This window comes from Epilithonimonas caeni DSM 17710 (genome assembly GCF_000426465.1).
In the GTDB taxonomy this organism is placed as follows: Bacteria; Bacteroidota; Bacteroidia; order Flavobacteriales; family Weeksellaceae; genus Epilithonimonas; species Epilithonimonas caeni.
The window spans coordinates 1-115,343 of record NZ_AUFK01000014.1 but is presented as its reverse complement, the minus strand read 5'-3'; the positions used below and the strand labels follow the sequence as shown (position 1 = coordinate 115,343).

Here is a 115,343-nt window from a genome sequence, read left to right as displayed (position 1 = left end):
CTTTGATCGATACTAAAAACATTACTGGTGATATCACTAGAGATGTCTTAGTAGAAAATGGTCTGGCTTCTAAAAACGAATTGGTAAAAATCCTTGGTAGAGGTGATTTGAAATCTGGTGTTTCTATCTCTGCTGATAAATTTACTAAATCCGCTGAAGAAGCGATCAACAAAGCAGGAGGTAAAGCAATTACTCTTTAATTAATAACTAATGAAAGAATTTATACAAACACTTAAAAACATTTGGAGTTTAAAAGAGCTTAGAGATAAAATTATCTTGACGCTTTCTTTGGTCCTTGTGTATAGATTCGCATCTTATGTTTCTCTTCCGGCTATTAATACAGCTGAAGTAGGAAACTTATTACAACATTACCAAAATCAAGGCGGGAACCAACAAGGGGCCGGCCTTTTGGGTTTATTGTCATCTTTTACAGGTGGGGCTTTTAGCCGTGCTTCTATTATGGCATTGGGAATCATGCCTTATATTTCGGCATCTATCATTGTACAGTTGATGGGAATGGCTATTCCTTATCTTCAAAAGTTACAGAAAGATGGTGAAAGTGGAAGAAATACATTGAACCAAATTACCAGATGGTTGACTATCGGAGTTTGTCTTGTACAGGCACCTTCTTATTTGACATCTGTGACGCAATATTTCTTACCTTATTCACAGTTTGCATCAGCATATTATATCGATCCGGCATCTCTTATGTTCTGGTTGCCAAGTATCATTATTTTGGTAGCAGGGTCTGTATTTGCAATGTGGCTGGGAGAGAAGATTACGGACAAAGGTATTGGTAATGGTATTTCTATTTTGATCATGGTAGGTATCCTTGCGGATCTTCCGACTGCTTTTTATCAAGAAGTTCTTACACAGAACGGTAAAGGTGGATTAGGAAGCATCATGATATTAGTAGAAGTTGTATTCTGGCTGTTGGTAATTCTTTTGGCTATTATCTTATCGGTAGCAGTTAGAAAGATACCAATTCAGTATGTAAGTAGAGCCCAGGCTAGAGGAGGTGTAAGCAGAAACCTGATGGAAGGTGCTAGACAGTGGATTCCTTTGAAAGTGAATGCCGCAGGTGTAATGCCGATCATCTTTGCACAGGCATTGATGTTTGTTCCGGGATTACTTACAAAAGTTGACGAATCAAATACGTTTTTGGCAGGTTTCAAGAATGTTTTTAGCTGGCAATACAACGTATTGTTCGCATTATTGATTATAATTTTCTCATTTTTCTATACAGCAATTACCATTCCTGTAAATCAGATGGCTGATGATCTAAAGCGTAATGGTGGGTTGATTCCGAAGGTAAGACCTGGAAAAGAAACGGCTGATTATCTGGATGATATTTTATCAAAAATAACCTTGCCAGGTGCAATATTTTTGTCTATCTTTGCAGTCCTTCCGGCAATAGTGCACGGAGCGTTTGTTCAGACAGATAGATTTGCTCTCTTTTTTGGGGGAACATCGTTGTTAATCATGGTTGGGGTTATCCTGGATACCGTCCAACAGATTAATACATATCTGCTGAACCATCATTATGACGGGTTGATGCAATCTAAATTATCAAGATCATCAAACTATTAATAGGATAAATGGCTAAACAGAAACATATAGAACAAGACGGCGTGATCACGGAAGCACTTTCCAACGCGCAGTTCCGTGTAGAGCTAGAGAATGGGCATGTTTTGATTGCCCATATTTCTGGTAAAATGAGAATGCATTATATAAAACTCTTACCTGGAGACAAGGTAAGACTCGAACTCTCTCCTTATGACTTGACTAAAGGGAGAATAACTTTTAGATATTAAAATTAACAAAATGAAGGTTAGAGCATCTATCAAAAAAAGAAGTGCTGATTGCAAGATTGTACGCAGAAAAGGTGTGCTTTTCGTGATCAACAAGAAGAACCCTAAATTTAAACAAAGACAAGGTTAAGAACCAATTAAATTATGGCGAGAATTTCAGGTATTGATTTACCAAAGAACAAAAGAGGCGTTATCGGTCTTACTTACATCTACGGTGTTGGAAGAAGTACTGCTTCAGAAATTTTGAAAAACGCTGGAATCAGCGAAGACAAGAAAGTCAACGAATGGAATGACGATGAATTGGCTGCAATCAGAGGTTATATCTCAGAAAACGTAAAAGTTGAAGGAGAATTGCGTTCTGAAGTGCAATTGAACATCAAGCGATTGATGGACATAGGATGCCAACGAGGAATACGTCACAGACTAGGACTACCTTTAAGAGGCCAGAGAACGAAAAACAACTCTAGAACCCGTAAAGGAAAGAGAAAAACAGTTGCTAACAAGAAAAAAGCAAGTAAATAATCGTTAGGAATTATGGCAAAACAAACTAAAGTAGTTAAAAAAAGAAAAGTAAAAGTTGAGGCTATTGGTGAGGCGCATATTCAAGCTTCTTTCAATAACATCATCATTTCTTTAACAAATAAAGCAGGAGAGGTTATCTCTTGGGCTTCTGCCGGTAAAATGGGTTTCAGAGGTTCTAAAAAGAATACTCCATTCGCAGCTCAAATGGCTGCAGAAAACTGTTCTCAGGTAGCTTTCGAAGCTGGTCTTAGAAGAGTTAAGGTGTTTGTAAAAGGTCCAGGTGCCGGTAGAGAGTCTGCAATCAGAACTCTGCACAATTCTGGTATCGAAGTAAGCGAGATCGTTGATGTGACGCCTATGCCTCACAACGGATGTAGACCACCTAAAAGAAGAAGAGTTTAATTTTTTAGAATTTACACATTATGGCAAGATATATTGGACCTAAAACAAAAATTGCTAGAAAATTTGGTCAGGCAATTTACGGAGACGATAAAAGCTTCGAGAAAAGAAAAAATCAACCACCAGGACAACACGGTCCTAACAAAAGAAGAGGTGCGAAGAAATCAGAATACGCTACTCAGCTGGCTGAAAAGCAAAAAGCTAAGTACACTTATGGTATCCTGGAAAGACAATTCGCTAACCTTTTTGATAAAGCTCATAGAAGCAAAGGTGTAACAGGTGAAGTCCTATTGCAACTTTGTGAATCAAGATTGGATAACGTTGTTTACAGATTAGGTTTTGCTAAAACAAGAGCTGCTGCCAGACAATTGGTTTCTCACAGACACATCACTGTGAACGGGGAGCTGGTTAATATCCCTTCTTATTTGTTAAAAGCTGGTGACGAGATCGCAGTAAGAGAGAAGTCAAAATCTCTTGAAGTGATTTCTGATGCATTGGCTTACAAAGCAAATTATGAGTGGTTACAATTCAATGACGAGAAAAAAACTGGTACTTTCACAAGTGCGCCTGAGAGAATTCAGATTCCTGAAGATATCAAAGAACAGTTGATCGTCGAATTATACTCTAAATAATAATTTTTTCAAATTTTTGCTCAACCAGACTATGGCAATTTTAACATTTATAAAACCCGATAAAGTAATCCTATTAAACTCAACTGATTTTAAAGGACAATTCGAATTCAGACCTTTGGAACCAGGTTTCGGGCTTACTATCGGTAATGCATTGAGAAGAGTTTTATTATCTTCTCTGGAAGGATATGCTATTTCATCTATCAAAATAGAAGGCGTAGAGCACGAATTTTCAACTATACCAGGTGTTATCGAAGATGTTACGGAGATCATTCTTAATCTTAAACAACTTCGTCTGAAAGCTAAAACCGAAAATCCGGGTAACGAGCAGGTGACTGCAAAGATCTCCGGAAAGGAGGTTGTTACTGCTGGTGATCTAGGAGATTCAATCGTTAATTTTGAAGTTCTTAATCCGGAATTGGCGATTGCTACTTTGGCAAACGATGTCACTTTTGAGATCACTTTCAATATTGAAAAAGGAAGGGGATATGTTCCGTCTGATCAGAACAAATCAAACAATGCTCCTGTGGGAACTATTGCTATCGATTCTATCTTCACGCCGATCAAGAAAGTACAGTATAGTATAGAGAATTATCGTGTAGAGCAAAAAACAGACTACGAAAAATTGGTATTGGATATCGAAACTGATGGGTCTATCACACCTCAGAATGCTTTAACAGAAGCTTCCAAGATCTTGATATATCACTTCATGTTGTTCTCTGATGAGAGAATCACACTAGAAACAGAAGCTGTAAAAGCTTCTATCCAATATGATGAGGAAACACTTCACACAAGACAACTTCTTAAGTCAAAATTAGCAGATATGGATCTTTCTGTAAGAGCCCTTAACTGTCTGAAAGCGGCTGAAGTGGAAACTCTTGGAGAGCTTGTTTCTTTCAGTAAGTCTGATTTGATGAAATTCAGAAATTTTGGTAAAAAATCTTTAACAGAACTTGAAGAATTGGTTCACTCAAAAGGACTAAATTTCGGGTTTGATGTTGCAAAATATAAGTTAGACGCTGATAAATAATCCTTAAAATGAGACACGGTAAAAAAATAAATCACTTAGGTAGAACGGCGCCGCATAGAAAGGCAATGCTTTCTAACATGGCTTGTTCACTAATTGAACATAAAAGAATCAACACTACTGTTGCTAAAGCGAAAGCTTTAAGAGTTTACGTGGAACCAATCCTTACTAAAGCTAAAGAAGATACAACGCACAATAGAAGAACAGTTTTTTCTTACCTACAAAGTAAAGAAGCTGTTACTGAATTGTTCAGAACTGTAGCTCCTAAAATTGCTGAAAGAAACGGTGGTTACACAAGAATCATCAAAACTGGCTTCAGAGCTGGTGATGCTGCTGATATGGCGATGATAGAGTTGGTAGATTTCAATGATATCTACACTCCAAACGCTGAAGAGAAGAAAACAACCAGAAGAAGTAGAAGGTCTACGACTGCTAAAAAGGAAACTGCTCCTGTTGTTGAAGCTACTGAAGCTAAAGTGGAAGAAACTCCTGCTGCTGAAACTGCGACAGAAGAAAAGACTGAGGAATAAGAATCTTAAGTTTTTGAAATATAAAAAACCATCTCGATCGAGATGGTTTTTTTGTTGTGTAGTATATTAAGATCTTGCAGTTGCCTGTTCCGATTTGAAGTGGTTCAATCGACTCGATATTAAACCTTGCCAGAAATTACCGCCTGCTATAGTTTTGCACTAATTTTTGCTAATACTTGTCAAAATCAGTTTCCTATCTTGCTTTCTATAAAAAGTTTTAAACATCAAAATTGTTTTCATTTATCAACACATTTCGAACGTTACCGATTATTTCTTAATCCACTTATTAGTTATATTTTCTTTCCATTTAAGTACTTTTCCAATTTTAGCCGAATCTTCCTTTGAAAATATATAACAATTAAAGTACATTATACTGTCGCCTTTTATTATATAACATTTGTTGCTTCCGGCAATCTTTTTAAAAAAATATCCTTTACGTATATTATTGAAAACATATTCAGAATTTCTTAAAGTAATTCCATCATCTTTTTCTTGAGTATGAATATTTATTGATAATGAACCTCCCTTTACTAAGTTAAGGTTATATATTTTTCCACTAATTTCCTTAGGTAGATAATTAGCCTTAATATCATCAGTGAAAGTGCTAGAATTAAAATAATTATATAGAAGAACAATCACTAAAAACAACCAAAGAAATGCATATTTTTTCCACATATTTAAAAAGTTGTATTTATACGACTCCATTGAGCACCTCCTCCGAAGCCGAACGAAACATTCAGACCAGACTATGCTCTTTGTGAAAGATTAAACAATGATTTTAATCCAAATTTATCTGAGTTGTAATTTTTTGGCGCCCAAAAAGTACTTGCCCCAGCTCTGTCAATACCTTTTATGTCAGCACCAATTGAAAAACCATAGCCCGTGTAATCGCTACTTTTTAATTTTACATCATCAAAATAATCTCCTGCAATGCCATAAACACTATAAGATCCTGCTATACCTAAATTACATCTTTGAGAAACATAAGTGCTCCAAGTACCAGCATTTACACCATCAATAAAAAATACAAACTAATGTATTAATATAATTTTTGCAACCATATTGTATAACTGTATATCTATTTTCGAAAGATTGTAATTTAAGATAATATTGATCTCCACAATTAATATCATAATTTCCCTTAATAGTAAAAATACTTAATTTGCTTAATTTTCTTCTTTTGGTTTCAAAATTATTAAATCCTCTTCACATTGTTAATTATAAAATCTTTGAAATTTCAAGATTTTATATTTAAATGAATACGTTTATTTAAATATTATAGATACTATATTACCTTATAAAATATCCATTTTTTTTTCTAAAAAATTTTTTAATATCTATTGTTATTTTTTCAGTTTTTATATTAGGTTTTATTATCTCTATGTTGTTATTTTCCAAAGAATCTTTTACATATTCTGGAATATATACATCAGAAAATTTTATCTCTGCTGAAAGGTAATATGTTTTTGTTGAATCTAATTTATATTGAGTAGTATAATTTCTTTTTAAAACTTTTAAATTTAATGTTTTACATTGCTTAGCAGGAACGATAACATAATCGTGTCTGTAATGTAAATAAATTAAAGCTTCTTGAAAAGAAATTTTATATCTACTCATAGTATTTTTAATAAAATTTTCACTATAATCATATTGAAAATCTAAATAGTCCTCTTCTGATGAAATAGAAGTTACTTTTCCTGTAGGTTCATTATTATTATCATCTTCAATCTTGAAAACATTTATAGGATGTCCATAAAAAAAATATATTGACTTATTACTAGTATTTTTTAAATTAATTTTTAAATAGTGATCATTAACTAAATTTGTTAAAACTTCAATCTTATAATTTTCAGGACAAATTATAGAAAACAGCGATGTCAGAATAAAATTTTTCATAATTATTTCATAAATAGGATTGAATTAGTAAATGCATTTGGGTAATAAGTTGTGAAAGCATCTGAAAGTTTCATATTAGCCCCTGATAAAGAATCAGTAATTCCATGAGCAAAAAATTCACTTATTCTTAATGCTTCTGTGCGACCATACATGTTATCCCAAACATTAAAAATACCTGAAACAAAATGTGAAGAATGTATTGCCTCATGATACCAAGTTTTAGCAAAACCTAAAGCTGTTCTCATTCTTGATGGGGCGATTAAAACTCTACCATCACTCATTGACGTTATTCCACCAACTTTACCATCTTCATTAGCAAGACTTTTACCGTCCAATCTATAATTGTCACCTGTTTGTTCATTAAATGATTTCAAATTATCTTCATTAGCTATGGCAAAATTTTGCGCTGTAGTTGCATATATATCTGGAAATAACTCTTCCAATACTGTTAAAAAATCCTCCGTTACAGGTTTATCTGCAACAGTTTTATCATTATAATGTTCATTTAACCTTTTTCTGAAAAAATTATTTTCTTCAATAGCTTCTACTGCCATATGCGCCACGTGATTCAGCCCACTTGTAATTAAACCTTGCTTAAAACCCTGCCAGAAATTACCACCAGCAATGGTTACACTTATTCCGCCGGATAAACCTCCCGCTACGACCATTGTAGCTTTCAGTAAGCTTTGATTGGTATCAGCCATTGAACAATTATAAGTACCTTTTATTGTTGTTCCCAAGCTCTGCAAACCGCTTGCAACCAATGATGATATTGCTCCGGATAGAAACCCCCGAGTTAATGCTACCATTCTCCAGCACAGACATCATACCACCGGTTATACCATGCCTCCCTGCCTGGAACGTCCCGAAATTGCGGATTTATAAGCTTTTTTCTAATTTCTTCTATTCTGGATACCTGCAATACCATTTCAAAATCTATTTCTATATCTTATTTTCTAAAAAATAGTATTGAAATTCAATACTATTTTTATTTACCAACTTGTTTGAAGCATTACCCAATCTGATCGTAAAAATACATCTCAAATATAAAAGCGTCTATAGAATTTCAAAATAAATCCAATCGGTTTTAATTCTTCCACAATTAAAATAATCTTCCATATAAAGCTTAATTCTGTATTTGGTATTTTTAGATACAATATTTGTATTGAAAATTGTAAAATTATATATTTTAGCTTCTCCCTTTTTTAAAGTATAATTCAAAGGAAAACATGGAGTGATACAGTCAAAATGTATTATTGACCTTTCAATATCTTCATACTCTCCATCTTCAACTAATTTTTGAAATTCTGTAATTATTAATGCATTGTTATTAATTTCTTTTGGAATTTTTAAGTGTTTATTTTTATGATTAATAACTTCAATTGATAATTTTCCATCCTTTATTTGGGAAGTATCAATTTTAGCTTCGCATAAAGATTTTTGACTTTGGCAATTTGCAAATAGAAATGTCAAAAGGAAAAGCATTGTTGTTCTCATTGCATTATCTTAATTGAAAAAATGTTAACATTTGTGCAATATACGTAGTTTTAATATGCATTGGAATATCTTTCCAATATTGAGCTTGTTTAGTTTTCCAATATTGCGTTTGCGTTGGCTCTGCAGCTGGAAGGGAATCATTATTTAATTCATGAGTATAGGCATCCCATTCTCTAAATTCATGATTTTTAAATATCCAATTGGTCGTCACAAAAACATAATTTTGTCTAACATGGTGCCATTCATGAGATAACATTCTCATTGCAGTACCGAAATGAGACAGTGGTCCTGTATTGATTTCAATCCAAGCACCGTCACTTGCATCTGAATGTGTTACAAAATAATTAAAGTCATTCTCGCGGATATCATATCCACAAAAATATTTTTCTAATCCCTGTGAGAACTTGAACGTGTCGCCAGCAAGCTTTAATGCACTTGCAAATTTTCCATCATTTATAAATTTGTAATAAGCCTTTCTGACATCTTTAAACTTGTCACGATCTTCCTTAGTAGCTCTATCAGCCTCTTCTGATCCATATATGAAAGCATGGAACGCATGATTTAAGCCAGCTGTAATTATCCCTTGTCTAAATCCTTCCATAAACTTCCCGCCAACTATTGTTGCGGATATACCACCACTTAAACCACCTGCTGTAATCATTAATGCTTTTATTAGCGTAGGGTTTCTACTTGCTAAATCCGTATATTTTCCCGCCTTATTTATCGCACCTGCTGTACTTCCCAAGGCTTCTACACCGCTGGCAACCAAAGATGATATTGCTCCGGATAAAAATCCTGAGTTAATGCTACCATTCTCCAGCACAGACATCATACCACCGGTTATACCATGCATCCCCGCCTGGAACGTCCCGAAATTGCGGATTTATAATCTGTTACCAATTATAAATCCACCAACAAATCTGGGACATCTGTTATCGTTCTCAGTATTATAAATAGCCCACTTTATATTTCCTTTTGCTCTGGCTATTCGCAATACTATTTCAAAATCAATTTCTATATCTTGTTTTCTAAAAAATAGTATTGAAATTCAATATTGTTTATATTTACCAACTTGTTTGGAACACATATCTAATGTTTTGTCCAATTGTGTGTGATACATTGAAAAAATAGTATTGATTTTCAATACTATTGTTATTTATCAACTCGTTTGGAACGTTACCCATTACCAACCTACAATTTATTTATTAATAGTTTATTTTCTGAAATAATAGTATTTTTCTCATAATCACTGTTCTTTATTTGAAATCTTTTTATTAACTCATTACCATTATATATTATTTCTATCATATTTCCTTCCTTTTTTAAAACGGGAGCATATTTGAGATACGCACCAGTCGTGTCTAAGTACAAATAACTTTCAAATGTTTTATTTGGAAATAAATTTTCTATTCTTAAAGGATATTGATTGAATTGATTAGAATATTTTTCATTAGAAAAAACATTAACAGACACCCTCATACTGTCTTCTAAAAAATTTATAGTAAAGGGATTGATAATAGAATCTTGCCTCTCGTTTTGAAACAGTATTTTATTATTAATAAAAATATTTGGTGATTCACTCACAAATATCTTTATATTTTTATTTGTTTCATTTTTCATTTTATAATATAAGCGATTATTTTCAAACTTTATTATTTTTATTGAAACAGTGCTTTCTTGTTTACAAGAGAGTAAAAAAAGAAGTAAAAAGAAATAACAAGAAATTTTTAGTTTGGCCATCTATATAATTTTATTTTTTCTATCGACGAAGTATCTCCTACAGATATACTCCAAGAATGTGCCCCAATTTCAGACATATTTGTCGCTGCATCTATTGATTTATAATGCCTTACCCAATATTGAAAGTTTCCGCTAATTATATGTTGAGCATGGGTAAATTCATGTCCTAAAACTGCAGACAACTTGAAAATAGATTTAAAAGCAGATCTCGCAATTACAATATCTTCAATTTTATTACTTTCAAATGAGCTAAAATCTCCTGGCTTCATAGTAGCTATTGGATTTGTTCTACCATTAACACCTGCATATTCTCCAGTATTTTCTGTTAATTCAATTGTAGGTCTCTTTACAGAATTATACATTTCTCTTAACATTTTAACACTAGTCAATAACTCTCCTATGGTTCGTTCATCAAATTTTGCTTCAGTACTCTCAGGATTAACATATCCTGCATCTTCTAAAGCTTCCTTAAGTTTACTTTTATATTTCAAATATTCTATACCAGCAGCACCCATATGCGCCACGTGGTTTAACCCGGCTGTAATTAATCCTTGTCTAAAACCTTGCCAGAAATTACCACCCGCAATTGAAGAAGAAATACCGCCAGATAATCCACCTGCCACAATCATAGATGCCTTTAGCAAACCTCGATTTGTATCAGCCATGGAACAATTATAAGTTCCTTTTATACTTCCCAGACCTTGTACGCCACTTGCTACAAGAGATGATATTGCTCCGGATAGAAACCCCGAGTTAATGCTACCATTCTCCAGCACAGACATCATACCACCGGTTATACCATGCATCCCTGCCTGGAACGCTGCACTTCCCCAGCTAAAACCAACACCAAACGCAGTAGAGGCAGCAGATCCAATTCCAAAACTAATGATGCCCATCACAGTACCCATCAGGTTTGCTTTGCCCAGTCCATACCAAATGGGGACACCTTGTATCGCGTTCATTACAATCTTAACTGCTACACTTACAGCCGCGGCTATGGCAGCTGCAATAGCTACAGCTGCAACCGTAATACCTTCATTACCATCCAGATCCACGTACAACAAAGGATTGTTAAACACATAAGAATACCGGTCATAAGACTGGGTATTATAGGGATCCTGAACCAGGTTATCCGCGCTCAGGAACTTCCTCAGGATCGGGTCATAGAGGCGGGCATTCATATTGATCAGCCCGGCCTTCCAAAGATGCTCATGCCCTGTGTAGCCTCTATCAATTAAAAAGTTGTAATTGATCAGTTGCTGGGCGTCTGTAATCGTCTGCCCGGCTTCGTTTACAAGCGCTTTCAGATTGCCCCATGCGTCAAAGAACCGTTTCTCTGCAACTGAGCCATCTGTTTTGGTAATGGCAACAATGCTTCCTATATTGTCCCTATGAAGGTAATAATTATTTTTTGAAAGCAGGCTTCCATTGTTAAGAATCTCCTTTTGGATATAATTGGCAGAGTACGGATCACCGGTAATATAGGTTACGATCTCTGTGGTGCTGCCTTTTTTCTTCATCTCTACAGCAAAATCCGAAGAATAAAATTTGGTTTCACCCGATACCGTAGAAACCATAGAATATCTGCTCTTCAGGATATTGTATTCAAAATTCAGATTTTCTTTTCCAGCCAGCGTAACGCTCAACGGACTTTTGAAAGCATTGTAAGTTGCAGATGCAAATCCTCTTTGTGCATTGACATTTTGCCCGTTGGTATTGAAATTAATGCTTTGCAACCTGTAGTCGGATCCGCTGTAGTTGTATTTTCCCAGTTCTGTATTTGAAGTAATCCTGCCTCTCTGGTCATAGGTGTACTCATTCACCAGAACATTATTGACAGTCTCGGTAAGCAACCTGTTCAAAGTATCATAGGTGAACTTCTCTTCCTTGGCAAAGGTAAAATTATGTCTTTTGTCCAGAACGCCTTTGTTGACATCATAAGTATATCCAATATCAAGAATATTGATGCCATTCCTGTTGTGGCTTATTTTTTCCAAGGCGTAATTGGATGTATTGTAAGTGTTGCTCAGTTGGTAACCATTGCCATACTCCATAGTGGTTGTACGTCCCTTTGCATCCACGTCCGTAACATGCCAGATCATATGGTTATTATTGACATCATTCTGCTGGATCAATATGCCATTACTATCATATATATTCTTTATTTTGGATGAGCTGGTATATGAGTTAGGTAAAACAGTGGAAATACTAACCTCATCTGCTCTACCATAACTATCAAATGTCGTGGAAGATGTATAGGTGAAATCAGGCGTTTGCTCTGTTTTCCCTGTGATCCTGAAATACTGATCATACTGTGTGGTGTAGATATAGTTTTTGCCGTTGCTTGTACCTGTGATCTTTTCAGGGAGTTTGGTATTAGTATTATAGGTGAACGTTTTCTCTATACTGGTATTCTCAGCAGACGTTTTTCCATAAGTTTTTTCCGTCACGGGTCGTCCTATACTGTCATAAGTGTAAAGAGTGTAACCCTTAGGGTTATCTTCCCGTGTAACTCTGCCAAGATTGTCATATTGATATGTGAAGGTTCCTGCCGAAGGATCAATTATCTTGGTTTTCCTTCCCCAGCCATCTATCTCGAAAGTTGTTTTGATGCCCTCGTAGTCTGTTTCTTTTAGTTCACCGTTAGGAAAGTAAGTATAACCAATAACTCCGCCATGATCCTGATGTCTTATGGTGTGCCCCATGGCATCAAGAGTTTTAGAAGTCTTTTTATAACCATCATCTACTGTTACTTTCATTCCTTCGTAACAGGTTTTAATAATAATGCCTGTGTAGAGCTTATTTTCGGTTGGACGGTTTAGTTCATCGTATTTTATTTCGTTCCATTTGGGTGCTTCTCCGTCAAAGAAGGGCTCCGAGTATTTAATTTTTTTGCCGAAGGCATCGTACTCTGTTTTTACAACGAGCCATTTTCCGTTAATCGACTGGGTTTTTGATTGTATTTCCCTGTCAAATTGATCGAAGGTTACAATACTTTCTGTACCACCTTCTCTTTTTTTATGAAGGTCATAAACACCAGTTGGCACTCCTGATGATACAGATTTTGAAATGGTCGTCTTCTTTCCCAGATAATCGGTGATCTCAGTAATGTTACCCCAGGAATCGTAAGTGTAATAGGTTTTGAGACCAAGAGAAGATTTTTCTTCGGAGACTAATCCTATCGGGCTGACTTCTACAGAGGAAGACAAGCCATCCGGAGTGGTTGTTTTTTTGACATACCGTTTAGTCGCATCATATTCATAGCTTGTACTTTGCGGAGATACGCCATTCATGTAAATCGTTTGATTATATATGTTACCGGCATTGTCATAAGCACTATTGGTTATAAGTGGTGGTGCAGTAGCATCGTTGCCATATTTATAATTATAGTTAACTGTACCTTTGGTTGTGTACGTATTGATTTCTTTACTCGTAAAAGACAACCCATCTTTTGAGGTGGTTGTTTCTACACTTTCAATTTTACCATAATAGTAATGATCGCCATCCGTAAATTCCGGTTTATAAGTATAGTTAATCAATGTCGAGCCTACTCCTGCATAATCTGTGTAGGACGTTTTCAACTTCAGGTCATCATTTTCATCATAATCATATTTTTTCGGAATGGTGATCTTCCTTAGATAGTCTTCAGTAACTTCATCTGTGGACAATATGAGATATTGGTGATTTCCCCTGTCAAATTTTTTATTGGTACTCGTTGTTTGTGTAATAAATTTTTTGAGACCTCCGTAAGTAGAACTTACAACAGCATTATCCATCAAAGGGTCTTTGGTCTGTATGTTCCAAAAAACAGCTTTAAATGGATCTTTTATCCTGTATTTATTATTTTCAAAAACAGACTCATAAGCATCACTGGTAAAAGTTTTTTGGAATCCTAAAAATCCTTTTCCTTCCAGATGTTGTATGGCATTCTCATATCTGTATTCTTTTGTAAGGATCTTACTATCGAATAAGGTATGTATTTTATTGACCAGATAGGTTGTACCATTATTCTTGTGAACATAAATAGGATATGCAAAGGAGGCCGTGCTCTGATTTTTGGTATAACATATTTCACTGTTGCTGTTAATGTCTTCCATCATGGGTTTATATTCAACCTGTTGGAATACATTAGAACCATTATCAATTTTTTTGATCAAGGTCTCCGTAAACTGATCGTTATTTATGGTATATGAAATATCTTTCTTCGTTAATGGATCAGAAATGATCAAGCCCGATTTATAGGTATTAAGCTGGTTAAAATCTGATGTTTGTAACGGAATCGCCAGAGGAGAAATTAAATCGACATTCAGTGGCAAATATTCCGGAATAGGATTCAAAGTGGTATTTCCCTGACTGTCGCTTTTATTTTCATGGAAGGTGATTCTGTTAGTATATAAACTTGAAATAAGGCTAATCGGCCATGTAAAATTCCAATATGCAACATTCATGTTTTCATATTGTGCCTGATTTAGCTTCTGGGATTCACTATATCTTACTTTCCCAAACTTACTAAACGATATAATATCGGTCTTGCCATCATTGTTAAAATCGGTAGGAATGACTGTAGTAGCACCATACTCTGTATAGTCATATTCATAATTTGGGCCTGACCACAGCTTTTGCCAGAAAGAACCGGAAGCCTTGGCATATACCCTTTGTGAAGGCATCAGATAAGCTAATTTTTGTGTAGTATAATCTTTTGCTGTTATATTAAATCCCTTACCATTATTAAGGTACTCCCACCATATCAGAGTTTCCGTCTCCATTCTTTTAACCACATCAGAAGCTTGATTATCCGCATCAAAATAGTAAACAGTCTTTGGAGTCATAAAATCTGTTAGTCCGTCACCATTAAAATCTCCGAAAATCAGAGGGGTACTTCTTTTAGGGAGTGCTAATTCATTATAAAAATCATTTAATGGTATATCCTTTAAATTGTTAAAAACATCAATAGAATTGTTTTGATGGTTTATTTTATAAATCGTGTAGGTAGTACCGTAATTACTAATCGTTAAAATCTCCGGGATACCATCGCCGTCCATTTCAATAGGGTACATCTGGTTATATGGACTAATAAAATTACCCGCAATAGTAAAAGGAATACTTTGGGTTCCTTGATTTTTACCTATTTCGAACAACGTAGCACTACTACTGACAGCGAAATCACCTGAATTCAACGTAAACACATCGGTCAAGCCGTCGTTATTAAAGTCAGCAGTGATATAGTTGCTAGTTGAATGGTTTAGTACAAATTGGCCAGTCAGAAAATCAAAGATCCAAGATACTGATCCTCCAAATTGTGAATAGACTGTTTTCTTGTTAAATGTCACTAAATCATATACCGACATTTCTCGAAAAAAACCACCTGTCATAACTATTAGCTGATCACGTTCAGTAATTTGATTGTTATTATTTAATGTTTTTGACACCATCAGAGAAGAAAATTCATCTACAGCAATTGGTAACTTTCCATAAGTTGAACTGACTAAGGAAAATTTTCCTTCTGTATCCTTCGAAATATAACAAGTAGATAATTCTCCTTTTCCATAGAAATCTCCTGCGACTATATCCCCAAGACCCTGAGTATTAGGAACCAAGCCTGCGTTATTTTTAATCTTTTTTTGTACTGTTGCGCTTGTTACACTGAGATTATAATTAAACTTTAGGGGTTTGAGTTGGTCACCGACTTTATTTTCTACATTAACCTCAATTAACCTTTCTACTGTATTCCCACGTATAAAATCATGTTTTAAAGAGTACTTTCTGAAAATACCGTCATATGTTGAACTGCTATATACGGATGAGAGTATAATGCTGTTAATGAACTTGACCCCGTTCCTAAAACCAATTGAAGATGTCTGCCTTGATTTATATTCAAAATTGATACTGAGAGGAGAATTCGTTCCCCCATATGATATTTTGGTTATCCTTGGTACATAATTATCTGTCTGATAGCTATATTTGATCTCATTATCAAACGGGTCCAGCATACTTGCAATATAATATTGCCCGGTAACCAGTTCCTTATATTTGGCTATTCTTCCATCTGTATATCTGATGATGAACTGATATTCTCCGGAAGTCTGTTTTGTTATTTTTACTTTAGAAAATTTCTCCGCTACGAACTCCGTATCGCTCAACTTTATTAATCTTTGCCCGTCAAGGTAAAATGGGTCGTTATCATTGAACTGCGGACCTTGAGTAACGCCATCAATTTCTTTGCTTTTTCCACCTCTGCTGATCATAGAAAGCCCCATAATATTCCAGCCCCATCCTGCCTGCCCATTTCCACTTTGACTATTGTAAGCCAATGCTATATTTGGCTGAAAATTATTAATTCCTTTCAATGTTTCAATTGGCAGCATATACGTTAGAGCGCCGGTTTCACTGACGTTCATCTCTGCATTCACTGTGGGAGCAAGCGGATCCACCACGGTAATTGCAGAATTACCCAGTCCTTCCGTCTGATTGTTTTCAGCGTAACCGGAAGTATCGTATGATAATGGAATTTCGGTAACTGTCTGGGAAAATAGAATTACATTGATTAAAAGCAGAACTGAAGTAATCTTGAATTTCATAAACCTTACCATTTTAAGATGTTTTTAGATATAACCTGACCAGTGTTAAGTATAAAATTAACAACGAAAATACCTGGAAGCTGGTTTTGTAAAGAGAAACTAGTGTAGTTGATGCCATTTGTTGGCGTATATCCAAATACATATCCTCCACCGGCATTATAAACCTGCAGATTATAAATCTTGTTAAACGCAGGTCCATCCCAGGTGATGGTAACAGTGTATTGATTTGCTGCATTTACCGGATTAGGATAAACTTTAATACCGTTTTTAATAGTTTGCAGTTCATCATAAGTATAGTCAGTGGACGGAGTTGTTGTTCCATTTGATGGCGTACAATCAAAAGAATCTGTATTGCTGCCAGCCGAGTCGTAATTAAAGCACTTACTTCCACTGTTATAAGTTCCGTTAGGAATTTGTTGTATTTTTTGAATTGAAATAGGACACGTGTTATTAATCAAATTTAAAACATTGTCGCTCCAGTCCAAATAAGCATAATTTGCCAAATAATCATTAAGCATAATATCTTCGAAATGTACTGTAGGCGGTTTATAAACTGCGTCTAATGGATTGGGAGAAGCCAAAGAATAAGAGCCATTACTTACCAACTGGAATGAGTTTACAGTATAACATACTCCCGGTTGACTGTAGGCAGCTTTGACCCTATTCGATGCTTTTGGTAAGTTCCAGCTATACCCTCCCTTGTCTGTTGGAACCTGCCGCCCGAAAGAATATCCTAATGAAACAGACTCCTTATAGCTATTAAGTATAATATTATTCTGCTTTATGATTTTATCGTCTTTGCCCTGGGTGGTTGAAAATAATTCAGTGAATGGCGTAGTGTTTACAGCTGGTGCACTATAGACTATTACCATAAAGTCTCCTTTCTTTATGGTCTTATCGCTAGGTAGCCAAAAAACACCCCAACGATCTTTTATATACCAATTTTCAAGACTTATGTCCCTATCACTATAGTTGTAAATTTCTATAAACTCCCCCCAATGATGCCTTCTCGCATTTTCTTCCTGCTGTGTAGAGCCATTAAAGAGGGTCATTCTCTCGTTGTAGGGTGTATCATGATAGATTTCTGTTATTTTGATCTGTGATGAAAGGGAGATAGAAAATAATAGAAACAAATTCAAGAAATAATTTTTTACCATAATGTAGGTTTATAAATTATTAATATTCTGTTGGAGTTGCTGTAGATGGATGGGTTTGTTATTGGACCTGTTCAGGTTTAATAATGCTGTATGCCTAGTGAGTTCATCCTCATTCTCTATGAACCTTGTCGGGTTATTCACAATTTCAAGGATGCGGCTTTTATCATTCGAAGAACCTTGTCTTGAATAGAATTTAGCAATGATAAGGTTGACCCTGTCAATGGAGTGGGCATCGGAAGTGCCGGCTTTTTGCCTGCAGAGTGCGAAGAGTTTTGTTCTGGCAGCTGTAAAGTCACCCTTTAAAATAAGATATTTCACTTGTCTTGTAATAGTCTCAAAATTCTGTTGCGGATTTTCAGATCTTGCACTTATCTCTTGGATAAGAGAGTCCATGACTGATGATCCGGGAGAATTCAGTACTTCAGATTGTTTAAAATATACATCAAATAGGGCGAGCGCCGACCAGAATGTCTTTTTTTGTGTATGATTGTAGTTCTCAAAACGAACCAGGTCATCAATGTTATTAAGTTGCTTTGATAATTCCCTAAACTGCTTTATGAAATATGGGTCACTTTTATCAATAGTTTCTAAATAGATACTAGCCGCATCAAGTGCTCCGCTATAATCTTTCTCTGCACGAAGGGCAGATATGTTGACCTTGCTCATCTCTCGGATCTGAGGTAACCTGTCATTTGAAGGTTCCTTTGCTTTAAGTGCAGCTAATTCCTGAACTGTTTCTTGCGCCGTTAGATGATTGAAACGCTGCTTATGGGCATTGCGGTTTTCTCTTCTATATTTTTTTAATTCCTTATTTTTTCTTGTATCTACAGTATCTACATTTAATGCAATATACTTATCGATCTTGGCCAGTTCCTTTTCAAGATTTTTCTTATTAGGGTAATTTTGCAGCAGTAATTCTTCATAACGTTCTTTTACATATGTAAGAATTCTACCGCCCGGAATGTTTAATTGCCCTGTTATCTTTTTATTGCCTAAAGCGGCTTTTGTATATTGACTATACAGCCGTCTTTTAATTCGTAAGTTCGTTGGAATATTAGCCGAGGCTTGTTGATACAGTTGGATGACCTCCAATTCTTTATGCTTTTTTGACAAAAGTATCTTTCTGATACCATTGTAAGCACGAATTTCAGAAGCATCTAATGCTAATACCTGCTCATACTTATTTTTTGCGGCATTGAGCCTTCCTTGTTTACGAAGTCTTCTCGCAGTCTTAAGCAATGTGGGAATATCATTATCTGCCGAAGACGACTCAACAAATCTTGCCAAAAGAAAATTGGGAACTAAGCTGGAAACAATCCCCAACCCAGCTAAATGGAGGAATTTTTTTCGAGAGATCATCAATTGTAGTTTTTTTAAAAAAAGGGGAAGAAAGGATTCTGGCCTGTATTTCTCTACTGTAAACGTTATAAATTCAGTTATTCAACTTCCCCTTGCAATACAAATATAAAAAAATTATTAATTTGTCACTAAATAGTGAAACATTTTTAAAAAAAATAATGTTAGCAGTTAAAAGAGACATGTGTAATAGATTTTTAACAGGATTTATGAGGTCATTTTCCAAACTTAATGATGGATATGATTTATATATTAATCTATTGAAAATCAGAAAAAATAGAAATTAGAAAATTTAAAAACGAGAGCAGGAATTACCTGCTCTCGTTTATTTTTACAGAAAAAATATATCCTAAATGATTGGGAATCATAATAGGTGTATCAGAGTTAGTGACAGTGTATCAATAAAACCATTAATTTTGCTTTCAGATTTTATTAAAATACCTATGATTTCATTTAGAAAGATTAACTCGATATATTTTTTACTGGTCAGCTTCATTGTTTTTTCCCAGGCAGAAAGTCCTGTTTATACTTTACCAAAGATCAAATCCAGTATCACACTTCCTGTTTCGCTGCCGATCTCGGAGATCAATAGTTTGATTAACCAATCTGTGAAAGGTGTTTTGTATGAAGATCAGTCTTATACCGATAATAATAACGACCAGTTCAAGGTGAAAGTAGAGAAGCAGGGAAATATTGCGATAAAAGCACTGACAGGAAATAGATTGATGATATCTGTGCCTCTGAAGATCTGGGCAGAAAAAGGCTATGGAACTTTGGGATATTATCTTTACAAGGATACCAACTTTAATCTGATCATGAATTTCATCACAAGTATAACTGCTACATCAGATTGGAAGTTGGACACAAAAACGACGACGGCAGGATTTGTCTGGACACAAAAACCTGTTTTGGATTATGGCAAAGTAAAGATCCCGATCGCCTCTTTTATAGAATCTACTTTGAAAGAACAGCAGTCCAAGTTCACAACGATTATTGATGATCAGATCAAATCTAAATTCAATTTGCAGCCTTACCTGGTGATGGCCTGGAATCAGTTCTCAAAACCTATCAATGTTTCGGAAGAATATAACACCTGGCTCAAGATCTCTCCTCAAAGCACTTTTATGTCACCGCTTCAGGTTTTTCAGGATAAGATCAAAACAACAATTGGAATTGATATGTATTCTGAGACTTACGTAGGACAGATTCCTTTAGCTACCAAAGATGTGAGTTCGATTCCGAATTTTCTCTTAAAACCTGACCTTCCTAACATCTTCAACCTGCAAACAACAGCGAATATCAGTTTCTATGAAGCGACAAAGATTGCAAAGCAACAATTCCAGGATAAAGAATTTGCGATGAGTGGTGAAAATAAAAAGGTAAAGGTCACGGATATTTCTGTCTATCAGGAAAAGGAAAATATCGTGATAGAAGCACATACAACAGGTGAAGTGAACGGAACGGCTTTCATCAAAGGCAAACCTTTCTACAGCGCGGAAGAACATAAGATAAAGCTGAATGTTACAGATTTCAATCTTAAGACCAAAAATTTCTTTCAAAAAGCATTGACTGTTTTGTTCGAGGGCAAGATCAGAAGGATGATAGAGAAAGATTATGGGATCCCGCTTTTGGACATCGAGAATTCTTCCAGGAAAAGTATGATGGAAAATTTCAATAAAGAATACGTGAAAGGGATCAGATTGCAAGGCAATGTCATTGATCTGAAACCGGCACAATTCCTATTATCGGAAAAATATATCACTGTAGTTATCGATACCAAGGCACAATTACAAATGAACGTTTTAGGACTGAGTTTTTAGATATTTCTTATTTTTCTTTAAGTTTTATTGAGCAGAATGCATAGAATAATAGCTATATTTGTTTTCAATTAAATTTAAAAATGAAGAAAACTCTATTCCTAGCCGTAGCGTTAGCTTCTACTTTTGGTTTTGCCCAAGAATCAAAAGAGCTGACTAACCTTAAAAAACGAACCAATGCCAATGTTACAATAAGTAACAGCACTTCCAATCCTAATTTCATCCTTTTTGGAAATTCTAATGCACTTCAATTAAAATCTACCGGAGCAAAAGCAAAAGTTGCCGAATTTTTGGCAGAAAACTTCAAAGCCTTTAATCTGAAATCTGTAAACGACCTGGTATTTGTAGAGGAAACCACAGATAATTACGGACTGAAGAATGTGGTTTATATGCAACAACATCAAGGTGTTCCTGTTTATGATGGGGTTTTGAAGTTCCATTTCAATGGAAAGGAAGAATTGACATCCATCAACGGAAATGCGATCTCTAATATAAAAGTCAGTGCTACGCCTGATATTTCTTCTACAGAAGCGGCAGCTATTGCGAAAGGTCTTGTTGCGAAACAGAATCTTACGAGCAGTAATGTTCCCTTGGAGATTGGAAAAAATAATCTTCTGATCTTCCCCAAGAATTTGGTTCAAGGAGGATCTGTTGTGCCGTATTTGGCCTATGAGGTAGAAGTTACCAATAAAAATGATGTCAGGGAATTTCTTTTTATCAATGCCCATACGGGAGAGCTGGTGGAGCAGTTCACGGGGATACATCCTATCGACAGAAGAGTGTATGAAACCAATACCAATGCTTCCAACCTGAAATGGAAAGAAGGTGATGCTTTTCCCGGAACACTTACAGTCTGGCAACAACATGAAGCCGTAACGTCCGAGCATGTTTATAATTTCTTTAAAAATGCATTCGGATACGTTTCCTATGATGCAGCTGATCATACAATGATCACTGTGAACAATGACCCGACCATCTCTTGCCCAAATGCGAGATGGAATGGAACATATGCAGGATATTGTGACGGGACGGCAACAGACGATGTCATTGCGCACGAGTGGGGACACGCCTATACCGAATATACAAGTGGGCTGATTTACCAATACCAATCAGGAGCGCTTAACGAATCTTATTCCGATGTTTGGGGAGAAACGATCGACCTGATCAATAATTATATGGATGAAGGCGAGAATCTTAGTGTAAGGACCACCGCTTCCTGCTCTGGTTCGCTCCGCTGGAAAATGGGTGAGGATGCTACTGCTTTTGGAGGGGCTATCCGGGATATGTGGAATCCGAATTGCAATGGTGATCCTGCAAGGGTTTTGGACCCTAACTATTATTATTGCGGAACTGCCGATAGCGGCGGGGTGCATACTAACTCCGGACCTACCAACCATTTATACGCACTGCTTGTAGATGGCGGAACTTACAATGGTTATACAATAACAGGAATAGGCTTTGTGAAAGCTGCCCATCTTTGGTGGAGAGCACAGAAGAACTATTTGACGGCGACCAGTGATTTTGCCAATTTTGCTGATGCCTTGGAAGCAGCAGCCAATGATCTTGTAGGGATCAACCTTCAAGGGTTGTCTACAAGCACAACCCCGGCAGGTTTAACGGGACAAGCCTTTACAGCTGCTGATGTACAAAATGTTAAGAACGGGATTCTATCAGTGCAGTTAAGATCATCTCCGGCGACACAATGTAATTATACACCTTTGCTAGCACAAAATGCACCAACGCTTTGCTCAAGTGCAACTTCCAATCCATTATTCAAAGAAGATTGGGAAAATGGTCTAGGAAATTGGACGGTGTCTAATGTTCCTACAAAACCATCAACCTGGGAGGCCAGAGATTGGACGATAAAAGATGGCTTGCCAAAATCAAGAGCCGGAAAGGCGATTTTCGCGGTAGATCCTATCAATGGAGATTGTGCAAGCAACCTTCAAAACGGAATCCTGCGTTTGGAAAGCCCGACCATTACAATTCCAACTTTCTCAGAAGGAAAATATGAAATGGCTTTCAATCATTATGTCGCTACAGAATCAACTTGGGATGGAGGTAACATCAAGTATAGCTTAAATGGCGGCTCATGGACACTATTACCTGTAACAGCATTTACTTATAATGGTTATAACAGCACTCTGGATGGAACCAGTCAGAATGATAACCCACTAAAAGGTCAAAGGGCATTCACAGGAACAGATGGCGGCTCCCTTGGCGGAAGCTGGGGACAAAGCGTGATCGATCTTTCCAAGATCGGGGTCACATCAGGTTCTAATATCAAATTCAGGTTTGAATTGGGAACGGATGGATGTAATGGCATCGAAGGCTGGTATCTGGATGAGATCTATGTTTACAACTGCAGCACGTTGGCAGTTGAGGATGTTCAGAAACAAAACGGAATTACCGTATTCCCAAATCCAACCTCAGGATTCGTATCGATTCAGAATAAGAATAACTCCATCCTGAAAAATGTGGAAGTTTATAATGTTGCAGGACAATTGATCCAAAGATTCAATGTAGGTAATACCAAAAATGCTTCACTGGATATGAGTCAATTGGTCAATGGAACTTATATCTTGAAAGTTAATTCTGATACAGAAAGCAACTCTGTGAAAGTGATCAAGAAATAATTAACCAAATAATTATAACAATAAAAATGCTTCTGAATTCAGAAGCATTTTTTTTATTTTAGTTAAAAGATTTTAAAACTTCAAAGCTGTTTCCAATGATAGTTCCATCATGGTTCTAAGTGCTTGTTCTCTTTGGCCGGCAGATATAAACTCGTGGGTTGGGATGATATCCGAAACTGTCAGAATGGTGGCCGCATTTTTACCAAGATGTTGTGCATTGGCAAATAAGGCAAAGGCTTCCATCTCTACCGCCGGACAATTGTATCTTACGGCAATTTCCGGGACTGCAGGGTCCTTTCTGTAAAAGATATCGCTGGAATGGATGTTGGTTGCTTTTGCATCAAGACCTAATTCTTTTGCAGTTTCATTGATTTTATCAAAAGCAGTTCCTTGGTTAGAAATAATGTCTTCTTCAATTCCCCAGGCAAATTTTGCGTAAGTACTTTCACTCGCTGCTTTTTCTACATTCAGAATATCGAATAATTTCAGATCTGTGGAATAAGCACCACAAGTCCCGATTCTGATAATGGTATCAACTTCATACTCTGTAAATAATTCGTAAGAATAGATCCCGATGCTTGGGAATCCCATTCCGCTGGCACCAACTGTGATCTCTTTTCCTTTATACTTTCCTGTATAATAGAAAATGTTTCTGGTTTGGCTGACCAATGTAACATCGGTTAAAAAATTATCGGCAATATATTTGGCTCTCAATGGGTCGCCCGGCATCAAAACCGTTTTTGCAATTTCTCCTTTTTTTGCGCTTATGTGAACACTCATGTGGATTAAAAATTTTAGAGCGTGAAGATAAAATTTATATTTTGATTACAGAATTCTTTTTAAAACAAAAAACCAACTGATTACCAGTTGGTGATTCAATATAGAAGATAGAAACTTCATCATCCGGTTCTACTTAATCAAGAGGTTTTCTTCCGGATATAATGTTGAATAATACTACGATCACAGCAATTACCAATAATACGTGAACCAAGTAACCCGTGCTCATTCCCGGAACAATTCCTAACATTCCTAAAAGCCAAACGACAATACAAATGACGGCTACTAACCATAATAGATTTCTCATAACTAATAAATTTTGTGGTTTAATGATTATGACATTGCATATTTTGTGCCTTTATTAATTTAATAATAAAAATCGATATTATTAAATTAAATTTTATTTGTATCTATCAACAATTCCAGAGAGATAAGTTTTATATTTTTCACTGACGGGGATTCTTTCATCGCCGATCATCAGGCTGTTTTTTCCGACACTTTGAAGATGCTGAAGAGAGATAATATGCGAATTGTGAACTCTAATGAAATTTTCAAAATTGATTTTCTCCATAATAGATTTCATGGTTTGATGCACGATCAGTTTTCTCGTGTTGGTGTAGATCACGATATAATCTTTCAAAGCATTGATCCTAATGATCTCATTAAGATTCAATTTGACATCCTCATTGTTTGAACGGACAAAGATGAAAGCATTTTTCATCACGTTATCATTTTCCTGAAGGATCTTGATATTATTATAAAGGTCAAAACTTTTGTAAGCAGCTTTCAGGAAACGTTCAAAGGAAAAAGGTTTTAACAGATAGTCGATAACATCCATTTCAAATCCTTGGATGGCACAGTTATCATAAGCCGTTGTAATAATGACATTCGGGAGTTTGTTGTAGCTTTTCAGGAACTCGATTCCGGAGATATTCGGAAGATTGATGTCCAGAAAGATCAGATCGACCGTATTGTTTTTCAAAACCTGAATCGTTTCCTGGATGTCATAACAATTCGCTACAAGATTAATAAAAGGGATTCTTGAGATATATTCTTCAATCACGTGATGTGCTAGTTCCTCATCATCTACAATTATGCAATTCATTGGTCAGAGTCTAATGTGAGTTTTAAATTAATTTCATATTCGGAGCCATTATCATTAATGTCGAGTTGGTATTTCTCGGGATAGAGCAGGTCCAGTTTCATCTTTGTGTTTTTGATCCCAAGCTTGTTGTTATCAGTTTTTTCACTTGGTTTTCTCTCGTAAAAATTCTTGATGTTAAAATCCAGGATGTCATCTTTTAACAAAACTTTGATTTCTAATGGACCCTTACTAAAATCAGCATATTTGAAAGCATTCTCAACAAAGGTCAAAAGAAGCAAAGGTTCGATCTTATAATTTCCGAAGTTCCCCAAAAACTGATAATTGATATTATTGAACTTGTTGAACCTGATAGACTGTATCTCGATGTACTTTTTAATATTGATGATCTCATCATTCAGATTATTTTTCTGCCCGTTTTTATCATTGAGAACATACCGCATGATGTCGGACAAAATCAAAATAACTCTGGGTGTATCATTGGATTGGGTGATCGATAAAGAATAGATACTGTTAAGTGCATTGAAAAAGAAATGCGGGTTGATCTGTTCGCGCAGGATCTTCAGTTCGCTAGATTGTCTTTCAAATTCCAAAGCTTTTATCTTTTTTTGATTTTCCATCCACTTGTCAACAAAGAAGATCAACGTGCTGAAGACCATCGAGAATAATCCGATCTTAAAGAAAATATCATGAAAATCCGGTCTATTGCGGAACCTCACCATTCGGTCCGGTCTTGGAAAATCTTTTGGAGAAAACGGAGGTTGTCCTTGCGGATGTTTTGGAAAATGAGGCATAAAGAATATCATCGATCCGATATAAACCACAACAAAAGAAATCACAACAATAGATATTTTTCTTGGATTTTGCTTGATGAGATGAGGTAAAAATACTTTGTAATTGAGATAGAAAAACAGGATGGAGAACAAAAATATTTTCATGTTCATCAGCAACGCCAATTGTCCAAAAACGGAATAGTCCATTATCAATTTAAAAGCAATGAGAACCAGCCAGATGATGCAATGATAGAGGTAGATGGTTTTGATGCTTTTCAGAAATGTGTTCATAACAGATGAATGTTTTTAACGTGCAAAATTCCCCCGATAAATTATCGAAGGAATCTATGCTTATTGAAATTTTGGAATCTCGTATTCTATCTTCATGGAGTCCAGTTCATGTACCGAGATTCGGGGAAAGGATGTTTTTCCTATTTTTTCTATTACAAGATCGGCGGTTCTCCGGGCTTGCAAACTATCCTGGAAAGATTGTTCACCTTGCACCGCCGGAATAAATGGCTGATCGATAAAAACCTTTTTGTTTTTTATGATCTGATAACCAAAACCATTTTCTTGTTGAGTTATCTTAACGTCTAATTCATTATTCTTTTTTTCACAGGAGATCAGAAGAATGCCTACTGATAAGAATGATCTCCAGAATGTTTTAATCATCTTCATTCTCGGTTTCTGTCGGATGGAATACCCAGATGTCATCAAAGTAGGAAGATCCGCTGTTCCCCGTCAAAACATAACCATAAGTTCCGAATGAGAATGCACAGGCACTTTCTCTGGAAGAACCTTCGAAAGCAGTTCTTTCTGTCCAATCGTCTGTGGAAGGATTGTATTCCCAAGTTGAGTTGGTAACACCGCTTACATTCCCTGTAGAAACATAACCAAGTCCGCCTGCAGCAAAAGCTGCTGTAGAAGCACGATTTTGCGTGTCATCATCATCACTTGTGTTCGCTTTTCGTGTCCAAGTTTCTGAAGACGGGTCGAATGCCCAGAAATCTGAAACCAAACTTCCATTATTGGTTCCAAAGCCTACATAAGCTGTTCCATTGATAACGAAAACGGCTCCGTCTCTTCTTTTAGAACCTCCTAAACTTGTAATTGTTGTCCAGCTGGATGTTGCTTCATCATATTTGTAAAAATCCTTAAGCTCACTTCCGTCATATCCAGTTCCGACATAACCTTTGCTTCCAATTCCAAAAGCTAAAGCTGCGTATCTTCCTGTTCCGGGGAGGTCATCTATCTTGGTCCAGGAATTGGCAGATGCATCATATTTATAGAAGTCATTGAGCTTGTTTGTGCCATCATATCCAGTTCCGACATAACCATAAGAATCTGTTGCGAAACCTACGGCAGAACTTCTTTTTACACCTGGGAAATCTGCTTTTTGTGTCCAGGAGTTAGCATTCGGGTCATAGCTCCAAAGGTCGTTGTAATAATCTTCTCCATCATAACCTCCAGTTAGATATCCTATTCCATTCACTACAAAGGCAGAAGCATTGGAGCGTGGTTTACCGTCTAGATCCGAAACTCTTACCCAATTTCCTACCAACTCGTCATCGTCATCATCATTTCGACAGCTTGATACTAAAAAAATCCCCGCCATAGCAAGAACTAAAACCGAAAGTTTATTGCTCATTCTTATTTTTTGATGCAAATCAACTTCATTCCCCGCTCTTTTGAAAATTTTTTAGACAAACAAGCTTTTTTTGTCGTTAAACCATGTTGTTTTTTCGATAGATTTTATATAGGTCGTGAAATATATAATTGTCTAAGGATAGGATTGATCTGTCGAAAACTAAAGCCGAAAGGGAGAAATTATTTTAGCTCTATATTATAGTCAGTGTATGTTTACAAAAAAAATAATGTACAAATATCTTTTGTTGTGTGTTTCTGTTCTCCTCTTATGTTCCTGCGAGAGAGAAAGCAACACGTATGAAGTAGGGAATTCTTGGATGTCTGCACAGTCCAAAGTTGTAATGGTCGACACGCTTACGCTGAAAATGTCAACCATCATGGTGGACTCTGTGGTAACGTCCGGAAAAAGTGAAATGCTGGTGGGAAATATAAAAGATAATACATTTGGTAGGGTAACGTCGTCTTCTCTCTTTGAGTTGACACCAGAGAGTTATAATCTTGCAACGACAAGCAATGTGGTTTTTGACTCCATTGTAATGTACCTTACCAATATAGATTCTTATTATGGCGATACGCTCAAAACGTTCAAAATGGATGTCCATCCGATGGAAAGCAGAATAAAACTGGATAATGGCTATCTCTATAATAAGAGTAAATTTAATTATTCGGCCAGTTCGATAGGAACCACCGAGTTTCTTCCGAGGCCAAATACGGATAGTAGTTTTGTAAGAATCCGTCTTGACCAGAGTTATGGTCAGGGTCTTTTCAATCTTTTGAAAAGTAAGGATGCTAATAACCAAGAATATTTTCTTAATTTCTATAAAGGTTTAGCATTAGTTCCCTCTTCTGATAACAATGCCATGCTGCGTTTTGGGATCAGTTCGTCTTATGAAGTTCAAATCAGCAATACGACCAAAGAAAAAGTCTCCAATGTTGTTAGGATGTATTATCACACAACTTCTCAAAACGGGACCGAAGATGTGAAATATACACTCGACCTCAATCCGAGTACAACGTATCAATATAACAAAATAGATAGTGATTTTACGGGCTCGGAACTGGCTAATCTCACACCATCAACACCAATTGAATCTAAAAATCTGGGTAATAAAACTTATCTGATGTCAGGTATTGGTGTTTATACGAGAGTGGAGATTCCTTATCTGAAAACGCTGAAGAATCTTTATGATAATTATAAAATCATCAGTGCAAATCTAACCCTGAGTCCGGTAGCGGGATATTATTCCAAAAATTTTTATAATCCGACACCTCTTTATTATTATTTGGGAGACAAAAAAAATACAGTCGTTTCGCCTTTTTATAATTCAGACGGTACAACTGAGGTCACCATCGCTTTTTCGGATGAAAGTGAGTTCCAGAGTGATCATGCTTATACCGTTGATATGTTGAGTTATGTCAATAATATTCTTTCGGAAACCTCGGATTCCCATTATAATATTTTGATCTATCCATCTTCTTATATGGATGTTCTGGCGGGGAAGGCAATAGTAGGCGATTCTAAAAATAGTACCAATCCGGCCAAGCTTAAACTTTACATTCTAGGTTATTAATTTTAGAAATTTATGTGTCAAAAAATTAAAATAATGATATTTTTTGCTGGAATATTTATGCAGAAAGTATATGCTCAGGATTCCTCGCCTTATTCTTATTTCGGGATTGGAACATTCAATAATGTTGATAACGCAAGGAATATTTCTTTGGGAAATACCGGTATAGCTCTGGAATCTCCAGATTACATCAATTCTAAAAATCCGGCATCTATTACCTCGATCGGGATACAGAATGTCATCTTCGATGTCGGAGGGTTTCTAAAGAGCAACAGTATTTCCAGTAATCAGGGGACAGACAAAAGGATCAACGGTAATTTCACCAACCTGGGATTGGCTATGAGAATTTCAAATAAATTCTTCTTAAGTGCTAATGTGCAACCTACAACTTCCACGGATTATCAATTTGACTCCGAAATACCCATAGAAGGGACATCCAGCAATTATCCCATTACTTATGAGGGAAGTGGCGGGATCTCCAATCTGGGTGTCGGTATAGGTTATAGGATCAATAATAATTGGAGCGTTGGTGGAAAGGCGAAGAATAATTTTGGAACCATCATTCGTAAAGAGATCATTACCACAACAACTGAGCTTGAGATAAGCCGAAATATAAGATATACCGGATTTAGTTATGGATTAGGAACCCAGTATAACAAGTATTTTCAAAAAGAAAGACTGCAATTGACTTTGGGAGCAATTGTTAATTTCAAGAGTAATCTGAATGCCAAAGGAGAAACGATCTATACAGAAAACAGAGATTATAATAATAGTGTTACGACCAAACTTTCCTCAAAAGACTCTACGCTTCCGCTGGAAGTTGGGTTAGGGGTAAGTGTCTTGAAAAATGACAGATATCGTTTCAGCTTTGATTATACACAAAGTAACTGGAACGATGTGAAAAATACTGTTACCAAAGAAAAATATTACAAGCAACATGTTTATGGATTGGGCTTTGAACTTCTTCCAGAAAGAAAAAATAGCCCGATTTTTTCGGAAAATCTGATCTACCGCTTCGGACTCAACTATGATACAGGTTATTACAAGGTTAATAACAGAGAGATCAATAAAATGGAAGCTACAGTAGGAATTGGAATACCCATGAACAAGATCAATCTGAATGTTGGCTACGGCTATGGTAAAAGAGGTCTTTTAAATAATTCGGCTATAAAGGAAAATTATCATATGCTGAATATCAGTGTGGATTTCCTGGATAAATGGTTCGCAAAACGATATCTGAATTAAAAATAAAAAAAGGAACTTTTAAGTTCCTTTTTTTAGTGGAGTTGGAGGATATAGAATAATATAATGATAATGGTGTTTTTAGAAAGTATATTTCTATTTTGCTACCTATGTTGCTACCAAAATATTCCTATAAATAAAAATAGAAAAACAATATAATCTCTCTCCTTTTCAAGCCATCTGAACGACCAATTAGATGCCCTATTTCATCATAAAGATAACTCCCATTAACCTTACCAATTAATCGTCCAGAACCATTATAAAAATATTTTCCATCTGTTCTTTCGATCTGTTTTCCAGAACCATTATAAAGGTAATTGTTATCCGTTCTTCCTATTTGATGCCCAGAACTATCATATAAATAATTCTTGTCTGTTCTACCAATCAAATGACCTGAACCATCATAAAAATAATTTCCGTCAATTCTTCCAATCTGTTTACCCGACGCATTATACATTCTTTGTGATTTGACCAATGTTATTGTTAAAAGGAGACTTAATATTGTTAATAATGTTTTCATTTGGATGTTAAAATGTTGAAATTAATAAGTGAGTGATCTGTTTAGAAATTATTACTGTCAAAGACATAGTTCCAATACCAGATATAAAACCCGTCATGAGTCTTCTCATATTAGTACTTTCGAGATTGAAGACTGCCTGAATAAAACCGTCAATATAAGTGGGAATGATCATCAATATAGAAATGAGTATATTCAAGTTAATGAAGTTACAGAGAAACAGAGGTAGTGAAAGATATCCCAAATAAATTCCGGTACATCTTGCACATAAAGGAAATTTCTTTCCTTTCCAAAAGAATGATCTTTCAGGTTTTTTATGACAAAAAGAGAACTGTATTTTCAAATTACCCATTTATTGTTCAATGTATTGTTTATAATCTTCAGGGAAGGTCCAGGTACTAAGATTTTTTCTTGTACATCTTTCTGAACAGAATATTCCTCTCGATATTAAACCTGCATCAGTATACATTGGCGTATCAATCCTTTCATCCCCTGCATATTCAAGATTTTCCAATTTAGTTATATCATTCTTTATAGACCCATTATCATCTAAGTAACTTGTCCAGTAATAACTGCCTATCCAAGAAATACTCCTTCCACACTGTCGGCAATGGTAGGATTTGCTCCGTGAATCCATTATTTCTAATTGATAATCCGAATCTTCGTCAGATATTTTTGCAGTAGCAGAATCAATAAGAGCAGCTGATGAATCAGTTTTCTTAAATGTGGAATCAACACTATTGATTGATTCAATATCTTCTTGCGATAAGGTATCACCCACTATTTCCTTATAGAAAATTGAAAAAATTGTAAGAATTATAACTAAAACAATAGAAAATGCCCATCCCCATAAAGAAGAGTGACACGCAGACTCGGCTTTTTTTGGTTTCAAATTTTTATTTGAAAAATATAAAACAATTCCGACTATGGGTAGGCAAAAGGACAGAACTTTTAATCCACCATCTAATCTGTCATCTAAATCAATGTTTACTTGCTCAACATTTATGCTTTCGTTCGTCTCTAATTTTTCATTTAATGTTTCTTCTTGTTGAAGTTCCTTTGATTCTTTATTAATCTCGACTTTTTGTCCGCAAGATGTACAGAATTTATCGGTTTCACTAAGTGCGTTACCGCAGGAGTTACAGAATTTTTTCATGATTTATTTTTTATTATACAATTGACTTGGCTATCACTAAAAATGTAATAAGTAAGATGATCAGGATTAATGCGATTTTACGATTCATCCTTGCGAACAAATTTGCAATCCAATCAAAAAGATAATTATATGCAAAATACATCCACGGTATTAGCCACATTATGAAAATTTTATCCTTCGAATTTGTAACGGCAATAAATATTTCAAAGGCAACCCAGAACCAAAACCAAAATCTTTTATATATTGGTTTACTTGTCTTTTTTAGATTTTCAAATTCGTTTTTAATAACATCTGAGTCTTCAGTTGGAGTCGTGCATATTGTAGTTCCACAATTCGAACAAAATTTTGAAGTTTGGGAGGTTTTGTTCCCACAATTATGACAATAGGACATTAGTTTAATTTTAATTTATTGGGTTATCAACTTTATTTATAGATATTCTTGTTAGATCAGTTTTATAATTTAGAAACCACTTGGAATCTTTTAGAACAATTAGACATTCATTGTCCCTCAGTTCCAACGTACCACTAACCTTTTTAGATTTACTGTAAACCAAAAAAGATTGATTGTTTTTTGGTTTAGATCTGGACAATTTATTTGAGGTAGATTTAATAAGAAGTGTGTCAATTAAATCACTGTTGGATTTAATGACAACTGTTTTTAATCTCATATCTATCTTGACTTTTGTTGGTGTTTCAACAATTAGATTATTTTTAGAGCCTTGTTTACCACTAGGAAGATATTTGTAATAATCATAGGTTCTTACCACTGTTGAAGAACAGGATAAAAGGATTATTGGAACCATTGAAAACCGTAAAATAGATTTCATTGTTCTCACGATGCAGGTGTCAGTTTATAATACTCACCCCAGTTCCAAAAGTGACGGTTAAAAATGAGAAAGCGTGGAACTGAAGACTATCCGTACAAGAGGTACCGCTAAGAACCCGATAACCAGATAGAACTTACAGCCCACGCCGATATATGGCATGGGCGCAAGCCTATCGAATTTGGTTATCTAAGAAGATTAGCGGTTTTCTTGTACCAATACGATAGCTTACGCTTTACGTTATTTTATATTTTTCTATGGCAAATATATTATTTTCCTTAGAATCAGATTAAAACAAAATTCCAAATTTTCTAAAAATTTTGGAAAAATTCTGCAGAGATAATTTCTCGGGAACCATTGAGTTAACTTTTTTAAGGTCAAAGACCCACGGGGCAAGGGGGGATTTATATGGGAGGGGATATAGTCCGGAGGTGTAATTCTATAATTAATATGAAAAAATTGTTTTCGTATGATTAATCTTTAAAAACTATAGAAGAGTTCTATTTAACATAATAAAAAACATATAAAATTATTTTAAAAACTGTTAAAATATTGCTATTTTCGCACCGAAAAATTAACCAATAAAAAAACTCTGCATACGCTTGGGAATTCTATTTCTGCATTCTTTGGTTATAAAAACCATTTTAACTATCAACCCTAATAAACATAAAAATTAAAAACTATGAGAAAGATACTAATAATCACAGGAATTCTGGGGCTATCTACAGTAAATGCACAACTCTATGCCCCTAGTGGCACTATAAGTGGTTCAACAGCAGATTCTTCTACAGGAAATGTAGGAATAGGGACATCAAATCCCACTAGAAAACTTACGGTAGTTGGAGATATTTATGCAGGAGGTCCTGCGTCATTAAGTTTTCAAGACGATGCAAGATATACTATAACACAGGCAAATGTCCCAACATTGTCTCCATCATCAATCTCTGTTCCCCGTTATGGTTTAATAGCCCCTAATGCAAGCGGTGCCGCCGAATTATGGGTAACAGGTTCTTCTGGAATAAGAATGTTTACAGGTGATCAGAATCCTAAATTCAACATACTTACGAATGGAAATGTAGGAATAGGAATATCTAATCCTGAATCCAAATTGGACATAGGTACAAACACGGGTCAGAAGACTTTTATCAATTATCAAAATAGATCTGCCGTGACTTTTATTCCAAATTTAGGAAGTTGGTTTCATATTAGTACAAGTGACGGAGCTTTTAATGATCTGACAATATCTCAGGGAGCCAGCGTGAATGAAAACAGATTGCTTACTATCAAACCAAATGGCGATGTAAAAATTGGTGGCACGGGTGATCCTGTAGCAAAGTTAGATGTTGGTGGTAATGCAAGATTCAATAGTTCTGGAGAATATACTTTCTTAACGCTTGGTCAGCAGGCCAATGATCAGCTTATTGTAGATAATACATCTGCAAAATCTTACGGAGGAGGTTATTTTTTCAGAGTACACAATCAAACAGCCACAAATCAATATGTGGATGCATTAATGATTGGTGAAAACGGGAATGTTGGTATCGGTGTAAATCCTTCGCAAAACAGATTAGATGTTGCTGGAAAATCCTCATTTAGTGACAACATGAAGGTTAACGCAAAGATAGAGGCTAAAGAAATAAAAGTAACTCAAACACCTACTGCCGATTTTGTTTTTGAAGAAGATTATGCTCTTCCAACATTAGAATCTGTGGAACAACATATTAAGGATAAAAAGCACCTTCCTGAGATTGCTTCTGCGAAAGAAATGGAAAAGGAAGGTGTGAATGTTGGAGAATTCCAGATTAAGCTGCTTCAAAAGATCGAAGAATTGACGTTATATACTATTGAACAAAATAAAGAACTTCAAAAACTTAAAGCAGAAATCTCAGAATTAAAATCTAAATAAAATTTAAATATGTTTTTAAAAAAGACAATAATCACTCTTATTTTTATTTTTTTTATACAAATTGTCTTTTGTCAAAAAATTGTTTGGCAAAAAACATTTGGAGGTGAACAGAGTGAATATCTTGAAAAGATAATACCTACGCCAGATTATGGGTTTTTAGTAGCAGGCAGTACTCTTTCCAACTCAAAGGGCGGACTTGATTATATTTTAATGAAAATAAATGAGCAGGGTGATTTTGAATGGGAAAAAACATATGGGGGGGCAGGAAATGATATGTTAAATAATGCGTGTCTAACCCAAGATGGAGGAATAATACTGTCCGGTAGTTCTTCATCGGACATTGGTGGAGATAAGACAGGTGAAAATATAGGGTTTTCAGATTTTTGGATAATAAAATTGAATGCTAAAGGAGATGTGGAATGGGATAAAACTATTGGTGGAAATAATACAGATAAATTGATTAGTGTATATCAGACAAAAGATAAAGGTTATTTAATTGGAGGAATATCAGATTCCGACCCTATCGAAATAGAAGGTAAACTAATTGGCAATAAATCTGAAAAAAGCTTCGGTAGTTTTGATTTTTGGATAATAAAATTAAATACAAAAGGAGATATTGAATGGGAAAAGACCATTGGTGGGAATGGGTATGACTATTTAGTTAATTGTTACGAAAAGGAAGACGGTAATTTTTTAATTGGAGGGTATTCCAACTCGTCAATATCAGGCAATAAAACTGTTAAGCTAAAAGGAGAAGGAGAGTATTGGATTATAGAGTTAAATAAGAATGGAGATATAATCTCTGAAAATAACTATGGGGGAGATGGTAATAATGAATTGAAGGCATTTACTAGGACACAAGATAATGGGCTTTTATTAGGAGGACGATCTAATTCAATAAAATCAAAAGACAAAAAAGATGATAGTCACGATTATGATTACTGGCTTCTGAAAACCAATTCCAAAAATAGCATAGAATGGCAAAAAACCATAAATATTGGAAAGGTTGATATTTTACTGGATGCTGTTGAAGACAAACAAGGGAATATTTTACTTTCTGGCTATGCGCAGACTGAAAATGCAGATGATGATAAAAACAAAAATGGAATAAATAATTATGTGGTTATCTATTTAGACAATAAAGGAGAAGAACTATGGCGAAAAAATATTGGAGGCAATCATACCGATATATTAAATAATTCGGCATTAACGAGAGATGGTGGGATTATTTTAGCTGGCACATCAGATTCTGATAAAGGTAAAGATAAGTCTGTTGCAACCAATGGACGAAATGATTTTTGGATTTTAAAAATTAATAATGAAGAATTAAAAAATCAAGATAATAGAGAGGAAATCGAAATTTATCCAAATCCAACTGACCAATTTGTTAATATATTGACGAATATCGAATATAAGGGATCAGAACTACAAATTTATGATATGAGTGGGCTTCTTCTGCAAAAATTGAATATTGTTAACACAACAACTCCTATTGATTTGAAAGGATATCCACAAGGTGTATATATAATTAAGGTTGTAAATAATAAAGGTATTTATAGCAAAAAAATAATTAAGAACAGCGCAAAATAAGATTTATGAAAATAAAATTTACCGTTTTATTATTTTTGATATACACGATTAATTTTTCCCAATTTCGATCAGGAGCCGATCCTACATTAGGAAACTCAAAAATGGAAAATGGCTCTATAGGGATATCATATGAATTATATGGAATAAGCAATAATGCAATAAAAGTTCCGGTTACGTTATATTATTCGGGCTCAAAAGGTATTAAAGTCAATGAAATGTATTCTTCTGTTGGGCTTGGATGGAACTTGGGAGCAGGAGGCAATATATCTAGGTTCATACAAGGTTATCCTGATGATGAAAACAAGGGACAAGAAAAGAAAGAGGGAATTCTTTTTAACAATAATATGAGTAGTGCAGAGTCTCTTAATTTAACCTCTGTAAACAATACTCAGATCAATGATCTGGTTAAAAAAGATTACGAACCGGATTTATTCTTTATAAATTTACCAAATGTAGGTGGGACATTTTTCTTTGACAAATCTAAGACTATCAAATGTTTAAATAAGAATATAAAAATATCTTATACTCAGGATAATAGTTCTGGAAATATAAACTCATTTACCATTGTAGACGAAGTAGGTATTAGATATGTATTTGATAAAAAATCCAGAATCACCGAAACCACGAAATTTGAGAATGCAAAAATAGAACTTGAGAATCCTGAAGATGCCGTTCGTTCATATACTACCTCCTGGAGTTTAAGCAGTATTACAGATCTAAATGGAAATAGTGTCTTGTTCAGTTATAGATCTGAAACAAAAAGATACAGAGTTTCTAAAATAGAAAAGAAAAGTATAAAAAAACTTTCTTCTAATGCTGTTACAGTTAATGATTATGATTATAATGGGTGGACGGATATTGAAGAGAATAATAATCTTGTAGAAACCATCACTTCTTCAAAAGGCGATAATTTGAAGTTTAATTATCAACTCACCAGTGATAATAGTGGGGCTTTGAGGATTTATAATCTGACCATAAACAACAAGACAAGATATGATTTTGTTCAGGATTATTTCAAATCAGGCAGTGATCAGGATCTTTCTGAGGGTAATATAAGGTTAAGGCTAGATAAGGTTACCTTAAACGACAAGCTTTTTCTTTCTTTTACATACGATAGCAAAATTTTACCAAGACGAGGTTCTAGCGAACAAGATTATTGGGGCTATTATAATAAAAATGGAGCTCAATCTCTGATTCCTAAAATCTATATTGACCAAAATGCTGCTAAGAGTAAATCATTTGTGAATTATGGTTTTGATAATTTTAATGAAAATCAATATATTATATTAGATGGAGCAGACAGAAGATCCAATATAAATACAGAAGCCTGTATACTCAGGTCTATTACTAATAAATGGGGAGGAACAGAAACTTTTGAATATGAGTTAAATACATTTTTTTCTGATAACAAAAGAATAACAGGAAATGGGCTTCGCATAAAATGGATAGAATATAAAGATGCAAATAGTACTTACAGGACGAATTATGATTATAATGAAAACTCGGGACTGTCATCTGGAAAGGTGATTTCTCTTCCTAAGTTTTCTTATGTACTTCCTGGTTCATCAATAAGATATGTGATAAATAATGATGGATACTATTATGAAACTGAAAATGGCAAATATAGACTTTATGGTAATTTATCTTTGCTTAGAGATGGTGATTCAAACTGGTCAACACAGGATAAATACTATTATACAACACAGGTTTTTTCCACTCAACAGAATAATATACTGGGTGATTTTGAAGTTAATTATTCCCAGATTAATGAAACAAGCAGTTTTTTTGAAGGTATCAGAAAAAGGTATTATGATGTCCCATATTTTGTAGATAATCTATCCTCACAGATAATGAAATATTTTACATGGGATGGATCCACAACTTATACCGACTTTACAAATAATACAGATACAGGGGGATTACCTTTCAAACCGACAACTATTCTAAATAAAAACCGAAAAACCTTAAGGAAAGAAGAAACGTATAGTAAACAAAATAATATTGTTAGCATTACTGAAAGCAGCTTTTCTGATATTAATAAAAATGATAAGACTATTTTATTAAAATATTCTTCTGCAATGATTAAGAACCCATATTTTCTTCTTCTCCCAGTTACGCCTTATATGGAAAATGGAGGCTTTCTCACCAAATATAATTTGTATGAGGATATTGATAAAACTCTTTCAAGTACGACCAATACGGATTACCTTAATGGGCAGACATATAATACATTCAAATCTTTTGAATACAATTCACGAAATTATGTAAGCAAAGAAACTTGGACAGATAGTGAGGGTTACAGCAATGAAAAAAGAATAAAATACGCTTGTGATTTTAGTATTACCGGGACACCACCTGGAGGAAGTCAAATGGAGGCTGTCAAATTTATGAATGACAATAATATTTTGAATTTCCCTATAGAAACTGTTTTCTTGAGAAATGGAAAAGTAATTTCGGGAGAAATCAATATCTATAAAAAGTTTGGTAATTCTGTACAGCCTGTTGAGAAGAAGTCCTTGGAAGTTGATAATATAAATACGGATTATTTATATGCATCAATTTCTTCTTCAAATTTCAGTATTGATTCAAGATATGATACCAAGGAATATTACGATCTATATGATTCTTACGGAAACTTGGTTCAAAAACATATTCCTAATGGTATTTATACTTCTTATTTATATGGATATACTGCTAAATACAATCTGGCAACCTTAGACAATGTTCAGTATGCTTCCATACCGTCGAACATTATTAGTACAGTTTCCACATCTACTGATGAAACGATATTGAGAAATCAATTCAGCCAATTGCGTTTACAGTTTCCCGACGCAAAAATTATATCAAAAACATATTTAGAGTTTGTTGGAAAAAATTCTGAAACCGATGAAAAAGGAACTACAACTTTTTATGAATATGATGATAGGTTAAGGCTGATTAGAACAAGAAATGATGATAATAATATTACAAAAGAAACCGAATATATATCCAAGGGGGATTATTTTTATAATATTGAGATGAACTCAACATTTTATAAAAACTGTGGGGACTACGGAATTGGAAGTGCGTATACGTATACAGTTCCAGCAAGAAAGTATACATCTACGATAAGCCAATCCGATGCTAATCAAAAGGCAATGAATGAAATTAGTGCAAATGGACAAAATACAGCAAATAGTCTAGGTACATGCACACAAATAAATTGCTCTCTTACCGTTTCTCCTTTTAACGGAGGAGGCAGCATCACAGTTGCTAATAATTCATATAAAGTTTTTATTTCATTTGGGACAGGACCCAATTCAACAAGTTTGCCTTGGACAACGACACCGGGTGTTAAAGTTGCAACTATACAGGGCAGTTGCAGACCTTCAAAAAAAGTTGACGGCTATAATGGTCAAGTGTATTATACAATTGAAACCAATGGAGATATATATTTAAGATCCCAAAATGGAGCTTTCCCCAACAATACAACTAAACAATATGAACTATATTATCAGATAAATTAAGCAGGTCAAAGTTTTATTTGATCGTCTTGAAAAGTTGGAAAACAAAAAAACTAGTTTACCGAAAGTCATTAAACTCTAAATATTCTTTTTAAAAATATAGTATGAATAAAAAATTACTATTAATAATAGGACTTGGGATTTGTTTTTTGGGATTTTCTCAAAAGACCTTGGATTATTATCAGCCACCACAAATCATCCAGGATAATGTTAGTATCAGAATGCTTCCCGGCTTTCATGCAAATTCTAATGATGGAAATTATAATAATGATTCTTTTATTGCACGAATAGGTGATCCTAATGGAAGCACACAGCCTCAAGCTACCTATACCCCGAGTTTGAGTGAGAATTACATCTATGAAAGAGTATATCTTTATCCTGCTGTTACAAGTAATAATTATGTTCCTCAAACTCAAAGCATTCAATATCTTGACGGTTTTGAAAGAGAAATACAGAAAATACAAATTAAAGCTAGTAGTGAAGGAAAAGATATTGTTCAACATATTGACTATGATAATTATGGCAGGAAATCCAAAGAATATTTGCCTTATCCTAGTAACAGCAATGGTGGGAAATTAATAAGTCCTTCAACAGCAAAACAAGAAACTCTAAATTACTATAAAAGTGCATATCCCAACGATTTTCCTAGTATAACAAACCCATATAAAGAGATGGTGTATGAGGAAAATCCAAATCCTCTTCTCGTAGAAACATCATCGCCAGGAGAAGAATGGAGCTACAATACAAGTAATGTTACTGTGAGTTCCGGTATTAGAATATCGTCTAACCATACAAATAGAGTAAATTACTTTACCAATAAATCTACTGACAATGTTAAAAAATTTGAAGTTGTTTTTACTAATGGTGACAGATTAGTACCTTCACTTGTCAATTCGGGTACTTATAATGATAATGCTTTATCTAAAACTGTAACATATAGTGAGAATTGGAATCCAGGGCAATCTAATCCAAAGGATAACACTCTTGAAGAATATAAAAATAAGACTGGAAAAATTGTATTAACAAGGTCATATATTAATAATTTATCTCAAGATACATACAACATCTATGATGCCTTTGGAAATTTAACCTATATAATCCCTCCAATGGCAAGCCAAAATACTACAATAAGTACAGATATTCTTAATGGACTTTGTTTTCAATATAAATATGATAAAAGGAATAGACAGGTAGAAAAGAGATTGCCGGATCAGGACAATTGGTCTTCAATGGTATATGATAAACAAAACCGTTTGGTGGGAAGTCAGGATCCTAATCTGAAGAATCAAAACAAATGGCAATTTAGTAAGTTTGATGTTTTTGGAAGGATTGTTTATTCGGGAGTTACCTCTAATAGCACTGCAAGACCCGCATTACAAAGTACTATAGATCTTCTGAATTCAAATAATGAATCTTTAACAAATGGAGGTTCCATTTTTGGATATTCAAACAATGCGTTTCCTTCCGGGGTTACTGTCAATGAGGTCTATAAAGTTGAGTATTATGATATCTATCCATCAGGCACTCCATTCCCTTCAGGAAATAATGTTGAAAGCCAAACCGTATTTACAAACCCTAAAGGATTAGCAACATTAACAAAAAAAAGAACAATAGCGGAAACGGCAGAAAATTCTTGGACGGATAATTATGTATTTTACGATAAATATGGAAGACCAATCAGAAATCATAATATTAATCATCTTGGAGGATATAATATTGTTGATACCAAATTGAATTTTACAGGAAAAGCTATTTATACATTGACATCCAACAAAAGAGATGCTAATGGAGTATTAATCTCTGTCAAAGATATTTTCGCTTATGATCCCCAAGAAAGAATTATCTCTCACAGACAATCAGTAAATAATCAGGCTGAAATACGAATAAAGGATAACATACTAGGGAAAGTAGGAAATGTTGTTGGCAAAAAGGTAGGAGGACTATCGATGAATACAGAATTGCAAAAAGTTGATTTTACCTACAATGTAAGAGGTTGGCTTACTGCTATTAATGATGTGAATAATCTGGGTTCTGATTTGTTTGCCCATCAGGTAAATTACAACAAACCAAATAATTCTTATATCGGAAATGCACAGTATAACGGTAATATCTCTCAAACTTGGTCAAAAACTTTTGGAGACAATAATTTAAGAGGCTATTCTTATATATATGATCCATTAAATAGATTAAAAGACGCATTTTCCTATAAAAATGGTCTAATAAATACTGCTAGTGAACGTGATATTTCTTATGATGCAGCAGGGAATATACGTTCTCTATATCGTTCGGGAGGGGATGATTTTACAGCTGTGGATATGGATTTGTTAAGCTATACATATTATGATAACTCTAACCGATTGAAATCAGTAACCGATAATATTAATAACCAGGCAGGATTTAAAGATGTAGCAGGAACCATTGATTATGAATATGATTATAATGGCAATGTTACAAAAGATAATAATAAAGGGATACTTTCAATACAGTATAATTTTATGAATTTACCCACTGTTATTTCATATATGACTAATAAGTGGATAAAGTACAAATATAGTTCGGATGGTGTCAAACTTACCAAAACCGTATATGATGGTAAGCGTACCTTTGTCACAGATTATTTAAATGGCTTTCAATACAAAGGAGATGAACTACAGTTTTTCTCTACTGAAGAAGGTTATGTATTTAATGATGGAAGTTCTTATAAACATGTATTTAATTACACAGATCATATAGGAAACATAAGAGTTTCTTACCAAGACGTAAACGGAGATGGGGTTGTAAATTCTACTGAAATTCTGGAGCAGAGTTCCTATTATCCGTTTGGTTTAAAACAATTAGGTTTTGGTACACAGATTTATTATCCAGCAGATCAATATAAGTTTAAATTTTCTGGTAAAGAATTGCAGAGTGAATTAGGACTGAATGTTTATGATTTCGGAGCTAGAAATTATTTTCCTGATGTTTCCCGGTGGTTTGGTGTGGATGAAAAAACAGAAAAGTATGCTAATATTTCTCCTTATATATATTCCGCAAACAATCCTGTTCTCTTAAGGGATGTAGATGGAAAAGATTGGGTACAGACCAATGATGGTTCATGGCATTGGAATGGAAATATCACGTCTAGAAATCAAGCTTATGCAAGGGGATTTACTGATTATGCACAACCAGGTTACACATACCAAGCTTTTCAATCTGTAGGTGTAATTAATGATGTGAAGTTAGGTAAAAATGGAGAATGGCATTGGATGGATGGAGTGGAAAAATCCGTTGATATTTTATTGGGACGACGCTATGTAGAAGATCCGTATTTACATAATCCTTGGGCTAGACCAACAATTTCCCAATCCCAATCTCTTGATACCAACTCTGCTGCTTGGGCAATGACTACAGCTTCAGGACGATTAGCTCTTGCTGGGGTAGATGGTATTAAAGGAGCGGCTTATGGGATAGGACAAGAATTTGTATTGGGGAAATTAGGATTAAATGCTTTAACTCTTGGTAGAGCTGGAGGAGGATTTAATTGGTCATCTTCTGGTTCCACAGCAGGAAATACTTTGGAAGGATTAGGAGTGCAAACAACTATAAGAACAACTGAAGTTCAATATGCTTTTTTTTCTGGGAAAGGGATGGAACAAGCCGCAAAACAAGCAGGATACTTTACGATTGGTGATACCCGTGCCGGGATTAATTTGGCTGAGATGACTAAAGGTATGGATTGGGGACCAAACAGCAAAGCATATGAATATTGGTCTAGAATGAGTGCTGCATACGCAAAAGAAGCAATTAATCATGGACAACCTATTCATATTTTTTTAAACAATCCTAACCCATGGGGAGTATATAATGTAACTGAGTATCCAATTTTAAAAAATAGCAGTATCCCATTAATTTTTCATTAGTATCGTATTATGAATGAATCATTTTTAGAATTTGTTGACAGACAATTTGGAGAAGTAGTAACTTTATTTATCAAGAATAACATGGATAAATCTAATGCTGAATTATTAGATTTATTACATATAATTGATACTCCTCATAATCCACAATGGATTGCATTATTGTATTTAATATCTTACAGAGACGAATATTTTTTAAAAAAAAATATTTTTGATTATTTGAAAGAAAGTACTGGAAATAATAATTTTTTAAAAAGAGTTCATCTAACAAGGTGTTTATTGAATAGTAGTCTACAATATAAAGATTTAGAAGCGGATATAATTGGGTCAAGTCTTTTTTTTGAACAAAAAAGATTCTATAGTGCTTTATCAAAATTGGAAAAATTGATTTTTAAATAAATAACCAGATTATAGTAGAATAATGTGTAAAAAAATAGTCAAGGATTATCAAAAGATTAAACTTATCTAATTTTAAAGATTTAGCTTAATGAGGAATAAGGTATTTTAATAAATAATGAAAATGCGACATAAGTTGGCGTAGATGAAACAACTATTCATACCAAATTACCAGACAAATTTAAACTTATTATATACAATACCTCTAAAATGATAAATTTAGAAACAAGTAATGGACATTTGACAGTAGGAGGACTTTGTGTCTATCCAAAAATGTGCATAGATGATTTATTAAGACAAACAAATATTAATATAGAATCTAATGTTAGAAATCAATTAAATGAATCATATATAATCCCAAGTTTAGAAAATGGGAAATTTGCTGCTGGTATACATTTTTACAATAATTCAATTGATTTTATAAGTATTAGTATGGGTAATAAATATAATTTCCCCGCATTTGTTATAACTTCCATAGAAAAAGAAATGTTAAATGATGTTCTAAGAAATTTAAACGGGGCTAGTGAGTATAAGTGGGGTTCCGTTTCAATGGCAGAGGATTTGAGAGGAGGAATGATATCCATTATTATAAAATATATATAACAAAAAAATAATTAGAACAGAACAAAATAATATTTATTAAGATAAAATTTACCGTTTTATTATTTTTGATATACACAAGCTTCATTTTACGAACTTAAATATTCTGATTACATTAAATCACTGCAAACTCTAAAAATGGGAAAAATATAAATATTATATATTTACTTTTTATAATTATTTTTGAATGTATTGCACAAGATTTTGAAATCAAATAGGGAAATATTCTACTTTATATCGAGTTAAAAATGTTTTATTAATTATAGTATATCGAAGATAATAATATTTTGATATTTGTTTTCCTATAAATCAAAATAAAAAGGAATGCAACCAACCAGTGCTAAAGTATGCTAAATACTTAGGCAAATCGGTTATTCCGCTGTATTTTTAATCTAAGATTTAAAAGAATACAATGCGAATAAAATATAACAGGGTTTCCACACTTTTACAAACAGGAAAAAGGTTTGAAGCCGATACAGATATTTATGATTTGGTTTTGTTGGATAAAATTTCAGGTTCGGTCAGTTTTGCAGACAGACCTAAATCTAAAGAGTTAATTAAACTGATTGAGCAGGGAAAAGTTTCCGAGATTGTAGTCGAGGAATTTTCAAGACTAGGGAGAAACACAGGTGATGTTATTAAAACTTTAGAATGGTTTGATGCAAAGGAAATTAATGTGTTGGTAAAAAATATTGGTCTTCAATCTAGAACTAATGGGAAAAGAAATCCTATTTGGAAGATGATATCAGCCACATTATCATCGCTATATGAGATGGAGGCACTGAATATTAGGGAACGCACGCTTGCCGGAAAATTGATTTTTCTACAACAAGGAGGGCGGTTAGGACGTCCTAAAGGAACTGGAGAAACAGAATTGTCATTTATAAGTAAACCAAAAAACAAAAAGATATTGGAATATCTGAAAAAAGAGAGAACATTAAGGGAAATATCAATTCTTCTTAATGTTTCAACCAAAACAGTTCAAAAAGTCAAAAAGGTTGGTCAGAAGTTTGAACTGATTTAAAAATAAACCACATTAAAAAATGTAATACAAAAGACGGCATAATTTTGTGTCATCTTTTTCTATCGATATTATCTTCTCCAAAAATTCAAAAACATACATCAATTTCATTTAAACCTCAATATTTTTTGCAGATTAATTTTTACATGCACTTCCAACTTGAACTCATGTAAACACTACTAGTAAAGGAATTGTCTAAAATAAATTTCAAAATCTAATCTGAAAATTTAAAATCAACTCTACGGCAAAAAGTAACAAAAAAATAGGTTGATTAACCTGTTTTTCTTTTCAATTCTGTACTAATTAACAGTGGAAAGTTGGAGTATAATTCCACGGTATTATCATTTCTCAAGGTTCTACCTCTTCCAACTGCCTGAATTAAATCTGATTCTATCAGGATAGTTGAATCATTCTGAATTCAGGATTATCGAAATAATTGAACATAAACTCAAAACCATTCTACTGTTTTGACCATTCAAAGTATCATACCCTGAACAATTACCAAAATTTATCTCTTCAGGTGAATTCTGAAAAAATTTTTTTAAAAGACTTAAAAGTTATTACAGGTTTATCTCCTATATACTGAATTATTTGAGTACCATATCGAAAAGTTCATCCCTCGAAAATAAACGATTGGTGTAATTAATATTCAAAAACAGAAAATTGTTCAACATTCATATCTAATCGATGAGAGTTGGTTGATATGGATATTGACTTGACCGAGATTTATCAATGACATCTTTATCTAGTTCAATTACTTTGTCCAAAATTTTTTGGTTCTCCAGATTTGCTTTCATAATAAGTAATTACTATTGATTTATGAAAACTTTGTACATTTGATTTATTCATTATAAAAACTAATAGAAATGAAAAAAATTATTAAATATGGCAAAAACTAAAAAACTAAAAAACTAAAATTAAGTGATCTTCTTGTAAATACTGACAATTACAGATTTGATCCTGTAGGAAGCCAAAAAGAAGCGATAGATCTAATGTTAAAAGATCAGGATGAAAAATTGCTTAAAATGGCTGAACACATTATCCAATATGGACTAAATCCAAATGATAAAGTTCAAGTTATAAAATCTGAACATGATAAATTAAAGTATAATGTTTTAGAGGGAAATCGAAGAACAGTAACTTTAAAATTACTTAATAATCCTGATTTAATAGATAATCCCCAATTAAGTAAGCTAAAGTCTAAGTTCAAAAAAATACATGATGAAAATGCAACAAAAATTCCAACAGAAATTGAGTGTACTATTTATGATAATCCAGAAGAAGCAGATATCTGGATTAAATTGAAACATGCTGGGCAACAAGATGGTATAGGTACAGTTACTTGGAATGCTCAACAAATAGATCGTTTTCAAGAAAAGGTTGAAGGCGTAGCATCGACATCTTTGCAAATTATAAGACTACTAGAAAATTCAAAAGATGTTGAAGATGATTTAAAAAGAAATTTAAATAAATTACCTGTATCAAACTTAGAAAGATTAATTTCTGATCCGTCTGCACGTGAGGTTTTAGGTATAAAGGTTAATAACGGAATCATTCAATCAAACATAGAAGAAAAGGAAGTTATCAAAGGTTTTGAGTACATTGTAAAAGATATGTTGAAACCTGACTTCAGTGTAAAAAAAATATATACAAAAGAAGATCGGTCAGACTATTTATCAAAAATTCCTCAGAATTGCAAACCAGATTTAAACAAGAGTTCTGAGAAACCTTGGCAATTTAATACTTCAAAAGACGACAACAAACCTGTTGCGACGGGCAAAACTGGAACCTCGATACCCAAAAATAGAACTAGTCTTATTCCTAAATCATTTAAGATTCAGATTAATAATTCTAAGGTTAACCAACTTTATCATGATTTACAGAAATTGGACGTAAGTAAGTATACTAACACAATTGCGATTGCATTTCGGGCATTTGTAGAATTTAGTGTTGATTCTTACATCGAAGAAAACAAACTGACTGCAAGTAAGGATGGGCGTACCAAAATTGATAAGAACACAAATTTAAGAACAAAGATTATTGAAGTTTCTAATGATTTGGAATCGAAAAATTTGGCTGACAAGCATATTTGCAAAGGTATTCGTAGTGCTGTTAATAATTCTAATGATCTTCTAGGAATAGAGACATTACATGCTTATGTTCACAATAATAAATTTCAAGCAATCCCTAACTATTTAATAACTACGTGGGATAATATTCAAGAGTTTATCGAAAAAATTTGGATAAATATCAAATAAGATGAGTTTTTATTCACCATTAAGATACCCAGGTGGTAAAGGAAGAGTTGCAAACTACTTCAAAGAAATATTTAGAGAAAATCTGCTATATGATGGAACATACATTGAACCCTATGCGGGAGGCGCTTCAGTGGCACTTTCACTTTTGTTTAATGAATATGCATCAAAGATAATTATTAATGATAAAGATGTTGCATTATATGGTTTTTGGTATTCGATCTTACATGATACAGAACAATTTATAAAAAAAATTTATGATACAAAAATCAATTTGGAAAGTTGGGAGTGTCAGAAACTAATTCATAAACATAAAAGTGATAATGATCTTTTTAGTGTTGGGTTCTCAACATTTTTTTTGAACAGAACCAACCGGTCTGGAATTTTGAAAGCAGGCGTAATTGGAGGAAAGCAACAAGCCGGTGATTGGAAAATGGATGCTAGATTTAATAAGATAGACTTAATCCATAGAATTGAAAAGATTGCAATGTATAAAAATAGAATTCAGATATATAATTTAGATGCAATCGAATTAATAGAGAATGTGAAAAATGAAATTGATGAAAATGCATTGTTTTATTTCGATCCACCTTATTATGTTAAAGGTAAAGATTTATATATGAATTATTATAATCATGATGATCATATACAAGTTGCTAATGCTATTGAAAAAATTAATAAACAGAAATGGATAGTTTCTTATGATGATGAAGAACCTATTAGAAATAACTATAGTAGGTTTCGACAAAAAAAATTCCAATTGGATTACAGTGCAGGGAATACAAATAAAAAGGGTAACGAAATAATGATTTTTTCAGATAATTTATATATTTCTGATTATGATAAATTTCTGTAAATTATTATGGCAATTTGATTTGTAACACGGTGTTTTTATAGAAAATCAAAGATTCTCGACTTTCTTATGCTAATCGTGCAGGTGCGCCTGCAGGTTAAAAACAATAAACAAATATTAAAATTTAGTCAAAAAAGAGTTTTTCAACTCTACGGCAAATATTAAAAGAAAAACAGGTTAATTAACCTGTTTTTCTTTTAAATTCGGTACTAATATACAGTGGAAAATTGGAATATAATTCCACGGTATTATCATTTCTCAAGGTTCTTCCTCTTCCCACTGCCTGTATAAGATTTGACTCAATAATGTAGAACTGAACCATCCTCAATTCAGGATTATGAAAACAATAAAAAGTGAATTCAAATCCATTATATTCAACAATTTGATTGTTCATCATTGAATCAGTGATTGCAAAATCAATATTCATTAATTTTGCAATCAGATAATATTGAACTAAATTACCATGAGGAGTTCCTGCGACCACTAAATCTTGACCATTGAGTGTGTCGTATCCTGAACAGTTCCCAAAGTGAATATCATTGACTGGATTTTCGAAGTTATCTTTGAATTTCATAAACGTGATAACCTTCTTATCTTTCAATTCTTCACTCAATTTTTGTCCTCTTCCTTTCATAGAAGATCTTGAATAGGAGTGGTCGGTGTATTGAATAATATTTCCCTGTTGTTTAACGCTGGATATATCCATGACATCAAACTTAATATCAGGATACAAATTTTGATAAATTTTGGGTGAAATTGTTGCCGACATTATGATGATTTTCTTATTCCTGGGAAAACATTTTTTCTCAACGTAATATATGGTTGCACCACTTTTATTTTCCGGATCATAATAGAAATAATCACTGGTGAAAAATTCAAAAATGTTTGAATCAATTCCTGAAAAGGAACTACATTTTTCACTTATTGTTTCCTTATCTAATTTTAGTTCATTAGGTGTTTGGTATAACCCTTTCCCAATATTTCTAAAGTAATTTATCACAGCACCTAGTTCTTCACATTGGAAACGTAGTGCAGACAAATCCTGAATCTTCAATTCTTTAATTTCAATCAAGGAATTCAAAGGATCTTCATCAAAAATGATGGTGTTGTGAAGAGTATCATCAGCGTGAATTATTCTCTTATGGGTTGTCAGAACAGTCTTTTCGACATCATTTGACATCATGAGTTGATGAATATAATTTCCTGCCGTTTGAACATCATTAATGTCAACCCCATATCCACCTTCACTAACAGAACGAATAATACCCATTGCCTTACTTGGAAGTCCCACTGTATAAAATCTCTTTACCATTTTGTCAATTGGTGGATCAAGAAATTCAATTGAATCCGGTGTAATAACACTTTCAACTTTCATCTTTGATTTTACCTCATTTTTCAGATCATTGGTTGGTAATGCAATAATTGATTTCTCAACATTGGTGAGTAATGTTGTTTTGCCGATTGCGGTTGGAAGTTTGAATATGTATACGTTGTTAGTGTCATCAATTTCTAAAACTTCCTCGAACCTCTTCTTAAATTTATTTTCGGCATCTTTCAAATCTATCTTTTCGGTTGCAGTGATTATTTTGATTCTATTTTTACTACGCAAAACCGCTACTAGGTTTTCTAGTTCTGAATCTTCCTGATAAGGAGAAAACTTTTTAATTGACATTGGGAAATAATTCATTTTTCTAATAAACTTGATGATCTTGAAATTATTCTCCGTGTATTTGGTGTCTCCTCTTTCATTGTAAATCTTCATTGTTTCCTCCATTTTTTTTAGACCACCACTGATATACTTAAGATTAGTCGCCAGTCCAAAAAGTTGATCATGATGCATCCAAGTTCCTGATAGGAATTCTTCAAATATTCTTATATTCTTTAAATCCTTCTCCCATCTAATTCTAGTTTCCCCTTCAATAATATTAGAATTATATTCAAAAAAATCGTTGGAACTATAATAACTAGATAGTTCTTCCGAAAATTCTGGAGAAAATCCACTAGAATTATCTTTAGTATCATTACTAGAATTCTCTTCTACATTATTTTTTAATTGGATTTTATTACAAAAATTTATCCCTATTTCTAATGGAAGGGGAGTTTCATTAGTAATGACTGCCTGTTTTCCTCCAAGAAATCTTCTAGAAAAATCTTTACATTGTTTGTCGATCTTTAATATTAGATCAAAAGAATCCATCAACAATTGAAAAGTTTTCTTATTTGTAATTGGTCGATCTAAGAATATAACCAGTCTAAATCTCGGATGTTCTATGGTATTTGAAAAAGTATTATAATAAAGATTGGGGACAATATTGTATTTCTCTAATATTGAATATACCGCTTCAACTGTGTGTTCTCCAGAATCGAAATCTAATCCGATTATTGATTGTTTAACCCAATTTTTATTAGAGACATTACCATCAAATACTCCGCCTGACCAACATCGTGAATAGGGGGGGTGAGACATTGTTTGCAAATTCTTGAATAGTTGATTGTGTCGTTGTTATTGAATTGGTAATTCTACCGAATTCTCTTTTTGGTGGTTTTTTAGTCCACACCAACGGACTTAGTGAATAATTGTATTCTTGAACCTCCATATTTTATATTTTTATTTCGAAGGTTTATTCGGGAGATAATTCCCTATAAAATAAATTATACTTGTAAAAAATTACAAAACCAAAAATTCGGAGAAACTTTAGCTAATTTTAGCATTAGTCCAGATATGGACTTATTTAAAAACTATCAAGTGTTGCAATACTCATACTTTCTAGCTATTTTCGACGAAAAACAATATTATGAAAGTATATCTTACTACATTGGATTCTGCAACTAGAGATGATCTTGGAATCATTGAGGAAATGTTAAACAAGGATAATGGACCTATAAAATTCAAAGTAATTCCTTCCAATCTTAAAACTGAATATGGAGAAAGGTACCGTGAATCAAAAAAATTAAGTCTAGAAGATATTTCTAAAATTAACTTAGAAGTAAAACAAGAAAATAATATTTACGGTGATTATCTTGTGTTAGTTACAAATAAGAATATCGAAAAACCAAAACCGATAACCATCCATGGTAAAGAATCATGGTATAGTGTATTTGCGTTCAAGGATATTGCTGTAAATAGTACAGGTTGGAATGAAATTACCGAACAGAGATCTTACTTAGCGGTTGCACATCAGATAGTCGAAAACATTTTTCAATCTCTGTGTCATATGAATTTAAATTCCAATGAACTTCTTGCGGATGTGCATCTACAATCCAAAGGATGTATAAATGATTATTGTAAAAATAAGAATGAAATACACGCAAAATACTATCCGGATTTATTTGTAAAACCTGCCAGAACACGGTAACAGCACAAATTGAAAAACACAAAAATCAGTATCCTAAAGGTGAATTATACTTAGTGCAAATAAAAAACTTACTAACGAGAATCAGAAATCGCCTAACAGATAATTTTGAATTCAAATCGTTCACTAATGTGAAAATAAAGATTGATAGATATGGGAACATTAAATTAGGAGACCAATCACTGAATTTTGGTGCAACCAGAATAATTAAGCACGCATATCTATTTTACTTAATCAATCATAATATTCCGATGGGAGCGAATGATTTCAGGACAAAGCATATCATCAGGGAAAAATTTAAACAACTTTCAAATGTAACAGGTATGTGTAAAACTATGGCGGAATACGATGGTTATACCAATAGTATGTCATCATACAACTCTAAAGCAAAGAAATATATTTTAAATGCCTTACCCGATGAAGGACTAATTGAACACTTCTACTATAAGAGTAAAAAAGATAAAGAAGAAGGACATCATTATGTTATTGATATAAGTCCGGATAACATCGAATTAGACTCATCCTTACTAAAGTACCGACTGGCTTAAGCTAATGTAGCGCTACACTTTCTAAAGAAAAAAAACACCTTTTCAGACCTTTGCGTTGTTAAACAAGATGGTTTAATTTTCATAAGGTTCTGATATTAGTAATACGTGTAGCGCTACACTTTTTTAAGAAAAAAAACACCTTTTCAGACCTTTGAGTTATTAAACAAGACAGTTTAAATATCACAAAGAGTCTGAGACTGGTAACAGGTGTAGCGCTACACTTTTTAAAGAAAAAAATCATTGTTTCAGACCTTTGTGACAACAAAAAGAGAAAATTAAAATAATATTAAATACTCGAAACAATGAAAAATCTAAAAACAACAGCGAAAGTAGCATTAGCGCCATCAACAAGAAAGGTAGATGTAATTCCAACAAACCTAATCGAGATTCCTGAAGAATGGAATCAGTTATTCACGGAAGAAAGAGAAGAATTTATTGGGGAACTGAGGAAAAAGATTGAAAAATCTAAGTTTTATACACCAATTATTGTATTCTTTTGTGACGGTAAGTATATTATAATTGATGGAGTATTAAGATTTAAGGCTATTCAACGTCTAGGTCTGGACCAGATCGATTGTTTTGTTTTGGATATAGAACCGCAATCAGCGGATGAAGTGAAAGACTTGATTATAGAATATAAATTAAGATCCGAAATAGACTCGAAGGAGATACAGAAAATGATCTACCATTATTTAAGAATTGGTCATGAAAAAACTATTAATGACGAAACTCTTAATAAACGTATACTTTACCTAGCGGAAATCCTTGGTAAAGGATGGAGTAGAAGTAACTTATTCTTTTTTTTAGCACTCTTGAAATGGGAAAAAAAGTATCCTGAAAATCATTTGCAAATGTCATCCAAAGTTTTATCAGGTGATCTGACTATCAATAAGACAAATGAAATAAGAAAAATTTTAGATGATGAATTCCGCCCATATACTTTGGATAACGATTTAGAGAGTGGGATCCTTGAAAAATACATTAATGGAGAAATCAGATTCTTGAAAGATGTAATAAAATTAATCGATTCCTATCTAAACAAAACCGAGGAAAGATTTACGCCTTTAAATATTCCTGACGTTATTTCAGCAGACCGATACCAAGTGTTCCATAATGATGCAAGAAAAATGATTTTTCCTGAGGAAACGAAAATCCACGGAATTTTCACATCACCGCCATATTATAAGCAGATCCGATATTCCAAACCAGAAGATCCTGAATATGACAACGAACTTGGTTGGGAAGAAACACCGGAAAAGTATGTTGATAATGTAGTATCAATTATTAAGAAAGGTGCGGAGGTAATGGATGACAAGGGAGTTATTATGATTAATATCAATGAGACTTTTTTAAATGGACATTGTGTAGGTATTATACCGATGTATATCAACGAAATGAAAAAGGATTTTCATTATATCCAAACCTGTATCTGGGTAAAACAGGATGCAAAGCCTCAACCGGATAAAGTCAAAAGGTTTATGAATACCATGGAATATGTATTAATATTTAGTAAATCGAAAACTTATAATTTCAATAAGTTCAAACTTAATAATCCTAATAAAACAGCGAGTGCGAGTAAGGGATGTTCTGAGCAGTCAAAAAATGGAAAAAAGACATCAGGACTTCATATTACCAATCCAAATGACCAATGTCGAGATTTTATGTTTGAAAATGATTTTGCAGATTATATCTTACTTAATCAAAGTTCAGGCAGATCACAGGATCACAATCTTGCGACGGATTTCTTTGGGTCATTTCCAACAACACTTCCAATACCCTTTATCATGTCTTTTATTCCTGAAAACACTACCGTTTGGGATCCGTTTGGTGGAACAGGGACAACAGGCAGAACTGTATTGTCACTCAATCGTAAGGTGATTATAACTGAACTATTGGGTAAAAATATTCCTAATGTGGTTAGCATGTTGGAGAAAGGTTCTTTAGAATACAATGAAGAGACCTATAATCAATTTAAAGATGATGCTGATTATCAAGAAGGTATTGTCGGAGAAGCGGCGTAACGCAGATAAATATTTCCAGTCACCATTCCGGTGGGATAATTTCAAACGATTTTTACGACATAATTTACTGTTGCAATATATGCGACCAGCATATCTTATGTCAAAAAAATGAGGAATGGTGACTTAAATATTTTAAAATTTAGCACTTTTTAGCTATCCGATGGTTTGGTAATCCCATCTGATTTCTGTACTATTTAAAATATAAACGAAAAAATAATCTCATATGGACGAAATATTATTGTCAAAAGTCACAAAAGATGACTTAATCAAAGAAATAAGAGAAGCGGTAATCCAGGAATTGAAACCTTTTCTAAAAGAGGAAAACTTAATCGAGGCAAATGCGGATGATCTGATGTGCAGGAAAGATGTCTGCCGTATGTTTAACATTCATGAATCCACTCTGAACCGATGGAAGAATCTTGGTAAATTAATTTCTTACAATATGGGTGGTAAGGTATTCTACAAAAGATCTGAGATTCTAAGGAAACTAAATCAAAAAACAACTACTTGTTAGGTAGTTGTTTTTTTAATTCAGTTCAAATACTTGTGATCTTAAAACTTGATCCATTTTTTGTTTTATTTTCATTGCCCTTTCGAGAGGATTGTTTTGATCATACAAATCTAACATTGAAACGGTTTTGTGTCCGGTGTTAATTATTACACCCTCATCTCCAAGAATGTGACGAAATTGTGTCACAAAAGTCCTTCTACAACTATGTGAAGTTATGAGTTCCCATTTCGGGTAGATACCATCAACCTTTCTCTTATTTATCATTTTCCCACCTCTTATATTTTGATCAATACCTGATTTTTCACAGACGGTTTTTATATATTCATTAAATCTTTGGTCACAAATTTTTCGTGGGAATTCTCCATTTCTCTTTTTAAGAATTTCCTTCACTGGTGGTAAAAGATAAATAGTAACATCTTCATCAGTTTTTTTCTGTTTAAAGGATATGAATTCGTCCAATACAATCATCGATTTATTCAGACGCAAGAGATCGGAAACTCTAAGTCCAGTATAGCAACCAATCAGCAACCAATCTCTTGCGTTGTCAAGGTAATCCTGTTCAAAGAACTTCTCCGAAATCCTTTTAAGTTCAACTAAGTCAAATGTTGGATATTTGTATTCCTTCTTAGGGATGTGAAATGTCCAACTGTCAACCTCTTTGTTGATTTTAATTTTTTTTGTCTCGGCAAACTTTACAAATCCCTTGATTAACTTCAGTTCCTTGACAATTGTTGTAACGGAATATTTATTTTTTACATTCCATTGGGTGAAGATATCACGAAACTTATCATCGATTTCTGATACTTTTAACTGTTGGTTAATCTTTTTTACCTTATTCCTTATCACATTATATTTTTTGATTGTGCCATCCGTAATCGGTTTCTGTTTACCTACAGAATGTTTACTTTTTTGTTCGATATAATTACCAACAAAATCATAAAAGAGGATAGGGATGGTGTTTTCTTTTACTGATTTCTTTTTGATTGTATATTTTGAGTCCATGAATTTCTGGAGACTTTCAGAAGTAACAAGATAATTTTGGGATATTATAAATTGATCAAGAACTACTTTAAATTCGGATAGTTTATTGTTGAATGTATCAATAGTTATGTTTGTATTCTTATCAATTTCATTTCTTGGAGATTTCTTTTTTAGAGATTGTTTATAACATTCATTTACCGAATCCCAATTTTCTACATCAATAGTAAAAGGTGTTGAAAGAACAATATCCTGAACACCATTTCTATATCTGAAATTCACTTTTACGTTTCCTGATTTCTTTCTTAGGTAAAATTTTAAACTCATATTTCTTTCTGTTTTTTGGCTAATTTCGAGCAAAAACATGAATTGGCAATTGAATTTCTATTAGATGAAAGGAGATAGTAATAAATGAAAAGTATTAACAATTCATTGATTGAAAGAGAGATTTGAGAAAAAATTAAACGCTCAATTTTTTATGGGACAAATTTTCAGTTTGCTACCGGATTTGTTACCAGAAAAATGACATCCAACGACAATTAATGGATATTGATGAGAAATAAAAAACACTCTAAATCATTGATAAAGAGTGTTTTTCTTGTCAAAAGGATTCAAGTCCTTTCATTTAAAGTGGAGTTGGAGGCTCTACTTTTTAATATTGATTATCAGTGTTATATGTTGTTTTATTTGTGTTTGTACCAACGGTTGTGCCAACATAATACGTGTTTAAGTAATTTTATTAAAATTTTAGTTGCCTTAATTCATCATCAATTTGGAAATCAAATTTTTTATGTACATCCATAAAATTTACATTTCCATAGAAAAGAGCCTTCTCCAGTGCAAACTCACGATATTTATTTACAAGCCCTCCATTTAGCGATACAACAACTTGAGCTTCATTTTCTTCAATATAATGAGTAATCTCTTTGACCCAAAAATAATTTGTTCCCAAAGCAGCCTTAATAAAATAAAATTCTAACCGTTCATAAACACGTGGAATAATTGGAATACTTAGATTAATTATACAATAATCATCATAGTGCTTAAAATGCAATTCAATATTAAAGCCTTTTTCTTGGTAAAATAAACCAGGACTTTTCTGATTAAGTTCTAAAATATCCTCATAGATTTCCCGAAGCCACCTGCTAATTTTAGCACTGTTATAGCCACTTAATTCTGCGATTTTCTTGATGCTAATCTCGTTATTATCCTTGAAGTATTGCTTTGTAATAATCCAATTTAAAAAGTCATTATAGGCTTTTTCATTCTTTTGATTAAGCAATATTTCTGACCATTTAAGCATACTTCCTAAGCAGTGTAAATACTCATTGGTATTTGCTTGATGATTGAATTTTGGGCGTTTTTTAGGTCTGGGCATTTTTTTAAATTAGAATTTTGACCTTGTGTTTTCCTTATGCAAATTTCAGTTATCTAATATTTATTGCCAATTATTTTGTTTTCTTGCTTCATAAAATATTTTATAATATTTTCGTCAATAGCGTGTTTAATTAAATCACTATTTCCGTGAATATGTATGTCGAAAACTCGATAATTATTTATTTTAGACGCTGAATTATATTTACAAAGTTTGAATAAATTATTTTTTTCACTTCATCATCACTTACCGTCCATTCTTTAGCAAGAAATGCAATTACAGTTTGTGTTTGTCCTGGTTGTATAGGTACATCGTTTGTATAAATGAATGGACCGTCAGTTTCAGTCAAAATAAATTCTTTAGGTATTTTAGAAATAATTTTTCTCCCAGATGCCGATTTTATCATTGCTGGGTTAATAGAGAAAAAATATCCTGCTTTACTAATATCATCAATCAAATTTAAACCTCCAGAATACCAATGAAATATTGCAGATTGTATATTGTTTTCTATTAAGAGATGTAAGACTTCTTTTTCAGCTTTTCTGGAATGAATGCTTAATATTTTTTTATGACCTGATACCTTTTTTAGTATTTTAGAAAAAGTATGTATCTGAATATCTTTTGTAGCAATACCCTCTTTAGAAAAATCCAAACCAACCTCTCCAATATATGATGTTTTATCAATGTTTTTTAGAAATATATCAAATTCCCTCTTATGCGAATCTGCCATCAAGGGATGCATTCCTAAAGCCAACCTTATGTTTTTTAATGATTGGAAATGAGAATGTCCCATTTCAAAATGGCTTGGCAGATTGGTCATTGCTAATATAGTGATATTAGCTTTTACACAATCTTGCAAAACTTTTCTTGGATTTGGATATAAATCTATATGGCAATGTGTATCAATAATCATCTTATCCCTAACTCAGATTTTAAAAATCTGTTTCCTTTATCGTTAAACAATTTTAAAACTTCTGCTTTGCTTCTTAACACCATTTCTGCATAATCTGTAAGACTATCAATATTAATATTACCATTCACTAATAAGTCTCTTTTCATTTTTTCCAATGGAATATTTCTTTTCAAGTAACTAAATAGTGCAGGTAAGTCATTGTTACCTAAAGATGGTGCTTTTGTAATGAAGTTCCCATAGTGATTTTCGTTATCCAAGCCTGCTTTATTCAATGCGGCACGTCTATATATACAAGGCATACATCTCCCACAATTATGCTTCTCATCAGGATTGTCAAAATGATATTGCTTAAACCCTCTTTTACCACAAGAAACTGAATCTTGGTAAATGCTTTGTAAAAATGCTTGGTTTGCACATTCAACAAACATTTCTCCTTTAGTTTTAAATGTATAAGGATTATGAATTCTTGTAGGTAACCCTAAATCTGTAAGTAATTCTTGAGTGTTTTTTAATACATAGGGATGAGTTGTTCTTGTGCTTAAAGAACTTACTCTTGATGGTGTAAGCGGATAATTGATTGAAATTGTGCCATTCTCAGGAATTATTAATTCATCAATAGGTGACAGATAAGTGCCTAAACCAATAAAAAAAAGTGAACGACTTCGATAATTTTTCTCAATACTTACCCTATTGCCATCAATGTCTTTTCTTGATAATGCCAATTTCGATTGTACCCAATCTATTTTATTTGGGTATTGAGTCATTAAATGCCTCAATAACTTTCTCTGGTCTCCATTTGGTCCCGGGGATTTTGAATCAAAATGAGATACCAAAAGTATTCTTTCATTATTTCTTAGCTTCTCTAATTCATCAATAACACCGATTAAAGAATCTAATCCACCTGAAAATAGACTTGCAGATTTGATGGAATCTTTGTTGTAACTTGGAATTTTCCTTCTATTCGTACGTGGTTGAAACAAATCAACATCTTCTATTCCTCGGAAAGAAATTTGCCAATTATCTCCTGTTAAGAAATCTAAAATTTGTTTTAATTTCTCTTCTTTTCCACTCCAAATAGCTAAGTTATTCACGGGGAACTCGACCTCTATATCTCTTGTCCAACCATCATTTGAATAAATAGCCCGACTGAGTAGGTTATCTACACCATAAACTATTGCAGATACAAGAAAGAAATCAAATTTTGCAGAGGTGAAATCAGTCGTGAAATCAAAAACTCTTTCATAACCTAAGAAAGATAATGGAACTTTTCTATTTACTCCGTTATCTGTATAACTAAGTTGCAAGTCTGAAAATTTGCCATAATCTGCGTTATCAATAACTATATTCACTCTCATAACTATTCAAATACGGTTAATATATCTTGTTGAATATTTTTTACAAGCCTGTCTGCTTCATCAGAACTCCAATCAATATTCTGTAATGGATTTCTTTTATGCATATCGCCAACTCTTTCAACAATGAAATTTTTTATCTGACTGAAAAGATTATTACAATCATTTTCACTCTTGTTTTTTATTAAATTTTCATAGAACCACTTTGATAAAAGCTCATTGATGTAATATCCGAAATACTTTATTATTACATCTTCCAATGTATTAGCTGTAAAGGTTTCTTCCAACATAGTCTGTACCTCATCAATGGATTCAGCTTGCCCCATTAGTTCTTCTAATAATAATCTTGTAGCTTCTTTTGCCGCATTATCATCAATAGAAGTTGCGTTACCGGAACAATACTCAATCAAATGATTAATTACATCACCAACCGTTTTATTGTCAATATCTGTTAAACCAGTAGATTCAAGCGTTTCTCTAATATTATTACCCGAACTAATAAATTTTGAAAAAACTCCTCCGATTTTCTTTGCAGTTCTAATACTGCTTCTTCCTCCTGCTTTTGAACCGCCACGTCCTCCTGTTGATGCTCCGCCCAATGCTGAAACAAAATGTCCCATAATGTTCTGTAGCTTCTGAGCTGGAAGAACAGAAGAGTTACAATTTGAGGTAAGCGAAGAACTAAGCGTACCCCAGTTCGGAACCATTGAGTGTTTTACATCAGAAAATGATTTAGATGTCCCCATTTCTATTTTTTTAAATTAAATGCCTTACTTGCTCTTGATTTTCCATCTTTGAAATAATCATTCAAAAAAGTTCCAATTTCAGGTTCTGATTTAAAGTCTGCTAATCTCGTAGCAACCGCAGGTTCAATATCTGATACGCTGATTATTTTAAGAGTTTCAATATAGTGATAAACTGTATTTTCAATTTTATCTTCTGTCATTGCATTGAAAATGTCATACAACCGCTTTTGTTGAGGATTCCTTTTTAAATTTGAAGATAGAAGGTTGAAAAACGCATCTTTTTCAATATCACTGAAAGGTTCAAATTTTTCAGTTAATAGAGATTTTGTAACTGTTGTCGTCATATTATCGGGTAATAGCTCATTAAACAATGCTCTTACTACTGGTGGAATCATACTAGTTGCAGTGATAGAATTTTCTAATTTATCACGGGCAATCCAATAATAATCTCGTAAATCAACTCCCGATAATAGAGGCTCAATTTGAAACCATTTTATTATTTTAGGTTTACTCCATTCTTTGAAATCTGAATCTTTTATTTCTGAAATAACGTCTTCAATTCCTTTTTCTTTGCATAGAGCTTCTATATCAGTTATTTCTTTTGGTACTCCATCTTGAATTATTTGCCATTCAAATAACTTCTTGAATAACTTCGGTTCTGAATATTCAAGTATCATCATTTTTGCAAGAACGGCATCATTAAAGCTTTGTAATGATGCAACTTCTGCAAGCCTTTTTCTGATAGTATATGTATTTAGAAACCGTTTAATCTGTCGGGGATTTCCATACAAACTATTTGTAATTAATGGTACTAAGGCAGGAATCGTAATTACACTATCTTTAACTTTTCCAAATTCCTCTGCTTCTAAAATCTTTTCAAAATTTGACAATCCAAACGCAGAATATTTATTCGTTAATCTATACTTCTTAAATTCAGTAAGCACATTTTCAAATTTGGTATCGCCAATCTCTTTTTTACAGATAAGCATTGATATATAAGTTTCAACTTCTGATTCCGAAAGTCTTGGCAAAGAATAAGGAAGCTGAATTAATTTTTCTAAGTAATCAATAACAATCCGGTTGTTATCTTCTTCAATTTCTTTATTGTTTTTGTACTTATGCTCAATAGCGTATTTCACAATTCGAGGGTCTGCTCCAATGATAAATGCTGTTTTGGGTACATTTAGAAAAAGTTTAATTGCTTCAAGGTTTTCAATAATTCTTTCAGGACTACACCTATCTAAATCATCAATAATTACAACTAATCTTTTGAAATTTGTAGCTTCTAAAAGTTCCGAAAAATCTTTTCTGAATTCTGCAACTGCATTTATAGTGTTTTTATCTTCTTCTTTTCCTTCTTTTACGAAGGCTTTATATATTTCCTTCCCTTCTTCCGATTGAAGTTTTTCAATTATTTTTTCTGGATTATCTCCCCATTCGGTTAGCTTTTGAATAGCAAAAGGAACTAAACTAAGCCCTCCTGTAAAATATGCAGAAACAGCGGGCAAGGCAACATTTTTCATAACCATACCTGCTCCACGCATCCAATCAATAGACTTCCAAAGCTTCTTTGCTTTTTCTTTTATTGTATCCTTAATTTCTTCGGAAATCTTTTTGTTATCCTCTAATTCTTTAAGAATTGAATTTAGTAAGGCAGCTTTAGCATCGTCATACCCTTCAAAAGTCCATCCATTAAAGTATATGCAGAGAGAATCCTTATCATCTTCATTATCAAATTCTTCTTTTACTATTTGCAAGATGCTGGATTTTCCACTTCCCCAATCACCAAAAACTCCTATTGTAATTGGTAAGACAGACTTATCATTGATTATATTGATTAACAAATCTGCGTGTACTTTAAATCCTAATAAGTCTTCCGATGTTTCATTATCTGCCCACATACTTTTATAAATTTTTAATTTACATTTTATTTTCCTCTATTTAACCTACGTTTTGACAACTTTCTCCAAATACTATGAGCCAAATCAATTTCTTTTTGTGTCAACCTATAATGCTGTTTTAAAATTACCTCATTTGTGATTTGTAATACCTCTTCAATATTTGTTTTGTTTCGTATCAATTCATCAATTTTTGACAATAGTTCTACATTGTTTTTGTGATATGGAAGTAATATGTTTTCGGCTTCATTGGGCATCAATTCTAATACGCCACCTCCGTGGCTTCGCCCTGAAACTTCCGCAAATGCTAATGAAAGCGAATTGTAATAACTTGCTGTTAATGCCTTAATGTCTGTTTCAGGCTTTACAAAGACACGGTGCATTGTGTCAGTAGTGTATGCTTCTGCTTCGTTTATGATTAACCTTGGATAAAGGTTATTTCTTCTTATAAATAAAGCATCCGAAACTTTTAAAGATGGCACTACAAACCAATCATTTCTTATCCTTGTTTTGTAACCTTTATGGATATTCAAACTTTCTCCGTGAGCAATGTAGTTTACTACTCCGTTTGCTTCATTTAGATTTTTTTTCTCAGGAAATGCCAATAAATGTGCTTTAGCTTTTGAGTATTTGTTTTTCTCCCAATCGTCTTTTGTAAAAATGACGCTATTTACTTGCACACTTCTTCCAACCATTGGTTTTGCATAATCTTGAAGTTTGTATTCTTCAACGGTTGTAAGCGGAACAGTAAAAAAATCGTTTGCTCCTGTTGTGATTCCCACCTCAACTTTTGCGTATTTTCCAAGTGTTGGAATATTCCTTTTTTTCGCAATGTTTTCTAAAAAATCGATTTCTTCTTGTTCCAAAAAATAGAAAGTCCATTTGTTAGACTTGAAGTCAATTTTCTTTTGAGGAGTTTTTAATCTTGTAGTGTCGAGGGTTTTCAGCTCGCTTGCATCTTTTAATTCGATGTGTTCTATATTGTGTTCGTTTGTCTCATTCTTTTCGCAGAGCAATAAAACAACTTCTTGCTGAATATCAGGAAATACTAATTTTTCAAACGAAATAATATTGATTTTGTTATAAAACTGTGCAATGAATTTTCGCAATTGCAAAGCAAAAGAAACCTGCAAAATTTCTGCTGGTAAAACAAATCCGATTTTCCCGCCTTTATCTTTTAACAATAGGGAAGAACCAACTACAAAGGACACCCAAGCATTAGTTAATTTGGAATATTTTAAACCTGCTCTAATAAAAATATCTCCAGCTTCCGCTTGCTGATTTCTGTCAAAAAATTGAAATCGGATGTAAGGCGGATTACCAACAATTAAATCAAATTGTTTTTCAGTGTTATTACAATAGTTATGAAAATCGTCGTTGATTACTTGCTTGTTTTTGAGTTTGATTTTATCGGCTTTTTTTGCTTCCGTTTCGTCAAACTCAATGGCTGTAATAGAATTGTATTCTGAGTTTAAATTGTTTAATTGTTCTAAAAAAACACCATCACCACAACTTGGTTCAAGTATATCAAAGTCAGTACTGCCATTAATTCCCCAACGCAGAATAAATTCGGCAATAGGTTCAGGTGTATAAAATCCACCCCTTAATTTTTCAGCTGTTGCGTTCTCAATTAGTTTCATACAAATCTTTGATTAAAGGGATTAATAAATCATCATCGCCTAAATCGTATAATTTGGCTAATAGCTTTTCTAAATTGGCTTTTTCCCTTGCAAATTGTCCTTGCAGTGGAACTAAATTCCTTTTGTTTCCTGAATTTGCATCTATTTGGTCATAAATTCCAATTAATTCTTTTTGAATTTCTACAATTTTATCGTGAAGTATTTTTTGTTTTGCGTCTGAAAAATCAATCTTTCTGATTGGCAGATTTTTCAGAACTTTTGTACCTCTTGCTATGTAACCACCTCTGAAAACTTCGCCATACAACGCACTGAACCACTCCAAATATTTAGAGTTGAGAATGGCTTGAATGTAGTAAATGGAATAATCGCAAGTTTTGGGTATAGCTATTATACAATATCCTGCTGTTCCTCCTGATGATACTATTGTTTTGCTCTTGTCTATAGGGTACTTTTCTCCTGTTGATAATACACCAACAACTATTTTTTCTTCGGCTTCCCAACTATCTAAATGTTGACTTCTTCCAAACTTAAACCAATCATCTTTATTGATTGGAGGACTTACATCTCTACTTTTTATTTCTTTTTCATAGTATTTGAAATAGTTGTGTGCTAATGGAAATTTATTACTAAGTTCTGTTTCAAGAATTACATCAACCTTTCCATTTTGCTTTTGATAAGGGAAAACGACAAAGGAATTTGGATTTAAAAAATTATAAGTATTGAATTTTTCTTTAAGTTTTTTACTGGAAGGCGTTTTGTAATATGGGCGAACAATGTCCTTTTCGATTTTCCATTTTTTACCCTTAATTTCAAAATAAACAAACGAATTATCTATTTTATCTGGCGATATTATGTAAAGTGGATTTTTACTGGTTTGGATTCCATTGGTAATATTTTTTTCTCCAAGTAAATTTTCAAGTGTGGAAGATTGTGAAATGATTTTCTTAAATATAGGCTTCAGTTCGCTTGGAATTAACACCCAAACTTCACTATCCAAGGTTTCTGTTTTTTGAATTTCGTATTTCACTGCATTTGGTTCACGAACCTTCCAACTCTTCAGACTTTTTACTTCTGTGTATTGGAAATTATTTTGCGGTGTTTTGCTTAAAATCAACAAACAAGTATATGTTGTTTTATCTGCAAAAATCTGATTTGCACCAAACGAAACAATAGAATGTAAATATCCTTTTGTTGAAAGTTCTTCTCTTAATTTTTTACCTGCGCCAACTTTTGTAAACTTACTTGGGACAATGTAACCCAAAATACCATCACTATTTAAAAGGTTTATTCCTTGTTCAAGGAATAAGAAGTATTTATCAAACTGCTTGTATGCTGAATTATAATTTGCTTTGTAAAGTGGAAATTCAAGGGGTGTAATGTTTTTCATATCCTCCGACTTCATATAAGGCGGATTGCCAACAATTACATCAAAACGAAGTTCTGAAAAATCAAACGGATTGATTTCGGATTGATTTTTCTTTTCAACTTGTGCTGGATTTAACAAGCTATTGCCAAAGAAAATATTGTTAGACAAATCAGGCAAAACGGGTTTGCTTGCATTTGTAGAAGACGTGTTTTCATCTTCTAATAATTTGAGCAATAAGCCAAATTTTGCAGCTTCTACTGCATTGAAATCCTTATCAACTCCATAAATACAATTCAATAACAGTTCTTTCTTTACTTTGAAAGGGAGTTTGTAAGTGTTAATATTTGTTTGAATAAGTTTTGTTTTGTCTGCTTTTAAATAGTAGTCAATTAAAATATCATTCAACAACTGAAAAAGTTCCAGTAAAAATGCTCCAGAACCGCAAGCGATATCTGCAAATTTGAGTTTCAGAATTTCTTTGTCGTTCTTATCATTACATTTTGGTAAAACCGTATTCCGCAAAATATCGTTGATGATAAATGTAGGCGTGGTTACAATATCTCTATCAATATTTTCAGGTTTCTTTATCAATTCAACTTTTCCGTCTTGAACAGTCAATTTTTCGGATAAGAAAATTTCATAAATGCTACCTAAGATGTCGGATGAAAATACACTAAATGAGTATGGGCTTTCTGGATAATACAATTGCTTAATAATTATCCAAAATGCAGAGCTAATATTTTCTACAATTTTATCTTTAAGTAACTGGTCAAACAAACCTGAATTATATCTTTTGTCAGCTTGTTCAAATTTTTTGATGAGTGCGTTGAAATCACTTGCATTAGCAAACTTTAGAAGCGTTTGGTAGTCTTCTAAATTTCGGTCTTCACAAACCCGCAAAAACAAAATTCTGTTCAAATAACTTTGTACAATATCGTTTAAATTATGTTCATTTATTTTTGGGTCGTGCTTGTAAATTTCACTACCTAATAATTTCCTCCACTCGTTGAATTGTTGCAGGAAAAGTGTATCAATTGAATGCTGATTTAGTTTGGTTTCAATGGTTTGCCATTCAGTATCAAACGTACCTGTGTAAACCGCATCTTTACCTAATAACTTTATGATTTCCTCAAACTTACTTTCGTATTCGGTGTAATGATACTTTTTTATTAATGCCTTAGTGTAATTGTCAGTTTCATCAACTTTTACAGAAGTGTCATAAATGATGAGGTGTTCAAAATTTGATAAAACTGAAATTTTAAGTTTGGCTGTAAAGCCATAACGTCTTACTTGTTTTGCTGTGTCATTATTCGTTTCTATTGCTACACAAGGTTTTTTAGCCTCTAAAAAGAACTTTCTTTCTGAGAATAACCTAAATGAGTAATCAGGTTTTTTTGAATGTTCGGAAGCATTTTCTTTTAATGCTTCTTCTAAAATTACCTCTCTTTCGTTGGTTGATTTTCCTGCATTGTTTTTTATGTCCCAGCCAAGCAGTTCAAAAAATGGGTCTAAGAAATCACTACGTAGAAGCGTTTCATTATATTTAGGAGTAAGATAATATTCCCTTTGTAACTCGTACTTTTGAATAAGTTCTTTTATGTTCATTTGGTTTTATTAGCTTTTAAATATTTAACTCTTTTTTCAGCCACTTTTAAAGCTTTTTCTCCCATATCTTCATCCTGAATCTCATAAAGAATTTTATCGCTCAGAAATAAAATCATCAAGGTGTCTGGATTTTCATTATAAATATTAGCGAACTTATTTACAAGTTCTTTATTCAATTTACGTTCTCCTCTTTCTAATTTACTTAGTATAGCAACATCAATATCTAACTCTTCTGCTACTACACGCAAGGGGAGTTTATTTTGCTCCCTTAACTCTCTTAATCTTTCTGCTACCATCTTATTGTTTTGACAATATTTGTCAAATGTAATCATTTAAACGAAATTCGACCAACAATTAATTTAGGAAATAAAAAAGGTCGGTTTTAAAACCGACCCTACGCTTTTACAACGAACTGTATTTTACCAGTCATTCTGCTTTGCAGCGGCATTTTTGTTGTAGATGTAATCGTACAAGTCTTTGCTGAGGTCATTGAAATAGCCTGCAATTTGAGTAATATTATTGGCATACATCTTTCGTACTTCGCCGTCCTTTTTGAAATGTGTCCAGCTGTCTTTATAATCTACTTTGTCCCAACGTCTGATGCCACTTGCTCCAGTAACGTGATAATTTTCTAATCCAAGAACGGCAAACTTATATTTCCCGTCCTTAAATGAAACCTCAACTTCGTAGCGTATATCATCACAGAAGCTCATAAGGTTAGTCCAGCAGTATTTATCCTTGCTCACGCCCTGAAAACGGATGTAATCGTTTTCTACCTGTGCCTTGATAACCTCGCTTGGCTTGTTATAGGTCTTGTTAATCCATTCCATAGCTTTATTGTAAAGCTCCTCTTTGGTCTTGCCCTCGCAGCCCACTACAATAAAGTCAGTTAAACCTTTGTCTTTTGTGATTGAAAATTGAGTAGCAGGTTGTCCGCTTTGGTTTGGTGGAGGGCTTTGCGTTGAGGTTGCATCCTGTGCAGAGACATTTGTAAAAATAGTTGTGGCGAACATTGCGCTGAGCAAATAAATTTTAGCGTTCATAAATATTGATTTTAAGCGTTATTATTTCAGATTTAGTTGTGATGTTTGATTTTTGATTTAAAATGGAATTTCGAGCCGTTTACTGGCTTATATGCAAATGAAAGCATACTGCAAGAAAGTTCCTTACGGAAATCCGCATATAGAAATAAGAAAATCGAGTAAAATACTTTTCTTCATTTCAAAAAGATATTCTACCAGTCCCAAATAGAAAAGCTAAAGTTTAGATGTAAAAAAGCGGGGACTACTACTTAATTTACTGAAAGAGGCTCTGGTAAGCCGTACAACATAAACAAGAATAGCCCCGCCATAGGAGGGGCATCAAACTGTTTATCCTGTGTTGTTTAAAATTTACCAGATTTCTTTCAACAGAATAAAAGCAGACGCTTTTTTTTCGTAAAAATTTATGTTCCAAATTTAGCGTTTTTTAAAATGCTGCAAAGAATCCCCACAATATTTTGCAAAAACAGGCTTTTCGTGATGCGAAAACATAGGTTAAAATTTGCAGTTCTTGTTAAGGTGATTGACTATAGTAAAATTTTTTAACCGATTAATCGCAGATGATTGCGCTTAAAACCTTTATTTATAATCCTTTCAGAGCTTTTTTATCGCCTAAAATAAGTTTAACTAAAATTCGCTTGTTTTTACCCCTTTTCACTCTGCAAAAGGCTGCTTGTCGCTATTTTCAATATTTACCTGTGATAAGTAAGCAAACACCGATAAACAGGTTGTTTAACATTTTGCTAATTTATAGGATTTGAACAGTGCCTATTAGTGAACAGCACGGTTTAGGCTATTTTGTAAATATTTTACGTGTGGAAAAACTATATTTTATTTAATGGCAAGCACAAAAAAAACGTTTAAAAATTGCCGCTTTTTAACAGCTCCTTTGTAAAGCATCTATTGATGTAAAGCATAAAACTTTATGTAATAGAAGCTCAAAGCACTATGGGTAATGGCTTTTATCTATTTCAAAGGATGCTTTACCCTTTACATTTTTTAGCTCCTTTTGCGCCGCCTAAAAGAGTATTTTCTCTACGTGTAAATATCACTGTTTTATTTAACCACAGCACCTAAAAAACATTATTTTTTCATAGTAATATTGTTTAGTACCTATTGTTGTATGGCAGGGGGCTTGGCAAATAAGGAGCTAAAAGGACGATGGGTGCAGGTTTTTTCGTTTTTTAAAGGGCGCTAAACACTCCGCCCGTTTTCCGTTCGCTTTTCGCTCTAAAAAGTTGCTATACGGAAAGCTCTGTTTTATTCGACAGCAACCCTTAAAAATGGCTAAAATTTGTACGCTTTTATAGGGCTTTTTGTATCGAACTTATTACTTGTACTGATGTCTTTTCATCTCGTTAGCAGCTTAAAGAACGATAAATAAAAGCTTTTTGGCTTTTAGAGCGTGCGCTATACTTTTGCTGCTTTTTTAAGAGTTTATTACCTCAACTGGTTATAGCTTGTTAGTATAGAGTAGTAAGCAGCCGAAGAGGCTATGCAAACTCACTAAGAGGCAGCGAGCTGCACCGTCTATCCCGTTGCCCTGTCTGTATTTTTTACACTTGCTACTTGCTGGCTTAATAGTCTTTTGAGCTTTACAGTCTCTGTTTATGGGCTATTGCGGTCTGTGGAGCGCAGGGCGGCTGCTTTGTTAAAAGCCCTTTTTATTTTCACGTGCAATATTCTTGTGAATTTGACCCCATAACCGCTATTGTTATGCCAATAACAGAGCTTATGTAGGAGGTACGGAAGTAGGTAAGTGACCTGGGTTCTTATAGCCTAAATATTGTTGAGGTGGTGCATATTCCAAGTTTATCATTGAAGCGGCTGCGCTGCTGACTTGTCTTTTTTTCGTATTTATGAAGGTTGGCTGTGTGGAATTTGCACCACTTTGTAACTGCACAAGTTTATCAATAATTTGTAACTTAATTTGATGGTGCAGATTATTTTTTCCAATAAGTATTTTGTAATATTTTTCTTTATAACGATTAAACTTATTCCTGCTGCTATTATTTTCCAAATCGTTCCAGTATTCAATATTATTTGCGTCTTTGACGAATTGCAATTCATTAGGCGTTAAACCTGCTAAATCAGGGTTTAAATTTAAAATTAAAACACTTTCCCATTGCTTAATTAGTTCTTGCATTAAGCGGGAGTAATTTTCGATTGTCAGTAAATCATTAATATACTTAATTCCAAGTTTATTAATATAGCTGGATTGCTTGCTTTTTACTTCAAAGCGGAAAGTATTAATATCAATTTCAAACGCTTTTAATTTCTCGTGGCAATGAATGCCTTTTGCATAGCATTTTATTTTTTTGTAATTAGAATTTGTCGCTTTAGAGTATTTATGTTTTGAGTCGGGAATAATAAATTTAGTCTTACTGGAGTATAGCAGACCATTAATAAAATTTTTTACACACATATTTAAAATTAGGTTTAACCCAAACTCAATATTAATAACGCTTAACTCTTCATATTCGGTTTCTTTTATTCCGATTAAATTAAGTATTTGTTTTAGTGTCTTAATGCACTCTATGGGTCTAAAATCTTTACCATTGTGCTTGTAACGGTTGTAATGATAATGAGGAAATAGATTAATTTCTACGTGATGGTAGCCTATAACTTTTCCATTTTCCACTGACTTGCGAAAATCAAAGCGCAATTTTGTACCAATTTTTTTATGACAAACGCTATAATAGTAATTGCTTAGAGGTTTGCACACTACAAAATCAGGATGATTTAGCAAGCGGTTTATTATGTGCTGGCAAAGTGTAATTTGTTTAATGTGGTCTAACATTATTGCGTAAAATTTGCCAAGTGTGATAGTTGCCTCTATTACATATTTGAACATTAAGGGACTGCATTTGCAATCCCTTTTTATTTTCACAACTTGACGATTAGATTAGACTATTGTTTTGTAGAGCTGATAAATTGACGAGCTTAAAGAAGCTTGTTTTTGTTAATGTACTCGTCAATTTCGGAACGTTTGAAATAAATGCGGTTACCCATTTGGTACGCAGTGAGCGTACCCTCTTTGCGCCAGCGGTGTAGGGTGCTTAAATCAATCTGCAACAGTTCGCAGACTTCGGAACGGGTGAGGTATTGAGTAGGTTCTTTGGGTTGGAAATCCTTTGCGAGCTGCTCTCTTAATTCGGGGATTAGAGCATTTTTAATTTCGCTTACTAAATCTGTGGGCGAAGTGCCAATAAATTGAATCTGCGTGTCCATAATTGTATTGTTTAATTATGGGACAAAAATATTTGGATACGTAAATGAGGGAGTGCAAAAGTACTCCCATTTCGCTCCCGTCAATAATTCATAGGGTCTTATTTAGTGTTATTGATGAGGTCTTTCATTTCGTCTAAATACTGGTAAGCAGTATATTTTTCGATTTGATATTTAGGGCTTTTTGAGATTAAATTTAGTCGGTTTTTATAAACAAATTCTTTGGGGTCTGCATCCAATAGCAAGCCTATTATTTCATTTTGTTTTGTTGGAGTAAGTGATTTCATTATTGGAGTTTCAAATATTCCTAACTCAAATAATAGAGCAATTTTTTTTGAATTTGAGAGTGTTATTTTAATTTTTTTCTTAGGTGCATCTTGTTCGGGTAATTTTAAAATCTCCTCATCCAAGAATGTGAAAATATGAAATATTTCATCCATCATTTTGTCTGTTATCTCATAGGCATTTTCATAAGTGATAGCAAATTCTTTTATGATTAATTGCAGAAAAAAGTTTTCCAACCTTTCTTTATTAAATGTTGATTCGATGAAACTTTTTTTCTCCTGCTGATTATCTTTACCCAAAGGAAAGGAATTGAAAATGAAACGATATTTTTCTGAAAGAATTGAATAGTAATCTCGGATTGATATAGCTTGATTTTCTTTTAATACTCTAAAATCATTTAGATAGTAAGTTTTGAAATCTTTATATGTACAGTAAATGGTAATTTCCATATTTGAGGATATTATTTTAGATGAAAATTAATTATACAATATTTAAAAAACTCTCCATTCTTTCTGCTACTCGTCTTGCCTTATCTATTTTTTCGGTTTTATTGTAGAGATTTACCATATCATCTGTTTTATGACCTGTTTGCGTTTTGATATTCTCTTTTCCAAGCACTTCAATAAAATTAGTAACAAATGAACGTCTGAAAATATGAGTTGTAACAAGTTCCCATTTTTCGTATTCTTTAGTTATTTTTTTACCTCGTTCGCCTTGCTCTTTATCTTTCCTTCCTCCTGTCATCTTTTGTGTTAAGCCTGCAATTTTGCATACCTCTTTAATATATAGGTTTAATTTTACGTCAGAAATTTTACGGGGAAATTGCCCGTCTCTTTTTTCTAAAACCTTTAATACTTCTGAATGCAGGTAAATATATTCCTCCGAATCGTGTGTTTGGTTTTGAATTTTCTTTTGACGGAATTTTAAAATATTTTCATCAATAATATTTTTTGCATCAAAATTTAATAAGTCCGATACCCTTGCTCCCGTGTAAAATCCGATAATTAACCAATCTTTTGCATTCTCTAAGTAGTCGTGAGGATATATAGTGGATTGTATTTGTTTTAATTCTGCAAAGGATAAAATTGGCGGGGCATAGCTTTGTCGGACTTTCATAAACTCCCAATGTAAGACCTCGCTATTAACATCAACTTTCTTTTTGGAGGCGAAGCTACAAATGGTTTTAATGTACTTTAAGTCTTTTATAATTGTACTTGCGCTAAATTTTTCCTTTTGCATCCATTCCGTTAAATCGTCTCGGAAATCATCGCCAATATCTTTTACAGAAAGTTTCTTGTCAAATGATACAATGCGGTTTTTAATGGTTATTAATTTTTTACGTGTAGCTTCGGTAATAGGATCTTGTTTGCCCTCTATTCGTTTGCTTTTTTCTTTGATATAATAATCTATAAAATCTGCAAGGTTAATAGGTATTGATGATTTTGCTGCTTTGGGCTGCTCCTCCTTTTCGGGCAGAAACTTTGTGTTATAAAAATCCTTAATCTCGTCTTTTGTTGCATTGGGATTATTTGTTAGAAATATAGAAACTTCGGATTTTAATAATGCAAGATTGCTGTTCAGTAATGCAATTTCAGTATTGAAATTTCTCTCCAAAGCTGTTTTTGGGGTTTTCTTAGCTCTGCTTATACAATATTCGTTTTTCTCATCCCAGTTCTCAGGATTAATCGAATACGGTGTTTTGAGTGTGACTTCAAATTCTCTTCCTTTGTTGTAGCGAAAGTAAATTGTTGAATTTGTCCCTGTTTTTATACGGATAAAAAACTTCTTTGCCATTGTATTGATATTTGAACAATCCAAAGGTAAATAAAATGTTGGTACAATTTGTGTCTGTACCAACACTTGTACCAACAATTTTGCAATTATTTACAATTTGATACAATGAAAAACCATTGCTTTGTTTGTGGTTAATTGCTTTTAATAAAGGTTTTTGAATGTATTTTCCAATAAAAAAGGCACTTCGTTAAAAGTGCCTAATTGTGTATAAAGTGGAGTTGGAGGGATTCGAACCCTCGTCCAAACAAGCAATACGCAAGCTTTCTACATGCTTATTTTGCTGTTGATTTTCGAGCTCAGGCAGAGAGCAAACACCCAACCTAAACCTTAACTTCTGAAATTTTCGAGTTTTGGTCAAAGCACCCAAAACCTTATTCCTGCATTCCTATATCCCAGGATCAAACGCCGCAGAACAGAGCATTTGTGGGACATCTTGCTTCCTTACTATCTTCGGGAAACGCTTGAATCTACTAAACTTCGATTATTAAGCTGCAAGAGCGAACTCTTCGTTGCCAGTTAAAATGTTGTAGCAAGGGATTTAAGAGATCGCGCTACGGTTCTCTGCATGCTTACTTACCCATTGGCCTTGCTGTCGAAACCAGTCAACCCCGTTTTTTAAATAAGACTACAAATTTACAAATAAAACAGCCAACTAACAACTATTTACCAAAAAACCAAATTTGGGCGTGCCCCTCGCAGCCGCTTGCCATCCTGAGCCTGTCGAAGGGCTACAGCTCGGGTCGGGCTGTCCGCTCCAATCTTTTTGTTTTGTCATGCTGAGGTTCTCGAAGCACGTTTCAACAAAGACAAAAAGGATTTCCACTACCATCCCTCACGCGCTTCGCAAAAAACAAACTTTGTTAACAATTAGAAATTTTCCCCTTCAAAACAAATTAGCTCAAAAATAAAATCAGCATAATCCGCCAAATCAGCGAGTAATAAAAAGATCGATGAACAAAACGCCCTTGCAAAGCTTAAATAATCTCGATAATGATAAAAAACCTTGCGCCCTTTTTGTTTAAAACTGCAACAAGCAAAATCATTCTCAAAATAATTTTAACAAAACCAAAACTTCCAAATTCTAAAAAAGTCACAAAACTGGTTAAAGTCGGTTAAACTATCTCTCCCAAAATCCTTTCGGTACAATATCAGAGCTGATTAAAGCTAATTTTGTACAAACTTAATTGCGTGAAAATTAAATTATTATTTCTCCTTATCACATTTATTTCCATAAAGACTTTCTCACAGTCAGATTATGTCCTGGGGAACATTGCCAACGAAAGTGGGGATAAACTACCAGGTGCGAGCATTTACAATCTGCGAACCGACCAGGTTGTAGTGTCTGATAAGATGGGAAACTTTGCCATCCCGGCAAAACCTTTCGATGAGCTGAGAATCGTAAGGCAAGGCTATGAAAGGAAACTGATTTCGTTAACGCCGGATAATTTTTCAAAAAATCTGGAAGTCAAACTAACGACCATTCCACAAGAGATCGAAGAAGTCAAGCTCAGTTTCAAACCAACCGGAATCCTGAAGAAGGATGTCACAAGACTTAATCCGCCTCCGAAAATTGTGGCACTCAACAGTGCCATGAGTCTTTATATGAAGACGCCGCTTACTGAAGTGGAAGCAAGAGCCACAACGCCTTCCGCTTTCAAACAGCCCGATTTTGCAGCAGGACAACTGAATCTGATGAAATTGGCAGGAGCGATCAGCGGTTTGGTCGGAAAAGCAACATCATCTCCGAAAACCACAGCGGACTATACAGAAACCCAGGAATTCTACAAACGTGTAAAATCAGTTATCGATTTAGATTATTACACCAAATATGGTTTGGACGAGTACGACTTCGATATTTTTCTGGCTTACGCAGATCAAGCCCACGACCTCGCAAAGAACTACCGAAAGAATTTTAACAGGGCGGCTATAGAATTCAAGCTCAAAGAAGCCTTCGCCGAATATATCAAGACCCACAATTTCTCCAAGAAACAAGCAGAAGGTTAAAAATTTCAATCATTTTGCGCCCGTTGTAGATAAAACTAATATTGAGGTTTTACGTTGTTTAGTTGATTTTGGTTTTTATTAAAGGTTTTTATGGTAGGTGTTTAAATTGAATAGTGCCAATTAATAGCTTTGCATAAAGGTAAATTCTCCTAAAATCCCTATTCATAGAGCTTTTAACATAATGTGGAAAACTTTTACAGATGATTGTCAGTTTTTTGCCTTTTTTCCACCTTTTGCCCTTTCATTTTTAGACATCAATCTCTACTTTTGTGTTACCGCTTTGGAGAAAAAATGTAATTCCGTTACACACTAAAAAATAGCAGATTACACCTTTTTCCTCTTTACAAAATAAATTTAATAATTGATTAAAACTGCTGATAATGGGAATTTTTGATAAGAGAGTTAGCTATAAACCTTTTGAGTATCCGGAAGTTCTACAATTCGTAGAAGCCATCAACAAATCCTTTTGGGTGCATTCTGAAGTGGATTTCACTGCAGATGTTCAGGATTTTCATTCGCAGTTGGAGCCTCATGAGAAAAATGCAGTGAAGAATGCTTTGTTGGCCATTGCACAGATCGAAGTGAATGTAAAAACATTCTGGGGAAACCTTTATCAGCACCTTCCAAAACCAGAATTGAACGGTTTGGGCGCCACTTTCGCAGAATGCGAATTCCGTCATTCCGAAGCTTATTCCAGATTGTTGGAAGTTTTAGGATATAATGATGAGTTCTTGGAAGTTGTTAAAATACCGGCGGTAAAAAACAGGATAGAATATCTTGGAAAAGCGCTTCAACACGCTAATTCCAACGATCCAAAGGCTTATATGTCAGCTTTGTTGTTGTTCAGCATTTTGGTGGAGAACGTTTCACTTTTCAGTCAGTTTGCGATCATCTTATCATTCACGCGATTCAAAGGCTATATGAAAAACGTTTCCAATATCATTGCCTGGACTTCTGTTGATGAGCAGATCCATGCCAACGGAGGGATTTATCTGATCAATAAGATTCGTGAAGAACAACCGGATTTATTGAATGATGCTGATATCGAAGCGATTTATGATTTGGTAGATGAGTCGATTGAAATGGAAGGCCATATCTTGGATTGGATTTTCGAGCAAGGTGAATTGGAGAAATTCTCAAAAAAGAACCTTCTTGATTTTATGAAATACAGAGTAGATGACTCTTTGAAGAAAATCGGGATGAAGACCAGATACAACGTAACGCCGGAAGATTACAAACCGATGGTTTGGTTCGAGGAGGAAGTTTTTGCCAACTCTATGGATGATTTCTTTGCGAAACGTCCGGTAGATTATACAAAACACGACAAGTCTATCACAGCGAACGATTTGTTTTAAAAAAGTAATCAAATTACCCTTCCCTGAAGGAGGTGGTTTACAAGAAGATATATTGTTATTCCAAGCAATGACAAATGAAATTATAAAGTGAATATCACTTTAAGAAAAAAGAAAATTTTAAGAAATAGTTTACAGATTCTTGGAGTTTTCTTTTTTATGTGATAAAGCCAAATATTAGTCTGAGTCGCTTTGGTTTTATTTAAATGTTAGTCATCAGCTAAATTTAAATCAATATGAACTCAGAGATTATTTCAGAAATTGAACACAACCAGTCAGACAATTTCCATCCCGGAGAATACATTTATATGGGAATGGGTTTGACGAAAGGACATAGGGTGTGTATGTCCGTAGCCTACAAAATTGACTATTGCATCAAAAAAGCAAAGCAGTTTGAAGAGATTAATAATGATGTGACCTTTACACACATCAACAAAGTAAAAGTAGGAGAATTGGAAAGGAGTAAGAAGATACTCTTGAACTAATTCCGTAAATTTAAAAGGAAAATTAGCAAGCAAAATATTAAAGTTATGATGGACGAAAACATAGATATCTGGTGGCTCAATGAAGAGTCTGAGCAAATGCTTAACAGAGGTTACCTTCTGAAAGGGGAAACTGTAGAAGGCGCAATCGACAGGATTACAACTGCAGCAGCAAAACGTCTTTACAAACCGGAACTGCAACCGGCTTTCAAAGAGATGATTGTAAAAGGCTGGATCAGTTTTTCTTCTCCGGTGTGGGCTAATATGGGAACACAGCGCGGTTTGCCGATATCTTGTTTCAACGTTCATATTCCGGATAATATCGAAGGCATTACCCACAAATTGGGTGAAGTGATTATGCAGACGAAAATCGGTGGAGGAACTTCCGGATATTTCGGGGAATTGAGAAATAGAGGAACAGCGGTTACAGATAACGGAAAGTCTTCCGGAGCAGTTTCTTTTATGAAATTGTACGATACAGCGATGGATGTTGTTTCCCAGGGTGGTGTGAGACGAGGTGCTTTTGCGGCTTATCTTGACATCGACCACGGAGATATTGAAGAGTTCTTGAGCATCAAAGATATCGGAAGTCCCATTCAAAACTTGTTCACAGGTGTTTGCGTTCCGGATTACTGGATGCAGGATATGATCGATGGCGATGTTGAGAAGAGAAAAATCTGGGCAAGAGTCTTGGAAAGCCGTCAACAAAAAGGTTTGCCATATATTTTCTTCACAGATAACGTGAACAGAAACAAACCTCAGGTTTATAAAGATGCCGGATTGATGGTGAACGCAAGTAATCTTTGTTCAGAGATCATGTTGCCTTCAACGGCTAACGAATCTTTCATCTGCTGTCTATCTTCTATGAACCTTGAATTGTATGATGAGTGGAAAGATACAAACGCTGTGAAATTGGCAATCTATTTCCTAGACGCAGTTTTATCAGAATTCATTGAAAAAACTGAAGGGAACTATTACCTGACTTCAGCAAGAAACTTTGCAATGCGCCACAGAGCTTTAGGTTTAGGCGTTTTAGGATACCACTCTTATCTTCAGAAAAATATGATTCCGTTTGAGAGTTTTGAAGCAACCCAGTTCAATGCAAGAGCTTTCCGTCACATCAAAGAACAGTCTGAGATTGCTTCCAAAGAGTTGGCAAACATCTATGGTGAACCAGATATGCTGAAAGGTTATGGGCTAAGAAATACAACAACGATGGCAATCGCACCAACCACTTCAAGTTCTGCGATTTTAGGACAAACTTCTCCTGGAATCGAGCCCTTCGCTTCCAACTATTACAAAGCGGGTCTGGCAAAAGGAAACTTTATGCGTAAGAACAAATATCTTGCTAAATTGTTAGACGAAAAAGGTCTTGACAACGAAGAAACATGGAGAACGATTATGTTGAACCATGGTTCTGTTCAGCATCTTGAAGGGTTGTCAGCCGAAGAAAAAGCGGTATTTAAAACGTTCAGAGAGATCTCCCCGATGGAGATTGTTTCTCAGGCTGCTCAGAGACAGCAATATATTGACCAGGCACAATCGCTTAACTTGCAAATTCCTTCCACAATGCCAGTAAAAGACGTAAATTACGTAATGATAGAGGCTTGGAAAAAAGGCGTGAAAACATTGTATTACCAAAGAAGTTCTTCGGTTTCCAAAGAATTGATGGTCAACTTTGTGACTTGTTCGGCTTGTGAAGCGTAGACAATAATTAAAAATTAACAATTGATAATTAAAAACCATCTTGTTGTAAAAACGAGGTGGTTTTTTGTTTGAGTTTCTTTGCTAAGTTTACGGCTTTGCGAACTTAAAAGCATTCTGTTAATCAAAAAAATCTTTGCGGACTTTGCGTTTAAAATCATCAAACTTTACTTAACTTTAAGCCTCGAACTTTAAATTTTAATTCTAATGAAATTCGGACAAGTTGCTGACCCGTCGAAAATCGATTTTACTTTGCCAAAAGACCATCCTCAAACCAAATTCATTCTCGAGAAGAATAAAAAAGGTTTGAATAATATCTCCATCGGTTGCGCAAAGTGGAACAAGACCGATCTCAAAGGTTTTTATCCGAAAGGAACAAAAGACGAGTTAACATACTATGCTACTCAACTTAATTCGATTGAGTTGAACGCGACTTTCTACGGTATGCCGACAGCAGAACAAGTTCAGACGTGGAAAGAAAAGACACCAAAGGATTTCAAATTCTTTCCGAAGATTACTAACACCGTTTCACACTTCCGCAGATTGTTGAATGTTACCGATGTCGTTACACAATTTGCTTCGGCCGTTCTTAATTTTGACGAGAAATTGGGAATGGTTTTTCTTCAGCTTCACGATAATTTCAAACCGAAAGATTATGAACGATTGGAAAAATTTGTACAGGATTGGCCAAAAGAAGTTCCGTTAGCAATTGAATTGAGAAATACGGAATGGTTCACCGACGAAGAAGTATTCAATACCGTTTGTGAATTATTTGAAATGAATCAAATCACCAACATCATTGTAGATACAGCCGGGCGACGTGACATGCTTCACATGCGGCTTACAACGCCTCATGCTTTTATACGTTATGTTGGAGCCAATGCAGAAAGCGATTATGCAAGACTGGACGACTGGCTGGAAAGAATCAAGATCTGGAAAAAAGAAGGGCTGCAGAATCTTTATTTTTTCGTTCATCAGAATGTTGAAAAAGCATCGCCGTTATTATCAGCTTATTTTATTGAGAATGTGAATAAAGAATTCGGGACAGATATCCATATTCCCACAATGGCTTCTGAGCAACCGACTTTGTTTTGAAAATTAAATTCCCTTTCTGAAAAGGGAATTTTTATTTAAGTCAATATAATATATTTAAGCCAGAAACTTAAGTTCCTTATCTTTGAACTTATTGTTTTCAACTAGCTTATTCATTGCTTTCATCATTTTTTTTCGGAGTTTGGCCAAAATACGGACGTTCTTATCATCACTATAGTCGAAGATATCATCCTCGAAAGAAAATACATCACCTTTTTTGAACTTGATATTATTCTCTTTCATTTCCTTAAGAAGCATCAGGTTGGTCATTACTCTCAGGGAGGCACTTTCTGCGGCTTCCATATATTTCAGAGATTTTAGAAGTTCTTTTTTATACTTTTTCTTTGATTTCATTTTGAATAAGGTTAATCAATGAAAGGTATGAAAATTTCTTTAGAATTTCTTACTTTTGGGAAAAATAAATCTAAGAAATGCAAGACCCGATTTTCGAACTAATTGAAAAAGAAAGACAAAGACAAACACATGGCATTGAACTGATCGCTTCGGAAAATTTTGTTTCCGAAAACGTGATGAAAGCAATGGGAAGTGTGCTGACCAATAAATATGCGGAAGGTTATCCCGGACGTAGATATTACGGCGGATGTGAAGTTGTAGATGAAGTAGAGCAACTGGCGATCGACAGAGCAAAAGAATTGTTTGGTGTAGATTATGTGAATGTTCAGCCACATTCTGGTTCTCAGGCGAATGCTGCAATCTATCTTTCTGTTCTTAAACCTGGCGATAAAGTGATGGGGATGGATTTATCTATGGGGGGGCATCTCACACACGGTTCGGCGGTTAATTTCTCAGGCATTCAATATCAGGTTTGTTCTTATGGTGTTCAAAAAGAAACAGGTCTTATAGATTATGACCAAATGAGAGAAGTGGCACTCAGAGAAAAACCAAAGATGCTGATCGCGGGATTTTCTGCTTATTCCAGGGATTTGGACTATGCTAAATTCAGAGAAGTTGCGGATGAGATTGGAGCAACGCTCTGGGCGGATATTGCACATCCAGCTGGTTTGGTTGCAAAAAGCCTTTTAAATAATCCATTCGAACATTGCCACGTTGTGACGACGACGACTCACAAAACGTTGAGAGGCCCAAGAGGTGGAATGATTATGATGGGCAAGGATTTCGAAAATACTTACGGACATAAAACGCCGAAAGGCGAAACTAAATTAATGAGTGCTGTATTGGATGGTGCTGTTTTTCCAGGAATCCAGGGAGGCCCATTGGAACACGTGATTGGTGCGAAAGCAGTTGCATTTGCAGAGGCCATTGACCCTAAATTCGAAGTTTATGCAAAACAAGTAAAGGCGAATGCTCAGGCTTTAGCAAAATCGATGGTAGACTTAGGCTTCGAAATCGTGAGCGGAGGAACGGATAATCACTTAATGCTGATCGACCTTAGAAATAAGAATGTAAACGGAAAAGAAACCGAGAAAGCTTTGGTAAAAGCAGATATTACCTGTAACAAAAACATGGTTCCTTTTGATGACAAATCGCCATTTACAACTTCTGGGATTCGTCTTGGAACTGCAGCAATCACGACAAGGGGTCTTAAAGAAAACGATATGGCAACAATTGCTGGTTTGATTTCTGAAGTGGTTGATAATATCAAGAACGAAGAGGTTTTATCTTCTGTTAGAACGAAAGTAAATGAATTGATGGAAGGTCATGAGCTTTTCAATTATTAAAAAAACAATTCTGAATTTTAAAAAAGAATGAGCATCTTTGCTCATTCTTTTTTTATGGAAAAAAAATCATTGACTTTCGATGAAATTAAACTGAAGCTAGTAAACTATTGTGTTTATCAGGACAGATGTCATTCTGAAGTGGAACAGAAAATGAGAGAGTTTCTTTTGATACCGGAAGCTAAGGATGAGATTTTTCTTTATTTAATGAAGGAAAATTATCTTAATGAAGAGCGTTTTACCAGAAGTTATATCCGGGGAAAGTTCTATATCAAACACTGGGGAAGGAATAAGATCAGACTCAATCTTAAGCAAAAAGGAATTGCGGATAAATTGATTTCCAAATGTATGGACGAAATCGATGATAATGATTATGAAAAAGCTTTAAATAAGATCTATCAAGATTATTTTTCCAAACAAAAAGAGGCGAAAGAATATCAGAGAAAGAACAAAACGATAAAGTACTTATTGTCCAAAGGCTTTGAGTATGACTTGATTTGCGAGATTTTACAGAATGAGTGAAAATCAACGTTAAATTAAATTAATATTGAAATATTAACAACAATTAAAAATATTTCATAAAAATAAATAAAAAATTCTTAATTTCGTCCCAAATTCGAACAAATAAAATTCATGAGAAAGCTAATTGTTATATATTCCTTATTGGTGTTTGGCTCTATTAACGCTCAATTTATAAAGTATGGTGTAACAGGAAGTTTGCATAGAGGTTCTATTGCAGGTATTCATAATGCATCAAAAGCTAATTTTGGTGGCAGTGTTGGTGTTTTTGCAGATTTTTCTATAGTTCCTAATGATATCTATGACTCTGCTTGGTTGTATCTGACACCTCAATTGGAAGTTTATACTATTGGAGAACGCGCTTCATGGAACGAAGATGATAATAATCGTCAAAAATATAATAATACTTATATTGCTGTACCTATCTACCTAAAGTATTTCATGAAGAATCATGGTTATAAAGGAGATATATATTTTATGGTTGGACCAAAATTCGAATTTCTTGTGTCAGAAAAGATTGAAGAAGGAGATGCTGTAAACAGGGCGATGGCTGCGGGATATGATCCTGCAAAATTTGGCCTAGGGCAAAAGGCAGATAGTTTTGGTTATGGGGTTTCTGCAAAAGTTGGTGTAAAAGTGGATAATAAATGGGATGTATTTATAAGATTCGACAGAGGACTTTCAAAAGTATATCCAGAATATAAGGAATATTCCTCATATAATAGATTTTTAGCAATAGGTCTTAGCTACTATATTGGAGAGACTAACTAGAAATTATAAGCTAAATTAATATATGATAATCCTGCAACTCATTAGTTGCAGCCTTATAAAATGAAAAGACCAATCCTTATAATACTCATATTCATTTTTACTTTTTCTTGCAAGCCGAAAGAAAATATGGTTTATATGAGTAATCATAATTTCGAGCAAGAAACTAACCAAGCTAGATATACGGGACTAAAAATCAAAGAAGGAGATGTTTTGGAGATTGTTGTCTCTGCTTTTGATGAAATTGCTGTAAAACCTTTTAATCTTAACACTATATCTTCTACAAATAATACGGCCGAAAGTAGTTCTGCTGTTATAAATAATAGTGGAAGCAGATATATGGTTTCTACTGAAGGCTTCATTACATTTCCTGTTTTAGGAAAGGTCTATTGTCAAGGAATGACAAAACAACAATTAAAGGAAGATTTAGAACAACGATTGAAAGTTTACTTAACCGACCCAATAGTGGATATCCGTCTAGTGAATCTCAATATCAGTGTTTTGGGAGAGGTTAAAATGCCGGGAACAAAGACGTCAAATACAGAAAGAATTAATCTATTTCAGGCGCTGGCTCTTGCAGGAGATATGACAGATGCAGCAGACCGAACAAAAGTGAAGCTGCTTCGCTATTCAGAAGAATCGAAAAAAGATTCTGTTGTCACTTTAGACTTTTCAGATGCAAGCATTGTTAATTCTCCATATTATTATCTTCAGCAGAATGATATTGTCTATGTAGAGCCTGATAGAAACAAGCAGATTGCTGCCAACAATACTAACCCTAACAGAACTTTATTTTGGCAGCTGATAACAGTGGCTGTCAGTATTGCGGCTTTATTAGTCAGATTTACAAGATAACATTTTTAATGGAATTATTAGACCCCAACATTGGCCACCAGAAAAAAATCAATTTTAAGAAGGAGATTTTTAAATTTCTTAAATATTGGCCTTGGATATTATTAAGTATGGTATTGTTTTATACTGCAGCGTTTCTTTATTTAAAATATACACAACCACAATATCTTTCTAAAACAACATTACTTTTTCAAGAATCCGATGCTGATAAAGGAGCACTATCAGACCTTAAAAACCTAGGGATGGGTATCAGCGGAGATGAGGAATTACAAGGAGAGGCGGCGGTGATTATATCCAAGCCAATCATTCAAAAAGTGGTCAAAAATCTTGACCTTAGTGTTAGTTTCTATGCAAAAGGAAAGATAAGAGAGATAGAACTTTACAAAATGTCACCTTATTTTGGTAAAATTATATTTGCAGATAAGGATTTTCAAGAAGCGACTTATTTTATTGAGCCAGTAAATAACAACTCGTTCAAATTTTCGGAAGGGCCTTTGCTTAATAGTAAAGACACCTTTAAATATGGCGAGATAGTAAAGTTGCCTTGGGGAAGCGTTGTTATCAAGAGAAATTTTAAAGGATATTTGCCTTATAGGAACTTAGTTGTTTTTAGAAGTGATAAAATAGCTGAAATGCAATTGGAAAAAAGCATTACAGTACAACTTCCAAAAGGTTTGTTGATGGATATTTCGCTTATAGGAGAGGCGCCGAGCAAATCTGAAGATATTTTGAATGAGCTCACCAACCAGTACAATCTAGATGGTGTAAATGATAAAAATGCAGAAGCTCAAAATACAGCTGAGTTCATTGATGCCAGATTGGACCTTATTTCTGGTGATCTTGGAAAAATAGAGTTGGATAAAGAAAACTTCAAAAAAGCCAACAAACTAACAGATCTTGATGTTCAGGCAGGAATAGCAGTTAATAGATTAACTGGAAACGTTGAGAATATATACAACGAGTCATCTAAATTACAGATTCTTAATTCTATTTATGATATGGCTTCCTCTGGAAAAGATCAACTCTTCCCGACTGGGTTAGGAATGCCGGAAACTACAGAAGCATTGCTCCACCAGTATAATGAAAAGCTTTTACTGAAAAAAAGAACTCTTAATCAAGCTACAAATGATAATCCGTCGATTAAGGCTTTCGATAAAGATCTCGCAGAACTGAGTTATCTTATTAGAAATAGCATACAAGAAGCAAGAGGACAGGCTCAGAAAAACATTGGGAAAACTAATATGGAGATTGGCGAAGACAAAGGCTCTATTTTAAAATTCCCCACACAAGAACGTGTATTTAGAAATATAGAAAGACAACGTAATCTTAAAGAATCTCTTTATCTTTATCTTCTTCAAAAAAGAGAGGAGAATGCAATTACACTTGCAGTTACCACTCCTAAAACAAAATTGGTAAACCCGGCTTATACAGTAGGTATTGTAACACCTAATTATACACAGGTGAAAATCGGTGCTGTATCTTTAGGGTTGATTTTGCCATTGTTAATTATTTTCATCGTCAATGTTTTGGACAACAAGGTTCGTTCAAAAGATGATATAGAAACATTAGTGGCTAATATACCTTTGATTTCTGAAGTACCTCATAGTGAGATTGCAAAACCCTTGATTGAGAAAAATGATTTTACAATTTTTGCAGAATCTTTTCGAATACTTACTTCCAATCTTAAATTCATTTTAAGGACAAAATCTATCCAGAAAGGTGGGGTTGTATTGGTCACATCTTCTGTAAAAGGAGAAGGCAAAACCACAATATCTACTAATGCAGCACTTAGTCTGGCGGGAAGTGGGAAGGTCATATTGATAGGCGCAGATATCAGAAATCCTCAGCTACATCGCTATATGACAGAGGCTCGAGAAGGCTTAACGAATTATTTGGTATCAGACAATATCCCTATTCAAAAATATATCGTAGAATCAGGCTTGTCGGAGAGTTTGGATGTTATTTTTAGTGGCTCGAAGGCACCTAATCCTAATGATTTGCTGGATATGAAAAAATTTGATGATATGATAGATGAACTTAAAAAAATCTATGATTACATCGTTTTGGACTCAGCGCCTGTTATGTTGGTAAGTGATTCTTTACATTTGGTTGATGTTGCAGACGTCGTGGTATATACTGTAAAATCAGAATTTACTGAGAAAGAAATGTTAACGTTTGCTTCTAATTTGAAAAAAGACAGCTCAATTAAAAATATGGTATTTGTACTTAATAATGTTAAGCCAGAATATTCTAGATATGGATATAAATATGGCTATGGATATTATAATGATTCCAATAGGAAAAGTTTCTATCAACGTTTGTTCAGATTATAATTTTTCTGAAAAATACTATGAGTCAATTAAAAAAAGGTGCGATTCTTTCTTATGTCAATATTGGATTAACTAATCTTATAGGATTAGTATTAACTCCATTTATTATTCGTTCTCTTGGAGACTCAGAATATGGATTATATGTTCTAATAGGATCGTTAATAGCTTATTTATCTTTAATGGATTTGGGGCTAAATAATACAATTATTAGATTCATTTCAAAATATAGAGCAGAGGGTGATCGAGCTGGAGAGCAGAATTTTTTAGGGACAATCTTTTTAGTTTATATTGCTATTAGCTTATTAATAGTATTTATCGGTGTTTTATTTTATCTTAATCTAGACAGTTTTTTTTCGAAATCGCTATCTGTTGAGGAGACAGATAAAGCTAAGGTAATGTTCCAGATTCTTATTTTTAATATGGCTATAACTTTACCTGGGGGTGCGTTTACTGCTATTTGTAATGCATATGAAAATTTTGTCTGGCCTAGAATGGTTTCGATTATTAAATATATTTCTAGAGCAATTATAATTGTAGTTATACTATCTCTTGGCGGGAAAGCCATTTCTATTGTAATTACTGATACAATTCTAAATATTATTTTTATTACTATTACAATATTATTCGTAATAAAAAAATTACGTATAAAATTTGCGTTTGAAGAGATCAATAAAAAAAGTATTAAAATTATCTTTAATTATTCTATTTGGATATTTTTATTGGCAATAACAAGCCAATTTATATGGAATGCGGGACAGGTCATTTTAGGAACAGTAACCGATACAAAAACGGTGGCATATTATGCAGTTGGTGTTATGCTTGGTAGCTATTATGGTGCTTTTTCGGGTGCAATATCTAGCGTGTTTTTACCTCGTGCTACTCAAATGAGTATAAATAACACTAAAAGTGAGATTCTAAATACTATGATACGTTTAGGACGAATATCCTTACTTATCTTGCTTTTTATCCTTACAGGTTTTATATTATTTGGAAGAGAGTTTATAATGTTATGGGTTGGTAAAAATTATAAATCTTCTTATACTATTGCTGTTATATTTATGTTATCTTATACCATACCTTTAATTTTAAGCTTTGTAAATTCATTGGTAGAAGCCTATAATAAAGTTCGTTTCAAAGTAACGGTTTATTTTATTTTTTTTCCTTTAGGATTAATTTTAGGTTATTACTTATCTAAAGAGTATAAAGAAATTGGGATGATGATGGGAGTAAGTTTAGGATGGATTTTGGCTCAAATAGTAATGCTTATTTTTTATCATAAAGGACTAGGATTAAATATGTTTGTTTTTTTTAAACAAGTATCTCATAAAATTATAATTTTAGTAGTTTCAATCTTCATAGTAAGTTGGATTTTAAATTCATATTCATCTTCTAATATAAGTCTTCTGATTTTAAAAATATGTGCTTATGCCTTTTTATATTGGGTTGTAATGTATTTGTGGGGAATGAATGAGTCAGAAAAAAAGATGTTAAAAATAATTAAGAAATAGACTTTTGTCAAAAAACACACAAACAGATTTAGGCTAAGTTGATAAAGTATTCAATAAAGAATATAAGACCATAAAAAATGAATAATACCGAGATTAAAAATGTGTTAAGAGTAATCTTTTACCCTTTAGTTCTCATAAAAAGAGAAATATACAAGCAGTGGTTACGATATCTAGGTCTTCATAATCCGAAAAAATTAGCATCAATTCTCCACTATGATTACTGTAAGAGAGATATAAACTGGGATAACCCAAAAGATTTGAATGAGAAGATCAACTGGTTAAAGTTTAATTCAGATACAACAAAATGGAGCTTGCTTTCAGATAAATATGCAGTGAGGCAATATATCGAAAAAGCAGGTTTTGGTGATTTGTTGGTAAAGTTGTATGGCGTATGGTCCTCAGCGGATGATATCGATTTTTCTAAACTTCCAAAGTCCTTTGTTTTTAAAACTAATAATGGGTCGGGAACTGTCCTTATAGTAAAAGATAAAAGTTTGATCAATGAGAAGGAAGTAAGAATTAAACTTCAAAAATGGTTGAAGTTTAAATTTGGTATTATGACTGCAGAACCACATTATTTTTCTATCAAACCACTTATCATTGCTGAAGAACTATTAATAAATGATAAAAGTGATGTTTCAACATCACTTATAGATTATAAAATTTGGTGTTTTAATGGAGAACCACATTATGTATGGACTTGTAGTAATCGGAAGATTGCAGCCGAAACTTATGTTGCATTACACGATATGGACTGGAATGTTTATACAGAGAAATCAGTATTTGTAGATCATTATAGAAAGTGCGAAGCTAATATTCCTAAACCAGAATCATTAAATAGAATGATCGAGGCATGTAGAGTCTTGGTTAAAGACATCCCACAAGTCAGATTGGATTTTTATGAAGTAGGTGGTAAAGCCTATTTTGGAGAAATGACCTTCACGTCGTCAGGAGGGTATATGGATTTCTACACTAAAGCTTGTCTTGAAGAGATGGGTGCATTGGTTAAATTATAGAATAATAATGAACGTTCTCTTTATTTCACACGATGCAGTAGCTTATGGAGCTCCTAAGTCAATGGTTAATATTATTGATGGTTTGCAACAAGATATCAATTTTGTTGTTTTGCTACCATACAAAGGAAATATAATAAACGAACTTGAGAAGCGAGATATACAATATTATACGAGCCGTTATTTCTGGGACGTATATAGTTTGGACTCTCTAAAGGATTTTATAATGCTTCCAATTAGATTAATGAGGCATTATTTTTCTTTTTTCAAAACTATAAAACTTATTAGTAGACTTCATAAGATACACAAATTTGACGTGATTCACTCAAATTCAGGGGTTATTAGAATTGGCTTCTTTGCAGCAAAGTTTTTAAAGATCCCACACTTGTGGCATATTAGAGAATTTCAAACAAAAGATTATAATCTTAATATTTTGTTTGGTAGAAAATATTTTATAAAACTTCTTAAACGTAGTGAAAAAATAATTTGTGTTTCCGAGTCCATTCAAAAATATTTTGAGTTAAAAAATGCATCAGTCATTTACAATGGCGTAATGCCTCGATCTTTAGATGAGATCAATTTGGATAAAGAGAATTATTTTATTTTTGCAGCATCATTACTGCCCAAAAAAGGGGTCTATGATGTATTGTCTGCTTTTATTAGTTTTTCAAAAATAAACAAGGATATAGAACTTGTTATCTGTGGTACAGGGAATGATGAAAATACTAAAAAGATTAAAGATATAATAAAGGATGCTGGACTTGAGAAAAGAATAAAACTGTTGGGATACCGATCCGATGTTTTGGAATTATTAAAAAAAGCCAAAGCATGTATAGTTGCCTCTCATCACGAAGCCTTCGGAAGAATAACAGCCGAAGCTATGCTGGTAGGTTGTCCTGTAATTGGAAAGGCATCAGAGGGTACTTTAGAGATTCTACAAAATGACACCTATGGTTTGTTATACAGTACCGAAGAAGAACTTATAGATTGTATGGCTTTTATGGGTTCATCTAAAAATACAGATGCAGTCAAAAGTAAAATAATTGAAGCAAAGAAAAGAGCTGATATAGCTTTTACACAAGAACAATTGTGTGAAAATATTCAAGTATTATATAAGAATTTACTCAAAAATCATATTTCATGAATCATAAAAATAGTGTGTGTAAAGTAATTGCAATGTATTTGCCTCAGTTTCATCCGATTCCTGAGAATGATAAATGGTGGGGTAAAGGTTTTACGGAATGGAAAAATGTTGGTAGAGCCCAATCATTATTCCCAGGGCATTATCAACCAAGAGTGCCTGCAGATTTAGGATATTATGACTTAAGATTGCCAGAGGTTCGTAAAAGCCAGGCAGATATGGCAAAAGAGTATGGAATTGATGGCTTCTGTTATTATCACTATTGGTTTGGTAACGGAAGGAGATTATTGGAGCGCCCATTCAATGAAGTTTTGAGATTAGGTGAACCAGACTTTCCTTTTATGTTATGTTGGGCAAATGAGAGCTGGCACGAAAAATTTTGGGATAATAAAGGAGGTGTAAGTAAAAATCTTCTCATGGAGCAAATCTATGGTGATGAGAATGAATATGAGGCACATTTCTATTCTTTACTTGAAGCATTCAAGGATCCCAGATACATCAAGATTGAAGATAAGCCAGCATTCATGATTTATGAGCCATTGAAGTTTCCGGAAGTAGCTCAATTTATTACAAAATGGCAAGAATTAGCCATTAAAAATGGATTAGAAGGGATTCATTTTATAGGTCAGACACAACATGCTTTTAGAGATAAAGATAAAATCATCGGATTAGGTTTTGATGCAATTAATGCAGTAAGAATCTATGATGTTTTACAGCACAAAAGCAAATTGAGTCGTTCATTTGCAAGAATCAAAAGATCATTGTTTAAAACTGCTTTATATGAAAAATACAGTAATGCAGTCAAATATCTTACTGATCCCGAGTTCGATTCTGCACCGGATGTCTATCCATCAATAATACCAGGTTGGGATCATACGCCGAGAAGTGGCAGAGGAGGATTTCTATTACATGACTTTACACCAAAATATTTTGCAAACCATGTACGGAATGTATTTAATGTAATGAGAAATAAGCCCGTAGAAAAAAAGATAACGTTTATTAAATCTTGGAATGAATGGGGCGAAGGTAATTATATGGAACCTGATATACGTTATGGGACACAATTTTTAGAAGTAATTAAAAATATAAAAAATTCAGAATATAGTTGAATAGCTTAACTTAACTATGATTAGATTACTATATATCACCAATGGAATCAATGGTTCTGGCGGACTAGAAAGAGTCTTGGCTTTAAAGGCTTCATACTTGGCAGAACATTATAATTATAATGTGACAATCTTATCTCTTAATAAGAACCATGTCAATCCATTCTATACTTTCAGTCCGAAAATTAACATGCTTTCTATAGATGTGACTGGTAACCCTATTCAATATTTCAAATCCTACAAACAAGGGATTCAAAAGATTGTGGATGAAGTTCAACCTGATATTATTTCGGTTTGTGATGACGGACTGAAAGGTTTTTTTATCCCAAGTATAATTAAAACAAAAGCCAAATTAATATACGAACGTCATGTTTCCAAACTGGCTGAAATCAAATCTAATGATGGATTTCTCAAGTCATTATTGACAAAAGCAAAATGGTTGATGATGGAAAAATTGGGTGGTAAATATGCTAAATTTGTAGTTTTAACCAATGGAAACCTTAAAGAATGGGAGATGCTGGATAACCTGATGGTCATACCAAATCCTTTGTCATTCCAACCAGAAGAATCTTCTAGTTTAGACAAAAAACAGGTGATTTGTGTTGGTAAAATTTCTTATCAGAAAGGTCAAGACCTACTGCTACAAGCTTGGGAATTGGTTAACACCAGATTTCCAGATTGGGAACTGCATTTATATGGAAAAGAAAATAAAAATTTTTTAGACACAAGAAATTTACCAAATAATGTGTATTATTTTTCGCCTGAAAAAAATATCCAACAAAAATATTTAGAAAGCTCTATTTATGTAATGTCTTCTCGTTTTGAAGGCTTCGGTATGGTGCTGATAGAAGCAATGGCGTGTGGTCTTCCTTGTGTAAGCTTTGATTGTGATTACGGACCATCGGATATTATACAAGAGGGTATAGATGGTTATTTGGTAGCTAACGGCAACATATCTGGTTTAGCAGATCGATTAGAAAAACTGATGACTAATGAAGATCTACGGAAATCTATGGGGCAAAAAGCAAAGGAAAATGTTAAACGTTTTCAATTAACAAAGATTGCAGATCTTTGGGATAATATGTTTAAAGGACTGTAAAAGTGATTCTTATATGTTTGATTGGATTCCCATAGAATATTATACCGTAACCCATTATCATGTGCTATTATTGGTAGCATTGTTTATAGTATTTAATTCATTAATATTTGATGTTTCAGATAAGCAAAGCATCAGAATTTTTGGACCATTAGGCTATTTCATAGTGCTGGTTTTGATATTATATATGGGACTACGCCCAATCAACGTGCATTATTTCGGTGATACTTCCACTTATGCGGGAATATTTAAAGCAATGCGGAATGGGCAGGAAGCAAAAATTCAGAAAGATTATGTGTTCAATTATTTCATGAAATGGTGTAGTAATTTTATGGATGTGCACAGGTTTTTTTTGTTGCTAGACATATTATACATTATACCCAGTCTTTTATTTTCTCGGAAATATTTTGGACAATATTGGTTTTTTGCTATGTTTATGTTTATAGGCTCCTTTTCGTTTTGGGCTTATGGCACTAATGGATTAAGAAATGGCTTGGCAACCTCCTTATTTATTTTGGGGCTTTATTTTTATAACAGAAAAGTGATCATGTATATGATTTTTACTTTAGGTTATTTCATGCATGCATCTTTAATTATACCTATTGCTGCATTTGTAGTGTCGGGGATCTATAAAAACCCCAAAGTCTACCTTTACATTTGGTTTGCCTCCATACCGCTATCGTTGGTGGGTGGTAGTGCCTGGACAACTCTATTTGCTGGTTTAGGCTTCGAGGATCGGACCTCTGGTTATCTCACCAATGCAGAGGGAAATTTGGAACAGTTCTCTCAAACAGGCTTTCGATGGGATTTTTTGTTGTATAGTGCTTCAGCAGTTTTTATAGGCTGGTATTTTATTTTTAAAAAACAGATTGTAGACCGGTTTTACATTCACATTTTTGGGGTATATACTATCGCTAATTCTTTTTGGATTTTAGTAATTACGGCCGCTTTTAGCAATCGTTTTGCTTATTTGTCATGGTTTCTTATGCCAGCGGTCTTTATATACCCTATGTTTCGTTATAAAATTTGGAAAGATCAGTACAAAACCTTTGCTATTATTCTTTTCTCATATTTTATGTTCACTTATTTTATGAATGTTATTAAAGAAAGATGAAAAAAAAAATAACCGTATTTACACCGACTTATAATCGTGCCCATCTCTTACCCAAACTATATGAGAGTTTGAAAGATCAGACATCTAAAAACTTTAAATGGCTGATAATAGATGATGGTTCTGTAGATAATACCAAGGAAGTTGTAGAGACATGGATCAATGAGAACGAAATTGAGATAGCCTACCATTTTCAAGAAAATATGGGAATGGTCGCAGCTCATAATACAGCTCATTATCTAATGGATACTGAACTCTGTGTATGTATAGATTCTGATGATCATATGCCAAATAACGCTATAGAATTAATTCTAGATCTTTGGGATAAACATGGATATGATGATTGCGCTGGAATGGTGGGTCTAGATGCATATACTAATGGGAATATTGTAGGTACCAGACTGCCGGACATCAAGGAATGTAAATTCTCAGAACTTTATACTAATTACAAAATCAGTGGGGATAAAAAATTTGTTCATAATAGAAAAGTTTTCAACAAGTATCTCCCCTATCCAAGGTTGGGTAACGAAAAATTTCCGGTAACAAGCTATTTATACCTCTTTATTGAACAAGAACATAAACTTTTGATATTTAATGAAGTATTTTGCATTATTGAATATATGGAAGATGGCCTTTCAAATAATTTAATAAAACAATATCGCGACAGTCCAAATTCTTTTGCATTCTATAGATTAGCAAAGATGAAATTCGCTTTGAACTATAAAGAAAGATTTCAAAACGCAATTCATTATATCTCTTCAAAATTACTAGGGGATCGTAAAAATATTCTCAAAGATTCACCGGCAAAACTGACAACGATTTTAGCATTTCCTTTTGGTGTATTATTATATTTATATATCAAAAACACAAAAAAGACCGCAGTTAATAAGAAATTAAATAAATAAAGAATGAAGGCGATCATAGTTCCAGCAATTACGGATATGAATAAAGGAGATCAGGCTTTGGTTTGGGAAAGCTACCGTTTGGTAAAAGATACCGGACTTTACAGTTCTGTTTTTATTCTTAATTCTGGTAATACAGAGGAAGAAAGAGAAAAATTAAGTGGACAGACAAGGCGAAGAGGTTATCCTGTTTTGGAGAATATTTTAAAACATCCAAGGAGGGGACGTCATAAAAATGAGGAGCATATCCAAGAATCAAAGCTGGAATTGGCAAAACAAATTAAAAATGCCGGGTTAGATTTTTTGAGCACCAGATTTTTGATATTGATTGCAAACAGTCCATTTCTTGTAAAGATTTTCTATAACAAGAGAGTTCAAAAAACTGTTTCAGAATTCAGAAATTCCGATACGGTTTTTGTAAAAGGAGGTGGCTTTATTCATGCTTATGGAGAAAGAACGGCACCATATCTTATGTGGTATTTTTTATTCTATGTAAGACTAGCGAAGAGAATGGACAAAAAAGTGGTTTTTCTTCCCAATTCATATGGGCCTTTTAAAGGGTTGACAGTAGGATCACAAGTGAAGAATGTTTTCAATAAACTAGATCTGGTATATGCGAGAGAGAAAGTATCGGCAGATGCAATGTCACAGCTACTAGGTAAGAATATCCCTGTGGAAATGGATCTAGGCTTTTTCCTACAGAAAGGATCTGAAGAAAAAGCAATAGAATTATTAAATAAATACAATCTGTCACCAAATAATAAAATAGTAGGGATAACAGTAAGGCCATGGAGATTTCCGGGAAAAGAAAACCCTTCGGAATTATATGAAAAATATCTTAACTCGGTTCGTGATCTTATAGATTATTCTGTCAAAAAAGGGTATAAAGTAGCACTGTGCAATCAGTCAATAGGTCCTAATTCCCATGAAGATGATCGTAATGCAATCAAAGATCTCTTGAAAAAAATTGATAAAAATGACAATGTGGTTTGGATCAATGAGAATTTGGACTGTGATGACCTAAAGGCCTTATACTCGTTTTTTTCGATTTTTGTAGGTACACGCTTCCATTCTGTCATTTTTTCATTGACTTCATTGGTCCCTTCTATTGCGATAGGGTATGGAGGTAATAAGGCAAAAGGAATAATGGGAGATTTTAATTTTGATGAATTTGTTGTGCAGATAGAAGATGTTACAGGAAAAGGATTGATGAAAATGTTTGATGAGATATCTGATAATTATGATTTAAATAAGAAGAAGATTAACGATTATCTCTACAAACTAGATGTAAGTCGAAATAAAATCATGTCAGATATAAAAGGATTATATCAACAAGTGCACATCCCTAATAATAAAATTACGATAAAATAACATTCCATTCTAAGACTCTTAAACCTCTCATAATGAAACGTAAGATCTTCCGAATTTCAACAGTTCCAATTTCTCTTAATTCTCTATTGAAAGGACAATTAGAGTTTTTAAACAATTATTTTGAGGTAACAGCGATTTCAGGAAATGGAGCAGACCTTGATGAGGTTGGAAGTAGGGAACGGGTAAAGACATATCCTATAGAGATGCAACGCCAGATATCTCCTTTCAAGGATTTTGTCTCCCTGATAAAACTTTACAGATATTTTAAAAGAGAAAGACCTGATGTTATACACTCCATTACTCCCAAAGCTGGATTATTATCTATGATTGCAGGTAAATGGGCGGGTGTTCCCGTAAGGATGCATACATTTACAGGGTTGATATTTCCGTACAAAAGCGGATTAATGCAAAAGATATTGATACTAATGGACAAGCTATTATGTTATTGTGCAACCAATATCTATCCTGAGGGACAAGGCGTCAAAAATGATTTGAAAAAATTTAGGATAACCAATAAACCTTTAAAGATAATAGGAAACGGAAATGTAAATGGAATAGATTCAACTTACTTTGATCCCGCTCTCATTTCAGAAAATGATAAAAAAGAACTGAGAAGATCATTAGGGATCGGCGCAAGTGATCTTATTTATGTTTTCGTAGGAAGAATCGTAAAAGACAAAGGAATTAATGAATTGGTAGAAGCTTTTACGGACATTAATAAAAAACATCAGAATACGAAGCTAATTCTTGTTGGGACTTTTGAAAGAAAACTAGATCCGATAAGCCAAGAAACCGAATCTCTGATCACTGTTGATCCAAACATAATAACTGTCGGTTATCAGAAAGATATAAGACCATATTTAGGTATTGCTGATCTATTCGTTTTTCCAAGCTATCGTGAAGGGTTCCCTAATGTTTTACTGCAGGCAGGGGCTTTAGGTCTTCCTTCTATTGCAACAGATATCAGCGGTTGCAACGAGATCATTCGGGATGGTGTTAATGGTTACATTGTACCCTCAAAGAATCAGAAAGACCTACATGATAAAATGCTGGAATTGTTACAGGATCCTCAACTAAGACAACAAATGGCTGAAAGGAGTAGAGGTTTGATCATTCAAAATTATGAGAGAGAATTTTTATGGAATGAGATTTTAAAAGAATATAACACATTATTAGAAAAATAAACAATGTACAAGAGTTTTTTTAAAAGAGTGCTTGATTTTACAGTTGCTTTGATTGCAATTGTTGTTCTTTTACCGATTTTCATTATCGTAACAGTGTGTTTATATGTTGCAAATCAAGGTAAGCCATTTTTCTTTCAGGAAAGGCCAGGACTGAAGGAAAAGGTCTTCAATATCATCAAGTTCAAAACAATGAATGATAAGAAGGGACCAAATGGTGAACTTTTACCAGATAAAGATCGTTTGACAAAAATAGGAGCATTCGTAAGAAAAACATCTTTGGATGAACTGCCTCAGTTGATCAATGTTTTAAAAGGTGATATGAGTCTGATCGGGCCACGTCCTTTGAGAACTTATTATTTACCACTTTACAGCGAAGAACAAAAAAGGAGACACGATGTAAGACCCGGTATCACCGGTTGGGCTCAGGTGAATGGGAGAAATGCTATTTCTTGGACAAGAAAATTTGAATTGGATATATATTACGCAGATCATATCTCTTTTCTACTGGATGTTAAAATTATACTCCTTACAATCAAAAAAGTAATTATTAGAGAAGGCATATCGCAAGAGGGACAAGCAACAGTCGAACGTTTTAATGGAAAAAATTAATGAAAGAAAATTGTATAATCGTAGGAGCAGGAACATATGGACAAGTATATGCAGAATATCTGAAAGACGAATATAGTATACTTGGTTTTATAGATGATGATCAGACTCTTCACAACGTAGAAGTCAATGGAATCAAGGTTTTGGGGGATTTTGATTTTCTGTTAAACAACATTGATATTTCAACGAATGTTTTTATTCCAATAGGAAATAATAAAGTCAGAGTCCAGCTGCTACAAAAAACAATTGAAAAAGGATTCAGGATACCTAATTTCATACACAAAACTGCGAAGATCCACCCTTCAGTAGAGATTGGTAAAGGTGTTTATATTCTACCGGGAACTCAGATCATGCCTTTGACTCAAATAAAAGATTTTGTTCTGATAAGTATGGGTGTGAATATTGCGCATCATAATATCATAGACCAAGGTTGTTTCTTTTCGCAAGGAAGCAACATTGGGGCAAATATTTATTTTAAGAGTGAAGTTTTCTGTGGGATAGCCTCAACTATAATGACAGGGGTCAAAGAAGTAGGGAAAAATAGTTTAATAGGGGCAGGCGCAGTAGTCATTAGAGATGTTCCGGACTTTGCAGTGGTTGTCGGTAACCCCGGAAAAATCATAAAATATAATGAACCAAAATAGAGATGGCCTTGAAATAAGAACTCTTAAATATTTTTAATTGGCATATGATTTGCGAGGTTCTTGATGAATCGAAAAATTTAAACATATGAAAAAAGTATTATTAGGAGCATTTGTCATAGGCGCAGGATTAATATCTACAACTAAAGCTCAGATACAAGAAGGAAACTGGATGGTAGGAAGTAGCTTGGTAACAAGTAACTTTGGATTAAATACAGGCGCAGGATATGATTTCTCAATTCAGCCAAAAGCAGCCTATTTTATCAAAGATAATACAGCATTGGGAGGTTATGTTAATTTAGGTTTCATGAAACCGGGTAAAGGGCAGTCAACCCAATTTAATTATGCTGTTGGTGCTCTAGGAAGATATTTTCTTTCACCGGGTGAGCAGGGAGTTGACAATCTTTTGAATCACGGACGTTGGTTCTTCGAGGGTAATGTTGGTATAGGCGGAACATCCGTGGAAAACGGAATTTCTACAACGGGTCTTGATTTCGGTGTCGGCCCTGGTTATTCTTACTTCATCACCCCAAATATCGGAGTTGAAGGTCTAGTAAAATATAATGGAGTTGCAGGTTTCGGAAATGAAGGGCTGACGTCAAAGATCAGTTTCAACGTAGGTTTCAGTATTTATTTACCTTCTGGTCAAGCAAAAAGAATTGCGAATGAAGCTAAATAATTTAAGATAATATCATAACATTAGCCGACTTTTTGTCGGTTTTTTTATTAAATTGAACCATGGAATATTTACACACGGTGTACGCCGTTCTACAAAGGTGGTATATTAGTTTTGCAGAACTTACTCCCAGATTGATTGTCGGGATATTGGTATTTCTATTTTTCCTAATGACAAGCACTTATCTCAGTAGGTGGTCTGTTAAACTTTTTCATAAATTCTTTCCAAAGACGAAGAGCGATTCTGTTGTTACTCTTATTGCAGTATTCAAATTTCTGATTATTCTGATGGGAACTTTCATTGCTTTGGAGATCATGGGTTTCAGTGGTTTCTTTATGAAGTTCTTGGGAAGTTTGGGAGTTGCCGGGGTTATTGCCGGGGTAGCTCTCAAGGATTTGGTTTCGAGTATGTTCTCCGGAATGTTGGTAAGTGTAGATAAGGCTTTTAAAATTGGAGATTATGTAACAATTGGAGGAAACTCTGGAACTGTTCAGGATATCGGATTGCTGACAACCAAGTTGATCACTGATGATGGCAAAAAAGTTTACATTCCGAATCAGGTGATCTTCAATTCCCCATTTTTCAATATTACAGCTTCACCACAGCGTAGAATCATATTTAATTTGGAAATTCCTGTGGGCGAAGATATTGATAAGGCCAAAAATGTGATTCTGGAAACAATCAAAACATTAGAGCACGTTGATAAAGCTGATACGACCGATGTTCTTTTAACCGATGTGAAACAAGGCGTTTTCACTCTACAGGTAAAATTCTGGCTGGAAATAGGAAGTGATTTTGGAAAACTGAAAAGCATCGCAATCATCAAAATCAATGAGACATTAATGAAAGAAGGAATCAATCTTGTTACACCAACGAGTATTAATATTACCAATACAGAACAAAATCATTTAGAGAATAAAGAATAATTATTAAGATTAATTTATTATATAAATCAAAAGAACCCGACTCATAAGAATCGGGTTTTTTGTTTATTCGAAAATCTCAGCTTAAGCTAAAACTTCTTTTACTTTGTTTGCGGCTTCTTCCAAAGTGATTGCAGAGTGGATTGGCAATCCGGCTTCATCGATCAATTGCTTAGCTTCAACAGCATTAGTACCTTGCAATCTTACGATTAATGGAACAGGAAGGCTTCCCATCGCATGGTAAGCATCTACAACACCCTGTGCAACTCTGTCGCATCTTACGATTCCTCCAAAAATGTTGATCAGGATAGCTTTTACGTTCGGGTCTCTTAAGATGATTCCGAAAGCCGTTTGCACTCTCTGTGCATCAGCTGTTCCACCAACGTCCAGGAAGTTTGCAGGGTTACCGCCAGATAATTTGATGATATCCATGGTCGCCATTGCAAGACCGGCCCCGTTTACCATACAAGCAACGTTCCCGTCCAGTTTCACGAAGTTAAGACCAGCTTCGCCGGCCTCAACATCCAATGGGTCTTCTTCTCTTGTATCTCTCAGCTCAGCAAGGTCTTTATGACGGAACAACGAGTTGTCATCCAAAGTTACCTTTGCATCTACAGCAATGATTTTATCATCAGAAGTTTTCAAAACCGGATTTATCTCGAAAAGAGAAGCATCAATACCGATGTAAGCATTGTAAAGAGACGTGATGAATTTTGTAAATTCTTTGAAAGCGTTACCAGAAAGACCTAGGTTGAAAGCGATTTTTCTAGCCTGAAAACCTTGCAATCCGTAAGCAGCATCAATCACTTCTTTATGGATCAGGTGAGGCGTAACTTCAGCAACGTGCTCGATATCCATACCACCTTCAGTTGAATATACTACTGTGTTCTTCCCAAGAGCTCTGTCCAAAAGGATAGAAACATAAAATTCTTTCGTTTCAGATTCTCCTGGATAATATACGTCTTCAGCAATCAAAACAGAATTTACTTTTTTACCTTCAGCAGAAGTTTGCGGCGTGATAAGTTGCATTCCGATGATGTTTCCAGCGTTTTCTTTCAGTTTGTCCATATTTGGAGAAAACTTAACACCACCACCTTTTCCACGTCCACCTGCATGGATCTGAGCTTTTACAACCCATCCTTGAGCGCCGGTTTCAGCAGTTAATTTTTCAGCAGCAGCAACTGCTTCATCTACGTTGTTTGCAACAAAACCACGTTGGATATTAACCCCGTATTTTGCTAAAATCTCTTTTGATTGATACTCGTGAAGATTCATAATATATTATTGATTAATTTTTAAATTTTATAAGACGCACAAATTTAAGAAAAAGTGTCGAATTACTTGATATAATTGTCTGATTGAAATCAGTTTTCAAAATAATCTGGATGTGCCCCTCTCCGGCGCTTTTCCTGTCAAAATTCCTCATTCCGAGGCTTTACACAGACTTGTTCCGATTTCCGTTCATCGCTCATCCATTAGTATTTCGCTTTCACAAAATACCAGATCAGCATTGCCCAGCTAATAATCATAAACAATCCACCAAGAGGAGTAATTGGTCCTAGAAATTTCAAATTAACTCCCCAAACATCTTGGAAACTCAAGAAATAAATACTCACCGAAAACAAGAAAGTTCCCGCGATCATCAGAATAGAAATCCACTTTTCAGATGAGGTTTCAAATTTCAAAATATAGCCGACAATAAGCAGGAAAAATGCTGCGTACATTTGATATCGGACACCAGTTTCAAAACTCTCCAATCTTTCTACAGATAATATTTTTTTGAATGCGTGCGCTCCAAATGCGCCCAGAATTACGGATAATAAACCGTAGATTCCACCTATGATTAAAGTAAAGTTTTTCATTTTTATAATTCTCCTTTTTGATTTAAAATAATAATTTTTCCTACCAATGTAATAATTCCTAAAATGATAAATAACCAAGAAAATCTTTTAGAACTTGCAAATCCCGGATTTTTTGTCAACTTAAGAAATATTCCGAAAACCAGAATCAATACTGATAAAGCTAATCCAAACATAGTTTTATTTATTTCTCAGTTTCTCCAGTTCCGAAATCACTTCGTGATGACTTACCGTTTTATCTTTGAAGTAAGTTACAAAATATTGCTTCTCTTCCTCAGTTGCACCAAACTGGTTCAGGATATTGAAAAGGTGCATTTTCATATGACCTTTCTGGATTCCCGTCGTCACCAAAGAACGAAGCGCACCAAAATTCTGAGCCAGTCCGGAAACCGCCAGAATGCTCATCAGTTCCTGGGCAGAAGGTTTTCCAAGAAGAGCCAAAGAGAACTTGACCAAAGGATGAAGATTCGTCAATCCGCCAACTACACCAACTGAAATTGGCAAGTCGATCCAGAATCTGAAAATCCCGTTATCCGTCGTGCAATGTGTGAGCGAAGAATATTTTCCGTTTCTCGCAGCATAAGCGTGTGCACAGGCTTCCGTCGCCCGGAAATCATTTCCTGTGGCGATAACCACAGCATCCACACCATTCATGATACCTTTGTTGTGAGTCGTTGCTCTATAAGGTTCAATCTCTGCAATAGTTACTGCTCGTTTGAATTTCCACGCAAATTCTTCGTTGGAAATTCCGCTGTCATCTTTCAAATCCTCAATTTTACAAGACACTTCGGCTCTTACCACACAATCCGGCGTGTAATTGGAAAGGATATTCATTACGATTTGGAGCGAATTTTTCTCTTCCTGCGTAAAACGTTCTTCTTTCGCCACTTCTTCTTTCAGAGTCTTCCCGAATTGTTCCAGACAGGAATTAATAAAATTGGCTCCCATCGAATCAACCGTATCAAAACTCGCTTTCAGCTGGAAATAATGTTCCAGTTCGGCCGTTTTATCAATGAGTTTGATGTCCAGAATACCACCGCCTCTTCTTCTCATATTGGCCGTGATATCTTCTGTGGCTTCCAATAATTTTTTCTTTAATTTAAAGTTGAAAAAATGAAGCAGTTTATGCGGTTCGACATTTAGAACAAAATGCGTGTGACCAAGCTTTTCTGTGTTGATAATCGTTGTTTTGAAACCGCCTTTATCCAGCCAGAATTTTGCAGCTTTGGAAGCCGCGGCAACAACCGAACTTTCTTCCACAGCCATTGGAAGCGCAATTAACTTTCCATCAATCAGAAAATTCGGGGCAATTCCGTAAGGCATATAAAAGTTGGAAATTGTGTTTTCCGAGAACTCTTCGTGAAGTTTTTGCAAGTTGTCGTCATTATTCCAATATTGTTGTAAAATCTGTTCGTAACTTCTGTCGTTACTCAGATATTCCGAAATAAGCCAGTCGATTTTTCTTTGTTTGGAAAGTTTTGAAAACCCTTCAACAGGTTGATGATTCATAGCAAAAATTTATGTTGGTAAAGATAGAGATTTGAGTTGGAAAGTTGAGATTTGAAAGAAGGAAGTTTGTAGATTTGTGCTAAATGAAAAATTTATAATTAGTACATGTAAATGAAAAAGGAATTGAAAATAATGTTGATGTTTTTACTAAGTTTTAATGTAAAAGCACAGGTTTTTTCTGATAAAATAGATAGTGTCAGAACTCAATACAAGATTCCGGCGTTAGGTGTTGCCGTTTTATCTTCTGATTCAATTTTGGAAATGAATGTTTATGGAACTAATAAAATAAATTCGGATTCCAAGATTACTTTAAAAAATAGATTTCATATCGGCTCTAATACCAAAGCGGTTACATCATTTATTGCCGCAGATTTGGTTTCAAAAGGAAAAATTAATTGGGATACAGAGTTTTTCAGTTTGTTTCCCGAGCTTAAAACAACTCAGAACGAAGCAGATTTTACTTTAATTGAACTCCTTAATTTTAAAACTCCTTTAACTTCATTTTCTTATGATACCGAAATTCCTGAGTCACTGAAAATAACTGGGACCAATCAGGAACAACGCTATAAAATTGCAAAATATCTTCTGGGTAAAAAAAGTGTAGATAAAAATGAAGATAATTTATACCTGACAAATCTTGGATATGTTTTAGCAGGTTTGATGCTGGAAAAAGCAAGTCATAAAAGCTATAATTTGCTGGTTGACGAGTTAGGCAAAAATCTAGGAATTATTTTTCAGTTCGGGAGTCCGAGTTTAAAAGACAAAATGCAGACCTACGGACACGATAGTCAATTAAATCCAATCAATACCGAAAATATAAAATTAAACTGGCTTTTAACTGCAGGCAATCTCAATATATCGCTCCCTGATTATTCGTTATTTATCCAAAATTACTTGTTGGGAATCAAAGGAAAAGGAAAAATGTTGAAGCAGGATGTTTTTGACAAGCTTTTGTTTGGATTTCCGAAATTTTCATTTGGATGGTTCAATATGACAAATGATAAAGGAAAATCTTTTATTCGCAATTTTGGGAACGCCAATGGTTTTATGTCTTCAGTAACCATAATGAAGGAAAAGAATTTAGCGGTCATTATATTGGGTAATGTATCTTCAGACCTTGCTCAGGAAGGAATTGAAAAGGTTTTTGAAATTTTGGAAAAAAAATATTACAGATAATTTATGTTTTAATTTTAACACATTTTGTTGATAACTTAAGATATATAACTCTTGACTTTTTGCATAATGGAATTATTTTTGACATTAATTTTTGAATTAATTCCATTCAAAAAATAATCCTTCAATAATGAACTTCGACCGCATAAAAGAAAAACTCGAAATACTTGCAGATGCTGCAAAGTATGATGTTTCGTGCTCTTCCAGCGGTGGAAAACGAAAGAATAATGGTGGATTGGGTGATAGCTCGGCGAGCGGAATCTGTCATACTTATACGGAAGACGGACGATGTGTCTCACTTCTCAAAATTCTTCTGACCAATCATTGCATTTACGATTGCATCTATTGTGTTTCCAGGAAATCCAATGATATCAAACGTGCTGCTTTTACAGTTGAGGAAGTTGTCGATTTGACCATCAGTTTTTACAGACGAAATTACATCGAAGGTCTGTTTCTGAGTTCGGGTATTTTCAAAGATGCGGATACGACGATGGAACGTTTGGTTCGCGTGGCAAAAAAACTGAGAACTGAACATAATTTCAATGGTTATATTCATTTGAAATCGATTCCTGGCGCAAGTGACGATTTGATGAATGAAGCCGCACTTTACGCTGACCGATTATCAGTGAATCTTGAAATCCCTACAGAATCCGGATTGAAATTATTGGCGCCTGATAAAAATCGTGAAGATATGCTTCAGCCGATGCGGATTGTTCAGAAAGGTATTCAGCAATATAAAGACGAGAAAAAAGTCATCAGAAGCGCTCCGAAATTTGCGCCGGCCGGACAATCAACACAGATGATTGTGGGGGCGACCAACGAAAATGATTTGCAGATTATCAAAGTGGCTGACCATTTTTATAAAAATTACGGAATGAAACGGGTTTATTATTCGGGTTATATTCCTGTAACCGTTGATAATCGTTTGCCTGCAATCACGGCAGAAGTTCCTGTTTTACGGGAAAACCGTTTGTACCAGTCAGATTGGCTGATGAGGTTTTATGGTTTCAAAGCGGATGAGATTCTGGATTTCAATATGCCATTTCTCGATTTGGAAGTCGACCCAAAACTGAGTTGGGCGCTGCGGCATCTCGACCAGTTTCCGGTCAATTTACAAACTGCAGATTATAAAATGATTCTCAGGATCCCGGGAATTGGTGTGAAAACGGCGCAGAAAATTGTGAGTGCAAGACAATTTCAGGTTTTAACTATTGACCACCTTAAAAAATTAGGTGCAGCGGTAAATCGAGCCAGATATTTTATTGACTTCACTTATGGTAATCCATTTCTGAAACATTTGACCGATTTGAATTTGAGAAAATTAATTATCGGTGGCAGTCAGTCTAAGTTTCAGAATCAATTTTCTCAGCAATTGACTTTGTTTTAAGTATAAAGGCTTTTTATCAAATATAGTAAAAATATTGTCATTCAGAACGAAATGGATTGAAGTGATGAATCTTCCTTTAATTTAGATTCCTCGTTCCTCGGAATGACAATGTAAAATGGTATTAGAAATGTCACACTGAGCGGAGTCGAAGTGTCCCAATTAAAAATAAAGATGACTACATTATTGTACGACGGAACTTTCGATGGACTTTTCACCGCGATATTCGAAGTTTTCGAATACCGTTATCAGGATGTGGAAATCAGAAACAGAGAAAATTTCCGGCAGGAAAATATGTTTGCGGAGATTCACGAAGTTGTTACCCAACAGGAAAAGTCGGAAAGAGTTCTCAATAAATTGGAAAAAAGCATCGGTAAATCCGGTATTAATGATTTGCTGAGAGTTTATCTTTCCGAAGATTCGGAAATGGAACGGTTGATTTTGTCCGCAGTAAAGCAATCTATAAAATATCCAAACGAAAACATCCTTCAAAATTTTGCCAACGATGAAATTCTGAAGATCGCTAAGATCTGCAAATCCGTCAGTCGGGAAAGACACAGAATGACTGCTTTTGTAAGGTTCGAGAAAATGCAGGATGATATTTATTTCGCAAAGATTGACCCGGATTTTAATGTGTTGCCATTGATTCGGAAACATTTCAAAGACCGATATGCAGACCAAAAATGGATGATTTATGACCTGCGAAGACATTACGGATTATTCTACGATTTGGAAAGCTGCGAATTCTTTTATCCTGATAAAAACCTGAATCTCAATCAATACCAAGAAAAATTCCACGACGAGGAGAACAAATACCAGACACTCTGGCAAAGTTATTTTACGAAGACAAACATCAAGGAACGGAAAAATACAAAGCTCCACATCCAGCACGTTCCAAAACGTTATTGGAAATATCTGACCGAGAAATACAATTCTTAACTTACATCAATGTGTGGGAAATCTTACCGACCTAAATTTGCATCATAATTAAACAACAAAATATTAAAAATTATGGCAACTAAATGGTTATTGGACCCAACGCATAGCGAAATCACCTTCAAAGTAAAACACCTGATGATTTCCAACGTAAAAGGAGAATTCACAACGTTTAACGCAGAGATCGATGCGGAAGATGATACATTTGCTAATGCGAAAGTTTCAGCTTTTATCGATACAGATTCTATTTTCACGAACAATGCTGATAGAGATACACACCTTAAATCGGCAGATTTCTTCAACGCAGAGGCTAACCCGAAAATAACTTTCGAAGCAACAACTTTGAACGGTGATGTAACTGGAAACCTTACCATCAATGACGTTACAAAACCAGTGACTTTGGATGTTGATTTCGGAGGAATCAATTCTGACCCTTGGGGAAATACGAAAGCAGGTTTCTCTTTCGAAGGAAAGATCAAAAGAAGCGACTTCGGTTTGACCTGGAATGCAGCTTTGGAAACAGGAGGTGTAATGGTAAGCGAAGAAGTAAAAATTGCAGGCGAATTGCAGTTTGTAAAACAATAAAAGAATACAATAGTATTTATAGTTTGAGTTTTTTAAAGTATAAACAGAGTTCGCTTTGTTTATACTTTTTTGATTTTGAGAATAATTATTTGGGCAGCTTAATCCGTCCTCCGTTCCCGCTTTTTTCTTTTTTGATAAAAAAGAAAAAGAGCTCCACTCAGGCCGGGCTGCACTTCGCAAAGTTGAACATTAGTTTTTCCAATTTAACCATTGTCAAAAAATCGAAGATTTCAAAAACTTAATTGTCCTTATGTGACTTTAGTAGCTCAAAAAGAATCAGCTTAAGTGTAAAAAAATCTGCTCAATCTGCAAAATCAGCGAGAAACAAAAACTCAGTCAACACTTTTTAAATTATACATTAATACATTTCACAATGAATCTCAACGACCTTTCAAAAATATCCGATAACTTCCGAACCACAGAAAAAATGCCGGTTCTGTTTTTAGGACACGGTTCTCCGATGAACGCTATCGAAGAGAATGTTTTTGTTCAGGGATTCAGGAATATCAGTAAAGAAATCCCGAAACCCAATGCAATCATTTGTATTTCTGCGCATTGGTTTACGAACGGAACTTTTGTAACAGCCATGGATATGCCGAAAACCATTCACGATTTTTACGGTTTCCCAAAAGAACTGTTCGACGTACAATATCCTGCAAAAGGAAGTCCCGAATTGGCTAAAGAAACTGCGGAACTACTCGCTCCGGTTTTGGTGGAAGAAGACCATAATTGGGGATTGGACCACGGTGCCTGGTCGGTTCTCAGACATCTTTATCCCGATGCGGATATTCCGGTTATCCAGTTGAGTATCGATTATACGAAGCCACCTCAATATCATTTTGATTTGGCAAAAAAATTATCCAGACTCCGTGAGAAAGGAATCCTGATTATCGGAAGCGGAAACATTGTCCATAATCTCCGGTTGATTGACTGGAAAAATATTGATACCGTTGGTGCAGGCTGGGATTGGGCGATAGAGGCAAGAGAAAAAACCAACAATTGGCTCTTGGACGGTGATTTTCAGAAACTCATTGATTATCAGAAACAAGGTTCGTTTTTGCAATATGCGGTTCCCACACCAGACCATTTTCTGCCAATGATTTATAATCTCGGACTGAAAGAAAAATCGGAAGAATTATCATTATTCAATGACTCGCTAATTGGTGGCTCATTGAGTATGACATCGATTAAAATCGGATAAGTCTGTTTAATTCTTGAAGTTATTTACTTAGTATGCAATCAGCAAAAAGAATCATTTCAATTCTTTCTCGAAACAAACACTATTGTCAACTCCAATATATTGACCGTAATTCGGAATGATTTTGTAACCGCATTTGTTATAAAGTGCGACAGCTTCGGTTTGTCTTTTTCCGGTCTCGAGAGCTGTTTTTTTGTAACCTAATTCTTTGGCCCAAGTTTCTAATTCTTTCAAAATAGCCGAAGCTAAACCTTTTCCACGTTTTTCGGGAAGCGTGAACATTCTTTTGACTTCCATCGATTTTGAATCTAATTCTTTTATGGCGCCACAAGCCACCGCTTCATCATTATCAAAAATAACGATGCAATGTTTCAGCAAATCGATTTTGTTGTATTGATGATAGAAATCGTGTTCATCGCCATCCATAACGGCAAGATAAGCATCCAATTGTTTTACTAATTTTTGAAAGTCTGGATTTTCTGAGGTAGTTCTGAGGGTTTTCATTTCAGTACTTGATGTGATTTTTAAACGCAAAGTCCGCAAAGATTTTTCTACTCAATATAAATTGTAAGATTCGCAAAGGCGTAAAACTCAACAATGATAACAAAGTCTTGGTTAAGCAAAAGCGGCTTTGCGAACTTAAAAGTATTTTCAATAAGATAATAAAAACCTTTGCGGACTTTGCGTTTAAACTATATTTAGGTTAATTCACCATAAATTTCTTCTCTCTAATCAACTCCGCAATTTTCAGAATATCTTCACCAATCAACCGGTCGTTTTCCAGTTTTGGGACAACGGAACGAATTAATTCATAGTTTTTCTCAACAATTTTGGAACATTTTGCAGGTCTTCGGAATTCCAGACCTTGAGCTGCAAACATTAATTCAATAGCTAGAATATTTTCTAAATTCCCCAAAATCTGATTAAATTTTCTTCCGGAAATACTTCCCATAGAAACGTGGTCTTCTTGTCCTAAACTTGTCGGTATAGAATCTGCAGATGCCGGGAAACAAAGTGTCTTGTTTTCCGTAACCAATGCTGCACTCGTATATTGTGGAATCATAAACCCGGAGTTAAGCCCTGAGCTTTCTACTAATAATTTCGGTAAACCGTATTTTCCTTCGAGAAGAAGATAACTTCTCCTGTCGGAAATATTCCCTAATTCTGCCGCCGCTAATGAAGCATAATCCAAAGGTAAAGCCATCAGTTGTCCATGGAAATTTCCTCCGGAAATCGATTCTTCTGCGCTCAACACAATTGGATTATCTGTTACGGAATTGAGTTCTGTTTCTGCCATTTGTTTCAGATGTTCGAAGGCATTTCTGCTGGCACCGTGAACCTGCGGAACACATCTCATAGAATAAGGGTCCTGAACCCTGTCACAGAATTCGTGAGATTTTAAATTGTCAGAATTTTTTAGAAAATTTCGCATTCTTTCTGCCACTTTTTGGCTTCCGTCAAATGGACGGATCTCGTGCAATTCTTTTTTGAACGGACTTGCTGAACCACGATAAGCTTCCAGGCTCATCGCCGCGGTCAAATCTGCCAAATCCAAAAGGTATTCGAATTTTGCAAGACCAGTAATGGCGTGAGCTAAAATGAACTGAGTACCATTAATTAATCCCAAGCCTTCTTTCGGGCCGAGTTTTAGAGGTTGAAGTTTATGTTTTTTCAAAACTTTTGAAGTCTCAACCGTTTTATCATTTTGCCAAACCTGGCCCAATCCCAAAAGTGGCAGAACCAAATGTGCCAACGGTGCCAAATCTCCGGAAGCGCCAACAGAACCTTGCTCCGGAACAACCGGAATAATGTCCAATTCCAGCATCAGAATCAATCGCTCGATAACATCCAAGGAAACGCCCGAATAGCCTTTCGACAAAGCGTGGATTTTGGAAATCATCATTATTTTGGAAATAGTCTTGTCAATTGGTTTTCCGACACCAACAGCGTGCGAAATAATAAGATTATGCTGAAGCTGCGCCGTCTCTTCTTCTGAAATTTTAACATCACAAAGAGGTCCAAATCCTGTATTGATGCCATAAACCGTTCTGTCAGACTCTACAATTTTTCTGACATTCTGCTGCGATTTTATGATTTGGTCTTTTGATTTTTTATTGAGTTTGGCTTTGGAAGGATTTTTTAAAATCTCTAAAACATCCTGATAGCCAAGCTGGTCGATTCCGTAAATCATCACTGAAAAATTTTGCCTAAAAATACGCTTTTTGTGAGGAATATGGAAAAGGAATTTTATATTAGAAGTTAATAATTGCTTGGTAAAAAGAAAAAAATATATATTAAAAAATAACTCCAATAAAGAAAAGGAATAAGGCTTACAATAAGCCAAACATAATTGGATTTTTTGGTCTCGCGAAATTCGAAGAAAATAAAAATAGAATTAATTATTGAAAAAAATACTGATATCCCGTGAATTATCATACTTCCAAGTCCGCCAATTTGCCAAAGAATTCTTAATTTAGAATATCTCAATGAATGAACAACTCTTGGAATAATCAAAGCCAGCAAAAATATAACAAGCAAAATGATTGTATATTTTTTATAGCTGTATTCAATATGTTTTGTTTCCATTGGATTTAAATCAAAACCTCAACTCTTTCGCTTGCTTTATATGCGCCAGATGATGCCGACAATGCCAACTGTAAACCAAGATATTTTCTTTAAGTGAAATCTTTTCCGATTGTTCCGGATGAATAAATTCTTTATTCAAATCTTCTTCGGAAAGACTTTTTAAAATGAAAACCCATCTTGTATGCAAAGCTTCCAGAAGTTGTAAAGAAACAAAAGGCGACAATTGATTGTCCGGCAACTTTGCCCAAAGACTTTCTTCATAGGGTTTGATGGTGGGAACATTTTCCGTCAACGCCAGTTTGAATCTCAAATAGCTGTTAATATGACTATCAGCACAATGATGAATAACCTGATTGATTGTCCAGCCTTCAGGTCTGTACCTTAACTGTAAATCCTTCTCGTCAAGATTTTGGATTTCGGTTTTTATGAGACCTGGGAAATTTTCAATGTCTGAAATAGCATAATCGATGGTTTCTTTCTTGATGAATTCCGGTTTTACAAATTTCCCGACAGGATATTTTAATGCTTCGAGATTCATTATTTCAAATTTTTCATCAGGATAGCTTCCATTTTTTCGTAACCTGATTTGTTAGGATGGATGCCGTCCTCTGCAATTTCTTTTGGTAAACCATTTTTCTCATCTTTTAAAACTGAATGATAATCTACATAAGTGATATGATTTTTAAGAGCATAATCTTTTATCATTTTGTTCAGCGCAATGACTTTGTCAGCAGGCTGCATATCTTTTCTCCAAGGGAAATCATAAGCAGGAAGAACGGAGCAAAGAACGACTTTGATGTTGTTGGCTTTAGCCAATTCTGCCATAGAAACGATATTTCCAAAGACTTTATCCAGAGAAATAGGACCTTGGTTTTCCGCAATATCATTAGTTCCGGCAAGAATGATGACACGTTTAGGCTTTAGTTTGATTACATCTTCACGGAATCTCAAAAGCATCTGCGAAGTCACCTGCCCGCTGATTCCTCTTCCAACAAAATTATTTTTGGTAAAAAATCCCGGGTCTGTGGCAAACCAGCCTTCTGTGATAGAATCTCCCATCAAAACAGAGTTTGGAGCAACGTTTTGTGAAAGGACTTCCTGGTTTTGTTTTTGATATCTGCCAAAATTGGCAAAGTCTTGTGCATATGACATGGTTGAAAGTAATAATAAGGCAAATGCTATAGATTTCATATTTTTTAAATTTGATTATCAAATATATGAATTAAGGCAAAATAAGATTTGATTTTAACCACAAAAAAACAAAAGTGATTGGGTAATAATCTAAAACTTATGTTCCTTTTGTGGTTTTAAAATAATAATATCAATAATTTTACAAAATGGAAAATACTTCGAAAGACCCTTTGCACGGAAAACGTCTGGATGCGATTCTGGAAGAATTGCTGGAATATTATAAAGGTTATGGAGAATTGGGGAAACAGATCAACATCAAGTGCTTTACGGGAGAAAATCCAAGTGTGAGTTCTTCTCTCAAATTTCTTAGAAAAACACCTTGGGCAAGGACAAAAGTGGAGAGTTTGTATCTTTATGTTTTGAGGCAAAAGAAGAAACAGAATTTATAAAGCATTTTGAATACTTCAGTGTAGCAAATGGTAAAGGATTCGACAAGTTCAACTTGGCAAGCTTTATATCATCGATGTCACCCCTGAGCTTGTCGAAGGGTCTAAATAATCAATCCAAAAATTCCCCGGTCACATAATACCAGCGATTTTGAATCATCCTGAACTGCGACAACTCGTGATGAACTTGTTTGTTACCGTCTTCATCAGTATAAAAAGCTTTGAATTCCACTTTGTTTGTTGAGGGCTTGTCCACAATTTCCAGCTTCGTCCATTCATTGATTTCACCCCATTCCTGCAAATCCTTTTTATTATGAAACTGCCTTTTATTAGGAGAAGTCGTTTCCCAGAGATATTCGCCGTTTGGGATTGCAAAAGCCGAAAATCTTGAACGCATCAATGCTTCTGCCGTTGGTGCAAATTTTTCTTTCAAATGATAAGGTTGGCAGCAATCTTCGTAGGATTTTCCGGAACAGCAGGGACAATTCATTTTGACTTTTTTTAAAGATTCCAAAGTAACGAAATCTAAAATATTATTTTAAAAACATTCTCGTGTAAATTTTACTGATAAATATTAGTTTGAAAAATAGTGATATGTCCTGATTGTCCTATTTTGTAAGTCAATGTCATTATCATAAAATTCTTAACAGAAGTAATTTTGTATTAGCAAATTGGAGCATGATTATTAAGGCTTTAAGTCTTAATAATTCAATCGTTTTTGAATTGCTTGTAGAGATAAAATTAATATGGATATAAAAGACAATACGGTAAAAAATACTGAGATTTTGGAAGAAGCATTCCGAGATTCTGTGGGAACAATGGACGAAAACGGAACCCGAAAATGGGTTTTTCCGAGAAAGCCAAAAGGAAAATATACCAATTACAGAGAATATGTTGGGTATTCATTGATTTTTTTATTTGTTATAATGCCTTTTCTCAAAATCAGTGGTAATCCGGTTTTGCTGATTAATATTATAGACAGAAAATTTTTCATTCTTGGACAACCTTTTTATTTGCAGGATTTTTTCATTCTTGCGTTAGGTGCTGTAACTTCAGTGATTTTTGTAATGCTTTTCACGGTAGTTTTCGGAAGGATTTTTTGTGGTTGGATTTGCCCTCAAACTTTATTTATGGAAATGATTTTCCGTAAAATCGAATATTGGATAGAAGGCGACCGAAACAAGCAGATGAAACTGAATAAGCAAGCTTGGGATGAAGAAAAAATCAGAAAAAGAATACTCAAATGGTCTGTCTTTTTACTAATATCATTACTGATAAGCCATATTATGTTTATGTACATTGTTGGTTATGAGGAGACTTTTAGAATTATGATGAGTGGCCCTGTAAAATATCCGACAAACTTTATTGTGATGTTGGTATTCACAGGGGTTTTTTATTTTGTTTTTGCCTGGTTCAGAGAGCAGGTCTGTACTTTGGTTTGTCCTTATGGAAGATTGCAGGGTGTTTTGATAGATAAAAATACAGTCAATGTTTATTATGATTTTAAAAGAGGAGAGAATCGTGCAAAATGGAGGAATGGTGAAAATAGAAAGACTGCAGGAAAAGGCGATTGTATCGATTGTCAACAATGTGTGGTAGTTTGTCCAACGGGAATCGATATCAGAAATGGACAACAATTAGAGTGTATCAACTGCACGGCTTGTATCGATGCTTGTGATGAGATAATGGAAAAAGTCGGAATGCCAAAAGGTCTAATCCGATATGCGACCGAAGCCGAGATTGAGAATCAGGAAAAATTCAAATTTACAGCCAGGATGAAGGCAACAACTGTCGCACTTTTTGCATTGATTGGTGTTTTGTGTCTGCTGATGTATGACCGAGGTTCGGTTGAAGCTAAGTTTATCAGACCGGCTGGCGCTGCCTACTTTATAAGAGACGGGAAAATCACCAATACATTTACTTATACGATTCTCAATAAGTCCAATGAGAAAAAAATGATGACAATTAAGGTTCTTTATCCAAAACATTCGGAAATAACTTTTGCAGGTAAAGAAGATATTATTGTTAAGGGGGATGCGATGATAAAAGGAAATGTCAATATCAGCTTCCCGGAAAGTGAAGTCAAGTTGTCAAAACAAAATATAGAAATAGGCGTTTTTGATGCCGACGGAGAAATGCTGGATTCCTACAGAACTTACTTCGAAGGACCGTTTAAATTCCAGTTTTGACGCAAATTATAATTTATTGTCTTTAACAAATAAAGAAGGTGTTAGTCTAGTCATGGTCGGAAGAAATTCCGACCATTTTTTATGTTTTAAAAACTTTACCTGGGTCGCCTCCTGCAAATATGATTAGAATAGCAGTTATCATATCCCGGAGCTCCATGGCTATTCGTCTTTTAGCGGTTTTGTAGCCCAGATTATTGGCTTTTTTGTAGATCAACAAAAGCATCGCTGCAATCATTGTCATATAGACCATCACTTCAATCCCGTTCTTGTTCATTGAAACCAGGTGACTTAGGTTGAGTTCCTGTTTCAGGAACCTGAAAAACACTTCAATGTCCCACCGCTTTCTGTAATAATCAGAAATTTCCTTGGCAGAGAGTTTAAATTCGTTGGTCAGA

The 115,343-nt window shown here is 34.2% G+C and carries 101 protein-coding genes and 1 other RNA gene (1 of these 102 running past the window's edge); 56 read left to right on the top strand and 46 right to left on the bottom strand.

All coding sequences use genetic code 11. The annotated features are described in order from the left end of the window. The 9 genes in view from rplO to rplQ are tightly spaced (at most 31 nt apart) and all read left to right on the top strand, a layout consistent with a single transcriptional unit that may run on beyond the window. Positions 1 to 200, top strand: partial view of a 50S ribosomal protein L15 gene (rplO, locus tag K319_RS0108650; RefSeq protein ID WP_027383302.1) — the 3' end only. 250 nt of this gene lie to the left of the window's left edge; 200 of the gene's 450 nt are visible here — the last part of the coding sequence; its start codon lies off the left edge, out of view; its stop codon occupies positions 198 to 200. Between the two features lie 10 nt (positions 201 to 210). Continuing rightward, on the top strand, positions 211 to 1,590 hold the full coding sequence (gene secY / locus K319_RS0108645; protein ID WP_027383301.1) for a preprotein translocase subunit SecY: 1,380 nt from the start codon (positions 211 to 213) through the stop codon (positions 1,588 to 1,590). 8 nt (positions 1,591 to 1,598) lie between these two features. Next, complete coding sequence (gene infA, locus K319_RS0108640; protein WP_027383300.1) at positions 1,599 to 1,814, top strand: translation initiation factor IF-1; 216 nt, start codon at positions 1,599 to 1,601, stop codon at positions 1,812 to 1,814. A 10-nt stretch (positions 1,815 to 1,824) separates the two neighbouring features. Next, complete coding sequence (gene rpmJ / locus K319_RS21330) at positions 1,825 to 1,941, top strand: 50S ribosomal protein L36 (RefSeq protein WP_007839480.1); 117 nt, start codon at positions 1,825 to 1,827, stop codon at positions 1,939 to 1,941. A 14-nt stretch (positions 1,942 to 1,955) separates the two neighbouring features. Beyond that, positions 1,956 to 2,333, top strand: a complete 378-nt coding sequence (gene rpsM / locus K319_RS0108635; RefSeq protein WP_027383299.1) for a 30S ribosomal protein S13 — start codon at positions 1,956 to 1,958, stop codon at positions 2,331 to 2,333. Positions 2,334 to 2,345: 12 nt separating this feature from the next. Next, positions 2,346 to 2,735: a 30S ribosomal protein S11 gene (rpsK, locus tag K319_RS0108630; protein ID WP_027383298.1), complete on the top strand. Its 390-nt coding sequence runs from the start codon at positions 2,346 to 2,348 to the stop codon at positions 2,733 to 2,735. Between the two features lie 20 nt (positions 2,736 to 2,755). Continuing rightward, complete coding sequence (gene rpsD, locus K319_RS0108625) at positions 2,756 to 3,364, top strand: 30S ribosomal protein S4 (protein WP_027383297.1); 609 nt, start codon at positions 2,756 to 2,758, stop codon at positions 3,362 to 3,364. 31 nt (positions 3,365 to 3,395) lie between these two features. Beyond that, positions 3,396 to 4,391: a DNA-directed RNA polymerase subunit alpha gene (locus K319_RS0108620; RefSeq protein ID WP_027383296.1), complete on the top strand. Its 996-nt coding sequence runs from the start codon at positions 3,396 to 3,398 to the stop codon at positions 4,389 to 4,391. Positions 4,392 to 4,399: 8 nt separating this feature from the next. Beyond that, positions 4,400 to 4,918 (top strand): 50S ribosomal protein L17, encoded by a 519-nt coding sequence (gene rplQ, locus K319_RS0108615; protein WP_027383295.1) that lies wholly within the window; start codon positions 4,400 to 4,402, stop codon positions 4,916 to 4,918. 267 nt (positions 4,919 to 5,185) lie between these two features. On the opposite strand, the gene K319_RS0108610 is transcribed toward rplQ, so the two are convergent. The 9 genes from K319_RS0108610 to K319_RS0108565 form a co-directional block, all read right to left on the bottom strand. After that, positions 5,186 to 5,593 carry a hypothetical protein gene (locus K319_RS0108610; protein WP_027383294.1) on the bottom strand — a complete coding sequence of 136 codons (408 nt, stop codon included), beginning with the start codon at positions 5,591 to 5,593 and terminating at the stop codon, positions 5,186 to 5,188. A 615-nt stretch (positions 5,594 to 6,208) separates the two neighbouring features. Continuing rightward, entirely contained in the window at positions 6,209 to 6,814 is a 606-nt protein-coding gene (locus tag K319_RS0108605; protein ID WP_027383293.1) for a hypothetical protein, read from the bottom strand. 2 nt (positions 6,815 to 6,816) lie between these two features. Next, positions 6,817 to 7,623, bottom strand: a complete 807-nt coding sequence (locus tag K319_RS0108600; protein ID WP_027383292.1) for a hypothetical protein — start codon at positions 7,621 to 7,623, stop codon at positions 6,817 to 6,819. A 247-nt stretch (positions 7,624 to 7,870) separates the two neighbouring features. After that, on the bottom strand, positions 7,871 to 8,311 hold the full coding sequence (locus K319_RS0108590) for a hypothetical protein (protein WP_027383291.1): 441 nt from the start codon (positions 8,309 to 8,311) through the stop codon (positions 7,871 to 7,873). Positions 8,312 to 8,315: 4 nt separating this feature from the next. Then, the gene (locus K319_RS0108585; protein ID WP_027383290.1) at positions 8,316 to 9,164 is read right to left on the bottom strand and encodes a hypothetical protein; all 849 of its coding nucleotides are present in this window, start codon (positions 9,162 to 9,164) and stop codon (positions 8,316 to 8,318) included. 338 nt (positions 9,165 to 9,502) lie between these two features. Beyond that, positions 9,503 to 10,051 carry a hypothetical protein gene (locus tag K319_RS0108580; RefSeq protein ID WP_027383289.1) on the bottom strand — a complete coding sequence of 183 codons (549 nt, stop codon included), beginning with the start codon at positions 10,049 to 10,051 and terminating at the stop codon, positions 9,503 to 9,505. Continuing rightward, entirely contained in the window at positions 10,039 to 16,629 is a 6,591-nt protein-coding gene (locus tag K319_RS0108575) for an RHS repeat-associated core domain-containing protein (protein WP_027383288.1), read from the bottom strand. The genes K319_RS0108580 and K319_RS0108575 overlap by 13 nt, the downstream gene beginning before the upstream one ends. A 5-nt stretch (positions 16,630 to 16,634) precedes the next feature. Beyond that, positions 16,635 to 17,786, bottom strand: a complete 1,152-nt coding sequence (locus K319_RS0108570) for a lamin tail domain-containing protein (RefSeq protein ID WP_027383287.1) — start codon at positions 17,784 to 17,786, stop codon at positions 16,635 to 16,637. Between the two features lie 9 nt (positions 17,787 to 17,795). Further along, positions 17,796 to 19,145, bottom strand: a complete 1,350-nt coding sequence (locus K319_RS0108565) for a tetratricopeptide repeat protein (RefSeq protein WP_027383286.1) — start codon at positions 19,143 to 19,145, stop codon at positions 17,796 to 17,798. A 440-nt stretch (positions 19,146 to 19,585) separates the two neighbouring features. On the opposite strand from K319_RS0108565, the gene K319_RS0108560 reads away from it, so the two are divergent. Together K319_RS0108560 and K319_RS0108555 are read left to right on the top strand one after the other, a co-directional pair. Beyond that, a complete protein-coding gene (locus tag K319_RS0108560) occupies positions 19,586 to 20,962 on the top strand; it encodes a DUF4403 family protein (RefSeq protein WP_034671601.1) in 1,377 nt (458 codons plus the stop codon). An 80-nt stretch (positions 20,963 to 21,042) separates the two neighbouring features. Beyond that, positions 21,043 to 23,595: a M4 family metallopeptidase gene (locus K319_RS0108555; RefSeq protein ID WP_027383284.1), complete on the top strand. Its 2,553-nt coding sequence runs from the start codon at positions 21,043 to 21,045 to the stop codon at positions 23,593 to 23,595. Positions 23,596 to 23,667: 72 nt separating this feature from the next. On the opposite strand, the gene deoD is transcribed toward K319_RS0108555, so the two are convergent. The 6 genes from deoD to K319_RS0108525 form a co-directional block, all read right to left on the bottom strand. Next, a complete protein-coding gene (deoD, locus tag K319_RS0108550; protein ID WP_027383283.1) occupies positions 23,668 to 24,375 on the bottom strand; it encodes a purine-nucleoside phosphorylase in 708 nt (235 codons plus the stop codon). A gap of 133 nt (positions 24,376 to 24,508) precedes the next feature. Continuing rightward, positions 24,509 to 24,679, bottom strand: coding sequence for a lmo0937 family membrane protein (locus K319_RS21510; protein WP_027383282.1), 171 nt, complete (start codon positions 24,677 to 24,679; stop codon positions 24,509 to 24,511). Between the two features lie 93 nt (positions 24,680 to 24,772). Beyond that, positions 24,773 to 25,477 (bottom strand): LytR/AlgR family response regulator transcription factor, encoded by a 705-nt coding sequence (locus K319_RS0108540; protein WP_027383281.1) that lies wholly within the window; start codon positions 25,475 to 25,477, stop codon positions 24,773 to 24,775. Continuing rightward, a complete protein-coding gene (locus K319_RS0108535; protein ID WP_027383280.1) occupies positions 25,474 to 26,538 on the bottom strand; it encodes a sensor histidine kinase in 1,065 nt (354 codons plus the stop codon). The genes K319_RS0108540 and K319_RS0108535 overlap by 4 nt, the downstream gene beginning before the upstream one ends. 60 nt (positions 26,539 to 26,598) lie before the next feature. Beyond that, positions 26,599 to 26,925, bottom strand: coding sequence for a DUF4907 domain-containing protein (locus tag K319_RS20050; RefSeq protein ID WP_034671600.1), 327 nt, complete (start codon positions 26,923 to 26,925; stop codon positions 26,599 to 26,601). After that, positions 26,912 to 27,895, bottom strand: coding sequence for a Kelch repeat-containing protein (locus K319_RS0108525; RefSeq protein ID WP_027383279.1), 984 nt, complete (start codon positions 27,893 to 27,895; stop codon positions 26,912 to 26,914). The genes K319_RS20050 and K319_RS0108525 overlap by 14 nt, the downstream gene beginning before the upstream one ends. 226 nt (positions 27,896 to 28,121) lie before the next feature. On the opposite strand from K319_RS0108525, the gene K319_RS0108520 reads away from it, so the two are divergent. Together K319_RS0108520 and K319_RS0108515 are read left to right on the top strand one after the other, a co-directional pair. Further along, a complete protein-coding gene (locus tag K319_RS0108520) occupies positions 28,122 to 29,465 on the top strand; it encodes a DUF4270 family protein (protein ID WP_034671598.1) in 1,344 nt (447 codons plus the stop codon). A gap of 57 nt (positions 29,466 to 29,522) precedes the next feature. Continuing rightward, a complete protein-coding gene (locus K319_RS0108515) occupies positions 29,523 to 30,707 on the top strand; it encodes an OmpP1/FadL family transporter (RefSeq protein WP_027383277.1) in 1,185 nt (394 codons plus the stop codon). Between the two features lie 127 nt (positions 30,708 to 30,834). Here K319_RS0108515 and K319_RS0108510 read toward each other — a convergent pair whose 3' ends face one another. From K319_RS0108510 to K319_RS0108495, 5 genes are read right to left on the bottom strand one after another with little or no spacing between them, the layout of a single operon-like run. Continuing rightward, on the bottom strand, positions 30,835 to 31,224 hold the full coding sequence (locus K319_RS0108510; RefSeq protein WP_156907076.1) for a 5-fold beta-flower protein: 390 nt from the start codon (positions 31,222 to 31,224) through the stop codon (positions 30,835 to 30,837). A 7-nt stretch (positions 31,225 to 31,231) separates the two neighbouring features. Beyond that, positions 31,232 to 31,573 (bottom strand): DUF2085 domain-containing protein, encoded by a 342-nt coding sequence (locus tag K319_RS21325; protein WP_084403423.1) that lies wholly within the window; start codon positions 31,571 to 31,573, stop codon positions 31,232 to 31,234. Next, positions 31,574 to 32,377 (bottom strand): zinc ribbon domain-containing protein, encoded by an 804-nt coding sequence (locus K319_RS21505; protein ID WP_156907075.1) that lies wholly within the window; start codon positions 32,375 to 32,377, stop codon positions 31,574 to 31,576. A gap of 13 nt (positions 32,378 to 32,390) precedes the next feature. Then, on the bottom strand, positions 32,391 to 32,768 hold the full coding sequence (locus tag K319_RS21910) for a zinc ribbon domain-containing protein (RefSeq protein ID WP_027383275.1): 378 nt from the start codon (positions 32,766 to 32,768) through the stop codon (positions 32,391 to 32,393). A 10-nt stretch (positions 32,769 to 32,778) separates the two neighbouring features. Next, on the bottom strand, positions 32,779 to 33,204 hold the full coding sequence (locus tag K319_RS0108495; protein ID WP_156907074.1) for a hypothetical protein: 426 nt from the start codon (positions 33,202 to 33,204) through the stop codon (positions 32,779 to 32,781). A gap of 679 nt (positions 33,205 to 33,883) precedes the next feature. On the opposite strand from K319_RS0108495, the gene K319_RS21760 reads away from it, so the two are divergent. The 9 genes from K319_RS21760 to K319_RS0108445 all read left to right on the top strand — a co-directional run bounded on the left by K319_RS21760 (position 33,884) and on the right by K319_RS0108445 (position 49,224). Continuing rightward, positions 33,884 to 35,107, top strand: coding sequence for a hypothetical protein (locus K319_RS21760; RefSeq protein WP_051230544.1), 1,224 nt, complete (start codon positions 33,884 to 33,886; stop codon positions 35,105 to 35,107). A gap of 9 nt (positions 35,108 to 35,116) precedes the next feature. Then, positions 35,117 to 36,697, top strand: a complete 1,581-nt coding sequence (locus K319_RS0108485; protein ID WP_027383273.1) for a T9SS type A sorting domain-containing protein — start codon at positions 35,117 to 35,119, stop codon at positions 36,695 to 36,697. 5 nt (positions 36,698 to 36,702) lie between these two features. Then, positions 36,703 to 40,203 (top strand): DUF5977 domain-containing protein, encoded by a 3,501-nt coding sequence (locus K319_RS0108480; RefSeq protein ID WP_034671596.1) that lies wholly within the window; start codon positions 36,703 to 36,705, stop codon positions 40,201 to 40,203. Between the two features lie 101 nt (positions 40,204 to 40,304). After that, positions 40,305 to 44,099 (top strand): DUF6443 domain-containing protein, encoded by a 3,795-nt coding sequence (locus K319_RS0108475; RefSeq protein WP_027383271.1) that lies wholly within the window; start codon positions 40,305 to 40,307, stop codon positions 44,097 to 44,099. 9 nt (positions 44,100 to 44,108) lie between these two features. Then, a complete protein-coding gene (locus tag K319_RS0108470; RefSeq protein ID WP_027383270.1) occupies positions 44,109 to 44,495 on the top strand; it encodes a hypothetical protein in 387 nt (128 codons plus the stop codon). 207 nt (positions 44,496 to 44,702) lie between these two features. Then, positions 44,703 to 45,095 carry a hypothetical protein gene (locus K319_RS0108465; protein ID WP_027383269.1) on the top strand — a complete coding sequence of 131 codons (393 nt, stop codon included), beginning with the start codon at positions 44,703 to 44,705 and terminating at the stop codon, positions 45,093 to 45,095. Between the two features lie 409 nt (positions 45,096 to 45,504). Further along, on the top strand, positions 45,505 to 46,116 hold the full coding sequence (locus tag K319_RS0108460; protein ID WP_027383268.1) for a recombinase family protein: 612 nt from the start codon (positions 45,505 to 45,507) through the stop codon (positions 46,114 to 46,116). 989 nt (positions 46,117 to 47,105) lie between these two features. After that, on the top strand, positions 47,106 to 48,371 hold the full coding sequence (locus tag K319_RS20035) for a hypothetical protein (protein ID WP_051230542.1): 1,266 nt from the start codon (positions 47,106 to 47,108) through the stop codon (positions 48,369 to 48,371). Between the two features lies 1 nt (position 48,372). Then, positions 48,373 to 49,224, top strand: a complete 852-nt coding sequence (locus K319_RS0108445; protein ID WP_027383267.1) for a DNA adenine methylase — start codon at positions 48,373 to 48,375, stop codon at positions 49,222 to 49,224. Positions 49,225 to 49,402: 178 nt separating this feature from the next. On the opposite strand, the gene K319_RS0108440 is transcribed toward K319_RS0108445, so the two are convergent. Further along, positions 49,403 to 51,688 (bottom strand): hypothetical protein, encoded by a 2,286-nt coding sequence (locus tag K319_RS0108440; RefSeq protein ID WP_027383266.1) that lies wholly within the window; start codon positions 51,686 to 51,688, stop codon positions 49,403 to 49,405. 328 nt (positions 51,689 to 52,016) lie between these two features. On the opposite strand from K319_RS0108440, the gene K319_RS0108435 reads away from it, so the two are divergent. The 4 genes from K319_RS0108435 (at position 52,017) to K319_RS20030 (ending at position 55,657) form a co-directional block, all read left to right on the top strand. Beyond that, positions 52,017 to 52,577, top strand: a complete 561-nt coding sequence (locus K319_RS0108435) for a hypothetical protein (protein WP_027383265.1) — start codon at positions 52,017 to 52,019, stop codon at positions 52,575 to 52,577. Positions 52,578 to 52,705: 128 nt separating this feature from the next. Beyond that, a complete protein-coding gene (locus tag K319_RS0108430; RefSeq protein ID WP_027383264.1) occupies positions 52,706 to 53,122 on the top strand; it encodes a hypothetical protein in 417 nt (138 codons plus the stop codon). A 302-nt stretch (positions 53,123 to 53,424) separates the two neighbouring features. Further along, complete coding sequence (locus K319_RS0108425) at positions 53,425 to 55,143, top strand: DNA methyltransferase (RefSeq protein ID WP_027383263.1); 1,719 nt, start codon at positions 53,425 to 53,427, stop codon at positions 55,141 to 55,143. Positions 55,144 to 55,366: 223 nt separating this feature from the next. Beyond that, positions 55,367 to 55,657, top strand: a complete 291-nt coding sequence (locus tag K319_RS20030) for a helix-turn-helix domain-containing protein (RefSeq protein WP_034671595.1) — start codon at positions 55,367 to 55,369, stop codon at positions 55,655 to 55,657. A 12-nt stretch (positions 55,658 to 55,669) separates the two neighbouring features. Here K319_RS20030 and K319_RS0108415 read toward each other — a convergent pair whose 3' ends face one another. From K319_RS0108415 to ssrA, 15 genes are all read right to left on the bottom strand, one after another. Further along, complete coding sequence (locus K319_RS0108415) at positions 55,670 to 56,959, bottom strand: phage integrase SAM-like domain-containing protein (protein WP_169712658.1); 1,290 nt, start codon at positions 56,957 to 56,959, stop codon at positions 55,670 to 55,672. A 412-nt stretch (positions 56,960 to 57,371) separates the two neighbouring features. After that, a complete protein-coding gene (locus K319_RS0108410; protein ID WP_027383261.1) occupies positions 57,372 to 58,010 on the bottom strand; it encodes a hypothetical protein in 639 nt (212 codons plus the stop codon). Between the two features lie 178 nt (positions 58,011 to 58,188). Continuing rightward, positions 58,189 to 58,920 (bottom strand): Qat anti-phage system TatD family nuclease QatD, encoded by a 732-nt coding sequence (gene qatD / locus K319_RS0108405; protein WP_027383260.1) that lies wholly within the window; start codon positions 58,918 to 58,920, stop codon positions 58,189 to 58,191. Then, positions 58,917 to 60,269: a Qat anti-phage system QueC-like protein QatC gene (qatC, locus tag K319_RS20995; protein ID WP_169712657.1), complete on the bottom strand. Its 1,353-nt coding sequence runs from the start codon at positions 60,267 to 60,269 to the stop codon at positions 58,917 to 58,919. The genes qatD and qatC overlap by 4 nt, the downstream gene beginning before the upstream one ends. An 8-nt stretch (positions 60,270 to 60,277) precedes the next feature. Continuing rightward, positions 60,278 to 61,018, bottom strand: coding sequence for a hypothetical protein (locus K319_RS0108395; RefSeq protein WP_034671593.1), 741 nt, complete (start codon positions 61,016 to 61,018; stop codon positions 60,278 to 60,280). A gap of 2 nt (positions 61,019 to 61,020) precedes the next feature. Further along, complete coding sequence (locus K319_RS20020) at positions 61,021 to 62,919, bottom strand: KAP family P-loop NTPase fold protein (protein ID WP_051230538.1); 1,899 nt, start codon at positions 62,917 to 62,919, stop codon at positions 61,021 to 61,023. A gap of 26 nt (positions 62,920 to 62,945) precedes the next feature. Further along, positions 62,946 to 64,556 (bottom strand): Eco57I restriction-modification methylase domain-containing protein, encoded by a 1,611-nt coding sequence (locus K319_RS0108385; protein WP_027383258.1) that lies wholly within the window; start codon positions 64,554 to 64,556, stop codon positions 62,946 to 62,948. Next, positions 64,543 to 67,527, bottom strand: coding sequence for an Eco57I restriction-modification methylase domain-containing protein (locus K319_RS0108380; protein ID WP_027383257.1), 2,985 nt, complete (start codon positions 67,525 to 67,527; stop codon positions 64,543 to 64,545). Before K319_RS0108380 ends, K319_RS0108385 begins: the two co-directional genes overlap by 14 nt. Beyond that, positions 67,524 to 67,823 carry a helix-turn-helix domain-containing protein gene (locus tag K319_RS0108375; protein ID WP_156907073.1) on the bottom strand — a complete coding sequence of 100 codons (300 nt, stop codon included), beginning with the start codon at positions 67,821 to 67,823 and terminating at the stop codon, positions 67,524 to 67,526. The genes K319_RS0108380 and K319_RS0108375 overlap by 4 nt, the downstream gene beginning before the upstream one ends. Positions 67,824 to 67,946: 123 nt before the next feature. Further along, complete coding sequence (locus K319_RS0108370) at positions 67,947 to 68,570, bottom strand: DUF4468 domain-containing protein (RefSeq protein WP_027383255.1); 624 nt, start codon at positions 68,568 to 68,570, stop codon at positions 67,947 to 67,949. 1,729 nt (positions 68,571 to 70,299) lie between these two features. Further along, the gene (locus K319_RS0108365; protein ID WP_027383254.1) at positions 70,300 to 71,421 is read right to left on the bottom strand and encodes a hypothetical protein; all 1,122 of its coding nucleotides are present in this window, start codon (positions 71,419 to 71,421) and stop codon (positions 70,300 to 70,302) included. An 89-nt stretch (positions 71,422 to 71,510) separates the two neighbouring features. Continuing rightward, complete coding sequence (locus K319_RS0108360; protein WP_027383253.1) at positions 71,511 to 71,798, bottom strand: helix-turn-helix domain-containing protein; 288 nt, start codon at positions 71,796 to 71,798, stop codon at positions 71,511 to 71,513. A 98-nt stretch (positions 71,799 to 71,896) separates the two neighbouring features. Then, positions 71,897 to 72,529 carry a hypothetical protein gene (locus K319_RS0108355; protein WP_027383252.1) on the bottom strand — a complete coding sequence of 211 codons (633 nt, stop codon included), beginning with the start codon at positions 72,527 to 72,529 and terminating at the stop codon, positions 71,897 to 71,899. Between the two features lie 31 nt (positions 72,530 to 72,560). Next, positions 72,561 to 73,874 carry a tyrosine-type recombinase/integrase gene (locus K319_RS0108350; protein WP_027383251.1) on the bottom strand — a complete coding sequence of 438 codons (1,314 nt, stop codon included), beginning with the start codon at positions 73,872 to 73,874 and terminating at the stop codon, positions 72,561 to 72,563. Positions 73,875 to 74,084: 210 nt separating this feature from the next. Further along, positions 74,085 to 74,484, bottom strand: a transfer-messenger RNA (tmRNA) gene (ssrA, locus tag K319_RS21315). Between the two features lie 578 nt (positions 74,485 to 75,062). Here ssrA and K319_RS20990 point away from each other — a divergent pair. From K319_RS20990 to K319_RS0108315, 5 genes are all read left to right on the top strand, one after another. Continuing rightward, positions 75,063 to 75,878, top strand: coding sequence for a carboxypeptidase-like regulatory domain-containing protein (locus K319_RS20990; RefSeq protein ID WP_051230537.1), 816 nt, complete (start codon positions 75,063 to 75,065; stop codon positions 75,876 to 75,878). 380 nt (positions 75,879 to 76,258) lie between these two features. Next, positions 76,259 to 77,233: a ribonucleotide-diphosphate reductase subunit beta gene (locus K319_RS0108330; RefSeq protein ID WP_027383250.1), complete on the top strand. Its 975-nt coding sequence runs from the start codon at positions 76,259 to 76,261 to the stop codon at positions 77,231 to 77,233. A gap of 233 nt (positions 77,234 to 77,466) precedes the next feature. Continuing rightward, the gene (locus K319_RS0108325) at positions 77,467 to 77,715 is read left to right on the top strand and encodes a hypothetical protein (protein ID WP_185092684.1); all 249 of its coding nucleotides are present in this window, start codon (positions 77,467 to 77,469) and stop codon (positions 77,713 to 77,715) included. 21 nt (positions 77,716 to 77,736) lie between these two features. Further along, the gene (locus tag K319_RS0108320; RefSeq protein ID WP_084403422.1) at positions 77,737 to 79,419 is read left to right on the top strand and encodes a ribonucleoside-diphosphate reductase subunit alpha; all 1,683 of its coding nucleotides are present in this window, start codon (positions 77,737 to 77,739) and stop codon (positions 79,417 to 79,419) included. Between the two features lie 204 nt (positions 79,420 to 79,623). Next, the gene (locus tag K319_RS0108315; RefSeq protein ID WP_027383247.1) at positions 79,624 to 80,511 is read left to right on the top strand and encodes a DUF72 domain-containing protein; all 888 of its coding nucleotides are present in this window, start codon (positions 79,624 to 79,626) and stop codon (positions 80,509 to 80,511) included. A gap of 54 nt (positions 80,512 to 80,565) precedes the next feature. On the opposite strand, the gene K319_RS0108310 is transcribed toward K319_RS0108315, so the two are convergent. Beyond that, positions 80,566 to 80,862 (bottom strand): hypothetical protein, encoded by a 297-nt coding sequence (locus tag K319_RS0108310; protein ID WP_027383246.1) that lies wholly within the window; start codon positions 80,860 to 80,862, stop codon positions 80,566 to 80,568. 77 nt (positions 80,863 to 80,939) lie between these two features. On the opposite strand from K319_RS0108310, the gene glyA reads away from it, so the two are divergent. The 18 genes from glyA to K319_RS0108220 all read left to right on the top strand — a co-directional run bounded on the left by glyA (position 80,940) and on the right by K319_RS0108220 (position 99,955). Further along, positions 80,940 to 82,208, top strand: a complete 1,269-nt coding sequence (gene glyA / locus K319_RS0108305) for a serine hydroxymethyltransferase (RefSeq protein WP_027383245.1) — start codon at positions 80,940 to 80,942, stop codon at positions 82,206 to 82,208. A gap of 54 nt (positions 82,209 to 82,262) precedes the next feature. Beyond that, positions 82,263 to 82,727: a regulatory protein RecX gene (locus K319_RS0108300; RefSeq protein ID WP_027383244.1), complete on the top strand. Its 465-nt coding sequence runs from the start codon at positions 82,263 to 82,265 to the stop codon at positions 82,725 to 82,727. A 111-nt stretch (positions 82,728 to 82,838) separates the two neighbouring features. Next, a complete protein-coding gene (locus K319_RS0108295; protein ID WP_027383243.1) occupies positions 82,839 to 83,495 on the top strand; it encodes an outer membrane beta-barrel protein in 657 nt (218 codons plus the stop codon). A 135-nt stretch (positions 83,496 to 83,630) separates the two neighbouring features. Beyond that, positions 83,631 to 84,347 (top strand): polysaccharide biosynthesis/export family protein, encoded by a 717-nt coding sequence (locus tag K319_RS0108290; protein WP_235696094.1) that lies wholly within the window; start codon positions 83,631 to 83,633, stop codon positions 84,345 to 84,347. Positions 84,348 to 84,355: 8 nt separating this feature from the next. After that, complete coding sequence (locus K319_RS0108285) at positions 84,356 to 86,677, top strand: GumC family protein (RefSeq protein ID WP_027383241.1); 2,322 nt, start codon at positions 84,356 to 84,358, stop codon at positions 86,675 to 86,677. Positions 86,678 to 86,694: 17 nt separating this feature from the next. Beyond that, positions 86,695 to 88,182 carry a lipopolysaccharide biosynthesis protein gene (locus K319_RS0108280; RefSeq protein WP_027383240.1) on the top strand — a complete coding sequence of 496 codons (1,488 nt, stop codon included), beginning with the start codon at positions 86,695 to 86,697 and terminating at the stop codon, positions 88,180 to 88,182. 77 nt (positions 88,183 to 88,259) lie between these two features. Next, positions 88,260 to 89,198, top strand: a complete 939-nt coding sequence (locus tag K319_RS0108275) for an ATP-grasp fold amidoligase family protein (protein WP_027383239.1) — start codon at positions 88,260 to 88,262, stop codon at positions 89,196 to 89,198. 7 nt (positions 89,199 to 89,205) lie between these two features. Then, positions 89,206 to 90,339 (top strand): glycosyltransferase, encoded by a 1,134-nt coding sequence (locus K319_RS0108270; protein ID WP_027383238.1) that lies wholly within the window; start codon positions 89,206 to 89,208, stop codon positions 90,337 to 90,339. Positions 90,340 to 90,353: 14 nt separating this feature from the next. Then, positions 90,354 to 91,445, top strand: a complete 1,092-nt coding sequence (locus K319_RS0108265; protein ID WP_235696093.1) for a glycosyltransferase WbsX family protein — start codon at positions 90,354 to 90,356, stop codon at positions 91,443 to 91,445. A 16-nt stretch (positions 91,446 to 91,461) separates the two neighbouring features. Continuing rightward, the gene (locus K319_RS20010; protein ID WP_051230535.1) at positions 91,462 to 92,541 is read left to right on the top strand and encodes a glycosyltransferase family 4 protein; all 1,080 of its coding nucleotides are present in this window, start codon (positions 91,462 to 91,464) and stop codon (positions 92,539 to 92,541) included. A gap of 13 nt (positions 92,542 to 92,554) precedes the next feature. Continuing rightward, complete coding sequence (locus K319_RS0108255; protein WP_027383236.1) at positions 92,555 to 93,652, top strand: EpsG family protein; 1,098 nt, start codon at positions 92,555 to 92,557, stop codon at positions 93,650 to 93,652. Beyond that, positions 93,649 to 94,554 carry a glycosyltransferase family 2 protein gene (locus tag K319_RS0108250; protein ID WP_027383235.1) on the top strand — a complete coding sequence of 302 codons (906 nt, stop codon included), beginning with the start codon at positions 93,649 to 93,651 and terminating at the stop codon, positions 94,552 to 94,554. The genes K319_RS0108255 and K319_RS0108250 overlap by 4 nt, the downstream gene beginning before the upstream one ends. Positions 94,555 to 94,557: 3 nt before the next feature. Then, positions 94,558 to 95,922 carry a polysaccharide pyruvyl transferase family protein gene (locus K319_RS0108245; protein WP_027383234.1) on the top strand — a complete coding sequence of 455 codons (1,365 nt, stop codon included), beginning with the start codon at positions 94,558 to 94,560 and terminating at the stop codon, positions 95,920 to 95,922. A gap of 32 nt (positions 95,923 to 95,954) precedes the next feature. Further along, the gene (locus K319_RS0108240) at positions 95,955 to 97,106 is read left to right on the top strand and encodes a glycosyltransferase family 4 protein (RefSeq protein WP_027383233.1); all 1,152 of its coding nucleotides are present in this window, start codon (positions 95,955 to 95,957) and stop codon (positions 97,104 to 97,106) included. A gap of 3 nt (positions 97,107 to 97,109) precedes the next feature. After that, positions 97,110 to 97,715, top strand: a complete 606-nt coding sequence (locus K319_RS0108235; protein ID WP_027383232.1) for a sugar transferase — start codon at positions 97,110 to 97,112, stop codon at positions 97,713 to 97,715. Next, a complete protein-coding gene (locus tag K319_RS0108230) occupies positions 97,715 to 98,356 on the top strand; it encodes a NeuD/PglB/VioB family sugar acetyltransferase (protein WP_027383231.1) in 642 nt (213 codons plus the stop codon). Before K319_RS0108235 ends, K319_RS0108230 begins: the two co-directional genes overlap by 1 nt. A gap of 85 nt (positions 98,357 to 98,441) precedes the next feature. After that, complete coding sequence (locus tag K319_RS0108225) at positions 98,442 to 99,032, top strand: hypothetical protein (RefSeq protein WP_027383230.1); 591 nt, start codon at positions 98,442 to 98,444, stop codon at positions 99,030 to 99,032. 59 nt (positions 99,033 to 99,091) lie between these two features. Beyond that, complete coding sequence (locus K319_RS0108220; RefSeq protein ID WP_027383229.1) at positions 99,092 to 99,955, top strand: mechanosensitive ion channel family protein; 864 nt, start codon at positions 99,092 to 99,094, stop codon at positions 99,953 to 99,955. Positions 99,956 to 100,036: 81 nt separating this feature from the next. On the opposite strand, the gene sucC is transcribed toward K319_RS0108220, so the two are convergent. The 3 genes from sucC to K319_RS0108200 form a co-directional block, all read right to left on the bottom strand. Beyond that, a complete protein-coding gene (gene sucC / locus K319_RS0108215) occupies positions 100,037 to 101,227 on the bottom strand; it encodes an ADP-forming succinate--CoA ligase subunit beta (protein ID WP_027383228.1) in 1,191 nt (396 codons plus the stop codon). A gap of 200 nt (positions 101,228 to 101,427) precedes the next feature. Next, a complete protein-coding gene (locus tag K319_RS0108210) occupies positions 101,428 to 101,814 on the bottom strand; it encodes a DUF423 domain-containing protein (protein ID WP_027383227.1) in 387 nt (128 codons plus the stop codon). 177 nt (positions 101,815 to 101,991) lie between these two features. Then, complete coding sequence (locus tag K319_RS0108200) at positions 101,992 to 103,320, bottom strand: hydroxymethylglutaryl-CoA reductase, degradative (protein WP_027383226.1); 1,329 nt, start codon at positions 103,318 to 103,320, stop codon at positions 101,992 to 101,994. Positions 103,321 to 103,431: 111 nt separating this feature from the next. On the opposite strand from K319_RS0108200, the gene K319_RS0108195 reads away from it, so the two are divergent. The 5 genes from K319_RS0108195 (at position 103,432) to ygiD (ending at position 108,599) form a co-directional block, all read left to right on the top strand. Further along, the gene (locus tag K319_RS0108195) at positions 103,432 to 104,496 is read left to right on the top strand and encodes a serine hydrolase domain-containing protein (protein ID WP_027383225.1); all 1,065 of its coding nucleotides are present in this window, start codon (positions 103,432 to 103,434) and stop codon (positions 104,494 to 104,496) included. Positions 104,497 to 104,623: 127 nt separating this feature from the next. After that, entirely contained in the window at positions 104,624 to 105,880 is a 1,257-nt protein-coding gene (locus tag K319_RS0108190; RefSeq protein ID WP_027383224.1) for a putative DNA modification/repair radical SAM protein, read from the top strand. Positions 105,881 to 106,051: 171 nt separating this feature from the next. Then, positions 106,052 to 106,816, top strand: coding sequence for a TIGR03915 family putative DNA repair protein (locus tag K319_RS0108185; RefSeq protein WP_027383223.1), 765 nt, complete (start codon positions 106,052 to 106,054; stop codon positions 106,814 to 106,816). Between the two features lie 72 nt (positions 106,817 to 106,888). Beyond that, positions 106,889 to 107,398: a YceI family protein gene (locus K319_RS0108180; RefSeq protein ID WP_027383222.1), complete on the top strand. Its 510-nt coding sequence runs from the start codon at positions 106,889 to 106,891 to the stop codon at positions 107,396 to 107,398. Between the two features lie 373 nt (positions 107,399 to 107,771). Then, complete coding sequence (ygiD, locus tag K319_RS0108170) at positions 107,772 to 108,599, top strand: 4,5-DOPA-extradiol-dioxygenase (protein ID WP_027383220.1); 828 nt, start codon at positions 107,772 to 107,774, stop codon at positions 108,597 to 108,599. A 51-nt stretch (positions 108,600 to 108,650) separates the two neighbouring features. Here the strand turns inward: ygiD and K319_RS0108165 are convergent, their stop codons facing one another. The 4 genes from K319_RS0108165 to K319_RS0108145 form a co-directional block, all read right to left on the bottom strand. Next, positions 108,651 to 109,100, bottom strand: a complete 450-nt coding sequence (locus K319_RS0108165) for a GNAT family N-acetyltransferase (RefSeq protein ID WP_027383219.1) — start codon at positions 109,098 to 109,100, stop codon at positions 108,651 to 108,653. A gap of 199 nt (positions 109,101 to 109,299) precedes the next feature. Further along, complete coding sequence (gene hutH / locus K319_RS0108160; protein ID WP_027383218.1) at positions 109,300 to 110,787, bottom strand: histidine ammonia-lyase; 1,488 nt, start codon at positions 110,785 to 110,787, stop codon at positions 109,300 to 109,302. A 405-nt stretch (positions 110,788 to 111,192) separates the two neighbouring features. Further along, positions 111,193 to 111,720 (bottom strand): YfiT family bacillithiol transferase, encoded by a 528-nt coding sequence (locus K319_RS0108150; protein WP_027383216.1) that lies wholly within the window; start codon positions 111,718 to 111,720, stop codon positions 111,193 to 111,195. Then, entirely contained in the window at positions 111,720 to 112,373 is a 654-nt protein-coding gene (locus tag K319_RS0108145; protein WP_027383215.1) for an SGNH/GDSL hydrolase family protein, read from the bottom strand. The genes K319_RS0108150 and K319_RS0108145 overlap by 1 nt, the downstream gene beginning before the upstream one ends. A 146-nt stretch (positions 112,374 to 112,519) precedes the next feature. Here K319_RS0108145 and K319_RS0108140 point away from each other — a divergent pair, with 146 nt between their 5' ends. Next, positions 112,520 to 112,762, top strand: coding sequence for a VF530 family protein (locus K319_RS0108140; protein WP_027383214.1), 243 nt, complete (start codon positions 112,520 to 112,522; stop codon positions 112,760 to 112,762). A gap of 109 nt (positions 112,763 to 112,871) precedes the next feature. On the opposite strand, the gene K319_RS0108135 is transcribed toward K319_RS0108140, so the two are convergent. Then, positions 112,872 to 113,249, bottom strand: coding sequence for a YchJ family protein (locus K319_RS0108135; protein ID WP_027383213.1), 378 nt, complete (start codon positions 113,247 to 113,249; stop codon positions 112,872 to 112,874). Between the two features lie 256 nt (positions 113,250 to 113,505). On the opposite strand from K319_RS0108135, the gene ccoG reads away from it, so the two are divergent. Then, positions 113,506 to 114,948 (top strand): cytochrome c oxidase accessory protein CcoG, encoded by a 1,443-nt coding sequence (gene ccoG, locus K319_RS0108130; protein ID WP_034671590.1) that lies wholly within the window; start codon positions 113,506 to 113,508, stop codon positions 114,946 to 114,948. A gap of 79 nt (positions 114,949 to 115,027) precedes the next feature. Here ccoG and K319_RS20005 read toward each other — a convergent pair. Next, positions 115,028 to 115,343, bottom strand: a 316-nt coding sequence (locus K319_RS20005; RefSeq protein WP_027384182.1) for an IS4 family transposase, incomplete at its 5' end; no start/stop codon positions are given.

Coding starts and splice junctions, on each gene's coding strand:
- K319_RS21325 (WP_084403423.1), bottom strand. CDS start 31,573: ATGGGTAATTTGAAAATACAGTTCTCTTTTTGTCATAAAAAACCTGAA.
- K319_RS0108460 (WP_027383268.1), top strand. CDS start 45,505: ATGCGAATAAAATATAACAGGGTTTCCACACTTTTACAAACAGGAAAA.
- K319_RS0108580 (WP_027383289.1), bottom strand. CDS start 10,051: ATGGCCAAACTAAAAATTTCTTGTTATTTCTTTTTACTTCTTTTTTTA.
- K319_RS0108445 (WP_027383267.1), top strand. CDS start 48,373: ATGAGTTTTTATTCACCATTAAGATACCCAGGTGGTAAAGGAAGAGTT.
- K319_RS20010 (WP_051230535.1), top strand. CDS start 91,462: ATGATTAGATTACTATATATCACCAATGGAATCAATGGTTCTGGCGGA.
- K319_RS0108415 (WP_169712658.1), bottom strand. CDS start 56,959: ATGAGTTTAAAATTTTACCTAAGAAAGAAATCAGGAAACGTAAAAGTG.
- K319_RS0108210 (WP_027383227.1), bottom strand. CDS start 101,814: ATGAAAAACTTTACTTTAATCATAGGTGGAATCTACGGTTTATTATCC.
- K319_RS0108620 (WP_027383296.1), top strand. CDS start 3,396: ATGGCAATTTTAACATTTATAAAACCCGATAAAGTAATCCTATTAAAC.
- K319_RS0108600 (WP_027383292.1), bottom strand. CDS start 7,623: ATGGTAGCATTAACTCGGGGGTTTCTATCCGGAGCAATATCATCATTG.
- K319_RS0108365 (WP_027383254.1), bottom strand. CDS start 71,421: ATGTTCAAATATGTAATAGAGGCAACTATCACACTTGGCAAATTTTAC.
- K319_RS21760 (WP_051230544.1), top strand. CDS start 33,884: ATGAGAAAGATACTAATAATCACAGGAATTCTGGGGCTATCTACAGTA.
- K319_RS0108315 (WP_027383247.1), top strand. CDS start 79,624: ATGAAATTCGGACAAGTTGCTGACCCGTCGAAAATCGATTTTACTTTG.
- K319_RS0108195 (WP_027383225.1), top strand. CDS start 103,432: ATGAAAAAGGAATTGAAAATAATGTTGATGTTTTTACTAAGTTTTAAT.
- K319_RS0108150 (WP_027383216.1), bottom strand. CDS start 111,720: ATGAATCTCGAAGCATTAAAATATCCTGTCGGGAAATTTGTAAAACCG.
- K319_RS0108480 (WP_034671596.1), top strand. CDS start 36,703: ATGAAAATAAAATTTACCGTTTTATTATTTTTGATATACACGATTAAT.
- K319_RS21910 (WP_027383275.1), bottom strand. CDS start 32,768: ATGTCCTATTGTCATAATTGTGGGAACAAAACCTCCCAAACTTCAAAA.
- K319_RS0108485 (WP_027383273.1), top strand. CDS start 35,117: ATGTTTTTAAAAAAGACAATAATCACTCTTATTTTTATTTTTTTTATA.
- K319_RS0108585 (WP_027383290.1), bottom strand. CDS start 9,164: ATGCATGGTATAACCGGTGGTATGATGTCTGTGCTGGAGAATGGTAGC.
- K319_RS0108300 (WP_027383244.1), top strand. CDS start 82,263: ATGGAAAAAAAATCATTGACTTTCGATGAAATTAAACTGAAGCTAGTA.
- K319_RS0108145 (WP_027383215.1), bottom strand. CDS start 112,373: ATGAAATCTATAGCATTTGCCTTATTATTACTTTCAACCATGTCATAT.
- K319_RS0108555 (WP_027383284.1), top strand. CDS start 21,043: ATGAAGAAAACTCTATTCCTAGCCGTAGCGTTAGCTTCTACTTTTGGT.
- K319_RS0108565 (WP_027383286.1), bottom strand. CDS start 19,145: ATGATCTCTCGAAAAAAATTCCTCCATTTAGCTGGGTTGGGGATTGTT.
- K319_RS0108275 (WP_027383239.1), top strand. CDS start 88,260: ATGAATAATACCGAGATTAAAAATGTGTTAAGAGTAATCTTTTACCCT.
- K319_RS0108220 (WP_027383229.1), top strand. CDS start 99,092: ATGGAATATTTACACACGGTGTACGCCGTTCTACAAAGGTGGTATATT.
- K319_RS0108245 (WP_027383234.1), top strand. CDS start 94,558: ATGAAGGCGATCATAGTTCCAGCAATTACGGATATGAATAAAGGAGAT.
- rpsK (WP_027383298.1), top strand. CDS start 2,346: ATGGCAAAACAAACTAAAGTAGTTAAAAAAAGAAAAGTAAAAGTTGAG.
- K319_RS0108140 (WP_027383214.1), top strand. CDS start 112,520: ATGGAAAATACTTCGAAAGACCCTTTGCACGGAAAACGTCTGGATGCG.
- K319_RS0108540 (WP_027383281.1), bottom strand. CDS start 25,477: ATGAATTGCATAATTGTAGATGATGAGGAACTAGCACATCACGTGATT.
- K319_RS0108285 (WP_027383241.1), top strand. CDS start 84,356: ATGGAATTATTAGACCCCAACATTGGCCACCAGAAAAAAATCAATTTT.
- K319_RS0108515 (WP_027383277.1), top strand. CDS start 29,523: ATGCAGAAAGTATATGCTCAGGATTCCTCGCCTTATTCTTATTTCGGG.
- qatD (WP_027383260.1), bottom strand. CDS start 58,920: ATGATTATTGATACACATTGCCATATAGATTTATATCCAAATCCAAGA.
- K319_RS0108180 (WP_027383222.1), top strand. CDS start 106,889: ATGGCAACTAAATGGTTATTGGACCCAACGCATAGCGAAATCACCTTC.
- K319_RS0108380 (WP_027383257.1), bottom strand. CDS start 67,527: ATGAACATAAAAGAACTTATTCAAAAGTACGAGTTACAAAGGGAATAT.
- K319_RS0108290 (WP_235696094.1), top strand. CDS start 83,631: ATGAGTAATCATAATTTCGAGCAAGAAACTAACCAAGCTAGATATACG.
- K319_RS0108350 (WP_027383251.1), bottom strand. CDS start 73,874: ATGGCAAAGAAGTTTTTTATCCGTATAAAAACAGGGACAAATTCAACA.
- ccoG (WP_034671590.1), top strand. CDS start 113,506: ATGGATATAAAAGACAATACGGTAAAAAATACTGAGATTTTGGAAGAA.
- K319_RS20020 (WP_051230538.1), bottom strand. CDS start 62,919: ATGTGGGCAGATAATGAAACATCGGAAGACTTATTAGGATTTAAAGTA.
- K319_RS0108470 (WP_027383270.1), top strand. CDS start 44,109: ATGAATGAATCATTTTTAGAATTTGTTGACAGACAATTTGGAGAAGTA.
- K319_RS0108525 (WP_027383279.1), bottom strand. CDS start 27,895: ATGAGCAATAAACTTTCGGTTTTAGTTCTTGCTATGGCGGGGATTTTT.
- K319_RS0108395 (WP_034671593.1), bottom strand. CDS start 61,018: ATGGGGACATCTAAATCATTTTCTGATGTAAAACACTCAATGGTTCCG.
- K319_RS0108355 (WP_027383252.1), bottom strand. CDS start 72,529: ATGGAAATTACCATTTACTGTACATATAAAGATTTCAAAACTTACTAT.
- K319_RS0108535 (WP_027383280.1), bottom strand. CDS start 26,538: ATGAACACATTTCTGAAAAGCATCAAAACCATCTACCTCTATCATTGC.
- K319_RS0108225 (WP_027383230.1), top strand. CDS start 98,442: ATGAAAAAAGTATTATTAGGAGCATTTGTCATAGGCGCAGGATTAATA.
- K319_RS0108330 (WP_027383250.1), top strand. CDS start 76,259: ATGGGAATTTTTGATAAGAGAGTTAGCTATAAACCTTTTGAGTATCCG.
- K319_RS0108235 (WP_027383232.1), top strand. CDS start 97,110: ATGTACAAGAGTTTTTTTAAAAGAGTGCTTGATTTTACAGTTGCTTTG.
- K319_RS0108410 (WP_027383261.1), bottom strand. CDS start 58,010: ATGCCCAGACCTAAAAAACGCCCAAAATTCAATCATCAAGCAAATACC.
- K319_RS0108190 (WP_027383224.1), top strand. CDS start 104,624: ATGAACTTCGACCGCATAAAAGAAAAACTCGAAATACTTGCAGATGCT.
- K319_RS0108440 (WP_027383266.1), bottom strand. CDS start 51,688: ATGTCTCACCCCCCCTATTCACGATGTTGGTCAGGCGGAGTATTTGAT.
- K319_RS0108200 (WP_027383226.1), bottom strand. CDS start 103,320: ATGAATCATCAACCTGTTGAAGGGTTTTCAAAACTTTCCAAACAAAGA.
- K319_RS0108280 (WP_027383240.1), top strand. CDS start 86,695: ATGAGTCAATTAAAAAAAGGTGCGATTCTTTCTTATGTCAATATTGGA.
- K319_RS0108425 (WP_027383263.1), top strand. CDS start 53,425: ATGAAAAATCTAAAAACAACAGCGAAAGTAGCATTAGCGCCATCAACA.
- K319_RS0108230 (WP_027383231.1), top strand. CDS start 97,715: ATGAAAGAAAATTGTATAATCGTAGGAGCAGGAACATATGGACAAGTA.
- K319_RS0108250 (WP_027383235.1), top strand. CDS start 93,649: ATGAAAAAAAAAATAACCGTATTTACACCGACTTATAATCGTGCCCAT.
- K319_RS20030 (WP_034671595.1), top strand. CDS start 55,367: ATGGACGAAATATTATTGTCAAAAGTCACAAAAGATGACTTAATCAAA.
- K319_RS0108240 (WP_027383233.1), top strand. CDS start 95,955: ATGAAACGTAAGATCTTCCGAATTTCAACAGTTCCAATTTCTCTTAAT.
- rplQ (WP_027383295.1), top strand. CDS start 4,400: ATGAGACACGGTAAAAAAATAAATCACTTAGGTAGAACGGCGCCGCAT.
- K319_RS0108135 (WP_027383213.1), bottom strand. CDS start 113,249: ATGAATTGTCCCTGCTGTTCCGGAAAATCCTACGAAGATTGCTGCCAA.
- K319_RS0108255 (WP_027383236.1), top strand. CDS start 92,555: ATGTTTGATTGGATTCCCATAGAATATTATACCGTAACCCATTATCAT.
- K319_RS20035 (WP_051230542.1), top strand. CDS start 47,106: ATGTTAAAAGATCAGGATGAAAAATTGCTTAAAATGGCTGAACACATT.
- K319_RS0108270 (WP_027383238.1), top strand. CDS start 89,206: ATGAACGTTCTCTTTATTTCACACGATGCAGTAGCTTATGGAGCTCCT.
- K319_RS0108375 (WP_156907073.1), bottom strand. CDS start 67,823: ATGGTAGCAGAAAGATTAAGAGAGTTAAGGGAGCAAAATAAACTCCCC.
- K319_RS0108385 (WP_027383258.1), bottom strand. CDS start 64,556: ATGAAACTAATTGAGAACGCAACAGCTGAAAAATTAAGGGGTGGATTT.
- K319_RS0108570 (WP_027383287.1), bottom strand. CDS start 17,786: ATGGTAAAAAATTATTTCTTGAATTTGTTTCTATTATTTTCTATCTCC.
- K319_RS0108610 (WP_027383294.1), bottom strand. CDS start 5,593: ATGTGGAAAAAATATGCATTTCTTTGGTTGTTTTTAGTGATTGTTCTT.
- K319_RS0108560 (WP_034671601.1), top strand. CDS start 19,586: ATGATTTCATTTAGAAAGATTAACTCGATATATTTTTTACTGGTCAGC.
- K319_RS0108360 (WP_027383253.1), bottom strand. CDS start 71,798: ATGGACACGCAGATTCAATTTATTGGCACTTCGCCCACAGATTTAGTA.
- K319_RS21505 (WP_156907075.1), bottom strand. CDS start 32,377: ATGAAAAAATTCTGTAACTCCTGCGGTAACGCACTTAGTGAAACCGAT.
- K319_RS0108370 (WP_027383255.1), bottom strand. CDS start 68,570: ATGAACGCTAAAATTTATTTGCTCAGCGCAATGTTCGCCACAACTATT.
- ygiD (WP_027383220.1), top strand. CDS start 107,772: ATGAATCTCAACGACCTTTCAAAAATATCCGATAACTTCCGAACCACA.
- K319_RS0108295 (WP_027383243.1), top strand. CDS start 82,839: ATGAGAAAGCTAATTGTTATATATTCCTTATTGGTGTTTGGCTCTATT.
- K319_RS0108435 (WP_027383265.1), top strand. CDS start 52,017: ATGAAAGTATATCTTACTACATTGGATTCTGCAACTAGAGATGATCTT.
- K319_RS21510 (WP_027383282.1), bottom strand. CDS start 24,679: ATGAGAAATCTATTATGGTTAGTAGCCGTCATTTGTATTGTCGTTTGG.
- K319_RS20050 (WP_034671600.1), bottom strand. CDS start 26,925: ATGAAGATGATTAAAACATTCTGGAGATCATTCTTATCAGTAGGCATT.
- infA (WP_027383300.1), top strand. CDS start 1,599: ATGGCTAAACAGAAACATATAGAACAAGACGGCGTGATCACGGAAGCA.
- rpmJ (WP_007839480.1), top strand. CDS start 1,825: ATGAAGGTTAGAGCATCTATCAAAAAAAGAAGTGCTGATTGCAAGATT.
- K319_RS0108475 (WP_027383271.1), top strand. CDS start 40,305: ATGAATAAAAAATTACTATTAATAATAGGACTTGGGATTTGTTTTTTG.
- K319_RS0108590 (WP_027383291.1), bottom strand. CDS start 8,311: ATGAGAACAACAATGCTTTTCCTTTTGACATTTCTATTTGCAAATTGC.
- K319_RS0108605 (WP_027383293.1), bottom strand. CDS start 6,814: ATGAAAAATTTTATTCTGACATCGCTGTTTTCTATAATTTGTCCTGAA.
- K319_RS0108165 (WP_027383219.1), bottom strand. CDS start 109,100: ATGAAAACCCTCAGAACTACCTCAGAAAATCCAGACTTTCAAAAATTA.
- secY (WP_027383301.1), top strand. CDS start 211: ATGAAAGAATTTATACAAACACTTAAAAACATTTGGAGTTTAAAAGAG.
- sucC (WP_027383228.1), bottom strand. CDS start 101,227: ATGAATCTTCACGAGTATCAATCAAAAGAGATTTTAGCAAAATACGGG.
- K319_RS0108185 (WP_027383223.1), top strand. CDS start 106,052: ATGACTACATTATTGTACGACGGAACTTTCGATGGACTTTTCACCGCG.
- K319_RS0108495 (WP_156907074.1), bottom strand. CDS start 33,204: ATGAAATCTATTTTACGGTTTTCAATGGTTCCAATAATCCTTTTATCC.
- K319_RS0108520 (WP_034671598.1), top strand. CDS start 28,122: ATGTACAAATATCTTTTGTTGTGTGTTTCTGTTCTCCTCTTATGTTCC.
- rpsM (WP_027383299.1), top strand. CDS start 1,956: ATGGCGAGAATTTCAGGTATTGATTTACCAAAGAACAAAAGAGGCGTT.
- K319_RS0108510 (WP_156907076.1), bottom strand. CDS start 31,224: ATGAAAACATTATTAACAATATTAAGTCTCCTTTTAACAATAACATTG.
- glyA (WP_027383245.1), top strand. CDS start 80,940: ATGCAAGACCCGATTTTCGAACTAATTGAAAAAGAAAGACAAAGACAA.
- rpsD (WP_027383297.1), top strand. CDS start 2,756: ATGGCAAGATATATTGGACCTAAAACAAAAATTGCTAGAAAATTTGGT.
- hutH (WP_027383218.1), bottom strand. CDS start 110,787: ATGATTTACGGAATCGACCAGCTTGGCTATCAGGATGTTTTAGAGATT.
- K319_RS0108310 (WP_027383246.1), bottom strand. CDS start 80,862: ATGAAATCAAAGAAAAAGTATAAAAAAGAACTTCTAAAATCTCTGAAA.
- K319_RS0108575 (WP_027383288.1), bottom strand. CDS start 16,629: ATGAAATTCAAGATTACTTCAGTTCTGCTTTTAATCAATGTAATTCTA.
- K319_RS0108325 (WP_185092684.1), top strand. CDS start 77,467: ATGAACTCAGAGATTATTTCAGAAATTGAACACAACCAGTCAGACAAT.
- K319_RS0108465 (WP_027383269.1), top strand. CDS start 44,703: ATGATAAATTTAGAAACAAGTAATGGACATTTGACAGTAGGAGGACTT.
- deoD (WP_027383283.1), bottom strand. CDS start 24,375: ATGAGTGTTCACATAAGCGCAAAAAAAGGAGAAATTGCAAAAACGGTT.